Origin of the sequence: Hyunsoonleella jejuensis, assembly GCF_900111025.1 — a bacterium.
GTDB lineage: Bacteria > Bacteroidota > Bacteroidia > Flavobacteriales > Flavobacteriaceae > Jejuia > Jejuia jejuensis.
The window spans coordinates 230,686-346,028 of record NZ_FOFN01000003.1; the positions used below are offsets into that span (position 1 = coordinate 230,686).

Below are 115,343 nucleotides of genomic sequence, written 5' to 3' on the forward strand. Positions count from 1 at the left end.
CGTAAAAGGAACTATCAATATTGATATGAAAAAAGACAGGAAATCATATCAACTAAAATTAGAATCCCCGAAAAATACAACGGCTATTATCGGTATACCTAAATCTGATAAGGAAATTACTATAGTAACAGTAAATGGTACTATGGTTTGGAAAAAGGATAAAAATAAAAACCAGTTGAACGGTCTAGAATTTAAAGCCGAAGATGATAAGTTTTTAATGTTTACGGTTCAATCTGGAGATTGGGCATTTGAGGCTTCATATCGATAACAATAAAATATGGTTTGGATTTTAAAATATCAATCTATCTAATAGCTAAAGTAAACATTAAATAATGAAGAAATCACCTGTTTTTATACTTTGTCTTTGGCTTGCTTTTCACTTTTCGGTATTTGCACAGCGAGACTTTTTGACCAAGTCTTGCACACTAGAAGAACTCACAGAAATGCTAGTATTAGATCAAAAATGGGTTACATATCCAGATTATTCAAATCGTAATGCTTGGGACAAGTTGTTTGGAATACATAAAGAAAGCTTGATTCAAAGTGGAGAAGGGTATTTAGATTATGATTGGCAGGTGGTTAGAGCAACTCATTATCTTGATTATACCAGAACAGGTAATCGTAATACTATGCAAGATCCTTATTTCGATAATCAGGATGCACTAAGTACGTTAATTTTAGCAGAGTTGGCTGAGGGTAGTGGGCGGTTTCTAGATCAGATTATTGATGGTATATTTATGAATTGTGAGATGACAAGTTGGGTGTTATCAGCACATTTTAAAATTTCGGCTAAAGAAGTTAAAAACCATTTCCCCGATATAAACGAAAACTTAATTGGATTGTATTCCTCGCAAACTGGAGCTATGTTATCTTGGGCACATTATTTTTTTAAAAATGAGTTTGACAAGGTCAATCCACTTATTTCTGAACGTATTCAATTTGAAGTAAAAAAGCGCATACTCGATCCATATATGAATATGAATTATTGGTGGACAGCACTTCCGCCTTATGCCAATAAAAAGCCGAAAGTTAACAACTGGAATCCGTGGTGTAATGCCAATGTATTGCAGTGTTTTATGTTGATGGAAAATTATAAAGATAAATTGGCTGAAGCTGTGTATCGTTCCATGCAATCTGTAGATATGTTTATTAACGAAGATAAAGACGGTGCTTGCGATGAAGGTCCTGGCTATTGGGGCGTTGCGGCAGGAAAAATGTACGATTATTTGTCATTATTAGAAAAACTAACAGCCGGAAAAATTTCCATATTCGATAAACCTGAAATCAAAGCCATGGCAGAATACGTTTATCGCGCCAATGTTGGCAATGGTTGGGTTGTTAATTTTGCAGATGCTTCTGCAAAGGGACGTGGAAATCCTTATTTTATTTACAGTTTTGGTGAGGCAGTAGGTAGTCAAGATATGATGCAATTTGCCGCCTATTTGAAAAAAGAAAATCCTGAGACAACTATTGCTTACAATAGAGATATTGATAGAGCTTTAAGAAATGCAACCATATCTGAAGAACTAGACAATACAGATCCCGTTTTTAAAGTCCAAGAGTATTCATGGTATCCTAAAACAGAATACTGTTTTATGAGTAATGAGGAAGGTCTTTTTCTGGCTACAAAAGGAGGGTATAATCAAGAAAACCATAACCATAATGATGTTGGGTCATTTATGTTTTATATAAATGCCACACCCATATTTATTGATACAGGAGTAGGTTCTTATACCGCCAAAACATTTGGGCCAGATCGTTATACTATTTGGACCATGCAAAGTAATTATCACAATGTACCTTTAATTAATGGTGTTGCCCAAAGCCCAGGAACAAAATTTAAAGCAACTAATTCAAGTTTTAATAAAAATAAAAAAACCTTTACTACAGATATTGCCAAAGCCTATCCAGAGCATGCGGGTGTAAAATCATGGATGCGTACTTATCAATTAAAGGAAAACGGATTAAGTATAAAAGAGAAATTTTCGCTAAAAAAAACAATAGAACCTAATCAACTTAATTTTATGATTTGGGGTGAAGTTAATATTGAAACACCAGGTAAAGTTATTATTAAAGTTGAAGAAGAAACTGTAGAGCTTATTTATAATGCAAATCTGTTAAGGCCCTCTATTGAAACCATTCAACTTAACGAAAAAAAGTTAAGCGGTGTTTGGAGCGATACCATATACAGATTATCATTTAACGCCCTAACACTTCAAAAGGAAGGTGAATACACGTTTCAAATTATTAAGGCAAAATGAAAAAAGTAATCTCCGTTTTAATATTTAGTTTAGGTTTTTTAGCTGTAAAAGCACAAGATACTGACAATAATAAAATAAATATTGTGTTTATTTTGGCCGACGATTTGGGTTGGGCAGATGTAACACTATACGGTAAAACAAAATTTTACGAAACGCCCAATTTAGAGCGACTAGCAGCACGAGGAATGACTTTTAATAGAGCATACGCCGCCAGTCCCTTATGTTCGCCAACACGAGCCAGTATTTTAACAGGGCAAACACCTGCACGTACAGGGATTACATCTCCTGCTGCACATCAACCTAATGTACAATTAAAAGCATCGCGACCTCCAAAAGCTGCTCCAGATTCTAAATCCATTGCCTGTACGCCAGTAACAAGGTTAGATACTATTATTCCAACTTTAGGAAAATTGTTAAAAGCAGATGGTTACAATACAGCTCATTTTGGAAAGTGGCATTTGGGTAGAGCACCCTATACACCTATTCAACATGGTTTTGATATGGACGTACCCCATTGGCCAGGTCCCGGTCCAGCAGGTAGTTTTGTCGCACCATGGAAATATCCAAATTTTAAGGCAAATTATGAGTACGAACATATAGAAGATCGTATGGCTGATGAAGCCATTAATTGGTTGCGTTCTAGAGATTTGAATACCCCTTTTTTTATGAACTATTGGCAATTTTCAGTGCATGCGCCTTTTGATGCCAAAGAAAGTTTGATAAAGTATTACCAGACTAAAATAGATTTTACAGATTTACAACATTCGCCAACGTATGCGGCTATGGTGCATTCTTTAGATCAAGCAGTTGGGCGTTTGTTAGATGAAATAGATAGGTTAGGAATTAGTGATAACACAGCCATTATCTTTTTTAGTGATAATGGAGGAAACATGTATAATGGAATCCGTGAAACTTCACAATCAGGCGAAGAATTTATAACTGAACCCACAAGCAATCGACCTTTACGTGGCGGTAAAGCTACTATTTATGAAGGAGGTACGAGAGTCCCTTGTATTGTGGTATGGCCAAAACTAACAGTACCAGAGTCTAGATCGGATGTGATGATTCAATCTACCGATTTTTATCCAACTATTTTGAATCAACTAGGTATTCAATTTCCCAAAAAACATAAAATTGACGGAGTCGATATTACCGAAGCCTTAAAAGGAAAAGATCAAGATAGAGGGCCAATCATTACCTATTTTCCACACAATCCTAAAATACCCAATTGTTTACCACCTTCTGTTGCTGTTCATGATGGCGATTGGAAACTGATTCGTGTTTTCAATTACGGAAAAGATTTTACACATCAGTATTTTTTATATAACCTAAAACAAGATATTGGAGAAGTGCATAACCTTACAGCAAAATATCCAGATAAAGTAAAAGAACTTGATGCCATAATTGAAGCACATTTAAAAGATACAAAAGCTGTTGTGCCAATTGCAAATCCTGCATTCGACCCACAAAAATACCATCCTGAAGACATAGGGATACAAAAAGGAGGTTTACGAGTAGCAAAGAGAATTGAACATAATAAAAAATAGATATGCGTGTACTGTTTTGTGTTGTATTGGTTATAGTTTTCAGCTCTGGGTTGTTTATATGCAATGCGCAAACTAATCGCGATACGATTTACCCAATTTTTCAATTTCCACAAAACAAAATGCCTCGAATAGATGGTGACTTTTCCGATTGGAATCTGGTTCCAGATACCTATGCCATTGGCTTAGACCAAATGAAAGAAAGTATAAATGGTATCGGGTTTAATCTGGATGCAACCGATTTAGATATTAGCGTTAAAGTGGGATGGGTAAAAGACTTGAACCGATTATATTTTTATGTTGAAGTTTTTGATGATTTCTGGGAATTTGAACAACTTGATATTAAACAGGATATTTTTGAATTGGTCGTTGACGCCGATGTTTCTGGTGGTAATTTTATAAAAAAATGGAACGCCAACAAAAAATATATTCCTATCGAAGAATTGCACTTTAGAGGTCATGGAGCGCATGCTCAAAACTATCATGTTTTTATGCCTGCCGTAAATAAGGACTGGGCCATGGTTTGGGGTAATACGCCTTGGATTAAAGACTTTCCTTATGCTAATGCTGCTTATCAGCATAATTTAAAACAGGGTAAATCTGGAGCACTTAAAATGGAATTTTGGATTACACCATTCGATTATGCCGCTATTGAGGGTATCAATCGTTCCGCTATTTCAACGCTTAAAGAAAATGAAATTATTGCTATGTCTTGGAGTGTTATCGATTATGATAATGATAATAAAGAAAGAAAGGATTTTACAAGTCTTTCGCATAACATTAATATGATTCATGATGCCGATTTTATGAATGCATTTAGATTAATGCCACTGATAAAGGAATTAGCACCTGAACTTCAAGCCAATTGGTCTTTTGTTGAGGTAAATAGAGAAAGACGTGTTTTTGCTTTTAAAGATGAATCTGTGGGTGACGTTGAAAAGTGGACTTGGGATTTTGGAGATGGAACAACTTCTAATGAACAAAATCCTGTTCATCAATATAATTCTGCAGACCACTGGACTGTGGTACTCACAGTAGAAAATAAAAACGGTAAATCCATACGTTCTAAAGTTTGGGATGTGGTTACAAAATAGATATAATGTTTTATGACATTTAATTTAAAAGTATATGTAATTTTTCTTTCGCTTTTGGCGTTTGTCTTATCCGCTTTGGGTCAAAACAATACTGCTCGAATAGATGCACATATTCACCTTTACGATATTAATCGAGACAGTAGTTTTACTTTTTTAAACAAACAAAATAAAGATACCAACCCAGAGCTATTTCGTCCGCATTTAGAAAAAGACTTTTTAGAGGTAGCCAATTCATCAGGTATTAACTATGCATATCTTGTTGAAGCAAGTACCAGAAGGGAAGATAACTTTTGGCTATCTCAAATAGCTAGCGAATCAAAGCATATACTCGGTTTTACAGTAAATTTAAATCCTTTAGATGCTAATTTTAAAAGTGATTTAGATACTTTAAAAAAGAATACCAAGTTTAGAGGTGTTCGTCCAAGATATAAAGGATTGGATTTTTCAAATGCTGAAGTATTTAAACAATTAAAAGAATTAGACAAACGCAATTTAGTACTTGAAATTAATGGGTTAAAACATGTAGCAACCATCGCTAAACAATACCCAAACATGCCTATTGTAGTCAATCATTTTGGAGGGGTAAAATTAAAAAATGGCGTATTGCAAAATGAAGAAAATTACAAAAAAGCACTTCAAGAAGTGGCATCCTTTCCAAATGTATTTATGAAGATTTCTGCGCTTCATACCCTTTCTGGAAAAAATCCAGCTCCAAAAAAGTTAAAATATTACAAACCTTTATTAGATGCAAATCTTGAGGCTTTTGGTCCAAATCGAGTGTTATTTGGTAGCAATTGGCCTTTATCTGGTTTACGAGGAAAGTACAACAATGCAATCCAAATTCTTGAGGCATATTGTTCAACTCGAAATGATTTAAGTGAAGAACAACTCTTTTTCAATAACATTATAAAAGCTTATGGATTAACAAATCCTACCATTCCTACATTTATGGAATTGAGTAATGATGAACTTCGTTTAAAATTAGATTTAAGAAGAGGTGGCGCCATAGCTTACATTTCTAAATCAGATATTGATAGAAATATTGTAAATATTCATGATGAGGGGAGATACATTCAGCAATCCTATTATGGAGGTAACATTATTAACAGACAACAAGAAGGGCAAAAAAAGGCATGGTCTCCATGGTCTTGGAATCCCATTCAGGTAGGCGATTGCTATCGTAACCGAGCAGAAATTCTGGAATATAAACAAGAAGGCCATACATTGTATGTGAAATGTATCCCAATGCTATGGGACATGAAAAACAAACCTGCAGAAGCCATCATGGAACAATGGACAACTCTAGAAGGTAATGTGATTAAAGTTCAGAATAAGTTAACTTGCCACAGAACAGATACTATTTATGGCGAAGGAAAAACGCACAACCAAGAGTTGCCAGCAGTGTATCCAATATCAGCTTTAAATAATTTGTATTCTTATTTTGGAGACAAGCCTTTTACAGGTGCGCCTCTAAGTAAACCAAAAGTGGTGAATCTGCGAAGTGGTTTTTGGGGCAAATACAAAAACAATATGGTTACCGAAAATTGGATGGCTTTTGTAAATGACGATTTATGGGGCATGGGAGTATACACACCTACATGTTCTAACTTTTTGGCTGGAATGGCAAAAGATCCAGGGTATGAAGCCTATGATAGTGCAACATCATATATAGCGCCAATAAACAAGGCTACACTCAATAAAGACACGGTTTATGAATTTGATTATTATTTAATAATTGGTAATTTGAGGGTTATAAGAGAAGATGTGTATGATTTAAATAAATTAATAAAAAGTAAATAACAATTCGTAAGAATTAGTAAAATCAATTTTATATATGTTCTTAAAAAAAAATATAACAATATTAATATTTTCATCAATATTGTTTTTTACCCTATGGTCTTGTAATAATACTAAAAAAAACGAAATAGTAAAATCTGAATTTATATTACCTACAGAAGATAATTCCGTGTGGTGCTATTGGTATTGGATTAATGATGATATTTCTAAAGTAGGCATCACCAAAGATTTAGAAGCGATGAAAAAAGCAGGCATTGGTGGTGCATTAATAGGGAATATTAATCCTGCTCACAAAGATGGTAAAGTACCCATGTTAAGTGAAGAATGGTGGAGTCATATGGTACATGCTGTCGAGGAAGGAAAAAGAATTGGTGTAGATATTGGTGTATTTAATTGCCCAGGATGGAGCCAAAGCGGCGGGCCTTGGGTAGATTATACAAAAGCTATGCGATATCTTACGTATAGTGAAACGAAAGTTTCAGGAGGAAAACAACTTTATTTAAAATTACTACAACCTAAAAAGGAATTTCAGGACACCCATACTTTCGCTTTCAAATCTTCGGTAATTGAAGAAAACAGTACACAATTTATTCCTACGAAAATAAGTGCTAATTGGAAGGATGTAAACACAACTATTTTGAATGATGGAAATAAAGAAGATGATACCAGTTTTGAGCTCAAAAAAGGAGAAGCTTTAGAAATTAGTTTCCAACTTTCTCAGCCAATAACAGCGCGCTCTATTACTATAATCCCAAGCAGATCCTTCAAATGTAATATAATATTATCAGCTATTATAGATGGTGAAGAAAAAACAATTAAAGAGTTTCATTTTGATCGTTTTCGCATTACGCCAAATGTAGCATCCATTGAAACAGGAGATTTTGCCACCGTTTTACCTGAGACTAAAGCGCAACAATTCAAATTGAGGTGTACCAATTTTGTAAGTAAGGAAAAGGAATATGGCTTTGCTGAAATTAATATATCTGAAGCACCAGTGTTGGATAAATATATCGAGAAACAACTCGGAAAGATGCATTCTACTCCCAAACCTGATTGGGATACTTATATTTTTAAAACACAGGAAGCACTTGAAAATCAAAGTTTATCTATAAATCCAGATGAGGTGATTAATTTAAGTCATAAGCTTGATGAAAATGGAACACTAAATTGGGATGCACCAGCAGGAAACTGGACAATTATACGCATGGGTATGACACCAACAGGTACAAAAAATGCTCCGGCGGCGCCACAAGGTGTTGGTTATGAAATTGATAAGATGAATAGTGATTTGGTACAGTACCATTTTGATAATTTTGTGGGCGAGTTGTTAAAACGAATTCCAGAAGAAAGTAAATCGGCTTTTAAATATGTGGTGGCTGACAGTTACGAACAAGGATCTCAAAACTGGACGGATGGGTATGAAGTAAAATTCAAAGAAAAATTCGGATACGACCCTGTACCATTTTTACCAGTACTTTCAGGAAGAATTGTAGGTAGTGTTGATCAATCCGAACGCTTTTTATGGGATTTACGTCGTTCTATTGCAGATGATGTGGCTTATGAGTATGTAGGTGGGTTAAGAAAAGCGAGTAATAAACATAATTTAAAAACCTGGTTAGAAAACTATGGGCACTGGGGGTTTCCAGGAGAATTTATGATGTATGGTGGGCAATCCGATTTGATTTCTGGAGAATTTTGGAACGAAGGTACATTGGGTAATATAGAATGTAAAGCGTCTTCTTCAACATCACATACCTATGGCAAACCCATTACTTCTGCTGAGGCGTTTACATCGTCTCGTAAAGCTTATCTAAGGCATCCAGCTATGCTTAAAAAACGAGGCGATTGGGCTTTAACAGAAGGCATCAATCATTTTGTATTGCATTTGTACATTCAACAGCCAGATAATAATAGAAAACCAGGAATGAATGCTTGGTTTGGTACAGAATTCAATCGTCACAACACTTGGTTTAGTCAAGCAGATACCTATTTTGACTATCTGCGTCGCTGTCAACACCTTTTACAACAAGGAAAATATGTTGCAGATGTGTGTTACTTTATTGGAGAAGATGCACCAATAATGACTGGTGTTCGTCAACCAGAACTCCCTAAAGGATACTCTTATGATTATATCAATGCAGAAGTAATTCTAAATAGACTTACAGTTAAAGATGGTCGTTTTGTTTTACCAGATGGGATGTCTTATAAGGTAATGGTATTGCCACCATTTAAAACAATGCGTCCTCAATTGTTAAAAAAAATAGAGCAATTGGTACAACAAGGAGGAGTAGTTTTAGGTCCAAAGCCGGAAAAATCACCAAGTCTGCAAAACTATCCTGCTAGTGATGATGAAGTTAAAAATATTGCAAGCAAGTTATGGGCTGGAACTTATAAAGATGGTAAAATGTCAGTTCAATATGGCAAAGGAAAAGTAATGGATGGCTTCGAATTGTCTGAAGTATTTGCAGATTTAAATTTAGGTAAAGATGTTGATGTTTCAGAGGATACACCAATACTTTGGATACATAGAAATATGCCAGGTATGGATATTTATTTTATTACTAATCAAAGTGATAAAACTATAGAATTATCTCCTGTTTTTCGTGTGAATAAAAAAATGAAACCACAGTTGTGGGACGCTGTAAATGGTGAAATGCGAGCTTTACCTGATTATGAAATTACAGATACAGGTATAAAAGTACCCTTAAAAATGAAAGCTGTGCAAAGTTGGTTTGTAGTGTTTGTAAAAGAGGATAATAATGTTGGAGTAAAACCTGCATATACTGCAAATTTTCCTGAATATCAAAAGTTAAAAACCATTAAAACACCATTCGAAGTCGATTTTAAAAATAAAGACATTGCACCTAAAGAACCTATAATATTTAATGAATTAATAGACTGGAGAAACTCTGAAGATGAGCAAATACAATATTATTCAGGAACTGCCTTTTACAAAACTAATTTCAACATAGATGAACTGCCTAAAAATCAGGATATCTATTTGAATCTAGGGGAAGTTTCAGTAATGGCAAAAGTAAAATTAAATGGCAAAGATTTAGGCGGTGTTTGGATGGCTCCTTATCGACTAAATATATCTGAGACACTAAAAAAAGGAGAAAATCAATTAGAAATTGAAGTGGTGAATCTTTGGAGAAACCAATTGATAAAAGACAAACAACGTTCAGAAGATGAAAAATATACTTGGTTGGTTATTGATGATATCAAACCAAATTCAAAATTACAGCCTTCAGGATTGTTAGGGCCAGTAACTCTTGAAACAATAAATAATAATTGATATGAATATAAAATTAAGATACATTTTTACGATATTAATGGTTGTATTATCATGCAAGCAACAAAAGTCAAATGTCGAATTAGAAAATAATTTTAAGAATCCCCCTCCCGAAGCGCGTCCAAGAACTTGGATGCATTCAATGTCGAGTAATATGTCGAAAGAAGGTTTTACAAAAGATTTGGAAGCCATGGCAGATGCTGGTATTGGTGGAATCATTTTATTTAATGTAACTACAGGAAAACCTAAAAAAGGAAAGGTGATATTTAACTCACATGAACACATTGAAATGACTGCGCATGCAGCAAAAGAGTGCGAGAGGTTAGGGCTCACTTTTGGAATTCACAATTGTGATGGTTGGACATCGAGCGGAGGTCCATGGGTTACTCCAGAGCATTCTATGAAACAGCTTACTTTTAGTCAACAAATAGTAAAAGGAGGAAAGGTAAAAGTGAATTTGGAAACACCTTCTAGCGTTGCCGATTTTTATCAAGATGTTGCCGTAATTGCTTATCCTTCCTTGGTTTCTGAATTAGCAGATGAGAACAATCAACCTATTGTTAAATCATCAGATAAGAAATTAAATCTAAGTATTATTAATGATGGTAAAATTGAAGAAAAAACTACATTGAAAGTTGAAAAAGAAGGAGTAGAATGGGTTGAATTTCAGTATAATAAACCATTCAGAGCAAACTCAATATACCTTAATTTTCATACAAGAGTCTCTAGAGAAATGAGATTGGTACTAAAAGTGTCTGATGATGGAATTAATTATACAAAAGCTGCCGAGTTGAAACCTCTACGTATGGGGAAAATAGAGCATGGTGTAGACATGATTTTAAACAATATACAAGCAAAATACTTTAGAATAGAGGTGCCTGTAAGTTTAGATATTTCAGAAATAAGCTTAAGTGCAGTAAAGAAGTTCGATAATATTTTGGCTCGTACTTCTTTATTTAAATTAGAAAACCATCGAATTCCATCAATAAAAGGAGCTAAAAAAGATGCTACTATTCGTAAAGAGGATATTATTAATTTAAGCGCTTTCATGGATGAAAACGGTTCGTTGCAAACAGAATTACCAAAAGGAGATTGGACAATTATGCGTTTTGGATACACTATTACGGGTGCCGTAAACGGGCCAGCTTCTGAAGAAGGACGTGGTTGGGAAGTAGATAAAATGAGTCGAGAATCTTTTAAAATATTCTATGAAGGTTATGTGCGTAACGTTATTGATGCATCTAAAAAAGTAGCACCCAATGCCCTTCAGTATATTGAGATTGATAGCTATGAAGTAGGTGGGCAAAACTGGACAAAGGATTATCAGTCTTTTTTCAAAGAGGAATTGGGTTATGATATTATCGAGTATTTGCCGCTTTATGCCGGTAGGTATATTGACAATGCCGACACCACAGAGCGTATTTTATGGGATGTTCGTAATTTCAATAGCAAATTAATGACTGATAATTATTTTGATTATTTCACCGAACTTTGTCATGAGGATGGTCTTATAAGTTATGTAGAGCCTTACAGTTTCAATTCAGGGTTTAACGAACTTGATGCTACCAAAAAAGTTGATATTCCTATGGGAGAGTTTTGGATGCATCAACGTTATCAAGCTGAAACAGCTGTATCTGGTGCTCGTATTTATGGTAAAAATATTGTCTCTGCAGAATCTTTTTCTGCACAACCTAACATTAATTGGAAAGGGCATCCTGGAACATTAAAGTTAACTGGAGATAAAGCTTGGACATTGGGAATAAACGAATTTTTCTTTCATCGTTTTACGCATCAACCCAATACACACGTAATGCCCGGTCTTACTATGTATCAATGGGGATCACATATCGACCGCACACAAACCTGGTGGTACAATGCAGGTAAAGCATGGTTTGAGTATTTAGCACGCGGGCAATACATATTGCGTCAAGGTATTCCAGTTTCGAATTTATTGGTTTTTGTAGGCGATGGCTCCCCTAACTCAATTGTTCATCGTCGTAATTTAAAAATAAAAAACCAGACCAACTTCGATTGTATCAATGCTGATGCTTTGATCAATCGCATTTCAGTAAAGGATAAAACATTGAATCTACCAAATGGTATACAGTATCATGGATTGCACTTGACCAATACAAAGGAAATGCGCTTGTCAACTTTGAAAAAAATTGCTGAATTAGCTCAAGAGAGTATTTTAATTGTAGGGGCAAAACCCGAAACTATTGGAGGTTATAATAATTCAGATATAGATAAAAACGAGTTTGATCGCTTAGTAGATTTGGTATGGGGCAAGCCAACAACTTATGAAAAAGCTGACTGGGATGAATTGTTTGCTAATAACAACGTTCCAGTAGACTTAAAGATTAGTAACGGAGAGGAGATTGAATACATTCATCGAAAAACGAAGACTGAAGATATCTACTTCTTTTACAACCCAACAGATAAAGAAAAAACTTTTGACTGCACATTTAATGTAGACGGAAAAATTCCTGAATTATGGAATCAAATGACTGGTGAAACGACTAAATTAGGTGCTTTTGAGCATAAAAATGGTCAAACACAAGTAGCGATAAGCTTTCCTGCAGAGGGTTCAGGTTTTATTGTGTTTCGTGAATCGTCAAAGGGTGTTAAATCTGTTGATCCTAAAAACGCTTTAAACAACAAAAACCTGCGCTTTACTTTGAATACTGATAATGTTATTCAGGTAGAAAGCAATCAAACCGAAACGCTTAAATTAGAATTGTCTGATGGTACAAAAAAATCTTTGGCTATTAAAAATCTTCCTGGTAACGTCCTATTAAAAAATGCTTGGAATGTTGAGTTTCCAGATACAAAATCTGGTGGGAGAAAAGTAGTTTTTGATTCCTTAATGGATTGGACGCATCATGCAGGGGAAGAGATCAAGCATTACTCGGGAACAGCTAATTATGAAACTACATTTACGATTCATAAAAAAATGCTTGTAGAAGGTATAAAATGTAGGCTAGATTTAGGTGAAGTGAATATAGCAGCACGTGTTTTTGTAAATGGCAAAGACATAGGTATGGTGTGGATGAAACCATATGTTATTGATATTAGTTCAGCAATTCAATTAGGTGAAAATACCTTAAAAATTGAGGTAACCAATCAGTGGACAAACCGCTTGATTGGAGATGAGCATTTTCCTGATGCAACAGGATATCATGCCGATAAATCAAAGAAGATGCCCGATTGGTTTATAAACAATGAACCGGCTCCACTTAAACAACGTAGTACGTTTACGACATTCAACTTTTATACAAAAGATAGTGAATTGATACCTGCAGGTCTTGTTGGGCCAGTAAAGTTAATTTTTTCAAAAAAATCGTTACTAAAATAGTGATAAAGTGTTTTTTGATTCATTGAAGAATCTAGATAATTTATAAGAGTAGAATTATAAACAGTTTTGTATGAAGTCATTAGTTATTAAATTTAATTTATTTGTTTTTTCATTTCTTTATTTTAGCAACCTTTCTGCTCAAGAAGCACCTTCTTGGGTCGATTTCTGTACTAACAGAGAAAGTGGAAAGATGAGAAATAGTGTATTGTTAGATTATTCGTATGCTGGGTATCACTTTTCTGAAAAACCAATTCCAGATTTATCAACGTGGAATACCATTTCAGTAATTGATTATGGAGCTACACCTAACGATGATACTTATGATGAAGTTGGAATTCAATCAGCCATTGATGCTGCAGAAGCTAGTGGAGTACCTACCGTAGTGTATTTTCCATCGGGAAGATACAAAGTAGGTAGCGAGAAGAATAAAGGCAAACCTATTGAGGTGAACAAAAGTTTTATTGTGTTGAAAGGTGCAGGATCAGGGACAGATGGAACAGAAATTTTTGCAGATAAACACGGAGATGTAGCTCTAAGGTGGAACACCCCATGGCAATTTTTGTTTGAACCTTGGAAACGTTCTTCAACTAAAATAGCATCCATTACAAGTAGTATTCAACGAGGTGACAAGACTGTGGAAGTTGACAACAGTACCGCTATTGTTGCAGGTCAGTTAGTGGAATTAGCACATCAAGGTGTTGAGAATTTGGAGTTAAACTTACCTGGACTAGAATACAGCTCTAAGTGGCCATCCATTAATAAAAACGGTATTATGGTAATGGAAAAACATTTGGTCACAAAAGTGAAAGGGAATACCATTTACTTTAAAAACCCAGTGAACTATAACGTGCCATTAAATGGAGACTATGCTAGTATTAAAACTTTTGAGCCAATAGAAGAAGTTGGCGTACAGGATATTCTATTTACTAGTGCATGGAAAGATTATCCTGAAGATTTTGTTCATCACGCAAATAACATTGTTGATTATGCTTGGCGTGCAGTCCGTTATAAAAATGTATATAATAGTTGGATTAAAAATGTAAAATTTCGAGATTGGAATGACTGCATACAAATTTCTGAAAGTTTTTCGGTTACGGTAAAAGACATACAAGTTTCTGGTAAGCAAGGGCATGCATCTTATATGGCAGCGGCTTCTACAGGTGTGCTTTTTGGAAATTGCAAGGATAATGTACCAGTAGGTTTCAATGATGCAGGAGGGCAGGCACATGGACCCGCATTTCAAAGGTCATCTACAGGTTGTGTTTACACTAACGTGAAAATGCAAAAACATCAATCTGTAGATTGTCATAGCGAAACTCCTTATGGTAATTTGTTTGATAATATTCAGGGAGGTTGTTTTAGAGGAAATGGTGGCTCAGAAAAAGTATATCCAAATAGTGGACCAGATCTTGTTTTTTGGAATTTTGTTCATTCCTCTAATTATGCAATACATGAATTTGATTTTTGGAGTATCAATAAGCGCCGATTACACACCTATGCAAAACCAAAGTTTGTAGGCTTTACTTCTCCTGGAGAGGATATTTCTTTTAAAAACGTAGGGTTGGATGAGTTGCATGGTACACAAGTATATCCACAATCCCTATTTGATGCTCAATTGCAATTACGATTGTATGACGTTTATGCTAGTGCCTCTTCACAAAAAAAAGGATGTCCTGCTTTAAATGTATTAAATAACAAAGTAAATGATTTTTGGAGTCCAAAGAACAGCTTGGAAGATAGTTATTTGATGTTGGATTTTGGTACAAATAGAAGTGTCAATTCTATTTTTTTAAAGGAAAATCAAAAATCAATAAAGAAATTTAAACTTGAATGTTGGATTGATGGTGGATGGGTGAGTTATATGCCAAAACAATCTGCTAATACAGACAACGCTTGGGAACTAGATAGCATGGTCGTCACACGGAAAGTAAAACTCGTAATTGAAGAAACTTACCCTAATAGGCCTATTCAAATTATTGAATTTAAAGCTCTTTAAAGTGACTTTTGACTTGAAGAGATTATGTAGAAAATAAACTAGAAATTGAAGTGGTGAATTTATGGCTAAATCAATTGATAAGAGATAAATCACGTGCAGAAGACGAAAAGTACACTTGGATAGTTATCGATAAAATCACACCTGAATCTCCATTGCAAAAATCAGGATTGTTAGGGCCAGTGGTTATTGAGTCTGTGGAGTATAAATATAATTAAAAGAAAAACAATGAAAAGGTCCTTTTATTTGATATTAGTGGTTGCCTTAGGTCTATCAAAACAAATAAATGCCCAAAATGCAGAGAAGTATATCGAGCTTTTGGTGGGGAAACCAGATGTAGAATGGTTGGATTATTTAGATAATGAACTACCAACGCATCAACTAGATTTTACGAAACGGCACGCTTCAGGATTTAATCAAACAGATAAAAATGCTAGAAAACAAGCATTTCTAAATGCGCCATGGCATTTTTTTAAAAATCAAAACAATCAAGGAAAAACTGCTCCTGAACTAGTTTCAATTCCTCATACTTTTGAAAAAGAAAGACAATACCATTCTGCATGGTATTGTTCAAAATATAACTTAAAAAAATCAAACGAAGAGCGTTATTTTTTAATGCTTAGTCGGGTAGATTTAATAAGTAGCGTGTATGTAAACGGGAAAAAGATAGGTTCACATATTGGCGCGTACACACCATTTGAATTTGATGTAACAAATGAGTTAAAAGACGGCGATAATCTAATTGCCATTTTTGTTTATGATAAAAGTGGAGCCGTTGATGGTGATCGTTTAATTACCCAAGTAGGGCCTAATTACATGCAGGCGAATGAAAATAGGTTTAAACACCCAGGCGGAATAGATGATGTGCCTATTTTAGAAGTGCGAAATCCACAGCATATCGATAATGTTTTTGTAAAAACGTCTACACGCTTAAACGAAATTGAAGTTGAATTTGAACTAAATCGAAATCTTGATGCATCAAAACTAAAACTCACTTTTGACATATTAAAGTGGCCAAATGGTGAAAAAGTAGATTTAAAAATCCCTGACGCAAATTACAACAGTATTAAAAATGGGGTAAACTCAATAAAAACAAAATGGGATAATCCTGAGCTTTGGAGTCCAGACCATCCCAATTTGTATGTTTTACGAACCACTTTAAAAAGCGAATCGGGTACAGATGTTGTTGAAACCCGGTTTGGTTTTCGTGAGTTTTGGATTGATGGTAAAACCTTTATGTTAAATGGTGTACCAACTAAATTAAGAGGCGAGTCGCACTACCATTTGTTTCGTCAGGGTGTCGATTTTCATCGAGAGGTATTTAATATGCATAAGAAATTATTTCAATCCAACGCTTGCAGAGTCCATGCTTTTATGCCGCATCCAGATATTTTTTTAGGAGCTGATGAAGCTGGTATTTTAATTGTAAATCAATCAGCTGTTTGGTCGGTTAACGGACAATTATATGCCAGAGGAGGCGATGTTCTATTAAACAATCTTGAACGTGAGTATGAAGCCTGGGTAAACCGTGACAGAAATTGTCCTTCGGTTGTTATTTGGGATATAGAAAATGAAATGTTACGTTTTGATTTTGATTTACACTTGTCTTGGATTTCTAAATTACCTGAATTTGTTACCAAATATGATGATACAAGACCAATAAATTTGTCAGGAGCAGGATGGTTTAGCCCCAATCAAGATATGGTGTCTTTGCATATGCAAGACCATTATGCCCGCATCATGCACGACTGGAAAACGAAGGACACCAGGCCCTTAATTACAGGCGAGTTTTGGGTGGGTGCACGTGCAGACCAACGTTTGCCAAGTGCGCCAGAAATCTCCTCAGAACACGAAAGGTACGTAGAAGAAGCTGCAACTTATGAGCGTAATATTTTAGAAATGCGCTATTTTGATATTTCAGGGTTTATGCCATTTAGAATTTCAATTCTTGGTTTAAAACAACGGCCACATTCAACCGAAGGTTATGCGTTTACAGCACCAGACAAATTGAATAAAGAAAAGCGTTCAGACGATGTAATAATAAAACTGAGACATGCTTTACAGCCCGTAACGACATTCTTTTGGCCTCGTGAAAAATATTATGATGCCCACCAGCCATTTCAGCGCGAATTGGTTATTTGCAATGATAGTGAAACAAAAGATCAATTTGAGATTCAATGGAAATGGGAGGGGCAAGAAGCTTCAAAACAGCTTATAGTCATGGCTCCAGGAGAGCAAAGAAAATTAAATATTAAAACTACAGCTCCAAAAACGACTACAAGTATTATAGCATTAATAAAAAAGAACGAAAAAATTATATCTGCCGATACCATTTCAATGCATCCCATACAACAAAAAATGACTAAGTCAACGCAATCTATTCGCGTTTTTGATGATGCCGAATTGGTAAATAAACTTTTAGCGGCAGGATATAATGCTTCAGGAGATAATTTAATACCCAAACCTAACGAAAATGTACTTTGGGTAATCCCTGAGCATGCCAATAATAGAGCACTTGAAGCATTAAAAGACGATATTCTAATCTATTTACAAGAAGGCGGTAATATATTATGTTTAAAACAAGAGCAAGTGCCCACATGGTTTCCTGTAAAATTTCAGTTTTGGTCGGCAAATCTAGTACATCTGCATTCTTACGCTGCCATGGGTTGGGAAGGGTTAAATAAAGACTTGCGCTATGCTAAATTTGCCACTATTCTAGCTCCAACTCACCCAATTTTTGATGGTATTAATAATACTTCCCTACATATGTGGAATACTTTTGATGGGCGTGTGGCGGACGATGCTTATGTTCGCCCAAGTAGCATAGATAAATATGAGTCTGGTAATTGGAGGCCACTAGCAGCATCAGCAAAAAATACACAAATGAGTTTAGCTGAAATTTTTTATGGTAAAGGAACATTAATAGCATGCCAACTTCATGTGATTGAAAATTTAAAAAACCCTCAAGCTAAACGCTTATTTGATAATACACTCAGCTACTTAGCAAACAAAGAGGCAAAACAACTTGATGGAGAAGTCGTTATCGAAGGTTCCATTTCTCCTGAAATGATATCTAGAATAACAGGTGCTAACAATCAAAACTTGATGGGTCATCAAGACACCAAATACATGTTTGCTTTTGAGGGGGCTAATCAGGAAAATATTAAGAAATGGGCTGAAAAAGGTGGTACCGTACTAGCATTTTCAACTAAAGTGATAAAGGATTTTAGTGGCATAGAAGTTATTCCTGCTAAGGAAGATGTGAGTTATACAGCCACGAAAATCAATAATCATCCTTTACTGGAAGGCATTTCTTCAGGGAATTTTAAGTCGACCATAACAGATGGTTATTTTAAAGGCATGCCAAAAAATGCCAAAGTATTATTGCAAGGTTTTGAAAGTGACATGGGATTATGGCGAATTAAAGAAGCGGGACCTGTAATGATTTCAATACCATATGGAAAAGGTGAAATTATTATGTCAACAATAATTATTAATGAAAAATCTAGTAATGCTTCAAAAGAATTTTTAAGACAGCTACTTTCTAATATTAACGTCCCCATAGCTTATAAGGAATTAAGTCCTGAGGTAACCACTATTAAAAAGACCATACCTATTAAAGTGGATGGAAAGTTAGATGAATGGCTAGATGATATGGAGGACCGTTTTGTTTCCCAGTATATACATGCACAACCGGTGTATTTAACTTCTGAACAGCGGTTAGAAGGTCCTACAGCTTATGATTTAAGACTTTCAGGAATTAATTATTTTTTATGGAATAAGGAAGCGTTGCATATAGCGGGTGTTATTTTTAGTGAAGAAAAAACGGCTATGTCTGGGATCAGATATGGTGCTGAAAAGACATATACACAACAAATACTTTTTAATGATGATGTTATTGATGTTACGTTTGAAAATGAAAAACTATCTGTAAAAGTCAATGGAAAAACCAATGATGCTATTGCATTTGAAAACAGTCAGCTAGATTCAAAATATATGACCGACGCAACGGCATTACAGTTCAGTTATATAAATGGTGGAGGAGATATTACGACAGTTACAAGATTGGTTGGAGAAACTTTTGAGCTAAAAATCCCGTGGGAACAACTCAATAGTAAACCTAATAAAAAGAAGTTAAAAGTTATGTTAAACCTTAGCTCAAAGGGTACAATATTACAACTACCTATTACTGGGAATAAAGTAAATAAGGCATCGTGGTTAGATTTTAGGTTAGATTATAATGATAAATAACATACTTTTTTAAAGTAGATATTAACCATATGAAACAAACTATAAGAGTAAGTTTCTCAGAATAGAGTATGATTATTTACAGGTGATTTAAAAGTTATGATTAGAACAAAATATTTTAGTCTTTATACAACAAGTATTTATTGTGCATTAATGTTATTTATATCATCATGCCAAATAGCATCAAAGTCTAGTAATTCAGCAAAACAATCTCTTAAAGAAAACTTCAAAAACCCACCACATGAGGTAAGACCACAAGCATGGTGGTGGTGGCTTCAAACGCCAACCAGTAAAGAAGCCATTACGCGCGATTTGGAAGAAATGAAAGCCAAAGGCTTATCTGGTTGTATGGTATTAGATGGCGGCGTTGGCCCTTTCGGTCCGCATAAATGGAAAAAGAAAACCATTATTGACACCACGGAAATTAGATATGAAATTACAGATGAATATAAAGGCGGAAGCTTGAGACAGCCCAATGATAAAATGGAAATGTGGTCAAAACCATGGCGAGATATGGTGCGTTTTGCATCTCTTGAAGCAGGAAGATTAGAACTAGACTTTGGCGTTTTTATAGGTCCAGCAGGGTGTGCTGCGCCTTGGGTAACTCCAAATTATGGACAACAAGAGCTGGTTTGGGGTGAACTATCGGTTGAAGGAGGAAATTTGATTAACCAAGAATTTCCAAAACCTAAACTTCCCGTTCAAACAAAAAGACAACGAGAAAATCAAACGGTAAAAGACGCACAAAATGCTTTTTACAACGAGATTGCAATTTTGGCTTTACCTGATAAAAAAACACCCTCGATAAATGAAATCATAAACATAACCGACAAGCTTGATGAAAAAGGCCATTTAAACTGGAATGTACCCAAAGGACATTGGCGTATAATTCGTTTCGGTTACCGCCCAACTGGACGTAATTTAGGTGGTGTTTTTTATATCGACCATTTAAGTAAAGAAGCTTTCGATTTGCATTGGCAAAAAACCGTGGGTACTTTACTAAAAGAAATGAGTCCCGAAGAAAGAAAAGCTTTTAAATATGTGGAATGCGATAGCTGGGAAGCAGGTGATCCTAATTGGACGAAACATTTTTCAAAAGAATTTAAAAATCGTAGAGGATATGATATTATAAAATACTTGCCTGCTTTAGTCGGAGTTAATATTGAATCTGACGAAACAACTGAACATTTTTTAAATGATTTTAGACTAACCATTAGCGATTTAATTTCTGAAAATCATTATGGAAGACAGCAAGAAGTTGCGCACGAACACAAATTAGAATCTTATGCTGAAGCTGCAGGGCCACACCAATACCAAGCCGATTTAAAAAAATGTGTAAGCAAATGCGATGTTGCGATGGGAGAGTTTTGGATGCCATCGCCTCACAGAGAAAAACCGAGCGGTCGATTTTTGGTGCGAGAAGCAGCAACGGCTGCACATACTTATGGCATCAAAAAGGTTTTTGCAGAATCGTTTACGTCTGTTGGCCCGAATTGGGAGGTTGCTCCTTTTCAAATGAAAGCAGCTGCAGATCAGGCATTTTGTGATGGTCTTAACTGGATTTGCTTTCATACATTTTCGCATCGTCCTTCGGTTAACGTTATGCCTGGTTTAACACATAGTGCAGGTACTCATTTTGACAGAACCAATACGTGGTGGAACCAATCAATGCCTTTTGTTGATTATCTTTCTCGTTGCTCTTATATGCTACAACAGGGTTTGTTTGTTGCCGATGTGCTGTTTTATAACGGACACGGTTTACGATCAGGTGCTGATGCATTTGAATGGAAAGATGGTATGAAAAATCCACCCGAAAGTTTAGGAGAAGGTTACGATTATGATAAGTGCAACGAAGATGTTTTGTTGCATAGACTAGAATTCAAAAAAGACAAACTTGTGTTGCCTGATGGCATGAACTATAGGGTTTTGGTTATTGACGAAAAAACACCTGTATCGCTAAAAGCATTGAAAAAAATAGTGAACCTTGTAGAGCAAGGTGCAACCGTTGTGGGTAAAATTGAAACCTCAATGTTGGGTAATACAGACGATTTTAATGAGTACCAAAATTTGATTAAGCGCATTTGGGGTAATATCGAAAAAGGTGAACACCACATTGGTAAAGGCAAATTTGTTTGGAATAAATCCATCCGAGACGTCTTACAAAGCAAAAACATCCTTCCAGATTTTGAATGTACAGGTTTAAGTGATGCTGGGGTTATCGATTTTATCCACCGCAAAACTGAAGATACCGACATCTATTATGTTGCTAGTAAATGGCAACCGGTTGAAAAAGTATCTTGTAGTTTTAGAGTGAGTAACAAACAACCAGAACTTTGGAACCCCGTTACAGGCGAGACAAGACATTTAACCAATTTTAAAGTAGAAAACGGACAAACGATTATTCCTATGGAATTTGGCCCCTCTAGTTCTTATTTTGTTGTTTTTAAAGAGCCGATATCAATACAGAATTCAGTTTCAAACTGGCCAATATTTAAAATAATTCAGAGAATAGAAGGTTCATGGAATTTGAGTTTTGATAAAAATTGGGGAGGACCAGAATCCGTAGTTTTTCCAAATTTAATAGATTGGACCAAACACGAAAACTCAGGTATTAAATATTACTCTGGTAGTGCTACATATCGCAAAACATTCGACATGGTCACTTTAAATGAAAATCAACAACTTTACCTAGATTTAGGAAAAGTACATGAATTAGCTCGGGTTAAATTAAATGGTGTTGATTTAGGAATAACTTGGTCAAAACCATACAGAATAAACATAACATCCCATGTAAAGGCAAAAGGCAACACTTTAGAAATTGAAGTAGTAAATCTCTGGCCAAATCGATTAATCGGAGATGCTTTTTTACAAGAAGAAGAGCAATTTACTAAAACCAATATCAGAAAGTTTACCAAAGCAACACGGCTTTTGCCTTCTGGATTAATTGGTCCCGTACAAATCTTAACAACAGAAACTAATTAATTTATCTTGATTATGAAACGATATATTCCAATTCTAATGTTATTTGTATTGACAATTTCTTCTTGTAAAAAAGGAGAAGTGGCATCTATAACTCCTGAAGAATATGCCAATTTAAAAGAAGGGTTTGTCAACCCACCTGATTCAACAAAACCAGGAATATATTGGTATTTTTTAAGTGGTCATATATCCAAAGAAGGGATAACAAAAGATTTAGAAGCCATGAATGCTGTTGGTATTGGCGAGGTTTTTATTGGGGATATATTTTACATGCCTCCCTCAACAAATCCTCATGGATTAAGTTATGATACACCAATGGGGAACACGCCTTCGCTAAGCGATAAATGGTGGGATTGTATGCGTCATGCGATAAGTGAGGGTACGAGATTAGGGATGAATATTAGTTTTTTCAACTCACCGGGGTGGAGTCAGTCTGGTGGCCCATGGGTAAAAGAAGAACAGGCTATGCGCTACTTGACGTATTCTGAAACCGTTGTTTCTGGCGATAAAAGTATTGAGATAGCACTAGAAAAGCCAAAAGAATTCTTTCAGGACGTATCGGTTTTAGGGTACCCAATTCATCAAAAGCAATCGGCCACACCTAAAATCAAGGCTCTAAACTGTAAAGCTTCAGCATTGAAAAACTTGCTAGATCAAAATAAATCCACAGTAACCACTTTCAGTAATAATGGACAAGAACCTTTAATCTTAGAGGTTTCATTTGATAGGCCTATCACAGCAAGAAGTCTAACGGTTAGCCCAACAAAAATGCACTTTACATCGCATATTGAAGTGCAAGTCTTTGAAGATGGAAAATTCAAATCCGTAAAGAAAAGGCTTTTTGACCGTGCTTTTAGTTTGCCTGGACGTGGTCCTATACCCGATGCAGATATGATTATGGCATTGGATCATATTGAAGCCCAAAAATTTAGAATTGTAATGGACAAAGTGCCTGCTAATTTTGAATTAACAGGAATACATATTTCTGAAGATTATAAAATTGAACATGGGAATGAAAAATGGCTCAATAAAATGGCCAATAAAGGGGTTCCTGGATGGGATGTGTTTCAATGGAAAATACCGGAATACAGTGAGCAACAAGACGTATTAAACACGGATAAAATTATAAACTTAGCCGAACATTTTGAGGGTAATGTGCTAAAATGGGATAATGCACCTGCAGGGCAATGGAAAATACTGCGCATAGGAATGACACCTACAGGGCAAACTAACCGACCTGCAACCCCTGATGCTCGTGGCCTTGAAGTGGATAAATTAAGTAAAAAAGCATTGCGTTCTCACTTTGATGCTTACATGGGGAAAATGATAAAATCCATGACTCCTGAAGAGCGTAAATCTTTAAAACGTGTTATTGCAGATAGTTACGAAACAGGACCACAAAACTGGACAGATGATATGAAAGAGTCATTTGAAGAAGCCTATGGCTATGACCCTATACCTTGGCTGGCAACACTAACAGGAAACATAGTGAATTCAGCAGAAGAATCGGATCGTTTTTTGTGGGATATACGCCGATTAATAGCAGATAAGGTTGCCGATGAGTATGTGGGTGGATTGAGAGAAATTTGTGAAGAAAATGGTGTGTCTATGTGGCTTGAAAACTATGGGCATTTTGGCTTTCCTTCAGAATTTTTAAAATATGGTGGTCGTGCAGACGAAATTGGAGGAGAATTCTGGATTCATCGTCAAGGACCCGAATCTAAACTTGCCGCATCTGCGAGTCATATTTATGGTAAAAACCGAGTCTATGCAGAGTCTTATACTTCGCGTGAAGTCCCTTTTTCGGTAAGCCCTGTTAGGTTAAAGAAATCAGGAGATTGGAGTTATACACAAGGCGTGAATCAAGGTATTCTACATGTATATATTCATCAGCCTTATGAAGATAAATTTCCAGGTATGAATGCATGGTTTGGAACGGAATTTAATAGAAACAACACTTGGTTTGCGCAGAGTAAAGAGTGGATTACTTACCAGCGTAGAAACTATTTTCTATTGCAACAAGGTAAGCATGTGGCCGATGTTTGCTTTTTCATTGGTGAAGAATCTCCTAAAATGAGAGGATGGGTAGATCAAAATCTATCTGCTGGCTATGAATATGATTTTATTAATGCAGAAATCATTACAGAACAAACTAAAGTAGAAAACGGAAGGCTTGTTTTACAAAGTGGTGCCAACTATGGCGCATTGGTATTACCGCCTTGGAATACTATGCGCCCTGAGGTGTTGGGAAAACTTAAAGATTTGGTTGAACAAGGTGCAACTTTAATAGGAATGCCCCCCGAAAAGTCTCCAAGCCTACAAAATTATCCTAATTGTGATATTGAGGTAGCACAATTGGTCAAGGAATTATGGGGTGACACGCTACCAAATGCTAAAGACTTTTTTCATCATAAATTGGGCAAAGGACATGTGTATGCCAACGGAAATATCAATGAGATTTTAAATAAACATGAAGTCTATGAAGATTTGATATTCCCTGATACGCTAAATGTAAAATGGGTACATCGCAAACTAAACGGTGCCGATATTTATTTTATAACCAATCAAGGAGATACCCAAGTGACTTTTGATGCTTCGTTTAGAATTGCTGGAAAAAGTCCAGAACTTTGGTCTGCGCTTGATGCTACATCTCGAAAACTACCTACTTATAGTAATGAAGGAGAGCGTACCATTGTTCCGTTGCAGTTGAATGTAAATGAAAGCTACTTTATTGTTTTTAGAGAGCAAGGTCATGGAGTAAAGAAAAATCTTTCTGTAGCACAAAACTTCAAAGTAGAAAAACCTTTGAAACAAATAAGTGGATTATGGGACATTCAATTTAAAAACAAATGGTTAGAAACCGATTTCATTCTAAAAGAACAACCTTTATTTGATTGGACCACTTCTTCTGATGAAAAGATTAAATATTTCTCTGGAACCGCCACTTATAAAACGTCTTTTGAATTAAATGAGGAGGAAGCAAAAGAATCAATCGGTTTAAATTTTGAAAACATCGGTACCATAGCAACCGTCAAACTCAACGGCAAAGAACTTGGAACACTTTGGACAACTCCTTATCGCATTTCAATTAAAAATACTGCTATCTCAGGTACAAACACACTTGAAATTGAAGTTACAAATAATTGGATGAACCAAATGTTATGGCAAAATAAAAAACCTCAAGACGAAAGAGATACATGGGTACTAGCAAACACCCTTGAGAAAATGCCAAATAACGGAATTATGTCCTCTGGGATTTTCGGTAAAGTATGGCTATCAACTAAAAACAATAAATAAAATAATTTTACAATATGAATCGTAGTCAAATGCTCAATAACAAAATCATAAGCTTATCAGGCAAAACCATTTTTGTGGTGTTAATGCTTAGTTTGTTTGTGTCAACCTTACAGGCTCAAAACTCGTCATTAGAACAAAATTTCCATAATCCACCTGCATCAGCAAAACCACAAACTATTTGGTTTTGGATCAACGGAAATGTTACAAAAAAGGGTATAACTGCCGATTTAGAAGCCATGAAAAATGTAGGCATTCAAGGGGCTATTCTTTTTAATGTGAGTTTGGCAAATCCTGAAGGTGTGGCGCCTTATTTAAGTCCAGAGTGGTTAGAACTTTTTAACTATGCTGGATTGGAAGCACAACGCTTGGAGCTCGACCTGGGTTTTCATAATGGGGCTGGTTGGTCGTCATCTGGAGGGCCTTCAATTACGCCAGAATACGCTATGCAAGAACTGGTTTATAAAGAAACGATACACCAGGGTGCTACAAAATTTAATGATAAGTTAGAACAACCTGAAACCAAATTGGGATTCTATAAGGACATTGCTATACTAGCTTTTCCAAAACCCAAGAGTAATGTGCGTATTGATGAATTAGAAATAAAAACCCTTTCTCATAAAGTTCGTAGTCATTTAAACCCTGATGATAAACCTATTTCTGATTTGGCAGTAGTTAAAAAACGCGATATTATTGATTTAACATCGAAGTTGAACAATGATGGTTTTTTAGAATGGGATGCACCTGCAGGAGATTGGGTTATTTTAAGAATTGGACATACACCAACAGGTGAAATGAATCGTTTTCCAAGTGATGGTGGTCGTGGTTTAGAATGTGATAAAATGAATAAACAAGCGGTTGATGTGTTTTGGGATGGTAGCATAAAGCCCATACTAAAAAAGTTAGACACGCTAATTGGTACTACTGTAAAAAGATGTCATATTGATAGTTATGAAGTGGGTACTACAAATTGGACTTCCAATTTCGCTGAAGCATTCAAAACACTTCGTTCTTATGATTGTCGTTCATATTTGCCAACATTGGCGGGATATTATGTAGAAAGTGGCGAAGAAACCGAGCGGTTTCTTTGGGATTTCCGTCGTACCATAGGGGATTTAATTGCTGAAAATTATTACGGGCGTTTTGCTGAACTCAGTCATAAAAACAACATGCTACTTTCTATAGAACCATATTGGGGACCTTTTGATAATATGCAAATTGGAGAAACCGCAGATATGGTAATGTCTGAGTTTTGGAGCGGAAGTCTTGCTTTTTTTGACTCCCCTAAATTTGTGGCTTCTATTGCCAAATTAAATGGAAACCCGATTGCTGAGGCGGAGTCTTTTACAGGAATGGGTGGTTGGGATCAGCATCCTGGTTTACTCAAAGCTATGGGCGATTTGGCATGGGCGCAAGGGATCAATCGTTTTGTTTTTCATAGTTATGTACATCAACCTTGGGACGTAGGTCCTGGGTTGACGTTACAGGTTTTTGGCACCGACTTTAACCGTTTAAATACCTGGTGGAATCAAGGTAAGCCATTTTTAGATTATATCAGTAGAGGTCAGTTTTTATTACAACAAGGGACCTCAGTAGCTGATGTATTGGTGTTTACAGGAGAAGCATCTCCCAATGACGCCCTTTTAATGCCAGAAATAAAAGCCTTAGGATATGATTATGACGTAATAGGGTCAAACAAAATAAATTCATTAACGGTAAAGGATGGTTTAGTGTGTACATCAGTTGGTGAAAAGTATCAAGCATTGGTGTTACCTTCAAACGAATGGATGACACCAGAAACGCTTGCTAAAATTCAAGAACTGGCTGAAAATGGAGCTTTAGTTATTGGCTCAAAACCTAACAAATCTCCAAGTCTTAAAAAGTATTCTGAATTTGATGAAAGCGTCGAGCAAATGGCAGATAGATTATGGGATAAAGGACTCATAAAAATGCATTCAATTGTTGATGTATTGAAGAATGGAACTTTGCCTCCTGACTTTTCAATTGAAGGAGGACGTCATGAATCGGTAGATTTTATTCACAGAAAAACAGAAGATACAGACATTTATTTTGTAGTAAACTCCAAGAAAGAACGTCGAGAGTTAGCCTGTCGTTTTCGAGTAGCAGGAAAACAACCAGAGCTTTGGAATGCAGAAACCGGAGAAATAACTAAGGCCACCATATGGCAGGAAAATGATGATGGTACTACAACAGTGTCAATTTCGTTTGATCCAGAAGGTTCTGTATTTGTCGTTTTTAGAAATCCGATTATTTCAAATCAACATATTGTAAATGCTGAAATGAAAATGAAAAAACCATTTATAACGCCTCTTTCAAACTTGAAAATTATTAAAGCAGAATATGGCACATTTTTACCGGATGGTTTGGTTGATGTAACAGAAGTAGTTGCAAACAGGATTCAAAATAATGGATTAAATATACACGCGACAAGAGAACTTTCTAAAGGTGATCCAGCGCCTGGGTACAAAAAGGAATTACGCATTCAATATAAAATAGGAGCAGCGGTTTTCGAAAAAAACGCCATGGAAAAAGAATGGTTAGAAATTGACGCTCCTGGAAGCGGTAAACTAGAAATCTTGAATGCTGTCTTTGGTAAATTTGCAAGAGGTGTTGATGGCATCCCACCAAACAAACCAGTTTTTGATGTAACGGAAAAAGTAAAATCAATGGTGGCTTCAGGAGTCTATGAAATACCAGTAAATGATAGTTTCCTTGAAGGAAAAGAGATCAAGACAAAGAAAGCCTTACGCACAGTTTATGTTACCAATAATGAGGAGAAAATTGTTACGGTTTCCAATGGTGGTATATTAAAATTGACCCAAACTACATCAGAACCAAAATTAGTATTTGAAGATGATAAAGTGAATTTGGTTACGCCCTTTGCTGGTGAAATGATCTATGAATCTTCAAACGGAAAAACCAAAACGTTAAAAGTAAAATCAGTGCCAGATCTTATTGAATTGACAGGAAATTGGAACGTGAGTTTTCCTTTAAAAGATAGAGCCGTTTTAGAAAAAACCTTCAATAATTTAACGTCTTGGTCAGATGTTTCAGAAGAAGATATTCGTTATTTTTCAGGGACAGCCAGCTATAAAAAAGAGTTTCAGATCCCTGCAAAACTCATTAAATCATGTTATTCTTTAGAATTAGATTTAAGTAATGTTAAGGTAATTGCTGAAGTCATTCTTAATGGAAAAAATTTAGGAATTTTATGGAAGTCTCCCTTTAGAATTAATATTGATGAAGCTGTTGTAAAAGGCACCAATACACTTGAGGTAAAAATAACCAATCTTTGGCCAAATAGACTAATTGGCGATGAACAATTACCTCTAGATTATAAACGGAAAGGTCCGCAAATATCACAATGGCCAGAGTGGCTTTTAAACAATACTGAGCGTCCAACCGAGCGTGAAACACTTCCTGCTTTTAAACATTGGCATAAGGATTCAAAATTGTTACCATCCGGTTTATTGGGGCCGGTGAAAATTGTGGTTTCCAAAGTAAAAACGTTGAAGTAGTAAAGCATAAACAACAGGTTGAAATTTTAAAATAAGTAGAACAAACTGGTAATAGAATGGCAATAAAGAGTAAAAGATAAAGGCGCTATGAAATCAAAGAACACTAAAAAAGAGAAAGTAGGTCTTTTAGGAATCTGGTTAGATACCTATTGGGCTCAATTCGCTTATGGGTTTAATAAAAGTTGTCAAATGATTTTTAATTGTAAACGTTTAAGGAAAATGGAACCGTTATTAAGACTAGGTTCAATTGTATTATTAATAATTGGCGGTCACTTTGTGTATGGTCAATCACTTCAAGTGCATAATTTAAAATGCGAAGGGCAAATAAATCCTTCAAATATTTTAATTAACAATCCACAATTTAGTTGGACTTATATAGGGAACGAGCAGAGTCCACAACAAGGGGGTTACCGTATAATGATGGCTACCTCTATTGAAAGATTAAAATATCCAGACCTTTGGGATTCAGGGCCTACAAGTTCTTCCCAATCCAAAAAGATTGAGTATTTAGGGGAACCTCTTCAGCCAAAACAAAAGGTTTATTGGAAAGTTACTGTTTGGGGGAATAATAGAGGGGTGGCCCATAGCGAACCTTCTTGGTTTGAAATGGGAGAACTTACCAACCCAATAGAACCTTTTCAGCCTCATGTATTCAAGAGGTCCGATGATGGCGTCACAAGGATTGAAATTGATGGTAAAGATACTGGTAGGATATTTGAGGGAATAGGTGCGGTTAGTGCAGGTGCTTCAACCGATTTATTATATGATTATGAAAATCCATTTCAAAGCCAAATTCTGGATTATTTGTTCAAACCCAAGTTCGGAGCAGGTTTTCAACATCTTAAAGTAGAAATGGGAGGCGGTGAAAATTCAACATGTGGCTCAGAACCTTCACATGCCATTACCAAGAGTGAGTTAAAAAATCCAGTATCTCGAGGCTATGAGTTTTGGTTTATGAAAGAAGCCAGAAAAAGAAATCCAAATATCATTTTAGAATATTTGCCTTGGAGTTTTCCAGGGTGGCTTAAACCAAATATTTACACCCAAGAGTCTGCCGATTATTTTGTTGCTTTCCTAGATGTGGCAAAAAAACAATGGGGTTTGGATATTGATTGGGTGGCCGCCGCAGAAAATGAAAACGGTACCAATCGTGATTGGCTAGTAAATAATATGAGACCTACCCTTGATGCCAAAGGGTATAAAAATGTTAAGATTCAGGGGCCTGATGATAATAGTGGCGATTGGCAAATATTTGAAGAACTGGAAAAAGATCTCGGGTTTGAGGAGGTAATCGAGGCAGTTGGTTACCATTATGTAACCGGACGTGAGTTTAATGAAAACATGGTAGACGGTCGGGGACGCCCAACTACTAAAAAAGCAAAAGCATCAGGTACCCCACTTTGGGCGAGTGAAGACTGGAGCTGGACAGGAAAAGATTGGGGTGGTGCAGGCGCATTAAATTTGGCTCGTTTGTACAACAAATTTTATATACGTGATAAAATTACTAAAACCTTAATCTGGGCCCCTATTGGCTCCATTTACGAATCAGTTACCTGGGATAAAGCAGGCGCCATGAAAGCGAATAGCCCATGGAGTGGTTACTACGAAGTGTGGCCAACCATTTGGGCTACGGCGCATACTACTCAATTTGCCAACCCCCATAACTGGCAGTATTTAGATGGTGGATGCGGACTTTTTGATGCTACTACTTACAAAGGTAGCTGTGTTACGCTAAAAGAAAAAAATAGTTCAAATTGGAGTATGATTATCTGTACTGAGGAACCTGAGAAAATGGAGGTAAATATTCGCAAAGGTCTTGCCAATAAAATAGTGCATGTCTGGAAGTCCGATGAAAATAATCAGTTTGTGCAGCAGGAAAGTATTCATCCAAAAAAAAGAATGTTTACCATTGAACTTGATCCTAAATGTATTTACTCATTAACAACTACTACCGGTCAGCAAAAAGGGCAATATGAAATACCTGAGGAAACTACTTTTCCATTTCCATATAAAGAAGACTATGAGGATAGAGAAGTAGGGGATTTACCAAAATATCATTCGGACCAAACAGGTAGTTTCGAAATTTCCAAAAGAGAGGACGGAACAAACTGTTTAAAGCAAATAAACCCCGAACAAGGTTACGACTGGATGCGCGTTTACCGACGTTCAAACATTAAGCCTAATACTTTGATTGGAGATATAAACTGGAAGGATTTTACCTGTAGTGTTGATGCTTTTATCGAAGGAGGCAATGTTGAGCTAGGAGGTAGGGTTAAGGGAAGTTATTTGAAAGGCTATCGTTTTATTCTTGAAAAAAGTGGGCGTTGGAAAATTGTTTTTGATAAAAAAACGCTTGCAGAAGGGCGCATCGATGATTTTGATGGAGAGATTTGGCACAACATAAAACTTCAGTTTATAGGTAAAGATATTCGGGCCTACTTGGATGGAGAATTCATTACAAAGTTGAGCGATGAAAGTCGGTCAGGATATGTTTTATTAGGAAGCTCATACAATACTAATAGGTTTGATAATTTGGTGATATCAGATTGAAATTTAAAAATCAATCATACATCGAGTTTATTGGGGTCATTGAAAATTATGGTTTCTAAAGCAATGGTTTTAAAGTAGTTAATTATTAAAAAATGAAACGGTTAGGGTTTTTTTAACCTTAGAATTTTTAAAAGATAAATTAGTGGCATGATGGTACAGGACGTGGTAATTAATTTTAAAGTTTAAGTTTGAAATTTAGTTTAAATTACAAGGATGAATAAAGTAGTATTTAGGTTTGCTCTGTTGCTCTTAAGCGTTATAGTTCAAAGTGCATGCAGTCAGCAACCTCCCAATATAATCATTATAAATGTAGATGATTTGGGTTGGAAAGATGTAGGTTTTATGGGTACTGAATATTATGAAACTCCCAATATCGATCATCTTTCTAGTTTAGGAATGGTATTTACAAATGGGTATGCATCCGCATCTAATTGTGCTCCTAGTAGGGCTTGTTTAATGACAGGGCAGTGGACACCCCGGCATGGGGTTTATACAGTAAGTCCTTCAACAAGAGGGAAGTCAGAAGACAGAAAGCTTATTCCCATAAAAAATACACATACGCTGTCGCCAGCACATGATGTTCTACCTGAAGTTTTACAAAGTAATGGGTATGTAACTTGTCATGCAGGGAAATGGCATTTAAGTGATAATCCTTTAGAATATGGTTTTGATGTGAATATTGGAGGTGGACACAATGGGTTACCTAGAAGCTATTATCCACCGTATAAAAATGTGAAGATTGAAAAAGGTAATAGTCAATATTTGACGGATTTGGTTATGGAAAATGCTTTAAGGTTTGTAGATACCGTTCAAAAGCCTTTTTATCTTAATTATTCTCCCTATGCTGTGCATGTGCCGATAATGGCAGTAGATAGTATAGTGCCTAAATATGAAAAAAAATTACCTTGGCGAGGTCAAGGTAATCCTGAGTATGCCTCAATGGTAGATAATTTGGATAGAAATATTGGTTTGCTAATCAATAAATTAAAAGAAAGAAATCTTTTTAATAATACACTTATTGTTTTTACTTCAGATAATGGTGGTTTATATGGCATAACTAAACAAAAACCATTAAGGGCAGGAAAAGGAAGCTATTATGAAGGTGGCATTAGAGAGCCTTTTTTCTTCGTGCTAAATGGTAAGATTCAACCAAATATGAAGAGTGAAATTCCGATTACGAATTTAGATATTTTTCCAACGGTTTTACAATATGCGGGAGTTGATGCGAGTACACTTCAGTTAGATGGAAATAGTTTAGCACCCGTTTTAGAAGAAGAAGTACAGGTGTTTGAACGTGCTTTATTTTGGCATTTCCCTATTTATTTACAAGCCTATAATATAAATGATAACGAAACTCGCGATCCTTTGTTTAGAACGCGTCCAGGGTCTGTGGTAAGAAAAGGAGATTGGAAACTCCACTATTATTTTGAAGACGACGGGTTAGAGTTATATAATTTATCCGAAGATATTGGAGAAAGAAACAATCTTGTAGAAACAAACCCTGAAAAAGCAGAGGAGCTATTAATGCTTTTAAAAAAATGGTGGAAAGATACCAATGCACCAATTCCTAATAAAATAAACCCTGAATTTAGAGATTAAATAAAAAAATAAACGCAACACTTTTAAGTTGTTATAGTGTAAATTATATTTATTGGATTCATTATATCTAAAGGAGGTTATGTTATCTATAAAATTGAAAATAAAAAAAATGAAAAAAATAATTGCTTTATTAGTTGTCCTTTTTATTGCCTCATGTGAAAGAAACGAGACATCACTTGATGTCCCTGACGCTAACGATGATGCTGCTGTTTTATATTATACAGGAATACTCAATGAGTATGTATTAGCTAATACAATTTTTCAAGATGTGGTGAACAACACTGGGGATGCCCTTTTAAAGGCTGAAACTGAAATAAAAGGTGAGCAGAACGGATCTGATTCTGGCCCTGAAATAACTATACAACCTTTTGATTTGGAAACCTTTCCTAAAACAATAACAGTTAATTTTGGTTCAGGAACATTATGTGAAGATGGTATTACGCGCAAAGGTGTTATTACTCTAGTATCAACAGGATGGTATGGGCAACAGGATAGCTTCTACACCACCACATTCGATAATTACTATCATGGTTTATTTAAGGTTGAAGGAACCCAAGTGGTTGAAAATTGGGGTAAAAATGAAGACGGCAATTTAATATTTGGGGTGACGGTTGAAGGGGGCACTGTAACATCTAGCGATGGTGTAAATATAACTTTTGATGAAGGTTCTAATAGAACGTGGATTTCAGGTTCTGAAAGCCCGTCGAATATATGGGATGATGAGTATCTGTTAGATGCCATTCAATGGGGAGCTTCCTCTGATGGCACCCCTTATCTTGTAGCTTTTGAGCCGCTATTACATTATGTGTTGCAACCAAGGACTGTTAAATCTGGAGTTGTGGATTTGGAAATAGGTGGAATTACTGGATTTAAAATTAATTACACCAACCAAACAATTACGGTATTAGGTGAAACCACCTCATGGAATTAATGCTAAGGTTTTTTAAACTATACATACATTACGCGATGTGTTTTAAGAACAGCATCAAAATAAACAGTATTAAAACATAGAACTGCATTACAATCTAAATATTGAATTTCTATACATGTATTAGGTAACCAAATAAAAATAAAACTATGCAAGCATTATTAGGAGTAATATTTCATTCGTTAGGGGGAATAGCCTCGGGTAGTTTTTATATGCCGTTTAACAAAGTTAAAGGTTGGGCATGGGAAAGTTATTGGATAGTTGGTGGTTTAATGTCTTGGTTAATAGTACCTCCTATAGCTGCCTATTTGACCGTTCCGGGATTTTTGGACATTATTGCTGCTGGTTCTAGCACTATTGTAGGTTTTACCTTTTTAATGGGTTTACTTTGGGGTGTAGGTGGTTTAACTTATGGACTAGGAGTGCGCTATTTAGGAATGTCTTTGGGTAATTCAGTTGTGCTTGGTTTTTGTGCTGCATTTGGTGCTATTGTGCCTTCAATATATTATAATTTTAATCCAATGGAAGGCAAAGTGTCTTTGACAGATATGTTAAGCTCTTCTGGAGGTCAATTGGTTTTATTAGGTGTTTTGGTATGTCTTTTGGGTATTGGGCTCTCTGGTAGAGCAGGTATGTTGAAAGAAAAAAACTTTCTGACGAAGAAAAAAAGGCAAGTGTTTTAGAATTTAATATTGTAAAAGGTTTAATCGTTGCCGTGCTTTCAGGAATTTTAAGTTCTTTTTTTAGTTTTGGTATTGAATCAGGAAAGCCTTTAGCAGATGCTGCAGTGGTGGCAGGTTATGATCATTTATTTGCTAATAATGTAACCTTTGTGGTTATTCTATGGGGAGGTTTGGTAACCAATTTGGTTTGGACAACCATACTAAGTATTAAAAATAAAGCGTATAAAGATTTTACAAATAAAAGTACACCAATCCTTAACAACATACTATTTTCATCATTGGCAGGAACCATTTGGTTTCTTCAGTTCTTCTTTTATGGTATGGGCGAAAGTAAATTAGGTAGTGGTGCAAGTTCATGGATTTTACACATGTCCACCATTATTTTAACGGCCAATTTTTGGGGCATTTATCGTAAAGAATGGTATGGGGTGGCTAGTAAAACTAAATGGACAATTACGGCTGGTATCACCATAATTATGTTATCTGTAGTTCTTGTTGGTATCGGAAATTCATTGTAACTTTTAGCCTCCGTATTTTTACCCCTGTACAGCAGGACATTTAAGTTTTCTCTTTTTTATAATTTTCAATAATTAAGAAAATCCAAAATTTGATATTTCAAAAATGAATTTTTCAAACTCAAAATTATACCTATTACTTTTTACAGTTCTAATTGTCTTTTCTTGTAAGAGCAACACGTCAGAAGAAAAGATTTTAGCGCAAAAACCTAATCTCCTGTTCATATTTGCAGACCAATATAGGCAAGCCTCTTTAGGATTTTTAAAAGAAGACCCTGTATACACACCAAATTTAGACCAATTGGCAAAAGAAGGTGTGTTTTTTTCAGAGGCAGTATCCAATAATCCACTATGTAGTCCGTATCGTGCGATGCTCATGACAGGGCGTTATTCACTTTCCACAGGAGTTGTAGAAAATTGCAACTCCCAAAGAACAGAGTTTGGCAACTATCTGAAGAAGGATGAGGTTTGTATTTCAGATGTTTTAGTGGCCAACGGATATAGTGCGGGGTATATAGGCAAATGGCACCTAGATGGTCCAGAACCCACACCACCCGATGTAAAACGCGTTTGGGATACGTGGTGTCCTCCAGATAGAAGACATGGGTTTTCTTTTTGGTATGCCTACGGTACACATAACAGGCATAACGACCCGTATTATTGGACCACCGATGGCGGGGAAGACGATAAAGTATATCCAAAACAATGGTCTGCAGAACATGAAGCCAATGTGGTTATTAATTATTTAGAAAATTCTGAAAATCAACGTAAAACAAACGAGCCTTTTGCCTTGTTTTGGTCTATTAATCCGCCACATACACCATTTAAACAAGTGCCAGAGCGTTATAAAAAACGCTATGAAGGCTTAGATTATAAAGAAGTGTTGAATCGTCCCAATGTTCAGTTTACTGATAATTATGAATTAAAAAGAGGAGACCATGGCGTAGAAAAACGTTTAAGCGAAGCCAAAGATTATTTTGCATCTGTTAATGGTGTAGATGACCAAATAGGTCGTGTTATCAAAAAATTAAAAGAGAAAGGGCTTTATGAAAATACCATTATTGTGTTTTCTGCAGATCATGGAGAAATGTTAGGAAGCCAAGGATTGATGCATAAAAATGTATGGTTTAAAGAGGCTTATAGAATTCCTCTTATAGTTCATTATCCAAAGAAAATAAAACCAAAAACTGAGGATTTGTTGATTTCTGTGCCAGATTATATGCCAACACTTCTGGGGTTAATGGATTTAAAGACTGAAATTCCTAATGCAGTTGAAGGTATTGATTATTCCAATCTGTTTTTCGATAAGGATGTCATTCGTCCACAAAAACAGTTGTATTTTAGTGGTAAAAGTTTTGTGTCAAAAGGAGATGCTAGAGGATTTAGAACCAAAGAGTATACCTATGCTGTTGTAAAACATGAAAATGGCGATAAGTTTCATTATCTCTATCATGATGCTGAAGACCCATATCAAATGACCAATATTTGGGGTAGAAATCCAGAGCTAGACCATAAGATGGAAACAGAATTAGAGGAATTGTTAACCTCTATGAATGATCCTTGGTAAACTAAATTGGTACAAATGAAAACAAACCGTCGAAATTTTATAAAAGGTATCTCTAGTGCTGGGTTATTCGGTTTATCCTATCCTTTGCTATCATCATGTATCAGTGATAAAGACGTATTGACAGCAAAAATCACGAATATTGAATTTTATCAATACAATATCAATATTCCGCGCTATTTTTCTTTTGGTACGTGGTTAAATCGTCAGCACATATTCATGAAAATTAGTGCAGGTGATTATTATGGTTGGTCTGAAATTCCAGCTTCAAGAAATACTCCAGATGTCGATTTAAGTACATGGGTAAATTATGTGAAACAATTTAAAGGCTTAAGTGTTTTAGAAGCGCAAAAGTTATTACAATCGCAACAAGTAAAAGGTTCAAAAATTTCTTTTAAATATTTAGAGTTGATGGACATGGGCTTGCTCGATTTGGCTGGTCGCTTGCAACACATACCTTCGATAGAATTATTGGGTTTACATCAAAAGGAAGCAGTTCCAGGCTTGTATTGTATTCTAAATAAAGATGAAGACAAAGTGCGTGAAGAAGCTCAAAAAAGTTTGAAGCAAAACCTTGGGCACCACATGAAATTCAAAATGTATGGCGATTTGGAGGTTGATTTAAAGTTACTACGAATTATTCGCGAGGTTTTAGGTGATGATGCTGTTGTGATTTCAGATGTCAATAAAGGTTATAAAAAATGGAAATCATTAGAAGAATTGGCTGAGATTTTGAATACTTTCAAAGAAAACGGACTTAACGCCATTGAAGATCCCGCACCTTTAAGCACAGACCAATGGATTGCACTTCAAAAAATGACGGGAGATTTAGATTTAATTCCAGATGCACCCATGCGTCCTGCTTGGTTAGGTGTTGATAAATTACAAAAAGGTATGGGGAGAATTATCAACCTACATCCTTCTACCATGGGAAGTTTTATTCACACAGCCTTATTGTCAAAAAAAGTAAAAGATATCGATGCGAAAGTAATGATTGGTGACGATAGTTTAGTAGGGCCTGCATGTACTGCGTGGCAACAAATAGCCATTGGCGCAGGAGCTACTTGGGTTGAAGCTATAGAAAAGGAAGAAGATTCTAAAGAATATTTAGGGTGTGTTTTAAAATCTGTAACCACCAAACGAAATGATGGCTATTATATAATGGATTCAAAGCCTGGTTTTGGTTTAGAGTTAGATGAAAAAAGATTAAGAACTATATGTTCGCGTTTTATCGAAGTTTAGCATACTAAACTCAAATTATTCCTCCCTACACAATTCAACATCCTTAAACTCTACATGCGCCGTTACATCACCACTATCACTTGTGCCGTAAGCACCGTATCTTGTGTAAACCCGTTCGGTGGTGTGGTTATGTTCAATATAGGTTTCAGTATCGCCAACTGTTATTTTTGAAAATGCTGTACCATCGGCATCGTATCCCGTTTCATAAACAAAAGTATATTCTTGATTGTAATTTAGGATTTTAAAGTTTTTTACGTCTCTTCCGCCACCTGTATCTGTGGTATACGGATTAATGGTTACATGAGTTTCTAATTGTATTTTATCACTAGATTTCTTTGCGTAAAGTAAAAATTGCGCACTTCGATTAGTGCTGCCGGCTTCTTCACCTTTAATAATATCACCTCCTGCATGGGACTGGATAATACAGGTATTTCCATCACTTAAATCTACAATTTTAAGTGTTCCAGTTAGAATAGTTTTTTTACTGGTTCCTTGTGAGATAGTTTTAAAAAAACGTTCTACTCTGGTTCTTGTGCCATCATATCGTATGACACCACCGGTAATTTTATAGCTTCCCCAGTTATCTGCTATATTTTCATAGCCTCCAACAGTTTTATCGGTTCTGCAATCTAATGCGCCTTTATTGTTTGGGTTTAAAACATCATCGCAAGATTGCGTCTGCGAGGCTCCAGGTCCCAAGTTTGGGAAATCAGAAGCACCATCACATGTTTGATTGGTTGATGGTGTTTCTGGTTGAGTAGGATTGTTGTCCCCTGGTTCTTCGGTTACGGGGTCTTCTTGTTCAGTTGCTATTTCCGAATCGCCATTACACGATACTAAAAGCCCTAATATTATAATGAATCCACTTATGCTCATTATTCGAAATTTGTTTGTCATTTTAATATTTAGTGATAGATTGATATAATAAAATTAATCAAGTAAATATAAAAACCTAGCCTTTTGAATGTATCCTGTTCTGTCTTGTTTTATGTGTGTTAAGCATGAGAGTACAGGATAAAGAAACTTACTGATTATCTTAATTTTCAATCATAAATTATATGTAAAGAATCCTAAAATGAGAAAACACCAATTTTATATTTTACTATTGCTTACACTTTGTTTATCGTGCCAAAAAAAACACGGGGAAAGTAGTTCGCTGGCTTTTAACAAACTAACGGTCAATTCAAAAGAAAATCCATTAACTATTGAAAGTGAAGTGCCAGTTTTTTCATGGATTGTAAATGCGGAGGGTTTTAATAAATCACAATCTGCCTATCATATTTTGGTGGCATCTTCTGAAGAAAATTTAAATGAAGCTGATGCCGATATTTGGAATTCTTCAAAAGTAGAGAGTGATAAATCTACTTTCGTAAAATATCAAGGTGAAGCCTTAGAAGCTATGAAAACCTATTTCTGGAAGGTTAAAATTTGGGATGAAAGTGCAAATTCTTCAAAATGGTCTGATACCCAAAAATTTCAAATGGGATTGATGGAAAAGGAGAATTGGGATGCCTCAAAATGGATTACTTTAAATAAGGATACGCGAACTTCAGAGCATCGTTATAGAGATTATCAAACTGGTAATATGAAAAAAGCGAAGCCAGTTGAAGGATTCGCAGCAAGTTATTTTAGGAATGAATTAGAAGTTGATAAAGCCCTACAAAATGCCCAAGTTTATATTTGTGGGTTAGGTTATTATGAGCTGTATTTAAATGGAAGTAAAGTTGGAGACCACGTATTAGATCCTGCACCTTCAAATTACGATAAGCAAGCCTATTATGTGAATTATGACATTACAGAACAATTACAATCTGGTAAGAACGCCTTCGGAATTATATTAGGAAATGGATTTTACGGGCAAAATATTTCTTGGAGCCGAGATCCAGAATCGAACAAAAAAGGGGTTTCTTACGGTCCGCCAACTGTGCGTTGTTTGGTAAAATTAAATTATATAGATGGCACATCAGCAGATTTTTATACTGATGGAAACTGGAAAGAAGCTACAGGACCCATAGTATTCAATAATATTTATGGAGGTGATACCTATGATGCGCGTTACGAGTTAGGTAACTGGAATACAGTTGGTTATGATGATGCTCAATGGGGTAAAGCAAAAGTAGCATCTCCAGAGGTTAAAAAAATAAGTGCGAGTCAAATTCCACCAATTAAAAAGTTAAAAGAGTTTGAGCCACAAAAGGTTTTTAAAGCCCCAGATGGCAATTGGATTGTGGATTTTGGACAAAACATTGCTGGTTGGGTAAAATTAAATGTGCAAGAAAAAGAAGGACAATTAATTGAAATTACAACTACAGAGGCATTATTAACTAACGGAAAAGATATTTTCCCTGGCTCAACAGGAGGTGGTGCGAATGGAATGGCACAAATATATAAGTACATCTGTAAAGGAGATGGTTTAGAATCTTGGGAACCTAAATTTAGTTATCACGGGTTTCGTTATGCAAAAATAAATGGCATTTCTAGGAAACCAGACGCTGATATGATTAAAGCCGTTTTGGTAGCAACAGATATTCAAGAAACCGGAAGTTTTACATCTTCAGATGAGTTGCTAAACAAAATGCACAGTATTAGTAAATGGACTATTGTTGATAATGTACATGGTATTCCAGAAGATTGTCCACACCGCGAAAAATGTGGCTGGTTAGGAGACGCACATGCATTTTGTGAATATGCACTTTACAATTACGATATGTACGATTTCTACAAAAAATATATGGAAGACATCCGTACACAAATGCGACCAACAAAAGGGCATAATAATCCAGATATAAAGTTTCAAGTACCAACTATGATAGCCCCAGGAAAACGTACATCTACATATGCAAAAATAGATTGGGGTGTAGCTACCATGTATTTACCTTGGTATAATTACAAGTTTTATGGAGATGATGCTATAGTAAAAGAGTACTACGAAGAAATGAGAAATTTAACCAATTTCTATCTCAATTTTAAAGGTGAAAATGGTATTATGCAAGATGGTATGGGTGATTGGTGTCCACCACGATGGGACAGACGTAAAAATCCTTCAGCTATGGAATGCGACCCTATTATTTCAGCAAATGCTTATTTTTATGACGTTTTAGGCATTATGGAAACCTTTGCTGAAATGAATAATGATGTAGCTTTCGCCGTAAAAATGAAAAATGAACAACGTGAATTGAAAGATGCATTCAACAAAGAGTTTTTAGTTGAAATACCTAATACAGAACATAAATGGTATCAAAGTCAAACGGCTACAGTACAGGCTTTACAATTTGGTTTAGCGCCTGAAAACGATATTGAAAGTATTGTGAATGGTTTAGCACATGATATTGTCGAAGTTAAAGGCGGGCATCATTCAACTGGAATTCATGGTAATAGATACATTTACACCGTATTATCTAAATATGGAAAAGCGGATTTAGCGTATCAAATTTTAACAACGCCAGATTTTCCGAGTCAAACGTACGTAATGAATTCAGGCTTTACCACATGGCCAGAGCGCCAATTTGTTTGGGAAGACATGGAAGGGCCAACCAACTCTTTAAATCACCCAATGCATTCTGGTTTTGCAGCTTATTTTTATGAATCATTAGGTGGTATTAAATCTTCAGAAGATCAACCAGGTTTTAAGGTGTTTACTGTAAACCCTGAGTTTCCTACTGCAATCACAAACACGGAAGTAAAAGTGCCAACACCTTATGGCGATATTACCAATAATTGGTCGATAAAAGATGAAGTTTTAAGTATGAATCTTGAAGTACCCTTTAATACAAAAGCTAGGGTTTTAGTGACGCCTTCAGAACTTGAAAGTCTAGAAATAAACGGAGTACCTATTTCAGAATTTGAACAGAATAATACTGTTGAAATAGCTGAGGGGGTTATTATTTTAGGCTCAGGAGAATACATAATAGCATATTCTAAAAGCTAAATTTATAAGACACTAAAATACTTAACAAACAAAGCATGAAACTAGTATATCATATTGTTGTAAAATCACTAATTATTATACTATTAGTGTCATTTACCAGTTGTAATTCGAAACCAGAAAACAAAACAGCAACATCATCAAAAGATGTGGCTCAAGCCCAAACGGGAAGCTTTGGAGATCAAGGCGATGGCACATACATCAATCCTATTTTAAATGCAGATTATCCAGATTCAGATATCGAGCAAGTAGGCGATACCTATTATATGATTACATCAAAGCAACACATGTCACCAGGGATGCCAATTCTAGAATCTAAAGACATGGTGAACTGGACCAATGTGGGGCACGTGTTTGAAAGTTTATCTTGGGCGCCAGAATACAATTGGGATCGCATGAATGGCTATTCTTTTGGGACTTGGGCAGGCGATTTAGCATACCACGAAGGTACTTGGTATTGCTACCAAATAGATTATCAACATGGTTTAATGGTAGCAACTGCAAAGGATATTAAAGGCCCGTGGAGTAAACCTATTATGATGTTACCAAAGGGCGAAGTGCTAGACGATCCGGGAGTATTTTGGGATGAAGAAACACACAAAGCTTACGTAATAATTAATACAGCTGGCAAGCAAAAAGCAGCAAGTAATACAATTGAAGGCAACGAAAATAGAATTTACGAAATGAGTTGGGATGGTACAAAAATCCTAGGAAAAGGTAAATTAGTGTACACGGGTATGGGTGCCGAAGCTGCCAAAATCTATAAAATAAATGGTACTTGGTATATCTTTTTAGCACAATGGACTATGGGTGATAGGTCAACCAAACCGGGTGTAAAAAATCCAAAAAACGATAGAAAACAAATTGTACTACGTTCTAATGAAAGTATTTACGGGCCTTACGAAGTAAAAACTGTATTAGAAAAAGGTACAGCGTTTAATGATCGTAGTGCAAGTCAAGGCGCATTAATGCAAGCACCTGATAAATCGTGGTGGTATATGCATCAACTCATTCAAAATGACACCATTCCATTTCAAGGTCGCCCACAATGTTTAGAACCTGTGAATTGGGTTGACGGATGGCCAATTATTGGGGTTGATGAAGATAATGATGGTATTGGCGAACCCGTAAAACAACACAAAAAACCTATAGACGGTTACCCAATTACGGCTCCAAGTTCAGACGACGATTTTTCATCATCTAAATTAGGATTCCAATGGGAGTGGAACCACAATCCAAGAAACACACATTGGTCGTTAACAGAACGTCCTGGTTGGTTGCGTCTAAAAGCAAGTAAAGTATTACCTAACGAAAAAGGCTACGGGCCAAATATTAATGAGTGGACTAATAACGATGGTTCTGATTCAGATTTTTGGAGAGCTTCTAATACCTTAAGTCAGCGCATCATGGGTGTCACAACAGGAACAGCTGTGGCTAAATTCGATATTTCAAGGATGCAGCCTCATCAATTAGCAGGATTTGTAAGATACGGCGGTGTGTTCAATTTATTGGGTGTGGAAGTAGACGAAAACGGAAAAAAACACCTGTTTTACATGGATCCCATGGCGCAAAAAACGCAAGGTCCGGAAATTGTAGGAAACGAATTATACGTCAGAACATCAAACAGCAGTAACCAAGCTATTTACGAATATAGTCTCGATGGTGAAACCTATAAACGGTTTGGGCCAACGTTTACTATCGCTTTTGGAAAATGGACTGGCGATCGTTTAGGCTTCTTTTCATGGAACGAAAAAGAGGATGCAGGACACATCGACGTCGATTGGTTTACTTATGATTATGACGGACCTAAAGCCGTAAAAAGTTAAAAGGTAGTACATTTATTGAATAATTTGGGCGTTACCCACAAGGGGTCGGGCTTTCACTACTCGCTCTCTACGAGGAGCTCAAATATGCCGTTCAATCCCTAACGCGGGCTTAAAGAAAAGTTTAGGTAAAGACACATAAATATATAATCGATTAGATTTTAACCAAATCAAAATATGTATCATTTAAAAATAATCTGTATTTGTTTAACTGTGATGTCTTTTTTAGGATGTCAAAAAAAAGAAGAAACCCAAAATCAAATTGTAAAACCTAACATTCTATTCATTCTTGTAGACGATTTAGGATATTATGATTTGAGTGTTACAGGCAGCACATATTATGAAACCCCAAATGTAGATAAATTAGCAACCGAAGGTGTTATGTTTACCAATGGCTATGCAGCAAGTAGAGTTTGCAGTCCGTCAAGAGCGAGTATCATGACAGGCAAGTTTACTGCGCGGCATGGAATTACAGATTGGATTGGTGCAAAAGCAGGGGAGGACTGGCGTACAAGAAACAGACACGATAAAATGTTACCAGCCAATTACGTCATGGCATTGCCAAAGGAAGATATTACGATAGCCGAAGCGTTTAAAGAGCAAGGGTATATAACCTTTTTTGCAGGTAAATGGCATTTAGGAGGCAAAGGGTCTTATCCTGAAGATCATGGTTTTGATATTAATATTGCAGGAATTGATGCAGGGTCACCAAGGGGTGGTTTCTTTTCGCCATGGAGCAATCCTAAGCTTCAAAATAAGCAGAAGGGCGAAAATCTAACCATGCGGTTGGCAAACGAAACGGCAGATTTTATAACTAAACATAAAGACTCTACTTTTTTTGTATTTTTATCGTTTTATGCAGTGCATGCACCAGTGCAAACTACTCAACAAAAATGGGCTAAGTACAGAAATAAGGCTGATAGCATGGGAATTGTCGAAACTGGTTACGAGATGGAACGTGTGTTACCTATAAGAAGAGTTCAAGATAATCCTGTTTATGGTGGTTTGGTAGAATCTATGGATGATGCGGTTGGTGTTGTTTTAAAAGCATTGAAAGATAATGGACTGGATGAAAATACCATTGTGGTATTTACCTCAGATAATGGTGGTGTTGCTTCGGGAGATAACTATGCCACCAGTAATTTTCCATTACGAGGCGGTAAGGGCTACCAATGGGAAGGTGGCATAAAAGAACCTTTTTTTGTTAAGGTACCTTGGTTAAACTACATAAAATCTACGGAAGTACCTGTGGTAAGTACCGATCTATATCCTACACTTTTGGATTTGGCAAATCTTCCCTTAAAAAATGAGCAACATATAGATGGTGTTAGTTTAAAGTCTTTACTTGAGGGATCTCAAAAAGAAATCAATAGGCCTTTATTTTGGCATTATCCGCATTATGGTAATCAAGGAGGAGAGCCTTCTTCCATCATACAAAAAAATGGTTGGAAGCTTATTCATTACTGGGAAGACGGACGGGAAGAATTGTTTAAGTTACCTTCCGAAGAAAAAGATAATGAGAATGTAATATCTCAGTATTCGGATATCGCTAATAATTTAAAAAATGAACTTCTCGCATGGTTAAAAGAAGTTAATGCGGCCTATCCAATCACAGATACCGAGTTTGATGTTACTAAGCGCAAACAATATTTGCAAAATATGGTAAACAAAAAACTACCAAATTTGGAAACGCAAAGATTGGAAATGTTATCTCCAGAATTTAAACCTAATAAAGATTGGTGGGGCAGTCAGGTAACAATTGATTAATTAATAATAATGAAAAGTATTCTTGTTTTTTCTTTTAGTATTTTATTTTTCTGTGTGTTACTTTCTTGTGATAAAAGACCCTCTAAACACGCCAAGAGTGATTTTATTTCAATATTTAACGGAAATAATTTAGACGGTTGGGAAGGTGATTCTACTTATTGGCGTGTTGAGAATGGTAATTTAGTTGGTGAAGTGACTCCAGAGACTATATTGAAGAGAAATTCATTCATCATTTATAAAAAGCAACAACCTGAAAACTTTGAATTAAAATTAGAATATCGCATTAGCGCATTGGGAAATAGCGGTATTAATTACCGAAGTGAGATGATTGAAGGTATGCCTTTTGCGTTAAGAGGTTACCAATGTGATATAGATGGTAGAAATAGGTTTACGGGGCAGAATTATGAAGAAAGAAAGCGTACCACATTGGCTTATATGGGCGAAACTGTAACTATTCCGCAGATGCCAGATAGCATACCAAAACATAACATACGTAAAAATGTAAAACGAAACTGTTGGCAAACGCGAGACGTTAGTGCTACCAAATTAAAATCAGAGTTAGTCCCTAATATAAAACCTAATGATTGGAATACGATACATCTCAAAGTAAAAGATAACAAAATGCAACATTATGTAAATGGTGAGCTGTTTAGTGAGGTTACTGATTTAGACGAAGCCAATAGATCTACAAAAGGCTATATTGGAGTGCAAGTGCATGTTGGACCACCAATGAAGGTTGAGTATAAGGCTATTCAATTAAAAACTTCAAAATAGTTTACATATTTTAAAATTTGCAGGACAGTTCAGCATAGTTTTTTTAGAAGAAAAATCTAATTTTGACTTCTTATTTATAGACTATGCTTAAATTAAATTACAGAATCTTTTTTTTATTATACAGTATCATTCAATTAGGATGTACCTCCTGTGAAACTAGCACGCATTCTGGGAGTAATACGTTCGAAAATACGAGAACAAAATACAACTTTAATCCAGATTGGAAATTTCTAAAAGACAATCCGCAAGATGCGCAAAACACCAGTCTTGATGATGCCTCTTGGAGTACCATTAGTTGTCCGCATACCTTTAACGATGTAGACACATTTGACGATTATAGTTTAGGGCATCACGACGGTGAAGAAAACCAATGGAGAGGTACCGTTTGGTATCGTAAACATTTTAAATTACCAGAATCTGATGCTGGAAAAAAAGTATTTATAGAGTTTGAATCGGTGCGTCAAATTGCAGATGTTTATATCAACGGTGTGCATTTAGGACAAAATCAAACAGGATTCATTCCGTTTGGATTTGATTTAACACCGCATATTAAGTTTAATGAAGATAATGTTATTGCTGTAAAAGTCAATAACGATCGAGGTGATCATTTTAGAGATAATTTTCCGTTAGTATGGAACCATGAGCATTGGCACCCAACCCACGGTGGGATTTACAGAAATGTATTTCTTCATGTTATGGAGCCACTTCACATCACATTACCACTATATGATAATTTAGAAACTTTGGGAACGTATGTATTTGCTGAAAACATATCAGAAACCAACGCTGACATTTTTGTGAATGCTGAAGTTCAGAATGAATATAATGAGCCCAAAACAGTAGACTTTGAAGCAAAAATATTTGATAACGACGGGAAACTTGTAGGCGTTTCAGAGGCGCAACAAGCGCTAGAAGCTGGTGAGAAATTTACCTTTTCAACACAAACCAATTTAGAAAACCCAAACCGTTGGTATACCCGTCATCCATATATGTATACTGTTGAAACTGTATTAAAAGTAGACGGAAAAGCTATTGACTCTTACAACACACCTCTAGGTATTAGAAGCTTTGAGTTTAATAAAGATACAGGGTTTTCAAATAATGGTGAATATGCGAAATTACACGGTTGGGGGCAAAAACCAACCAATGCTTGGGCTGGTTTAGGTGCAGCATTACCCGATTGGTTACGCGAGCATACATTTCAACTTATGGATGAAGCGGGTGGTAATTTTATCAGATGGGGCCATTGTGCGGGTTCTCCCTCCGAGGTTGCTATGGGCGATAAATATGGATTTGTAACCCTAATGCCTGGTGTAAGTGGCGAATCTGAAGATGAAGGTGAAACTTGGGATATCCGTATTAAAGCCTTTAAAGACATGATTGTGTATTATAGAAACCATCCATCTATAATGATTTGGGAAGGTGGAAATTGGGCTGAAAGCGAAGCGCATTATCAAGAAATATTAAATGTTATAAAAACATTCGACCCTAACGGAAAACGTTTAATGGGGAACAGACGAGCTGATGTTAAAAATGATTCTGAAGGCTATGTTTCTATTGAAATTGGTACAGAAGGTTGGGAGCGTGAATACCCAGATTTACCATTGGTAGAAAGTGAATATATGCGTGAAGAGGCGCCAAGACGAATTTGGGATAAACATTCTCCAGATGATAACTTTTTCAGTCATCCTAACATTGAAAAAAACACCTATAAAATAACTTCAGAACAGTTTGCGGTAAGACAGGTAGAGCATTGGTGGGATAAAATGGGCAGAAAAGCATATCACGTTGGTGGTGCAAATTGGATTTTTTCAGATGGTACTCATGGTGGTCGCGGACAAACCGAGGTTACCAGAGCAAGTGGTGAGGTAGATGCTGTACGTTTACCAAAAGAGGCATTCTTTACAACTAAAGCTATGTGGAGACCAGAACCACAAGTGCATATTGTTGGCCATTGGAATTATGAGGAAGGCACAAAAAAGGACATATTTGTGGTATCTAATACCGCTGGTGTTAAACTATATGTTAATGGGAAACTTATTGGTGAAAATAAAACACCTAAAAGTGGATACCTATATACATTCAAGAATGTTAAATGGGAAGCAGGCGAAATTAAAGCTGAGGGTATCATCAATGATGAGGTGCGTGTTACACAAACAAAAACCACGGCTGGAGAACCAGCGGCTTTAAAACTAACACCAATTACGGGCCCTAAAGGTTGGAGAGCCGATGGCTCAGATATTGTGCTAATTGATGTTGAAGTAGTTGATGCAGAAGGTATAAGATGTCCGCTAGCAAAAGGGCGTGTAGATTTTACTGTAGAAGGACCAGCAATTTGGCGCGGTGGTTATAATAGTGGAAAAGAAAATTCAACCAATAATTTATATTTAGATATTGAAGCGGGTATAAACCGTGTTGCCGTGCGTTCGCTTTTAGAAGCTGGAACTGTTACAATTACAGCAACAAAAGAAGGGTTGCCAATTGCTAGTGTAGCGCTAACCTCTAACCCTGTAGATATTAAAAACGGATTAACTAAAGAGTTACCTCAGGTGTTCGAGGATGTACTTACGGAAGAGCCTATGCCAGTGCATACGCCTGAAATTCCAGAATACATTCCAGGTAAAACCAATAAAAGCAAACTTTTTACAAAGTTTAGTTATACAGGAGATGGTAAAGCGATGTTGCGTACCAATATGCATTGGGGTAAAAAGGCTTATACTGATATGGAAGTAAACTATACTGTAATACCTAAATATTTTAATGGATCAGAGTACATAAGAACACCAAATTCTGATAATAGATATTGGGCCAGAGACCAACTGCAATTTATTGCTGGCATGAAGATGCACATCTATGTTTTACACGATGATACGGTAAAACGACCAGAATTCTTATTGAGTGATTATAAGGATACAGGTGATGATATTAAAGTGGGGACTGTCGTGATGTCAATTTTTCATCGTATAGCCGAAGCTGGAGACAGTATTATTATGGCTGGAAATAGTGATGGTGATGCGCCTAAAGATTGCAGAATGTACACGGTTATTGGGAAGAAGTTTTAAAGTTTTATAAGTGTTAAGAAAAAAAAGGAGCCTAGTCTTATTATAAGACTAGGCTCCTTTTTTTTGGTTATAGAAATAAATTTATCGCTTGGCGATAACTCAGTAAGGTTAATATTTAATTTTTTACTTGTGAATTAAATAATAACTCTAATCTTTATTCAGTTTCTAAAGTATTTCTATAAATTAATTCTTAAAAAACGTAGTAAAGTAAAGCAAGAATATTATTTTTTCTTTTTTTCTTTTTTAGGTTCAGGATTGTTAGAAATATAATCGATTAGAATGGACTTTACTACATCTAGAGATCCGGCTCTTAAACCATCATTTACATTAGCCCCAGTAATCCAATATAATACCATACCGGCATCAGAACAGTCCCACTTACCTTTTTGAAAGTTTACAATGTTATCTATTTCTGCAATATTTCCAATAGTCCAAATTAGTCTTATGCGAGGGTCTTCATGGTTTTTGGCCCAATCCCACTCTTTGTGGTCTAATTTTAAGTTTATATTTTGGTCTGGAATACGGACTTCTTCAATACCGAAATCTAATATTTGTTGCCATGAATAAAAATCGCCTGCATTATCATTGGCAGGATGGTGTGTTACAACCTTAACATATTGATGCTTTTCTTTAGGTGTTTTTTTTAAGGCCATTCCTATAATATCAGGTTCACCAGCTTCTATAATCCATAATGGGTCTTCAGCAGTTGAGGCGTTTATTGCCCATGCTAAGTCATTGATGGTTTCCTCTTTTTGCCAAATGGCATCGTAAAAAGTAAGATGGGTAAATCCACCCCAGCGTCTTGCAGTCATATCACATGCTACTTGCATTAAGTGATGACGCTCTTTTTCGGCTTTTTCAGAAATGCGGTCGTCGCGCACCAAATCGCAGCTGTGGGAGTAATGTACCAATCGGTGCTCTAATCCCGAAGCGCGCAGTAAAGCGATACTAATGGCAGTACCACCCAGATCGTCAGGGTCAGGGGAATTGCCATCAGCCACAATAGCAATGCGCCCTTGGGGCGGAGCTATTTTTTGTGCGGATATACTATAATTGGTAAAAAGCGTTAAGACGGCTGTAAATAAAAGCAGTTTATTCATTTTTTTATCTTGAAGTAGTTTAATTCTGTAAATCATAAGTTATTTGGGATGTATTTAATTGGCTGTATAAGATGAGGGCGCATCCTGTATTTCTTTTCCTTTGCCTAAAGGAGCAAAAACAACGCCTGCCCAACGTCCGCGAGTCCATTCGTTGCCATCAGTTCCAACTTTGGCTACAACTGTAATTTTATCTCCTTTATTAAGCTGGACGTTTTCCCAAAGTGCATTGAACTTTTTGCCTTCCTCAAACATGTTTTTTGACAAGGGAGGTGCATATGCACCAATCTTTTTATCATTTACAAAAAAATCAAAGTGAGAACTACCATCATTTTCTCCTACACCTACAAATACAATATCATATGAGCCGCTTTCAAAATTAAAAATAGTACTTGTTTTAGCTTCCTTGTGTTCTTTTGGGTTAATAGCCAGCCAGTTTTTACCATTTTTATAGAAGTTTGTTCCATCTAAAGGAAATTCTTGTGACGCGATATATCTGTTTTTCGTTAGAAAATTAGAGATATGCCTAAAGTATGATTTTTGAGATTTTGGTGCTTTAATATTAGACAATGATTTAGGTATGGTGCCATGTGCCAATTTAAGTTTTGGTCCCTGTTCAACAGGGACATAGTTGATATCTGTAGTTAAAACAAATTTATCAAACTCAAAACCATCTTCTCGCATGCTAAATTGTACATTATAAACACCAGCATTCTTTATATCTAGATATATCGCATGAGGGATACCACAATGTTCCTCTTTAGTACGTTGCTTACTTGCCCAAGTCCATTGCCTTTTGCCCTCGCACCATTGCATGCGCTGTCCGTGGTCTGGCCATTCCCCATTTAATCCTACATGAATACCATTATCTTCACTTCCCGTACTCATAGCACGAACCCAAACATAATATCTTCCGGAATTATTAAACTTTATTTTATATGATAGTATCGCTATTTTACCTGGCTGGTTTGAAAAATTTTCGCCATGTATTAATTTGTCCGAGTGAGTTACGCGAGTATCTGGTAAAACTTCGATATAAGCATTGTTACTTGCATTATTGCAATGTTCACTATCATCGTCTCGTCCAACTTTGGCAGATTGTCCTATGGAAGTTATATACCATTGTCTTATTTCTGTTTTACTTTGATTGTTAAAATATTCCGCCTCAACGGCCACCAGTCCGTTTTTTTCTTCGAAAGTCACATCATTTTTAACAATAGGTTTATTTAAGTCTAAAGTTTGACTATAGAAGGAATAACTAATACTGCAAAATACAACAGCCATTAAATAAAGGAACTTTGTTTTCATAAAATGCTTTTGAGGTGGTTCATGATATAAAATTATAATTTATCACTTAGGCTATTAACCTGTAGTATCCTGCTATGTCTGTATAAATTCATATTTACAGCACAGAGCAGAACGGTAAGTACAGGATACTCGATAGAATTTTAGCAAATATTTTAGGAACCTATTAATAAATTAACTAAAATTTTATGAAACTAAAAACTAAACAAAATGTGACACCTAATTTTAAGAGAATGGGACTATTGGCTATTTTCTTGTTCTTAGGTGTAGCAATGACCTTTGCTCAGACGGTGCAAGGTACAGTAACTGCAGATGGTCAGCCACTTCCTGGTGCCACTGTTGTTGTAAAAGGAAGTTCCACAGGAACAAGTACAGATTTTGATGGTAATTATTCCATTAATGCAAGCGCAGACAACACACTTGTATTTTCTTATGTAGGGTATTCTACAAAAGAAGTTGTAGTGGGAAATCAAACTACAATTAACGTAACTCTGGAACAAGACAATGCTCTGGACGAAGTTGTTGTAATTGGTTATGGTACACAAAGAAAATCGGATTTAACAGGTTCCGTATCTTCCATAAGTTCAGAAGATATTACAGCATTACCAGTTCCTAGGGTAGACCAAGCACTACAGGGTAGAGCATCTGGTGTACAGGTAACACAAGTTAATGGTGCACCTGGAGCAGGAACGGTTATTAGAGTAAGGGGTGGTAACTCGATTACAGGTAGTAACGAGCCACTTTGGGTAATTGATGGTATAATTGTAGGTACTAACTTTAACTTAAATAACATTAATAGTAATGACATCCAATCCATTGAGATTTTAAAGGATGCTTCTTCTATTGCTATTTATGGTGCTAGAGGTGCAAATGGGGTAGTGCTGGTTACTACAAAAAATGGTGCTGGTGCTGGTACGGGTAAGCCACAAATAAGTGTAAACCTATATACCAGTTCTCAAATGTTGCCAGAATTACCAGATAGATTAAACCAAAGAGAGCAAATAGAATACAACAATGAGAGCGCTCGTTTTAGGTCAGCTGCCGAACCATTTCCAGATGACCCATCTACATATCCTGACAATGATTGGGTAGATTTAGTATTGGGTACAGCACCAATTTATAATGCAGATGTTTCCATTTCTGGAGCTACTGATAATGTAAACTACTATACCTCAATGAATTATTTTAATCAAGAAGGTATCGTAAAAAGTTCTGGACTTGAAAAATACATTTTTAGAACAAATTTGGATCTTAAAATAAGTGATAAAGTAAAAGCAGGGTTTAGATTAAATTATTCTAGATTAGAGCAAGATAATGCACTAGCGAGTTTTAGTCAGGCTGCTTTTGGTATTGTTCGCACGCAGCCCGCTTTTAATGACGATGGTTCTTTTAATGGTTTTGATGATATTGTTGGGTCGCCATTCAACAATCCTTTAGCTGCTATAGCCTTAAATACAAATGAAACGTTTACTAATAATTTACTAGCAACGGTATATTTGGAGTATAGTCCAGCACCGAATTGGATTATTCGCTCAACATTTAGTCCAGAATTTAATAATACTAAGCAAAATAGATTTAATTCAAGTCAATTACCTGGTTTACTGGCAATAGGAGATACTGGACAAGGAAGCGCCAGCGTTCGCACGGTAAATTCTAATGGGTGGAACAATGAAAATACCATACAATACCAATCAGATATTGACGAAGATCATAGTATTACAGCTCTTATAGGTACTTCTTTTCAGAAAGTATCTACAGAAATAGCGGAGGCCGAAGCTTTTGGTATTACCAGTGATGCTACAGGTTTTAATAATTTAAATAATTCAGACCCTACCAGATCAGTTGTAAGTAGTGATTTTTCTGGGTTTCAATTCGCATCTTTTTTCGGAAGATTAAACTATTCATATAAAGATAAATATTTATTAACTTTAGTAGGCAGAACAGATGGTAGTTCTCGTTTTGCAGAAGGTAACAAATATGCGTTTTTCCCTTCAATAGCTGGTGCTTGGAAAATATCGGAGGAAGATTTCATGCAAGATCAAGAGATATTTCAAGACTTAAAATTAAGAGCGAGTTGGGGTAAATCTGGTAATCAAGCCATTGACCCATATAGTACTCTTGGACTTTTAACAGGGGCAAATACAACACTTAACGGCGTTGAAGTACCTGGTTTAACTTTAGGTAGGCCTTCCAACCCTAATTTACAGTGGGAGACTACCAGTTCCTTTGATATTGCGTTAGAAGCTTCCTTATTTGGAGGTAGAGTATTTACAGAATTTAACTACTATTATAAAGAAACCGAAGATTTATTATTAGATGTTACAATTCCAAGGCAGACCGGTTTTAATAGCCAATTACAAAACATAGGCGCTTTAAAAAATTCAGGATGGGAGCTTTTAGTGAATTCAACAAATGTGAGTACAGCTAACTTTAATTGGAATTCTACTGTAACATTATCGGCCAACAAGAATGAAATATTAGATCTTGGTGGGGTAGATTTTATTGATATAGTAGCAGATCCTATTTTGGGCTCAGGTAACACGCGTTTAATTGTGGGAGAATCTGTTCCTGCTTTTACGGGAGTTAGATACCTAGGGACGTGGAAAAGTCAAGCAGAGATTGATGCATCAGGTAGAACTGACCCACAGGTTGTAGGTGGATCGCATTTTGAGGATTTAAATGGAGATGGTATAGCTTCAACCCAAGATGCTGTGGTATTAGGTAGCCCATTTCCAGATTTAATTTTTGGGGTTGAAAACAATTTTTCATACAAGAATTGGGATTTTTCTTTCTACTTCCAAGGAACTCAAGGTAATGAAGTGTATAATTTATCAATGAGAAATAATTATTTCAACCGAGGTGAGACTGTTAAATTTGGAGATTTACGTAACCGTTGGACGGTTGATAACCCAACATCTAATATTCCTAGAGCAGGAGCGGATTCTGTAACGAATACAATACCTAACTCTGAATATGTTGAAGATGGATCGCACATTCGACTAAAAAATATAAGATTGGCATATAATTTCCAACCAGATAAAATGGGATTAAATGGCATTAAAAATGCAACCGTTTATGTTTCAGGAACTAATTTATTATTATTTTCTAAAACGAGATTGATAGATCCGGAAGCAAGTAATTTTGGTCGTGATAATATTTTACAAGGATATATTAGTGCTCAATATCCTAACCCAAGAGTTTTAACACTTGGTTTAAATGTAACTTTTTAAAAAAAATAATATGAAAACAAAACACATAATTTTATACGTCTTTATGGTTTTCGCATGTTTTAGTTGCGAGAGCTTTTTAGAAGAAGACCCAAAAGCGCTTATTTCTCCAGAAACCTTTTTCGCTTCAGAGAATGACGCAAGACAAGCCGTTCAAGGCATGTACGCTATATTAAAAAATAACTCTTTATATGGGCAGGTAGGTCTAGATCATTTTTATGATAATGGGTGTGATATTATTGAGCCTAACCGTGCTGCAAATTTTGTAGAGCCTATAGGTAATTACTCGTTGAATGAAGCAATTGCTGATATATCTGTTCAAAAAATGAGTGTTTCAGATACCTGGAAAGACCTTTATAGAACGATACTAAATGCTAATGTAATTATAGATAGAGTAACAGATAATGAAGCTGTAGGGGATGCAGATGTTCGCACTGATATCATAGCAGATGCAAGATTTATTAGAGGGTTATGCTATTGGCATATTACTAATCTTTGGGGTGATGCGCCTTACTACACAGAAGTGCTTACTCTAGAAGAAATTAGTGCACTAGGAAGAACAGATGAGGCTACTATTATAACTGGAGTGTTGGAAGACCTGCAGTTTGCCCAAGATAATTTACAAACAGCCTATACCGGCGATCAAAGTGGTAGAGCTTCAAAATGGGCCGCAGCTATTGTTATTGCTAAAATTTACATGAAGCAACAACAATGGCAGCAAGGTTTAGATAAATGTTTGGAAATCATTAATCAATCGCCTCACAGATTATTAGATACATATAATGAAGTGTTTGATCAATTCAATGAATACAATGATGAAATTATTTGGTCTTTAGATTTCGCTAGAGATATTAATAGTCAATTTGACCCAGCATTCCCTGGCAGATCATTTGCTGGTAATAACAACTGGCGTCCAAGTATGTTTAATCCACGTTTAAGAGATGAACCAGCCAATACAAATGAGAGAAGCGCCTTAGCTGATGCTTTGGCGGCTAGAGGCGAAGCTTTTAATGGAACGGGGCTACAAGTGGCTTCTAAAGACTTTGCTGAAAAGTTTCCAATGAATGATTTAAGAAGAGAGCTTAATATAGTAGATAACTACTTAGGGTTTGACTTAAATTTTCCATACATGGCAAAATTCTGGAATTTAGAATTGGATAGATCTCCAAGATTTAACCACTCAGATAACAGAATGGTGTTTCGTTTGGCAGATGTGCATTTAATGGCTGCAGAATGTGAAAACGAGCGCCCAGGTGGTAATCCTAACACAGCTTTTGAATATATTAGAAAAATTAGAGAGCGCGCTTTCGCAACAGTAGCAGAGGCTGAGGCAATATTAGGATTAAGTCAACAAGAGTTTAGAGAGGCTATTTATGACGAGCGCAAATGGGAATTAGCGGCAGAAATGCACAGAAGATATGATTTAATTAGATGGGGTATTTTACTAGATGTTGTTCAAAACCTTGAATTTAGATTCTGGAAACCAAACGAAAATATTAGACCATGGCACGTTAAACTCCCTATTCCTTTGCAGGAGTTAGAGAATAATCCAGCCTTACTAGAGTCTGACCCAACAAATAACGGATATAGATAGTAGTTAGTTTTTTTCAAGTAGTTTAGTTTATTTAAGCCGGAAGAAGTATTTCTTCCGGCTTTTTTTATACAGTACAGAACAGGACAGAAAAACGAAAAGTGAAAACTATTTTTGATATTAATCAAATAATTAACCACGAGTCTTACTTTTATGAAACAAAACATTATTCTTTTCTTATGCGTTTTAGGAGCACTAAATATGCACGCTCAAATAAAACATGGACTTAGAGACGAATTGGGTAGACATATCATTCCTAGAGGATTTGTTGTAAATACCAATGACCACGCAGGAGAGGTTTTTTTTGATAGTGACGATTATGCGCGTATGGTTAGAATGGGTGCCAACGCACAAGTTATCCGATTAGAATTAGGCAAGCTTAGTAAATTTCCAGGTGGAAAATTAGAACCTGATTATCTTAGAAAATTAGATACTTTGGTGAACTTAGGACGAAATGCAGGTATTAAAACGGTTTTTAAAATGACCGTTTATGGGGTGGATAAATTTGTTTGGGAAGAATTCTGGCAAAATAAAAAAAACGAGTACAATACTTATATTGATGCATGGAAAGTGATCTGGAATAGATATGCCAACGACCCTTATGTGTTTGGTTACGATGTTGTTAATGAACCTAGGAAATTATCAATGGATATTTCTTATGAAAACCTGACGAATAAATACCTCATTCCACTTTATCAAAAGATAATTGATGAAAGCCAAAAGATTAATGCCGATAAGATGATATTGTTTCAATCTATTTTCATGAATAAAGGTGAAAAAATAGATAACAACCAATATGCAGAAATAACAAAGCCAATTAATAGAAAAAACATCATTTTTGCACCTCATATTTATCAAAACAAAATTGATCTTATTAAGCGAAATATGGATCGTTTTGATAAAGAATCCGATATGTTAAATGCCCCTATTTTAGTTGGAGAGTGGGGATTCCCAACCTTTGCAACTACTGATACTTTAATTGACGGTAATTTAGGGCAATTAAAATACCGAGAACTTTACATACGAACTGCTGAGGTGTTCGACCAAATGGGGATAGGCTCCATTAAAGCATGGTTTTTAGGCAATAGAACCATGCAGAATTTTCTTCCTGGAGGGCCTTCTACGTGGTCAATTTTTAGTGATAAAACCGATGCAGGAACTGTAGAGCGCAAATATATTACAGATGTAATATCTCGTCCTTTTCCGCAGGCTATCGCTGGAGATATTCAGTCGTTTATGTTTAATCACGCTACACGAACTCTAGATTTAACTATTAAACCAGATAATAGTAAAGGAGCCTCAAAACTATTTATAGGTGCAAACCGGCATTATCCCGATGGGTTTTCAATCCTTATCAATAATGATTTTGTAATGTATTACAGCCCTTTAAAAAATGTAGGATTAGAAACTTTTAAAGGGCCTAAAGGTTCAAATCCTTCAGATTTTATTTGGGATGCGAACACACAAAAACTAATAGTGTTACAATGGCCAGTTAATAACAAGGAGATGAATATTAAAATTGTACCTGGTATTCGAAATTTTTAAACACACACTCAGATTAATATCAAACTTATGAGAAACATAATATTTGCTGCACTTTTATCAATAGTAATTTTTAGCTGTAATTCTAACTCAGAAAAAGCTAATGTATCTAATAAAGATCGAGAAATAGCAGAAAAAGTTGAACGGCTAATCAATGAAATGACACTCGATGAAAAAATAGCAGAACTAACGCAAGATGCTCCTGCGAATGATAGACTAGGCATTCCCTTTATGAAATACGGGGAGGCGTTACATGGATTATGGCTTGTGCTTGATTATTATGGTAATACTACTGTTTATCCGCAAGCGGTGGCTTGTGCCTCAACTTGGGAACCCGAACTCATTAAAAAAATGGCGTCGCAAACCGCAATAGAAGCTCGGGCTTTGGGTGTTACACATTGCTACTCACCTAATTTAGATGTTTATGCAGGCGATGCGCGTTATGGTCGTGTTGAAGAATCGTATGGAGAAGACCCTTATTTAGTGTCGCGCATGGGCGTTGCATTTATTGAAGGTTTACAGGGTACGGGTGATGCCCAATTTGATGAAAATCATGTGATTGCAACGGCTAAACATTTTATTGGATATCCAGAAAACCGCCGTGGTATAAATGGGGGATTTAGCGACATGTCTGAACGTCGATTACGCGAAGTTTACCTGCCACCGTTCGAGGCGGCAGTAAAAGAAGCTAAGGTAGGTTCTGTTATGCCAGGGCATCAGGATTTTAATGGCGTGCCATGTCATATGAATACCTGGTTATTAAAAGATATCTTACGCGATGAGTTGGGTTTTAATGGTTTTATTGTTTCTGATAATAACGATGTAGGGCGATTAGAAACGATGCATTTTATTCCTGAAACCAGAACTAAAGCGGCTATTTTAGGATTAAAAGCGGGGGTTGATATGGACTTGGTAATTGGGAAGAATGTTAAACTGGCAACCTATCACAGCAATATATTGAAGGATACCGTAACTCAGGACCCTTCATTGATGCCATACATAGACAAGGCCGTTTCGCGTAATTTGACTGCAAAATATAAGTTAGGTTTGTTTGATGCGGAACCAAAAGAGATTGACACGGAAACTGTAGAAGCTGGTACTGATGAACATCGTGAGTTTGCATTAGAAATTGCCGAAAAATCTATTATCATGCTAAAAAATGATAATAACCTCTTACCTCTAGATCTATCAAAAATAAAATCCTTAGCTGTTATTGGGCCTAACGCCCACGAAAAAAGACCTAAAAAGGGAACATATAATCTATTGGGTGGCTATTCCGGATTACCACCATATTATGTTTCAGTACTTGATGGTTTAAAGAAAAAAGTAGGTGATAATGTAAAAATAAATTACGCTAAAGGTTGTGATATTGATAGTTTTTCAAAAGAAGGATTTCCCGAGGCGATTTCTGCTGCGAAAAACTCAGACGCTGTTGTTTTAGTAGTGGGTAGTTCTCATAGAACATGTGGCGAAGGCGGAGACCGTTCTGATCTTGATTTGTATGGTGTTCAAAATGAATTGGTGGAGGCCATCCATAAAACAGGAAAACCAGTAATTGTGGTGCTCATTAATGGACGTCCATTAAGTATAAACTACATCGCCGAAAATATACCATCTGTATTAGAAACTTGGTATGGCGGCATGAGAGCCGGTGATGCAGTTGCCAACGTTATTTTTGGGGATGTAAACCCAGGAGGTAAACTAACCATGTCTTTTCCACGCTCCGTTGGTCAAGTTCCTGTGACCTACCTTGAGCGTCCTGATTTTATTGGCTCTGGAAAAGGAAAGTATCGTTTTAGTGATAAATCACCATTATTCCCCTTTGGCTATGGATTAAGTTACACCACTTTTGAATATAGTACCCCAAAATTAGAACACAATGCTATTGCGGCAGATGGGGCTACAACCGTTTCAGTTGAAGTTACCAATACTGGCGATAGAGCCGGCGATGAAGTGGTGCAAATGTATGTGCGTGACGATTATGCTTCAGTAGGGCGTTATCTTAAATTACTAAAAGGTTTTAAACGCATTAGCCTAAAGCCTGGAGAAACCAAAACCGTTTCATTTAAATTAGGTTTTGATGAACTTAATGTGCTAAACCAAGACATGAAAAAAGTGGTAGAGCCGGGAACTTTTACAATTTCGGTTGGTAGTTCTTCTTTAGAAAAGGATTTACAAAAGGCGACACTTGAAGTAATGTAATATTTTAAAATTTATTCAATTGTATATTTAAAAAGAGGAATCCTATTCCTCTTTTTTTCTTTAGATTTAAATTTCATAAACTTTAGGCTATAGTTTATAAACCCGCATTATTGCGGTTTAAAAACTATTAAAAATAGCTAATAGGAATCTATTAATTCTATTTAATCAAACATTTTTCCAATACAGAACAGGTAAGTACAGGATACAAAAAACAAGTATGAAAGTTACATTTAGGCATTATTAATCCAGTTAGTATTTCAGTAACTAACTAACTAAAACATAATTCATATGAAAAAAATTACTCTCAAAATTTCTTTATTTTTATTATTAAGCATGTTTGTGCTTCAGGTGCAAGGTCAAGCTTTTGACGGTACACCAGGTATTTACAAAATCAGAGTTAATGGATCTAGTCCAGAACTTTTTGTTACACAAGATAGTGGAGTTAACAACGCAAAGTATCAGGTAGCGGCAACAGCTGGTAATGAGAATACACAGTTGTTTACAATTGTAGCCCATCCAAGTGGAACCAATTGGTCTATCACGTCTCAAATGACTGGTGAAGGAGCGCTTCAACCAAATGATACTTCTGGTACTAGTTCTACTATGGGTTTTGGGACTGAAGCAATTGCATCAGGCCAACAAGACCGGTGGGAGATTAGAAATGGAACTAGATTGTTTCTTGATAGTGATGATACTGGTACAGGATGGGAAGGTTCTACTGCTAAAAGAAGAATTCAAGTAAATTCTGGAGGTATTGCCGCAGACAAATCAATGTTTATGGCTGGTGGCACTCAAGCTGTATTTGATTTTATTCTTGAGCAATCGCTAAGCACAGAGGCCTTTGATGCTAGTTCTATATTTATTGCTAACCCAATTAAAAATCAGTTAACTGTTAAAGGTTTAACCTCAAACATTAGTCAAGTAGCGGTATATTCGTTATTAGGGCAAGAGGTTATGTCTAGACAATTAAATGGAGAATCTTCTCTTAGTTTAGATGTTAGCGCTTTAACAAGCGGTATGTATATCGTTAATTTTAAAGGAGAAAATGGAAGCCTTACTAAAAAAATAGTAAAGCAGTAGTATTCTATTACGTTACAACACTTATTTAAAAAACATTCTATCCTTAGTTTAGGGTAGGATGTTTTTTTTATTTAATTTAAGAATCATGGTGTATCACTGTTTTAAAGTAGTTGCTGTCTTTATACATGTGTCTTTATCTGTTAGTTTAGGCTTTTTAGATAAAAGCAAACCACTGCTAGATACTTGTAGCTCAGATAAAATAGAGTTAAGTGTTTTAGATTATACTACACTTTTAAAAACCAAATCTCAAATACAAACGCCAAGGTTTCACACCCTGTATAAAGGATTAATTAAAAAGGCAGATAGAGCTTTAAAAGAGGGTGTTTTTTCTGTAACCCAAAAAACGCAAATACCACCAAGCGGCGATAAGCACGATTATATTAGTTATGGTCCTTATTGGTGGCCAAACCCAAATAAACCGGATGGGCTACCATGGATTAGACGTGATGGGGAAATAAACCCGCTAACAAGAAAAGGCAATACAGATTTTGAAACAAAAAGTAAATTTTTTAACAATACAGAGGTGTTGGCAATGGCTTACTTCTTTTCGGATAAAAAAAAGTATGCAGTAAAAGCTTTAGAATTAATTAAAGTTTGGTTTATTAACGAAGCGACTAAAATGAACCCAAACCTAAATTATGCACAGGGAATACCGGGCATAAATACAGGAAGAGGTATTGGTATTATTGAGTTTTCAGGAATTTCCAAAATCATAACGGCCATAGAGATTTTGCAAATAAAGGATGAAATGGACACTGAAACAAGTGAACGTTTAAGAGTTTGGTTTGCTGAATATCTTTTGTGGCTGCAAACAAGCGACAATGGTGTTTTTGAAAAAAACACAAAAAACAACCACGCCGTGTACTACGATATGCAAGTGGTAAGTATATTGTTGTTTTTAAATAGAAAGCAAGAGGCTAAAACAGTTTTAGAAACAGTTAAAACAAAGCGTATTGCACAACAAATAGAACCAGATGGAAAACAACCGCATGAATTAGAAAGAACTAAAGCTTTATCTTACAGTACTATGAATTTAAGGGGCTTTACCCAACTCGCGTTTTTAGGTACAAAAGTAGATGTGGATTTATGGAATTATAAAGCTGAAAATGGCGCGAGTATTATTAAGGCTTATGAATTTTTAAAGCCTTATGCCACTGGAGAAAAAGAATGGGAATACAAACAAATAACCAGTTTAGATAAAGCCAAAAAAAATTTAAAAGAATTATTTGCAAAGGCTGGTGCCCAGTTTAATGAGAAAGAATATTGTAAAATAGGCACAAGTGAAAACACGAAAGCCACATCACTATTGTTTAATTGTAATTGAAAAAAAAATCAAAAAAATGAAAAGACTCGCCTTTAAAATGAAATTGAATAAAGGGCAAAAAGAAGCCTATGTAAAACGCCATAATGACATATGGCCAGAATTAAAGAAGTTATTAAAAGATAACGGCGTAAGTGAATATTCAATTTTTTTAGATGAAGACACTAGTACGCTTTTTGCATTTCAAAAGGTTTCAGGTTCGGGTGGCTCTCAAGACTTATCCAACAACGAAATCGTAAAAAAATGGTGGGATTTTATGGCAGATATCATGGAAGTTAATCCAGATAATTCCCCAGTTTCAGTACCTTTAGAAGAAGTATTTTATATGCCATAATTTATCGATAAAAAGCCATGTCTAAAACAACAAAAAATCAGTTTAAAACAAGTTCAAACGTATCACGAAGAGCGTTTATAAAGAACACTTCTCTTGTAGTGGGAGGTATTACTATCATTCCTCGCCATGTTTTAGGACAAGGTTTTACAGCGCCTAGCGATAAAATAAATTTAGGGTTTATTGGCTTAGGAAAACAAGGAGGTATTTTGGCCAATTTTTTTGTTTCAAATACCGATGTGCAAATAGTAGCTGGGGCCGAGGTGTGGCAATCCAAACAAGAGTGGTTTAAAAATGTTGTAAACGATTTTTACGCCAAAAAAAGAAATATTAGTAACTATAATGGTGTAAATACATATACCAATTATCAAGATCTTATCTTAAGAAAAGACATTGATGCAGTGGTAATAGCTACTCCAGACCACTGGCATGCCATACAAGCTATTGATGCTATGAAAGCAGGTAAAGATGTGTATTGCGAAAAACCCATGACCAATACCATTAAAGAAGGAAGGGATATGGTAAATGCGGTTAAAGAGAATAAAACCGTATTACAAGTGGGGAGTATGCAGCGCTCTTGGGGGCGTTTTATAAAAGCCAAAGATATTGTAAGAAGTGGGCAGCTAGGTAAAATAAAAAAGGTTATTGTTAGTGTAGGAGACCCTGCAAAATCTTATGATTTGCCAGAAGAAAATCTTCCCAATGGCGTAGATTGGAATTTGTGGTGTGGGCCAGCACCTTTATTACCTTACAATAAACTTATTGCGCCAGAGTTTGTTAAGTCTTACCCGAAATGGAGAGATTATAAAGAAACCGCTGGGGGTATTCTTTCAGACTGGGGAGCACATATGTTTGATATTGTCCAATGGTGCCTTGGTATGGATAAATCAGGTCCTGTTACATACATACCACCCCAAGACCCTAAAGCAGTTAGAGGCTTAAAGATGTATTACGAAAATGGAATAGAAATGGTTCATGAAGATTTTGGTCGTGGATGGGGCGTACGCTTTATAGGGGAATTTGGTTCTATGGATGTAAGTAGAAAATATTTAGAGACAACACCATCAAATATTCTGTCCTCAAATCAAGCCAATTTAGAAATACTTCTTAAAGACAGAGGAAATCATTATCAAGATTGGATTTCTGGTATAAAATCAAGAAATCAACCTATTTGCGATGTTGAAACTGGACATCGATCCGCGAGTATTTGTAACATAGCCAATATTGCATATGAACTAAACGAAACTTTACATTGGAATCCTGTAAAGGAAAAATTTAAAAATAATCGATTGGCAAACAAAGCGAGAAAAAGAAAACCAAGAGAATATAACTCACGTTAACTTCAAAATCTATGTAGTAGAAATAATTTGCTATAATTTTTTCAATAACCTGCATATTTTATTAAAACGCAACAGCGGTACAGTACAGGATACTTTAATAAAGTAAATTAGATAATTTTAGAGATTAAATTATTTAAAAGAATAATACTTAGCTATGAATAAAAAATTTACTCTTTTCAATGTATACCGTATCGTTACATTTGGGCTACTATTTTTTGCATTCTCAAATAGAATGAGTGCCCAAGTTATTCTAGAGAATGAAATTAAAATTACAGACTTTGGGTTGCATTTTAATGGTTCTAAAGTGGCAAGTGGAGCGTCAAATACAGGAGATAATGCTGCATATGATTATTTTTTTGGTCGTAATATTTCCGCCCATGGTGATTGTATAAAAACCTATGGAGACTATGTTTTTATGACCTGGTATCGTGGTCCAAAAGCAGATCGCCATGTGATGCTAACCCGATATAATACCAAAACGGGAACTATGGCTACTATAGAATTTCCGCACAGACATACGGGATACCAAAATAGATACTGGATTGGTGAATCGCACAACACGATTGCAGTAGGTGTAAGTCCTCTAGATGGTACGATTCATTTGTTATACGATATGCACGCTTACAGTGCCTCAAGGCCCTCTGATGGAAGTTTGGCAAACGATTATTTTAGATACTCCTATTCTCTAAAAAATGCAGCTTCATTACCTGATGCTGATTTTACTTTGGACAAATTCGTTCAAAATGGCACTGGAGGTTATAAGCATTTAAGAATGCCGGGAACGGCGGCTAATTCAGAGTTCTTGTCATTAACTTATCCAAGATTCTTCCAAAATGACGGTGGAGACCTTTTTATGCTCATGCGAGAAGGTGGAAATAATAATGGTATGTATAAGTTTATAAAATACGATGCTAGTACTGGAGATTGGGGTAACTTCATAGATTTTAATAGGTTAAATGCAAAAAGCCAACCTGGAATCGACTATAATTGGGGGCTTTATGGAGATATGAAATATGTAAACGGCAAGTTACGAATTGGTTTTCAGCGTAGGTCTGCTAATAATGAGGATAAATATCAGTACCAAAACGGTGTTTATTATGCCTATTCTGACGACCAAAGTGGTGCAACTGGCTGGAAAAACCATAAAGGAGAAGAATTTTCAGTTCCATTATGGGATGCAGATGTTATAAAGGTTATGGAGCCAGGGGATTATGTGCAAACTACCCAGAAAGATAAAGTCTATATCGTTAGTGGATTTGATTGGACGGTAACCGCAAATGAAGATGTGCATATTATAAGTCAAGTAAGAGATCTTGAAAATAATGTTACCAAAAGATTGCATACCTATAAACCTTCTGGCGCTGCAGATTTCATTACATCAGAAGATTTTCCCGGGGGTGCTGCTCTTTATACTTCAGGAAACGATGTGTTTATTATTGGATTAACAAGTAGTAAACGTATTTTTATAGAAAAGGCAGAAGGAGGAACCAATAACTTTACAAGGGTTTATGAAGCCACTTCTGGCAGAACTTTTGATCATGGTGTGGTGCATATTGATAACGGTAAGGTTTACTATTATTTAATGGAAAACAAATCAGGCAGTGCACAGCCATTATATTTGCAAATCATAGATTTAGGAATTGTACCTCAAGACCCATTAGCAGCAAATAATTTTACCATACAGGCAGTTGGAGAAACCTGTGCTTCCAAGAACAACGGCAAGCTTATTATTACGGGCAATGCTACCCATGATTATGCAACGACAATCAATGGAGTAGCTTATGATTTTACAAAGGAATTGACTATCGAGGATTTAACTCCAGGCACATATGATTTTTGCATTGACGTGGTAGGGAAAAACTATAGCCATTGCTATGAGGTTACTATCGAGGGTGGTGTAAGTATGACTGGTAAAATAGAGATTGTTAAGAAATCAGCTAGTGTATCCGTCACCTCAGGCACAGGGCCCTATAAGGTTTACAAAAACGGTGTGGAGCTTTTTGAGACCCATCAAACCAATTTTACAATAGCGGTAGACCATGGTGATGAGATTCGGGTAGAGAGCAAAGAAGCATGCCAAGGCCTAATGGCAAAGACCATCAATTTACTAGAAGATATAAAAGCTTACCCTAACCCTACAAGCGGTTTATTTGAATTGTATATTCCGAATACGATAGAAGCAATAGAATTAGAAGTGTATAATATTCATTCACAATTAATAACTTCTAAAGTTTATACGGTACAAGGAGGAAAGGTGCAATTGAATTTAGAGAATAAACCAAAAGGCATCTATTTTGTAAAAGTAAAATCAGAAAAACCAGTATTTATAAAATTAATAAAAAAATAAAATGAAAAAGGCATATTTATATTTAAGCGTACTTGTAAGTGTTTTAATGTCATGCAGTAGTGGCGGTGATGGTGATGGTGGGCCAGAACCAGAACCAGAAAATACGGCTCCTACGGTTCCAACACAGGTGTATCCATTAAGCAATACCTTGTGTATAGATAATAATGTAGTTTTTGAATGGAATGCTTCTACAGACAATGAAGGAAACCCGATAACATACAGGGTTGAGGTGTCTGAAAACAGTAATTTTTCTTCATTAGCGCATGATGTTTCAAGTTCATCAACTTCAAGGGTTATTACTTTAGAAAAAGGCAAATCGTATTACTGGCGGTTAAAGGCTAGAGATACGAAAGGTGAAGAAAGCGCCTATTCATCCGTTAGTCAATTTTTAACTGAAGGTGATGGTGTATCCAACCATTTGCCATTTGCACCAGAGTTGGTAGTACCAGCATTGAATTCAGAGATAGATGGTACGAGTACCACACTAAGTTGGACAGCCAGTGATGTAGATGGCGATACTTTGAGTTATGATGTGTATTTAGATACCAACAGTAGCCCAACAACAAAAGTATCAGAAAACCAATCTGGGACTACTTATGAAGCTACAGGATTAACAGCGGCATCTACTTACTATTTCAAAATAGTTGTTAAAGATGGGAACGGAGGTTCTACTATTGGACAAGTGTGGCGTTTTACGACTAAGTAGAAATTATAATTATCAATAAATTATGGTTTTAAATAGTAATAAATCCGACTATTGTTAAAACAACTTACCCTATCTTTTTCAGGGTTTGTATCTATATTAACTACTTAAAAAGTAGATAACAGTAAAGAGCAGGATGAATATCTTTTTTTTTATGTGATAGATTTAAGAAATTAAAAGCTATACCGTTATTATCAAATGAGAAAAGAACGCTTCCATACCTATATTGTTATCTGCTTATTCCAATGTCTTTTATTTTTTGCCTGTAATAAGAAGGAGAACCTTGTAAATATCGTCGTACTATCTGAGGCACCACAGGTTTCATTTGCTTTACAAGATTTAGAATTAGCCTTGGGTTCGTTGTATAAACTTGTTGATGCAGACCTTGTAGGTAAAGCAGATATAATTTTGTCGATTAAAGAAATTGACACATTGTTATCAGAAGGTTTTAAAATTGATAATGTTAATAACAGAATAGAGGTTATTGGGCACGATGAAGCTGGTTTAATGTATGGCACACTAGAACTCGCAGAACAAATTAAATTGTATGGTATTAAGGGAGTGAAAAGCATCATTCGGAATCCCTATATGGAAATGCGTGGGCCTAAATTTAATATACCTTTAGATGTACGAACTCCAAGTTATTCTGATGTTAGTGATGCCGCTCAACATAATATTCCACACATGTGGGACTTTAGTTTCTGGAAAGATTACATAGATACTATGGCGCGTTACCGCTATAATTATATTTCACTTTGGAATTTGCATCCGTTCCCTTCTCTAGTAAAGGTTCCGGGATATGAAGGTATTGCATTAAATGATGTGCAGCGTTCCACTGTAAAATGGAAAGAAAATTATAATTTGATGGCTATTGGTTTTGATGCACCAGAAATTCTTGAAAACCCCGAAATTGTAAAAACTATTTCCATTGAAGAAAAAATCGAATTTTGGAAGAAGGTAATGGCCTATGGGAAGACCCGAAATATTGATTTTCATTTCATTACATGGAATATTTTTGATTATGGCACCCAAGGAAAATATGGTATAACCGATGATAGGGATAATGAAATAACGACCGATTATTTTAGAAAAAGTGTAAAAGAACTATTTGTAACCTACCCTGATTTGGCAGGAATAGGATTAACCACGGGAGAAAACATGAAAGGTGCCAACCATAAAGAACGCGAAGCATGGGCTTATAATACCTATGCCTTAGGTATATTAGATGCAGCCAAAGAAATGCCAAAGCGACAATTTAAGTTTATACACAGGCAACACCAATCTGGAGCCAGAGAAATTGCTGAAAAATTTAAGGATGTTGTTGAGGCAGAAAATGTAGAATTCTTATTTTGTTTTAAATACGCCAAAGCACATGTGTATAGTGCAACCCAACAGCCATTTCATGAAAATGCTAATTATGTAGCGCAAATTAAGGGCATGAAAACCTTGTGGGGTTTAAGAAATGACGATACTTTTTATTTTAGGTGGGGCGCTCCTGATTTTACAAGAGAATTTATAAACAATCTGCCTTATGATGTGGCAAAAGGTATTTATTTTGGTTCAGACCAATGGATATGGGGACGTGATTTTTTAACCAAGACACCTGAAACTCCAAATCAAATTGAGGTTTCAAAACATTGGTATCAATGGTTGTTGTGGGGTAGATTAAGTTATGATCCAACAATATCTAATGATCGTTTTCGAGATTTATTATCAAGTAGATTTCCTGGAATTGATGCTAATAAACTATTTTCTGCATGGCAAAATGCGTCTATGGTGTATCCTCTTACAACAGGTTTTCATTGGGGATCTCTAGATTTTCAATGGTATATTGAAGGGTGTAAAAGTAGACCGAAACAGGCAGAAAACGAAACTGGTTTTCACGATGTTAATCGGTTTATTACGTTAGGTGTACACCCAAAATCTGGAAATCAATCTATTCCAGACTATGTTGATATGATTTTAGAGAATAAAACTACAACTCTAACAACACCATTAAATGTGTCTAAAAGCCTTAAAGATATTACAGACAAGGCATTATTTGATGTTGAAGGTTTTATTGTTGATTCAGATAAAGAACTACAGTTTACAGTAAACGATATTAAAACAGTTTCATTTTTAGGAAAGTACTATGCTCGTAAAATTGAAGGTGCAACCTATTTGGCATTATATAGAAAATTAAACGAAAAAGAATACCAACAATTAGCAATTAAATCTTTAGAAGCAGCATTGGTATTTTGGAAGAAATATATAAACCAAGCCATGTTACAAAACCACAACCCGCTATGGACGAATAGAGTAGGTATTGTGGATTGGAAACAAATAACTGAGTGGGTAAAACAAGATATTGAAATAGCGAAACAATAAATCTATATTATGAAACACCTAAACGTAGCCTTATGTATCATTTTTTTGATAATAGCAACTTCATGTAAGCAAGAACAAAAAGATATTGTAAGCCTCCAAGAAGAAAATAATACTATTGTTCAGAATAAACCCGATGTATTTTACCAATATTCGATTTGGTTTGCCTTTGTAAATAAAGTTTTTGATGGTGATTTAAAAGTTTTGGAACTCAAAAGCAAAGGCGATATTGGTTTAGGCTCTTTTGATTATCTCGATGGCGAATTGGTCATGTTAGATGGTGTACCATATCGCATAAGAGAAAATGGAGAAATAAGTGTTGGACAAGATAAGGACGAAATTGTCTATGCTGATGCCACTTTTTTTCACGAGGAAGGTGTTTTTAAAATAAAGGGACCAGTAGATTATCCTACCTTTCAAAACAGGCTAAATACCAAAATGGAATCCGAGCATTATTTTTATGCGTACAGAGTTCCTGTGAAGCTCGATTACATAAAACTTGGTGGTGTACCCAAGGTTGAAAAACCATTTACAGATGGGCTTGACGTGCTGTTACCCATACGCCCTGTTTTTGAAGCTGAAAACATCAGTGGTACCTTAGTTGGTTTTTATTGTCCAGAATATATTGGTAATATTAACGCCTATGGTCATCATTTTCATTTTATCTCTGATGACCGCAAGTGGGGAGGACATGTTATGGAATTCAAAACCAAGCATGATATAGAGGTGCCTTGGGATCAAAAAACAAGCTATGCGTTTGACCTTCCTAAAAATAAAACGTTTGAAAACGTAAAATTGGATAGTGAGTTTCAGTATAACTAAGAGTCATTGTACAGACTCAGTTATTCTTATGCATGAATGATGGGGTAGGTTGTTCTGAGTGTAAATTCGATTTCTATGGCTCTTTATCTGATTTAATGTTGAGACATTAAGAGAAGTTCTCAAAAAGGAGATAAGCTAAAGAAGTTCTCGCTGATTAATGGCTTTTTATATAGGTATAAACGAAGGTACTGTGTGGATTATAATTAGTCGAATAATTATCCGTAAATCGAGATACAGCAGGATAGTTTTTCTTCTAAAAAAAGCAATCTTGCTTTTTCCATTTAAAACATTTCTTATGAAAAAATACATGGTTTATCTTTTTAGTTGTTTTGTTCTGTTTAACTGTTCTGGAGGTGATAGTAATAATGACGTTATGGAAGATGAACAGCAACAAGAAGAAGAGCAGGTAGATGTAATTCCTTTAATTCCCAATGAAGGTATCCCCAGTCCGTTTAATTTATTTACTGTTATTGATGCTGATGTCGAGCGAAAAGATTTTAACAAAGTATCAAAATGGTATGAAGAAGCAGCAAATAAACAGGTCTTTAAACTTTTTATTGGTGACGAGTTTAATGGAGAAAGAAAACATGCAAGAACAGAAGCAGGTCAAGGTTTAAAATGGAAACAAGGTTCTGAGTGGCATACTTTTGAAGCGGCTATGAAACCAAGTGGAAAACTTGATGAAACCTATACTATTGCACAACTTTTTGCGGGATGTTGTGGTCCTCAACTTAGAGTTGAAGTGAAGTCAAGTGGAAGAATACATGTTGGTTCAAGAGCTAATGGAAATTTTCGTATTTCTACAGATGAAGATTGGGCAAATGGAGTAAAAAGTTTCAAAATTAAAATCAGAAGTAATGGTAAAGACATGGAAGTCTATTTTAATGATGAATTGAAGTTTACTGGGATTTCCGAAGAAAGCACTTTAGAAAATACAGCTGCACTTTATCATTTTAGGTGGGGCGTGTATTCAAATAATAAGATGACAAAGAATTTAAGCAACACCGTCACAAATATTACAAGAGAGTAATTAAATTTATAATTCAAATCAGTACTTATTTTAGTTTTCAAAAATCAATGAATTTTCGATATTTATTTTTAGGAATTAGTTTTTTAACACTAACGTTTTTAAGTTCATGTAATAAGACGCAAATATTAAAGCCTGAAGAACTTACACTTTCTGAAGGTTTTAAAAACCCAACAGGATTTTACAATAATAAACCAACGTTTTCCTGGATACTCCCCGTGTCAGAACAAATTAAATCCCAATCTGCTTACCAAATAGTTGTAGCGTCGTCAAAAGAATTATTGCCAGGTAATGCCGATTTATGGGATTCTAAAAAGCAAAAAAGTGCACAATCTACTTTTGTAAAATATCAAGGAAAAGCCCTTGAATCAAGACAAAAAGTATATTGGCAAGTAAGGTATTGGAATCAAGATGATAATATTTCTGAGTGGAGTGATATAAACACTTTTGAATTAGGCCTACTAAATAATTCCGATTGGCAAGCTAAATGGGCTGGATTAGACACCGCCAAAGATAGTATTAAAGGCGTTAGAAAGTTTTTAATGCATAAGCCGCAATATTTAAGAAAAGGTTTTGAGTTGCTTACGGATGTTGCTTCAGCACGACTATACATTACCGCAAAAGGCGTTTTTGATGTGCATTTAAATGGAAAAGATGTTAGTGATGATGTCATGACGCCGGGTTGGACACCATACAATCATCGTATAGAAACATTGACCTATGATGTTACTGAACTTTTACAAACTGGTAAAAACGCTATTGCGGTAGAATTGGCTTCTGGATGGCATTCAGGAAGAATTAGTAGAGGTAGAGCGTTATATGAAAATTTTGCATCACCAAAAATTCTATGTCAGTTAGAAGTTGTGCTTAAAGATGGTTCAAAACAAACCATTGTTTCTGATGAATCTTGGAGAGGAACAACCAACGGACCAATACGTTTAGCAAGTGTTTACGATGGCGAAGTATATGATGCAAATTTTGAAATACCAAATTGGAACACTGTTGCTTTTGACGACTCTAACTGGAAATCGGTTGAAGTTGAGGCGATTGCTAAGGATGTTAAATTAGCTCCAAAAAGACATCACACCGTAAAAAATCAAGTTGTTTTTAACGATGCAGAAATCGTTTCGGTTAAAGAAAATACATCGGTTTTTAATATGAAGCAAAATATGGTAGGTGTGCCAAAAGTAAAAGTACCTATGAAAAAAGGAGATACTTTAAAAATTCGTTTTTCTGAAATGTTGTTGAAAGACAATACCTTTTATACTAAAAATTATCGTTCTGCAAAGTCAACTGATTATTATATAGCAGCTAAAGATGGTGTTATAGAATACGTTCCAAAATTTACGTTTCACGGATTTCAATTTTTAGAATTAAGTGGTTACGATAAAAATGCGAAACCAGATACTTCTTGGGTGCAAGGTATAGCGCAACATTCTAATTTCGAGAAAAAAGGAACATTTACATCGTCTCACGATAAATTAAATCAATTACAAAGCAATATTACATGGGGGTTACGCGATAACTTTTTTGATATTCCTACAGACTGCCCGCAACGTGATGAACGTTTGGGTTGGACAGGAGATGCTCAGGTTATTGCACCAACATCGTTGTTTAACTATGATGTGCATGCCTTTTGGACAGCTTGGTTGCAAAGTTTAAGAGAAAATCAGTCTGAACATAAAGACGGTATGGTACCCTTTATTGTACCCGATGTGTTACAAACCAAAAACGGAAGTTCTGGTTGGGGTGATGCTGCTGTAATTATTCCTTGGGATATTTATAATGCAACTGGAGATATTACAGTGCTTGAAGAAAGTTATGAGTCGGCAAAAAAATGGGTTGGATATTATCAATCCAAAGTGAAAAAGCAACCTTATTTGCCATACATGCATTCGTTTTCAGATTGGTTGCAACCTTATCCTTCTAAATCTGGAAAAATGGGTAATAGAGGCGATACACCAAAAGATTTAATACATGCCGCTTTTTTTGCGCATTCAGCCCATTTAGTCGCTAAAATTGCTGGTGTTTTAGGAAAAACGGATGATGCAAAAAAATATGCAGCCTTATATAAAGCTATTGCTAATTCTTTTGAAAACGCCTTTTTTGAAGAAGGAAAGTTTACAGGTGAGATACAAACGCAAACAAGTTATTTGCTAGGTATTTATTTTGATTTATTTAAACCAGAAACCAAACTAAAAGCACAAAAATATTTACTTGAAGAAATTAAAAATGCTGATTATCATTTAGGAACGGGGTTTTTAGGAACACCAATTTTACCAAAGGTTTTAGATGATATGGGAGAAATAGATTTGATGTATAAAATACTTTTCAAAGAAACCTATCCATCATGGTTTTACTCTATAAATCAAGGGGCAACCACTATGTGGGAACGTTGGAACAGTTATAGTAAAGCAGAGGGCTATAATCCACAGCCTATGAATAGCTTGAATCATTATGCTTATGGTGCTATTGGGCAATGGATGTACGAACGAATAGCTGGTTTAGCATCTTTAGAGCCAGGATACAAGAAAATAAGAATTGCACCCATACCAAATACCGAGTTTTTAACATCGGCTTCTGCAAGTGTGAACTCACCCTATGGCAAAGTAGCATCATCATGGAAAATAGAAAATAACACCTTTACTTTAGATGTTATTATTCCGCCGAATACAACTGCAGAAATTCATATTCCAAATGCAACTCAAAATATTTTACTTGTAAACGGAAACGATTTCACGGAAACTTCAAATTTAAAATTAATAAGTTCTGATAAAAATGTAGTTAAAATTTTAGCAGAACCAGGAACCTATAACTTTCAAACTAAACTTTAAATCATGTTTAAAAAATCAAACTTCAAATATTTTGTATACGCATTAAGCGCTTTTATTTTTTTAAATATAGCATCATGCAAAGAACAAGTTGTTTTGCAAGATCCTCAAAAATTAACCATTTCAGAAGGGTTTGAAAATCCGTTAGGGTTTTATGATAAAACACCTAGTTTTTCATGGCAATTGCCAGTTTCAGAAGGTGTTTCAAGTCAGTCAGCATACCAAATCGTAGTAGCTAGCAGTCCAGATTTATTACCTGATAATGCAGATTTATGGAACTCTAAAAAACAGGAAACAGCACAATCTACATGGGTAAAATATGCTGGAGCAGATTTACAATCACGTCAAAAAGTATATTGGCAAGTAAAATATTGGAATCAAGATAATGAAGCTTCAAAATGGAGTGAAATTAGTCATTTTGAGTTGGGTTTGTTAAGTAATAGCGATTGGAAAGCGAAATGGATTGGTTTAGATACAAAAAAAGAAAAGGTTTTAGGAAGTCAAGAAAATATCATTCACAGACCGCAATACCTAAGAAAAGGTTTCGAATTGTCTAGCGATGTAGCTTCAGCAAAATTATATATTACCGCTAAAGGTGTGTTTGATGTGGCTATAAATGGAGAAGATGTTAGTGATGATGTAATGCCTCCCGGATATACGCCTTATAAAGAACGTATTGAAACAATTACGTATGATGTTACCGATTTAATAGAATCTGGACAAAATACCATAGGTGTTGAGCTTGCTGCAGGATGGCATTCAGGACGTTTAGGTTGGAAAAAAGAGTTGTGGGTTGATACAGAAACGCCTAAAATGATATTTCAATTAGAATTAACGATGAAAGATGGTTCTAAAGAAATGATTTTATCTGATGATACATGGAAAGGAACAACAAACGGACCAACTAGAATATCAGAGATTTATGATGGAGAAACCTATGATGCCAATTTAGAAATGCCAAATTGGACCACTAATAATTTTGATGATAAAACATGGGAGTCTATAAATACGTTTCCTGTAACGAATGACATCCGTTTAGAGCCAAAAAGACATACCACTGTTAAAACTAAAATTGAATTAGCAACAGAAGAAGTTATAGAAAAAGGTGGCGTAGCTGTTTTTGATTTTCAACAAAATATGGTGGGTGTGCCGTTACTTAAAGTACCTATGAAAAAAGGGCAAACGCTAAAAATTCGATTTGCAGAAAAGTTATCTCCAGATGGTACGTTTTATACTGAAAATTATAGAAGTGCGCAGTCAACGAATTACTATACAGCTTCAAAAGATGGTGTTATAGAATGGATGCCAAAATTTACATTTCACGGATTTCAGTATGTAGAATTAAGTGGATATGACACTTCAAAAACGCCATCAAAAGAATGGGTAACAGGATTAGTGCAATATTCAGATTTTGAAGAAAACGGAACATTTACATCGTCTCACGAAAAGTTAAATCAGTTACAAAGTAATATTGTTTGGGGTTTAAGAGGAAATTTTTTCGATATTCCAACAGATTGCCCACAACGTGATGAACGTATGGGGTGGACAGCTGATGCTCAGGTGTTTGCGCCAGCATCTATGTTTAATGCCGATGTATATAAATTTTGGGCAAGCTGGATGCAAAGCGTTGGCGAGTCGCAATATGATAATGGAGGGATTCCTTGGGTTGTACCAGATGTATTATATAATAATAAAGTAAGCGCAGGTTGGGGAGATGCATGTACCATTATTCCTTGGAAAATTTATGTAAGAACAGGAGATAAAAGAATTCTAGAAGAGAATTTTGAAACCATGAAAGGTTGGGTGAAATACCATGAAAGTGTTACTAAAAATTACATTTCTAGTATGGGTGGTTTTGCAGATTGGTTACAGCCACTTCCTGAAAATGGTGATAATAAAGGCGATACGTCGCACTCATTAATAGGCACTGCATTTTTTGCCCATTCCGCAAATATAACAGCAAAAACAGCTAAGGCATTAGGTAAAACTGAAGAATTTGAAAAATACGATGCCTTATATAAAATGGTTGCAAATGCTTTTGAAAACAAGTTTTTTGATAATGGAAAGATAAAAGATGTTGTAGAGACACAAACCTCTTATTTATTAGCTTTAGCCTTTGGATTACTATCTGATGAACATAAAGCAAATGCAAAAAGGCATCTATTAGAAAAAATAGCAGAAGCTGATGATCATTTACGAACTGGTTTTTTAGGAACACCATTATTATATGAAGTTTTAGATACAACAGGAGAAATAGATTTGATGTACAAGATATTGTTTAATGAAACATATCCATCGTGGTTCTATTCTATAAATCAAGGCGCAACAACGATTTGGGAACGTTGGAATAGCTATAGTAAAGCTGAAGGGTTTAACCCGATGAAAATGAATAGTTTAAATCATTATGCCTATGGTGCCATTGGCGAATGGATGTACGAGCGTATTGCAGGAATAGCGCCCTTAGAACCAGGTTACAAAACTATTAGAATAGCGCCTGTTCCAAAAGAACCATTAACATCAGCAGCAGCTAGTTTAAATACACCTTATGGTAAAGTAGCTTCTTCTTGGGAAATAAAAGGAAATAAATTTGAATTACATGTAGTAGTTCCTCCAAATACAACGGCAAAAGTTACTATTCCTGCTAATACAGAAAAAGATTTGGTGTTAAATGGTGAAGCATTTATAGGCGATAATATCGCAGAGCTACTGGATAGTAATGCATCTGGTTTTCAACTGTTAGTGCAACCTGGAGATTATAAATTCACGTCTCAACTTTAATTTGATGAAATTTAAAATTTCACTTCTTTTTTTTGTGATTGCTTTGGTAAGTTGTAAAAATCAGAAAAACCAAACAAAAGAGAAACAGGTTGAAAAAATTGAAGTATCAATAGAAAAACAGGAGAACAATCCTGTAATTCGTCATATGCGTACTGCAGATCCGTCTGCCCATGTTTGGGAAGACGGAAAAGTATGGATGTACACTTCTCAGGATATGGAAGATGCTACATTCTATGATTCCATGGATGGATATCATGCCTTTTCATCAACAGATATGGTAAATTGGACAGACCATGGCGAAGTATTACATTCTAGAGATATTCCTTGGGGTGCAAAAGGATGGATGTGGGCACCAACAGCTATTTATAAAAATAACAAGTACTATTTGCTTTATCCGCATTCGGTAAAAGGTTCTAAAGAGGATATGCGTTGTGGTGTAGCAGTTAGTGATGTACCTCAAGGACCATTTAAAGACATCGGTTGGATAGAAGGTGTTGAAGGGCAATGGTTAGACCCTTGTGTGTTTGAAGATGAAGATGGGAAAGTCTATTTATATTGGGGTGTTAGAGAACCAAAAATGGCTTTATTAAAAGATAACCTTTTGGAATTAGCTGAAACCCCCAGAATTATAGAGTATGGAGCTAAAAATTTCTTTGAAGCCAGTTACATGCATAAACGGAATGGAAAATATTATTTCTCTTACAATGCTGGTTTAGGTGGTTTTTATGCTATGGGAGATAGTCCTTATGGGCCATTTGCATATAAAGGAGCGATCAACCCAAAACAAAGACAAGATCATCACTCTATAGTAGAGTATAAGGGACAAAACTATTTCTTCTACCATTGGCAAGGTTGGAATGGAGGTTCAAAATTCAGAAGAAATACCTCTATCGAATATTTATATTATAACGGAGACGGAACAATACAAGAAATTTACGCAACAAAAGAAGGGGTTCAAAAAATTAAATAAACCAAACAAACAATTTATCCAAAAAATGAAAATCAAATTATTTTCAATAGCTCTTATTTTAACAGTAGTTACTTTATCAAGTTGTAAAAAAGAAACAAAATTAGAGTCAGTATCAGAAAATTCTAAAGAGGTATCTAGAAAACCAAATATTGTATACATTCTAACCGATCAATGGAGAGGATCTGCTCTAGGATATGCAGGAAATCCAGATGTAAAAACTCCCAATTTAGATGCGTTTGCAAAAGAGTCGGTTAATTTTACAAATGCCGTATCTGTAACGCCAGTGTGTACACCGCACAGAGCCGCGTTGCTAACTGGTAAGTTTCCAATTACAACTGGTATGTTTGTAAATGATCTATATCTGCCATCTGAGGAATTAACAATGGCAGAAATTTACAAAGAAGCAGGTTATAACACTGCTTATTGGGGCAAATGGCACCTAGATGGTCATGGACGGTTAAATTACACTCCAAAAGAAAGACGCCAAGGTTTTGACTATTGGAAGGCTCTAGAGTGCTCACATAATTACACCAAAATGCCGTATTATGATAATGAGGATCCTGAGATAAAATACTGGAACGAGTATTCGCCATTCGTAATTGTTAAAGATGCCAATAATTATATAACTGAAAATGCCAAGGGTAACAAACCGTTTTTAGCATTCATTTCAATTGCAACACCGCATTTTCCGCACCATAATGCGCCTAAGAAGTATAAGGATATGTACCCACCAGAATCTTTAACCTTAAACCCAAATGTTGCTGAGAAGTTTAAAGATAGAAGTCGTGAAGAATTGCAAGGATACTATGCACATGCAACCGCAACCGATCAAGCCATAGGAAGCGTTTTAGATAAATTAAAAGAACTTGATTTACTGAATAATACTATCGTTGTATTCTCAGCCGACCATGGCGAAATGATGGGGGCACATGATGTTAGACCTTTCCAGAAACAGCTAGCATGGGATGAATCAATTAGGGTCCCGTTTTTAATCAGTTATCCGGGAATAGATCAACAAAAAGGTACAGTTGTAAATGCACCGATAAACACGCCAGATATTTTGCCTTCGTTGTTAGGGTTGTCCAATATAAAAATTCCTGAAGATATAGAAGGAGAAAATTTGACAGCACTAATACAGAATCCTGATTCTAATGCAGATAGAGCAGCATTAGTAATGAATGTTGCACCCTTTGCAGGAAGTTATAATAATCCACCATATCGTGCCTTAAGAACCAAACAATATACATACTCAAGAACACCTGACGGCCCAAGTATGTTTTTTGATAATGTAGCAGATCCATTTCAAATGAACAACTTGTTAGGTAAACCAGAGTTCAAAACAATTCAAACAGAATTAGATAATATATTGAATGAGAAATTAGCTCAAATTGGAGATGAGTTTAAATCAAGAGATTATTATCTTAAAAAATACAACTACACATTTGATAAGAAAAAGCCAGCTGTTCCACATTGGGAATTTGAGGAAGGTAAGGGTATTGTGCAATCACCAAAACCAGTTCAATAAAAATAATAAAATGAAAAAAAATATAATAGTAGTACTTCTAGCTTTAAGCGTAGCATCTTGTAATGCTCAAAAAACTTCAGTAAACAATGATAATGAGCCACCCAATGTATTGGTGTTCTATGTGGATGATTTAAGGGCAGAATTAGGATGCTATGGAAGTGAAACAGCCATAACTCCAAATATAGACAAGTTGGCTACAGACGGAGTCTTATTTAATAAAGCATATACACAACAAGCTATTTGTGCGCCTTCAAGAATGAGTACACTTACAGGGTTACGTCCAGAAACATTGGGGATTTATAGTATTTTTACTCCACTTCGAAAAGTGCATAAAGATGTAGTATCTATGCCACAATTGTTTAATAAAAATGGTTACAAAACAGTAAGTATTGGTAAGGTGTATCATCATAGTTCAGACGATAAAAAAGAGTGGTCTGTGTATTACGGGAAAGAAGCAAATACTTACAACGATCCAAAAAATATAGCAATAATTGAGCAATTAAAAAAAGAAGGGAAAAACCCAAAAGGGCCTGCTTTTGATGCTGCAGATGTTAGTGATGAAGCTTATAAGGATGGACGAGCAGCTAAATATGCTATTGAAACTTTAGAAAAATTAAAAGACGATAAATTTTTAATGTTTGTTGGCTTAAGCAAACCACATTTGCCTTTTAATGCACCAAAAAAATATTGGGATTTATACGATAAAAGTAAATTTAAAATTCCGTCTAGAGAAAAACCTGAAGGCGTTTATAGATTAGCATTAACCAATTGGGGAGAATTAAAAGGGTATCATGGTATTCCAAAAGAAGGCGATTTAGATGATGATTTAACGCGCGACTTAATTCACGGGTATCATGCTTCAGTTAGTTATATCGATGCACAAATTGGAAAGGTAATGCAAACGCTTGACGATTTAGATTTGCGTAAAAACACCATGATAGTTTTCATGAGCGACCATGGTTATAAAATTGGCGAATATGGTGCATGGTGTAAGCATTCTAACATGGAAATAGACACAAGAGTGCCATTAATTATTAGTAGAGAAACAAATTATAAACAAAGAAAAGCTGGTAAAATATCTGATGCTTTAGTAGAAAATGTAGATTTATTTTCAACCTTAATAGATATTTGTGGTTTTGAAAGCATACCTTCTGATGGTAATAGTTTAGTTCCAGTAATTGATAATCCTAACCAAAAATGGGACCCAGTGGCAACAAGCGTTTACGCAAGAGGTAACAAATATATGGGTGTTACAGCTACAGATGGACAATGGCGTTACACAGAATGGCGAGATTCAACAACACACGAAATACTTGGAGCAGAATTATATGAGCACAAAGATAATCTGTTGTCTTTTGTAAATCTTTCAGGAAATGAATCATATAGTGAGGTGGAATCTAAAATGAAAAAACTTTTAGAAATCCAATTTCCTAGAAACGGGAAGCCTTTTTTACAAAATGATATACCACGAAATTAATTAGAGCGACTATATTTATTTTATAAAGAAAAGAATACCTCTAAACTAAAGCCCTATTTTAAAATTTGTAAAATAGGGCTTTATGTTTATGGCTTGTTAAATTCTATTGAGGAATTAACTCAATAAGCTTAACACTATGCGGTTCTAGGTTAACTTCTAAGGTAAGTTTACCATCTATCTTTTTTACAATCTTGTCTTCAATAGTTTTAGGTAATTTAGCTATGTTTTCATATTTAGCCAAATTGGAATTTAGTACATCTTTCCAACCATCTTCAAAACGGTCTGAGGGTCTATTTCCATAAATACGGCCGTTAGTTTTTTCTCCTACACCAGCAGCCCTTACATCTTTGTAAAGCTCATGCATCATAATACCATGGTTTTTGTCTACAGTCCATTCATTCAATTTCCACTCTGTATTCCCTGTTATTTCTCCACCTTCTAGTATTGGGAAGAAAGTACGGGTATTGGTACTGCTTCTTGAGGTGTTGTGGTTGTAAACCAATAGATATATATTTCCATTTTTAGTAACTGGAATAATTCCAGCATGTACATTAGCCGCCAGATTGTCTATGGTTTGCAATCTAGTACCTCCTTCCATCATTTGAAACATTTTGGTTACATTTCTTCTACCTTGAGGTAAATCGCTAGCCTCAATTTCTTGTCCCCAATCATAAATTTCTGTTATTCTATATTCAAAAGCCAAATCAGCTACTCTGGCATACCAACTGGCTCCCAGCTCTGTAGCATCAGTTAAACTAACACCTCTTACACCGTTTTCATCACGTAGCATTCCAAATTCTTGTATATCAAGAGGTATGTTACTAAACTGCGAATAACTGTTCAACTTATTTCTGTAAGGTTCAATTTTTTCGGGTAGTGCAACCGTATTTTGATCAATCTTCTCATAATACGAAATACTGAAAAAATCCATTTGAGTACCAACAGCACCAGTGGCATAATTGGTTCCAGTAGCACAATGGTCAATAAGTTCTGTTGTATAAGTTGCCGCACCTTCAGTAAGCATATTACCAGGGCCAATAATGGCATCAGGTATTACTTTTAAAACTTCGTCAACGGTAATATCATAATGCTTAAAATACTCTTCCATAGTGCCATTCCAGTGGTTTGGTGTATAATTTGGCTCCGTACTTACTCTAAAACGCCAAGTTTTCACTTCGGCCATACCAAATTCGTTAACAAGCGCGGTTAAAAAGGCATTTACATATTGTCTCCAATGGTCATAATCGTCAGGCGGACTGGTATTTCCGTAGGTATTAACTATTTTTACCGCAACCATTTCCCAAGGGACTTTACTCAACACAAGTCTAGGTTTAAACCCTGTACTCATAAAATTTCTCATAGTAGAAATGAGTTCGCCAAAATCTGTAATAATATTACCCGAGGCATCTACACCCTTATAAAAGTCATTTAAATTATCGGTTCTACCTCCCATGGTTCTTACCAAATTGTAGCTTTTTACATAGTCTTTAATTGGGTTTAACGATGTTCTAAAACCAGCACCGTTAAAGCGGGATTGGTTCACCATAGGTCGTGTAGACCAAAAATTGTAGAACTCTCCAGCAACACTTCCAGTATTAATGGTTACAACTTTATTTGGGTCAACAATAATTTCTTCGGGTGTTTCTGGATCTGGATTTGGTTCTTCAATAATCTCTTCTTCCAATTCTTTTTCTACCTCATTCTCTTTTGAGCAAGTATATAAAACGGCACTGACTGATAAGAGTAAAACAATGAAAAATAATGTGTTCTTTTTTAAGTGATTCATAACATTGTAGATTTTATTACAAATGTAACGTTAGAAATTGTAAAAACTTACCTGCTCTGTCTTGTTTACACTGCATAGAAAAACATATAAAACATGACACCACAGGATTAGGGATACAAGATTTAAAGTTATGTTTGTTTAAAGGTTATATTAAAAATGAAAAATATCTTTTTTGCATTGCTTTTAAGCTTTTGTGCATGTTATAGTTACGCTCAGCGCACAGAAACGAACTTCAATAATAATTGGCGCTTTATTCTAGAAGATAATGCTGAATATTCAAAAGAAAACATTGATGACTCTTCATGGAAAACCTTAAACATACCGCACGATTGGTCTTTCGAAAAAGGGGTGCGCAAAGGCGGAGACCAAGGACAAGGTGGTGGCTATCACGATGGGGGTATTGGCTGGTATCGCAAACAATTCAACATAAAAAAAGAGAGTCTATCTAAAATCACCTACATTAATTTTGATGGGGTGTATATGAATAGCGAAGTTTGGATAAATGGCAACTATTTGGGAAAAAGACCCTATGGATACATCAGTTTTAGATACAATATTTCAAAATTTTTAAAAGAAGGTAAAAATACAATAGCAGTAAGGGTTGATAACAGTTTAGAGCCATCCGCAAGATGGTATCACCCCTGTGGAATTTATGCAGCTGTAAAATTGATAGAAGTAAACCCTATTCATTTTAAACCCAATACTGTTTTTGTAACTACGCCTTTAATTGAAAACCCAAAAGCGATTGTAAATATTGATGCTGAGGTTACAAGTACTCAAAAGGGATTAGAATATGAGGTTATTTTGTTTTCTCCTGACGGAAAAGAACTAGATAAAAATTGTGAGAAGCTAAAGACAGTGCATTCTAAAATTCAACTAGAAGTTAATAAACCACAATTATGGAGTCCGGAAAAACCAATTTTATATAAAGCTGTTACCCGAATTTTAAATGGCAATAAAGTAATTGATGAGATAGAAACGACCTTCGGGTTTAAAACTGTGGAGTGGAAAACCGAAACAGGTTTTTGGTTAAATGGTGAAAACGTAAAATTAAAAGGCGTTTGCGAACATTGGGAAGGTGGACCGGTAGGAGGCGCTTGGACGAAACCCATGTTACGTTGGAAGTTGGAGTTACTTAAAGGGATGGGCACTAACGCCATTCGTCCATCTCATAATCCAGCACCACCCATGTTTTATGACATCTGTGATGAAATTGGTTTGTTAGTCATGGATGAAATTTTTGATGGTTGGCATAAAAAGGCGCCTGAAGATTATGGAAAACAAGCCTTTGACGAATGGTGGCAAGCCGATGTAAAAGAATGGATTACCAGAGACCGTAACCACCCTAGTATTTTTGTTTGGAGTTTAGGAAACGAAACCCATAGCGATGTGGCACCAGAATTGGTAAGTTTTGGAAAAAGTTTAGATCCAACCAGATTATTTACTTCCGGAGCAGGAAATCCAGAAGATATGGATATTCAAGGTGTTAATGGTGGTTCTGAAACAAAAGTGTTTATAGAAAATAATAAACTAACCAAACCTTTTATTTCTACCGAAGCGCCACACACATGGCAAACCAGAGGCTATTATAGAACACAAACTTGGTGGCGTGATAATGAACTACCAGGAACCTATGAATTACCGAACTTAACAGAAAAGGAAATTTTCTTTTATGAAGGCTTAAATCCAAAGGATTGGAGAAACAGAAAACAGCGTTTCAATTCGTCTTACGATAATGCTACGGTTCGTGTCTCAGCAAGAAAATATTGGGAAGTAATGCGTGATACACCATGGCATAGTGGACATTTTCGTTGGACAGGTTTTGATTATTACGGAGAGGCAGGTTTAGTACATGGTGGTTTACCGTTTAACTTATTCATGGGTGGAGCTATTGATGTAGCCGGTTTTGAAAAAGATTTATATTATTTCTACCAAAGTCAATGGACCCAAGAACCCATGATTCACATGCTACCGCATTGGTCGCACCCAAGAATGGAAAAAGGCACTAAAATTCCGGTATGGGTCTATTCTAATACTGATGAGGTAGAACTCTTTTTAAACGGGAAACCTTTAGGAAAAGACAAACCAGGAGCCGTTTGGAATGAGATGCAATGCGAGTGGCTAGTGCCTTACGAAGAAGGCACAATTGAAGCCGTTGGATATATTGATGGAAAAGAAGTGAATAGAACGTCTTTTTCAACAGCACAGCAACCGTCCACTTTACAAAATACAGTGACTAAATTAGAGGCAGAAGGCGATTTTAGAGCGAGCTATATTCTAACTTCAGAAGGAATGGATGCTGACTATAATTTGAATCCTTATGCAGAAAATAGGGTGTATTATAACATCGTTGGTGATGTGGCTAAAGTGTCTATGGAAAACGGAAATCCTATAGACCCAACCAGCAGAACAAAAGCGGATTATAGAAGTATGTTCTTTGGGAAAACCAGATTATTTTTAGAAGAAGGTCAAAATGCAAAAGAGGCTTCTGTAATTGTAGGTTCTATTTTAGGGGATAAAGCCTTATATGTCTCTGATGACATTACTATTGATGTACAATCTGTGTCGTTATTTGGAAATGATGCTTCCAATGATTTTGAAGTGCTTTACACGATAGATGGCAAAAACCCAGAAACGGATGGTATAGCTTACGCGGAACCTTTTAAAGTTGAAGACGGTACTACTGTAAAAGCTATCGTAAAACAAAACGGAGTTCTTGTTTTAACTATGGAAGAAACATTCGGTAAAAACGAAGGTCTTTTCTGGGGAGATGAACATTCCGCAGATATGTGGATTGGTAGAGGCGTTAATATTTCTGCTGAAGATGGTATTTTAACAGGTTCAGCAAAACCGAGTAGAAATGCACATCGTTTTAAAGGTTCTGGTTTTGTAGATTTTAAAGGTGGTGAAGGTTCCATTACATGGTATCAAGAAAATGATGGTGAACGCGGAGATTACAGTATTCGTTTTAGATACATGCACAACAATGAAGGCAAATTATATCCTATGAAGTTGTATGTAAATGACGAGTATGTTCGAGATATGGAGTTTCCTGCAACAGGCGGTTGGGAAAAGGAATGGAAGTTTGTACCGGCTATTATTGTACTAAAATCTGGAGCGAACAATATAAAGTTAGTTACCAAAGGGGAAAGTGGCCCTTATATTGATGAGTTGTTCATTGACTAGAGAGTATTTATATAATGAAACAAAGCCTTTCTGTATTGCTTTTTTGCTTTTTAAGCATTTATTTTTCTGTAGCTCAAATTAATCAGAAAAATAATGAAAACCTGTTGCATAAAGGCTTTCAAAACCCACCTAATCAGGCCAAAGCCAGAACCTGGTGGCATTGGATAAGTGGAAATGTATCTAAATCTGGAATTACCAAAGATTTAGAAGCGATGAAAGCTGTAGGTATTCAAGAAGCACAGTTGTTTAATGTACATTTAGGTTTTCCTCAAGGACCAGTTAAATATTTAAGTGAGGAATGGCTTGATTTGTTTGAGTTTTCTGCAAAGGAAGCTAAACGTTTAGGGCTCGAATTAGCATTTCATAATAGCGCAGGTTGGTCGTCCAGCGGCGGGCCTTGGGTTACCAAAGAAAATGCAATGCAAACAGTGGTGTTTAGTAAGCTAGAGTTGCAAGGCAATCAAATTTTTAAAGGTGAATTGCCTAAACCCAAAACTAAGTTCAATTATTATCAAGATATTGCAGTTTTGGCCTTTCCTAAACCCAAAACGCATATCAAGATTGACGGTTTAGATTATAAAAACCTTTCGGAGCGCATTCGAAATCATTTATTGCCTGATGATAAAGAAATATCAAAAGATGCCATTGTTCAAAAAGAAGATATCCTTGATTTAACATCAAAATTCAACGAAGATGATGGTTTAGAGTGGAACGTTCCCAAAGGCGAATGGGTAATTTTAAGATTAGGACATACGCCCATTGGAACTACAAACAGACCAGCACCACCAGAAGCCAAAGGCTTAGAGGTAGATAAAATGAGTAAAAAAGCCTTAGATGCTTATTGGGAAGGAGGCATACAACCCATTATTGATAGGTTGGGTGATTTAGTAGGAACTACAGTAAACAATTGCTTGATTGATAGTTATGAAGTTGAAACGACCAATTGGACCTCGGGTTTTGATGCTCAATTTCAAGCCTTAAGGGGTTATGATTTAACAACATATTTACCAATATTAGCGGGGTATTATGTGGATAGTGGTGAAGTGTCAGAACGTTTTTTATGGGATTTTAGAAGAACTATAGGCGATTTAATAGCAGAAAACTATTATGCTCACTTTGCAGAATTGTGTCATAAAAACGGCATGAAATTTTCTGTAGAACCTTACTGGGGCCCTTTTGATAATATGCAGGTTGGTGCTACAGGTGATATAGTGATGTGTGAATTTTGGAGTGGAGGTTATCCATTTTTCGATTCGCCTAAATTTGTGTCATCTATAGCGCATTTAAATGGCAGTGCTATTGTTGGCGCAGAGTCTTTTACCGGCATTGGTGGTTGGGACAAACACCCAGCAAACATAAAGTCAATTGGAGATAGAGCTTGGGCAGAAGGCATAACCCGTTTCATTTTTCATACTTATGTACATCAACCTTGGGATGTAGCACCAGGTTTGGCATTAAGTTATCATGGTTTTGATTTTAATCGTTTAAACACTTGGTGGAAACAAAGTAAGGGGTATATGGATTACATAGCGCGCTCACAATATTTATTACAACAAGGTAAAAATGTGGCCGATGTTTTGGTGTTTACAGGAGAATCATCTCCAAATACAGGTTTTATAAAACCTGAAATCAGAGAAATGGGTTTTGATTATGATTTGATTGGAGCGAATAAGTTAAAAGACTTAACTGCTAAAGACGGAACGATTTACTCATCAGTTGGAAATAGGTATAACCTTTTGGTATTACCAGAATCAGACTTTATAAAACCAGAAACTTTACAAAAAGTAAAAGAACTGGTTGATGGTGGCGCAAAAGTAATTGGTAAAAAACCAATGCAATCGCCAAGTTTGACTAACTATCCAAATTGTGATGAAGACGTTACAACTTATGTTGATGCATTATGGGGAAGTGGTTTGGTAAAAGACATGACTATTGAACAAGCTCTAAGCGATACAACACCAGATTTTAAAATTGAAACTAGTGATAGTTCGGATTTGAGTTTCATCCATAGAAAAACCGACAATGCAGATATCTATTTTATAGCAAATGCTAGAAAAGAGGCTAGAGAAATTACATCACGTTTTCGAGTTGTAGGAAAACAACCTGAGCTCTGGAACTCAGAAAAAGGCACTATAAAAGATGTGGTAGTTTTTAAAGAAAATGAAGATGGAACAACCACAGTGCCGTTATCCTTAGGTATGGAAGAATCAGTTTTTGTTGTCTTTAAAAAACCTGTGAATTCTAATCATTTATTAGAAGTTTCAACAGAATTAGAACTTTCACAAGTAGAACCACTTTCAAATTTAGAAATTATAAAAGCAGAATACGGTACGTTTTTACAAGAGGGCTTGATTGACATTACGGATAGAGTTAATAATGCTATAGATAAAGGTGTATTGGATTTCAAAATGACTAGAATGTTTTGCGATTGTGACCCTGCAATGGGATATAAAAAAGAGTTCAGAATGGAATACCAAATAGGTGATGTCAAAAAGCAGATTTATGCGGAAGAACGCGAGCATATTCATATTGACGCTGGAGATAAATCTCTAAAAGTTTTAAAAGCGGTATTTGGAAAATTTAAAGGAGAAACGACGGGTATTCCTCAGCATTATAAAACTTTTGATGTTACCAAAACGATTAAAAATATAGTAAATTCTGGAACCTATAACATTTTAGTATCTAACGAATTAATTGATAACAAAATTCCCGAAGGCGATAAAACTGTTTTAAAAATCAGCTATAAAACTGATGGAGAAGAACGCACTATGTTTATTTCAAAAGGTCAATTTTTAAAATTATCTAAAGATGTAGCAAAACCAAAATTAGAATTTAAAAATGATGCCATAAGCTGGACAACGCCTTATGCAGGAAAGATAAATTACAAGACAGCATCAGGAGCAACAAAAACCGCAGAAGTTACATCCGTTTCAAAACCAATGGTGTTATCAGGTGCTTGGGAAGTTTCTTTCCCAATAAACTCGGAAGCTTCAAAAAAAGAAACGTTTCCTAGTTTGATTTCGTGGACCGATGTGCAAGACGAAACGATTCAACATTTTTCAGGAACAGCATCTTATAAAAAAGGTTTTGTGTTATCCGAAGAGATGATACAGCGGACTAAAAGTGTAACCTTAGATTTAGGCAGTGTATCCGTTATTGCAGAAGTCATAGTTAACGGCAATAATATTGTATCTTTATGGAAGGCCCCTTTTAGAGTAAATATTGATGGATTTGTGAAAGAAGGTAAAAATTCCCTAGAAGTTAAAGTGACCAATTTATGGCCCAATCGGTTGATTGGTGACGAAAAACTAAAATTAGATTATCCAAGACAAGGTAAACGTGCAAAACCACTTCCAGATTGGTTATTAAATCATACAGAACGACCATCAAAAAGAACAACATTTGCCAGTTGGAATCATTATAGCAAGAATGATGATTTGCTAAAGTCTGGTCTACTAGGACCTGTAAAAATTATATTTTTTGATACTGTAAAACTAGAAAGTAATAATGAATAAATGTTTAGTTATAAATTTTATGATTTGTTTTTGTTTGTTGGGTTGTGCCAATAAAGCCAAAGAACAAAAGACAATCGACGCCGGTAGCGAAATGGTAGATTATTTTGCTGATAATGGTTTCGGAAATGCAGTGGCTATTGTGCAACATCCATCAGGGGTGTATCACAAAGGCATTACTTACGTTGCCTACCAGGGCACTTTGGAAGATCCTTATGTGGCTTCATACAATCATACTACCAAAGAGTGGAAAGGCCCATTTAAAGTGGGCGTTAGTGAAATGGGAAAAGACCCAAACCGTAAAAAGAAAATAGACAATCATGGGAAACCAGCTATTCTTATTGATGATGCCGACTATATTCATATAGCTTTTGGAGGCCATGGAGGAACACCCGATGATGGTAAAAACCCATTAGGGAATCACCACTATGGAAAAAATTTACATGCGGTTTCTAAAAAGCCTTTAGATATTTCTGAATGGGAAACACTTGATAATATTTCATTATTTGGAACCTACAGTCAGTTTATAAAAATGGATAATGGTGATATCTATTTGTTTTATCGCCATGGCGCACATAGGAGTAATTGGGTGTATCAAAAATCAACTGATAATGGCAAAACATTTGATGAGCCAATTTCGTTTTTAAAGCATAAGCGCAGAACAGATATTGAAGCAGAAGATTCATGGTATCCATGGGTTAGCAAAGGTAATGGGGACTATATTATTGTAGCATTTGATTACCATATTTGTAGAGACAATAAAAATGCGCAAGATGCACGTGGGCATATTCCAGAACGGCACAACCTATATTATATGCTTTTTGATACAAAAACAGGTGTCTGGAAAAATACTAAAAACGAACCTTTAGCAATGCCTTTAACCAAAGAAATGGCAGACGAAAAAACTTTGGTTAAGCAAATACCCAATGATTGGACATTTCAAGCTATAGCGGATATAGATTCCAATGGGAATCCGCAGGTTGGTGTAATGGTTGGTCCAGATATAGGAGCTAAAAGAAGTGGTCCTAAGCGCATACAGCATTTTAGATGGGATGGACAAGAATGGTTACAAGGTAATACCAATAATTTACCTAAAGGTGATGCAGATATTGAAGTAAAATCTGCTTCAGAAGTAAGTTTATATTTAGAAAGCAAAACGCAAGAAGATGTAGGGGAAATTAGCAGATGGGATAGTTCTGATGGTGGCACATCTTTTAAGAAAGCAAATGTTTTTTTAAGTCGAAAAAAATCAGGTTTTATCATTTCTTCGCTTATTGATAATCCACATCCTGACGCGAGACTTATTGTAGCAGAAAAAGAAGAAGGTTCAGATTTTAGAAAAATGTATTTGTTAGGGGATAATGGACCAATACGACGTTTACAAACAGAAACTAAAGTTTTAAAAAATAACAAATAACTGAACAAATAAGCAACAAGTATGAACAAATTGAACAAACTAGGTTATATCTTATTATTAGTGATATGTTTCTCCTGCGGAAATAAAACCAAAACATCAGAAGCCAAAACCCAAGAATCTGATAAGACAAATGAAACCCCGAACATTGTATTTATTTTGTCTGATGACCAATCTTGGACAGATTATAGTTTTATGGGAGATGAAAATATTGAAACACCGCGTATAGATCAATTTGCAAAAGAAAGTTTAACCTTCACACAATCCTATGTGCCAACGCCATTATGTTCGCCTTCTTTGGCAACAATCATCACAGGCTTATATCCTAAAGACCATGGCATTTTAGGAAATGATAAGGTCTATGACCGTGGAAATATCCGTGGAAAAGAAAGGGCAGAAGCCTATAAACCTGTTATTTCTGCTTTTGAAAAGAAAACGACACTTCCAGATATGTTAAAAGAGAAAGGCTATTTGTCTTTTCAAACAGGTAAATGGTGGCATGGTAACCATAAAATTGGTGGTTTCGATTATGGTATGACCCATGGAGATCCAACACGTGGTGGAAGGCATGGTGATTATGGCTTGGAAATAGGTAGAAAGGGCTTAGATACGATTAACAGCTATGTGGATTTGGCATTAAAAGAAAAGAAACCGTTCTTTTTATGGTATGCGCCATTTTTGCCACACAGGCCCCATAATCCTCCGCAACGCTTATTTGAAAAGTATCAAAAGAAAACAGACTCAGAGTATTTAGCAAAGTATTGGGCGATGTGTGAGTGGTTTGATGAAACTTGTGGACAATTATTTGACATGTTTGAAGAAAAAGGCTTAACAGAAAACACACTTTTTGTATATGTATGCGATAACGGTTGGGCGCAAAATCCTGAAAAAAGTGGGTATTTAAAGCATTCTAAACGTGCGCCTTATGATATGGGTATTCGTACACCAATCATGTACAAGTGGAAAGGAAAAATTACAGCTAAAATGGATGAAAATACAATAACAAGTAGTATAGATATGGTGCCAACAGTTCTAGATATTTTGGGGATTGAAAAACCTGAAAATTTACCTGGACTTAGTGTTTTAGATGAAAAGGCATTAAATGAACGAAAAGGAATCTTTGGAGAAGTATATGCGCACGATTTTGATACCATAGAAAATAGTATGTATTACAATATGGCGATTTTCCCGCCGTATAAAATTATCGTTCCAGACCCTGTCAGAAAGAAAGGCGAAGTCGTGCAATTGTTTAATATTGATGAAGATCCATTCGAGAAAAATAATATTGCAGAAGCAAACCCAGATATTGTAAAAGATTTACAGGATAAAATTACCGCGTTTAGGGCTGAATAAAAAGCTTTTATTATGAATAAAACACACTTGATATTATTGGTAGTATTGACATTCTTTTTTTCGTGTAATAATGAAAAAAAGAATGTAGTAGTAGATGAAACGTCGAAGCCAAATGTTTTATTTATAGCAGTTGATGATCTAAACAATATGATTGGCCCCATCGATAACTTTTCAAATGTAAAAACACCAAATTTTGATAGGTTGGCCAACATGGGAGTTACGTTTACCAATGCTCATGTTCAAGCGCCACTTTGTGGACCATCGAGAGCATCAATTATGACTGGTTTGCGCCCATCAACTACTGGTATTTATGGAATGGCGCCAGACAATGAAGTCCGTCGAGATGGCAATCCTGCAACAAAAGATATAACGTTTCTTCCTGAATATTTTGGAAATAACGGTTATCACACTATGGGTATAGGGAAGTTGTTTCATATCCATGCGCCTGATAGTGTGTTTAATGAATCCGGAGGACGCATCAAAGGTTTTGGACCTTACCCAGAAAAGCGTTTTGTTTGGGATGGTTTTGGAAAGGGTATTAGAGGAACTCATGGGAGAACGAGTACAGATTGGGGCGCATTTCCTGATAACGATACCTTAATGCCAGACCACCAATCTGTCAATTGGGTTGTGGAGCGTTTAAATAGAGAATATGACAAGCCATTCTTTATGGGACTAGGATTTTTGCGTGTTCACGTACCATTGTATGTGCCACAAAAATGGTTCGATATGCACCCTTTAGAAAGTATTGAGACACCACCATATTTGGCTGATGATCTAAATGATATTCCGCCAGTAGGGTTGCAAATAAATGATTTGCCTATGATGCCATCAACGGAATGGGCTATAGAAAGGGGTGAATGGAAAAAGATAGTACAGGCTTACTTAGCCTGCATGAGTTATGTAGATTATGAGCTAGGACGTGTGTTAGATGCTTTAGAACAAAGTAAATATGCCGATAATACTGTGGTGGTATTATGGTCGGATCATGGCTACCGCTTAGGTGAAAAAGGCACCTTTGCTAAGCATGCCCTTTGGGAAACGGCTACCAAAGCACCGTTACTATTTGCAGGACCTACTTTGCCAAAAGGGAAGAAAATTGATGCGCCGGTAGAAATGTTATCTATTTATCCAACACTTCTAGAATTAAGTGGGCTTGCTGCTTATAATAGAAATGAAGGTAAAAGTTTAGTTGCTATGATGAACAACAATGAAGGTGTTGATGAATCTTATGCCTTAACAACATACGGAATGAACAATCACGCAGTAAGAACGAAACAGTATAGGTATATTAAGTATGAAGATGGTACTCAAGAATTATACGACCGTAACAAAGACCCAAATGAATGGACAAACATTTCTGGTAACCCTGAATATAAAGACAAAATAGAAGAACTGAAGAAGTTATTACCTACCAAAAATGTTAAGTGGGATGAAAAGTCTAAATATACATTTCAACCCTATTTTGTGGAGCAGAAGGCAAGAACAAGTAAGGAGAAATAAATTTATAAAAGCTTCCTTTGTTTTGTACTAATAGCTATCGTATTGTTGTAAACAATTAAAATTAGACAGAGAAATTCATGCAAATTTCACCAGATAATATGCTAAAGGTTCTATATGAGCTTTTTATTAAATATAAATTCACCAACAAGAATGCTAAATTACTTGCTAGTGTATTTACAGAAAGCACTTTAGATGGTATAAGTTCACATGGCATCAATCGAGTGCCTCTTTTTATAGAATATGTAAAAAAAGGAATAATTAAAATTGATGCTGAAGCAGAGAAAGTAGATTCTTTTGGCAATATTGAGCGTTGGGATGGCAACCTAGGCCCTGGAATCGTAAATGCAACTAAGTGTACTGACAGAGCCATTGAATTGGCAAAAAAACATGGCATGGGTATGGTAGCTTTACGCAACACCAATCACTGGATGAGGGGTGGAACATATGGAAAACAAATCGCTAATGCGAATTGCATTTCGATACTTTTTACGAATACTAAACCAAACATGCCACCTTGGGGAGGGAAGGACAGCAGAATCGGTAATAATCCCTTTGTGGTATCTATACCAAGAAAAAAAGGACATGTTATATTGGATATGGCACTTTCACAGTTTTCATTCGGTAAGATAAATGATTATAGACTGAAAGGAGAAAAATTACCGTATCATGGGGGTTGGGATGACAAGGACGAATTGTCAAATGATCCTAATAAAATTTTATCAAAAGAGCGTGGTTTGCCTATCGGTTTTTGGAAAGGATCTGCGCTATCAATGGTATTTGATATGTTAGCCACCATACTTTCTGCAGGAAACTCTACCTACAAAATAAGCGCAAAAGAAACTGAGACAGCCATTTCACAGATATTTATTTGTATATATCCTAAAGTTTTTAAAGACAATGGACTACAGGAAAAGCTTTTAGAAGAAATTATTGATTTTACCCATGACGTAGAACCAATAAATCCTGAAGATACAATTTACTATCCAGGTGAACGAAGCGCACAAACCAGAGCAAAAAATTTGAAAGAAGGCATGTCTGTTAACGATAGTATTTGGGAAAAGATTATGGCACTATAATAAAATAAAAATTATACATGTCTTAAATTTAAATTCGATGAACATAACGCGAAGAAAACTTTTGAAAAATTTAGCACTAGCACCCTTAGTATTGGGAGCTAACAAACTGATGGCTCACACCAACCCAATAAAAAAAAGCACGACATCAAGGCTACAATACAGCATCAATGCGTATTCGTTTAATACGGAGCTCAGAAGTGGTGAAATGACTTTTTATGATATGATGGAATTTGCTACTGATATTGGTTTGGATGCAGTAGATATAACGGGTTATTATTTCAATTCTTATCCAGAAGCACCTTCAAACAAAGAGCTTTTTGATTTAAAAAGAAAAGCACTTGAGTTGGGTCTGGATATTTCATGGACTGGTGTTAGAAATGACTTTGCCATCCCAAATCTTGAAAAAAGAAATAATGACATTGAACTTATCAAAAACTGGTTACAGGTTTCTTCTAAAATAGGGTCACCTATAATGAGAATTTTTACTGGAAGACATAAAAGTGAAACCTATTCAAAAGACGATGTAAAGGAATGGATGGTGGAGGACTTTAAAACCTGTGCCAAATATGGCGAACTTCACGGTGTCATTGTTGGTCTGCAGAATCATGATGAATTTTTGTTTACAAGTGAAGAGGTTATTGACATGTTAAAAAGAGTAAATTCAGACTGGTTTGGATTAATTTTAGATTGTGGAAGTTTACCTTCTAGCGACCCTTACAAAGAAATTGAAAACCTTGCTCCTTATGCCAACTACTTTTTTGTAAAAGAACATGTAAAACAAAAAGATAGCACCAAAGTTCCTGCGGATTTACAACGTATCGCTAAAATAATACAATCTAGTAATTACCGTGGCTATGTATCGTTTGAAAGCCTTAAAGAAGGAGATACAAAAGCAATTATAAAAAACATGGTTAGCGAATTTAAATCTGGGCTTAATTAAAATGGCATATGGAATCATTGCTTGCAATGGTATAAAGATGAAATAGGGGAATTTAAAAAATTATTACCTGCCACAAATGTAAAATGAGATGAAAAGTTTATGTACATATTTCAACCTTATTTTGTAGAGCAGAAAGCGCGTACTAGCGGCGAAAATTAAAACTAGTTGAGGTTTAGGGTTAATTAGTTTTCGGGTGATATCTATCTTAATTAGAAAGTCTTATAAAATCCAGAAGTTTATCTCTGGGTTTTTTTGTTTTTATCATATTTTTTACAGCATACTACAGGATAGATAAAACCTAAAAATTAAGTAAACTTACAAATTAATTTTTTCTTGTCAAGAATGAATATTACTTGTATAATACTAAGATTAAAAAATTAACCTTTTACATATTGAAAATAAAAAGTAACAGGTAAAGTTAAGAACAAAAAAATGCCATGAAAATAAAAGTACTACTATTGTTTTTAATTGTGATTCTAAAAAGTAATGCACAAGATTATCCTTTCAATCTGCCCGATAATATTGAAGCAACCATAAATTTGAATACTGAGTCTCAAGAAAGCTTCAATAACTTATTATTAGGAACAAATATTCACCATTTTAGCACTGATGAAGAAAAAGATTTCGTGAGGTTGTTCAATCCACTTTCAGTACGTTTTCCTCATGGGTTATGGGCTAATTGGTATGACTGGAGAAGAGATGTGTCTAGACTTTTTGGTGAAGAGCAGTTTGAGTACAAACAGGGCGCTAATGGCACCCCTAGAATGAAAGAGGTAGATTTTTTGGCCAATTTATATATTTTTGATAACAATAATATAAAAGTGGGAATTGATGGTTTAACCACATTAAATACGGAACGTAAATCCAATACAGGTAAAGGGTTCAGTATGATGTGGACCTTCAATATGAGTGCAGATGGCACTGATTTTAGCAATGGTTCTCCCGAAAGTGTTGCCCGCTATCAAGATTTAATTAATAGAGGATTTGAAGTTAAAGACGTTGAAATGGGTAACGAGAATTTTTATCCAGGACAGAGAAGTTCAATAATACCTAATGCAGAAGATTATATTGCCAGAGCAAAATCTATGTCGGCAGCTTTAAAGGAGCTAAATCCAAATATTAGAGTATCTATACCCTTACTTAGACGTGATAGTTGGGCAAACCCAAATTGGAATATAGACTTAACCGTAGATCAGTCCTATTTTGATGCTGTTACCATACATACCTATGTAGGTTCAGATCCAGATGATGCCAGTAACAGCGATGAAGCGTATAGCACAGCCTTAACAGCGAGAAAACACTTATTAGCATCAGTCATAGATTACCCGCGTAAAGTAACGAATAAGCCTATTTGGTTAACAGAGTGGGGTGTGAAATCTGGAGGACCTAATGCGGTATCGGCATTAGGTGCTGTGGATTGTTTTTTAATGATGAGCGAAAATCAAGATATTTTTGAGCGTGCTAATTGGTTTAGTACCAATGGTAAATTAAATTCAATGCTGGTTTGGGAAGAATATATAGATGGGCAAGGTAATACTAAAGAAAGAATAAAATATCCTTTAGAAAAAACCTTATTTGGGTCGGCTTATGAAATTACCCGAAGTATTCTTGAAAATAGTACATTAATAGGTAGTGACATAGAGGCTCCAAACCTTGTTGAAGGTGTAAAAGCAGTAAGTGCTAGAGTAGTTTGGAAAGATGGTAAAGCTACTATTTTGGCTTTGAATTTAACCGATAAGGATGTGGTTTTTAATGTGTCAGTTGACGGTGGAATTTTTACAGATACGTATATACATAAAGCTATGGCGTTTTTGGCTGTAGATGAAGAGCGTGCTCTACCCTACAACGATAGTCCGTTATCATTAATCAAAGAGGGAACAGGCCAAATTATTCTACCCAAATTATCGATTAATACCATAGCATTGAGCGGTGTTAACTTTACAGAGGCATTACCTTCTAATAATTTTAATATTGAAACCATTAGCGAAACATGTACAGGTAAAAATAACGGAAAAATCATTATAAATACACTGCGTACCAAAAACTATAGGATACAAATTGCTGGAGTAGATTATAGTTTTACAAAAGATATAACTATTGAAAATTTAAGTTCTGGAAATTACGATTTCTGTATCACAGTTGATGGCGAAGATTTTGAACAATGCTTTAGTTTAGAAATTGAATCTGGAAATTCTATTTCAGGTAAAATAGCTCAAAATAAAGACAAAGCGACTATTGCTATTGAAAGTGGTGAAGGTCCTTATACCATCATTAAAAATGGTGATTTATTAATGACGACATACCAAAAATATTTGGAAATTAATGTAGCTCATGGCGATGTTATTGACGTTAAGGCAAAGACCGACTGTCAAGGTAAATTATCTAAAAGAATAAATATGCTAGAAAATATTTTAGCGTATCCAAATCCATCGAAAGGTGTGTTTGATATGTATATTCCAAATGACTTTAAAGAGGTAACGTTACAAATGTTTAATGTTTATGGTCAATTAATATCAAATCAGGTTCATGCTGTAAATGGAGGTAAAGTGCATATTGATATCTCTAATAAACCTTCAGGTATTTATTTTGTAAAAGTAGGTATAGAGAACCAGGCTACTGTTAAAATTATGAAGCAATAAAACATAAATTAAACAGAGTTTTTATATGCGTTGATGATTTGTCTAAAACTCAATTTTTATGAGCAACCTATGTTGAACATCAATAGCCAAATAGTTTGACTATAGAGGGTTTATTGTTTTATGGTTCTTGTTGTAAAATTTGCGTTTATATTTCTTCAAACACGAATTACTCTAACGGGTATTGAAGGATGCTAAAGTTGTTATCTTTTAAATTAAAAAGTTAAACTAAAAATCATGAATTATAAACCTATTGTAATTTTGGTTATCATTTTTTTAATAATAACCTACATGGGGCCATTGCATGCACAAAATAGCGATACTTATAATTCTTTAAATCAGTATGCCTTCGATTTATACGGCGAATTAAAAGAAGAAAATGAAAACCTTTTGCTCTCACCTTTAAGTACGTATTATGCACTTTTAATGGCTTATGAAGGTGCTAATAATACAACTAGGCAAGAGTTTGAGAACGTATTGTACATTGAAAATTCTCAATACATTCCAAGCAAATTATTAAATACCCAAAAACAGCTATCAGACAGTTTATATGGTTTAAAAGTGGCAAATGCCCTTTGGTCAGACATAGGGTTTCAAGTAGATACAACTTACAGAAATTCAGTATTACATAAGTACGGTTCAGATGTTCATCAAATCGAGTTTAAAAACACAGGTTTGGCAGTTTCAAAAATCAATGAATGGGTTGCTAAAAATACCAACAACAGAATACAAAACATTCTAAACCTGTCAGATTTAAATGTCGACTCGAAATTAGTTATTTCCAATGCAGTTTATTTTAAAGGCGAATGGCTTAAAGCGTTTAAAAAAAGTGCAACTCATAAAAATGTATTTTTTACCGATAGCATTAACCAATATCGTACAGATTTTATGAATAAAACAGAAAAGCTGATGTATTTTGAAAATGAAGCTTTTCAGTTTGTAGCAAAGCCTTATAAGCAATCAAACTTATCGTTTGGAATTATTTTGCCAAAAGACTTTTTTGGTCTAGAAGCTGTTGAAAGCCAGTTAAATGATAAATTATTTATTGAGCTATTGGAAGATGCTGATACCTTAAATGTTAGGCTTTCAATGCCAAAAATAAAATTGGAGTCTCAGCTTAAATTAAAACCAGTTTTAAAAAAATTAGGTCTAGAAACCATGTTTAATCAGGAAGCCGATTTTTCTGGAATTAATCGAAACGATAGCCTGCACTTTAGTCAATTTATACATAAAACCCAAATAGACCTTAACGAAGAATATACTGAAGCTGCAGCAGCTACTGTAGCCGTAGCATATATTCGTGGAATACCCAAACGCAAAGATGTTGTAGCCGATCATCCGTTCATGTTTTTCATTTTTGATAATTATACTCGAAGCATATTATTCATTGGACGTTTTACAAAACCACAAAACGGCGAATTGGTTGAAGAAGATGAATTTTCAACTGATTTGGTACAAAGAATTATAAATGAGATAAAACCTAATAAGCGGACAAGTTGGAGTTATACACAACCTTTAACTGTGATTGTTGACGGGAAGGATTTAATTGCAGTAGATTTGAATGATATTGATTTTGACGATGTTGAGGATATAAAAAATTATAAAGTAGATGCCATACAGTTAGCATCTAAAGGTTACGAAGGCCTAATTGCAATTACCCTTAAAAAGGGCAAAACAAAGAAACTAAAAAGAAAAATCACGAAATGAAAGCATTACTCTTAAAATTATTCCTGTGCGGTCTAGTTTTTTCTGGGCATAATAGTTTCAGTCAAACTAAAACGCAATCTAACAAAAACAAAAAGCCCAATATTTTATTTATTGCTGTTGACGATTTGCGTCCTGAACTTAATTTTTACGGCGCAAATCATATTAAATCTCCAAATTTAGATAAACTTGCTGGGGAGAGTTTGGTGTTTAGTCGTGCTTATTGTAATATTCCAGTGTGTGGAGCTTCTAGAGCCAGTTTAATGACAGGGGCGAGACCTACAAGAAAACGATTTATCAATGCGCATATTAAAAAAGATGAAGATTACCCAGAGGCTATCTCGTTGCCTATGTTATTAAAACAAAACGGATATATAACAATTTCTAATGGTAAAATATACCATCATAAAACAGATGATAAAAATGCATGGGACGAAATATGGCAAGCAGATGGCTTGTGGAGCTATGCCTTACCAGAAAGTCAAGAAATAAGAAAGAATACCCGTAGGGGCTTACCTATCGAAATGGCGGAGGTTCACGACTCTGTGTATAGAGATGGAAAATTGGCATTAAAAGTCATAAGGGATTTACAAAAATTAAAGCAAGAAAAGCAATCCTTTTTCTTAACCATGGGGTTAATGAAACCCCATTTGCCTTTTACAGCACCAAAAAAGTATTGGGATTTGTACGATAGGGCAAGTATAGAATTACCCGAAAGTTATATTCAACCAGAGAATACTCCTAAACAAGCCTTTCACAATTTTGGTGAGTTGCGCCAATATGAAAACATACCAAAAAAAGGAGATTTACCAGATGCATTAGCCAGAGAATTAATTCATGGCTACTACGCCTGTGTAAGTTATATCGATGCGCAAATAGGTTTGGTTTTGGATGAACTAAAACGTTTAGAATTGGAGGATGACACAATTGTTATTTTGTGGGGAGACCACGGTTGGAATTTAGGCGACCACAAGCTATGGTGCAAGCACGTTACATTTGAAACTTCTCTAAGAACACCATTGATAATAAAAGTGCCAGGAAAAACTAAAGGAGAAAAAACAAATGCCATAACCGAATACATAGATATTTACCCAAGTTTAGCAGAACTGGCGGGATTAGATATTCCCAATACAGTTGACGGTAAAAGCTTTGTGCCTATTTTAAATGGCGAAAAGCCACAGAAAAATTGGGCAGTTTCTAAATTCAAAGATGCAGTTACTCTTATAAAAGGCGATTTGTTTTACACGGAATGGACGGATGATAATGGGGTTGCCTATGCGCGTATGCTATTCGATCATAAAAATGATCCTTTAGAATTAGAAAACTTGGCTGAAAAACTAGAATATGGGAATCTCGTTAAAACATTATCACTGGAACTTAGAGAAAAATGGGGTGAAGATTTTTTGAAATAAAAATTTAAAAATTACTCAAAAAATTTCAGTTGTGACTTTTAAAATAAACTTAAACTGATGAAAAAAACAATTCTAACATTTTTAACTATCTTTTGTGTAGTTCTGCTAAGTGCACAAAACACAGCTGATGTCAATTCTAAATTATTACAAGAATTGTGGTCTGCAAAATGGATTACGCATCCCGAAATAGCAGGTGATGAATCAGGAGTGTATTTGTTTAAGAAAGTCTTGTCTTTTAAAACAGTACCTCAAGATTATGTGATAAATATTTCAGCAGATAATCGTTATGTATTTTACATAAATGGAGAGATAATAACTCGGGGTCCAGCGCGTGGCGATTTAAATCGTTGGCTATTTGATACGGTAGATATTGCACCATACCTTAAAACAGGTGAGAACCATATCGCCGCAAAAGTATGGAATATGGCAGCGTTTAAACCTGTCGCTCAAATGTCGCTTGAAACAGGTTTGATCATTCAGGGGAATACAGAAAAGGAAAAAGAAATAAATACCAATAAAACTTGGAATGTAGTTATTGATGAGGCCTATTCTTTTTATAAAATAAACCATCTTAGACGCTTTTATGCAAGCGGACCAGGAGAAAAATTTAGAGGAGATTTACATCCATGGCACTGGAAAACATCAGATAATGAAATCGCGTGGAAAAAGGTAAAAGAAGGTAATAATGGGACGCCCACGAATTATTATAATATTACAGGAAAAACAGATAAGCGACTGTTATGTCCGCGTTCCATTCCAATGATGGAAACTAAAATACAGCACTTCGCTTCAGTACGAAGAATGGAAGGTGTAAAAAATGCAAAGGATTTGATAACAGGCAGTAAACCTGTTAAAATACCTGCGAATAGTACCGCCGTTATTTTATTGGATCAAGGCCATTTAACCAATGCATATCCCCAACTAAAATATAGTAAGGGGTCTAATAGTCATATTAAAATTACTTATGCTGAGAGTCTTTTTATACCTAAAGATGGGAAGCCTACTTTTAATAAAGGGAATCGAAACGAGGTTGAAGGTAAGGTCATGTGGGGAAATTATGATATCATTGAAGTAGATGGCGGTGATGATAGACTTTTTGAACCACTTTGGTGGCGGAGTTTTCGTTATGTAGAATTAGAAATTACAACAGGTGAAGAGCCTTTAATACTTGAAGGGTTTAATAGTGAGTTTACGGGGTATCCATTCGAGCTAAAGTCTAGTTTTGAAAGTGAAGACTCCCGTATGAGTGCTATTTTTGATGTGGCTTGGAGAACCCAACGTTTATGTGCTGGAGAACTGTTTTTTGATTGCCCGTACTACGAGCAACTACAATATACAGGTGATACGCGCATACAAGGACTCAACACAGCCTATGCTTCTGGTGACACGCGATTGTGGAAAGATGCCATTCAAGATTATTATGATTCTCGATTACCGTTCGGATTAACACAGTCACGTTATCCAAGTAGTACCCAGCAAATAATAGCGCCTTTTTCATTGGTTTGGATTACTATGGTAAACGATTATATGATGCATTGTGAAGATGATAAATTTATCGAGAAGATGGTTCCAGCCATCCTTGATATTCTTAATTGGTACGATGCACGTGTAGCCGAAAATGGCATGCTCGGTAAATTGGAAAGTTGGCTTTTTGTAGATTGGGTTGATGAGTGGAAAACGGGATACCCACCGTTGACGCAAGAGAAAGAATACTCTGCGGTTATTGGAATGCAATATGTTTATACCATTCAAAAAGCAATGGAAATATTTGAAGCATACGGCATGTCTGGACTTAAAGATAAATGGGCCCAAAAAGCAGAAGTTACTCAAAAATCGATACTAGAACATTGTTGGGATGAGGATAAGCAATTGCTTGCCGATACCCCAGAGAAAACCTCTTTTAGTCAACATGCTAATGTCTTAGCGATATTAAGTAACGCTTTTGATGGAACTCAAGAAAAAGAATTAATACTACGTGTTTTTAGTAATAAGGAGATAGCACAAACCTCATTTTACTTTGATTTTTATAAGATAGCAGCGCTTAAGAAGGTAGGATTAGGAAATATGTATATATCAACTTTAGATATTTTAAGTGACTTACTTGATAAAGGACTTACTACATTTCCTGAGAAAGCGGACCCAACGCGTTCCGATTGTCATGCTTGGAGTGCTTCACCTTTGTACTATTATTTAGCGCTGGTATGCGGCATAGAACCTGCTGCTCCAGGGTTCAATTCAGTACGAATCGAACCTCATTTGGGAGATTTAAATTGGGTCAAGGGTTCAATGCCGCATAAACTAGGTGAGATTAAAGTCAACTTAAAGAAAACAAAGAGTAAAAAGATTATAGGAACTATTTTTCTTCCTGAGGGGCTTACGGGAACCTATATTCAAAATGGAAAACAGATAATTTTGAAAAGTGGAGAAAATCAAATTAATTAAATATTGAGCTAACCAAGATGAGGCGTATATTCAAGTATTACTTATTACTAAATACAATCTTAGTTTTTTCTATTGGATGTATTAATAAAAAGAAAAGTGACAATATTTATTCAGAAAATGAAGATAGAATTGAAAGTCAACCCAATATAATTTTCTATTTAGCCGACGACCAAGATATTTACGATTATGGTTGCTATGGTAATGAAAAAGTGAATACGGCTGCAGTAGACCGTCTAGCAAAAGAAGGCATGCTTTTTAACAATGCTTTTACAGCTCAAGCCATATGTGCCCCAAGTAGATCTCAGCTTTTTACAGGGAAGTATCCTTTAAAGAACGGCTGTTTTGCGAATCATACCGCTACAAGACCTAATATTGAGAGTGTTACATTTAGAATGAAAAAACTCGGATATGAAGTGGTTTTAGCAGGAAAAAGTCATGTGAAGCCAGCAAGTGTATATCAATGGGATAAGGAATGGGAGCCCGTTCCAAAAAGAGATGTGCCTAGAGATTATATTCCTTTAGATAGTATAGAGGCTTACTTCAAAGCTTCAAAAAAGCCATTTTGTATGTTTATTACGTCAAAATATCCTCATGGGAAATATTTTGATGTTGAAAACCCAAATGCTGATGATATAAAGTTTTATCCATTTAATGAACATAAAAAAAAGGATAAAGCATATGTAAAATCTAAAGCAGGGTATTACCGAAGTATCGAGGAAGATAACACGCAAATAGAAAAGGTCTTAGACTTGGTTGATACGTATTTAGATAATAACACCCTCTTTATTTATAGCGCAGATCATGGGGTTTCAGGTAAATTTACAGTAAAAGATGTGGGTTTAAAAGTGCCATTTGTAGTACGCTGGCCCAAAGTAATTAAACCTGGAACTACTTCAAATCAACTCATTCATTATACCGATGTGTTGCCAACTTTTATGGCAATTGCTGGAGGAAAAACTCCTAACGATATGGATGGGACTAGTTTTTTACCGCTATTACAAGGCGAAGATGTTAAGATAAACGATTATGTTTATGGGGTAAGAACCAATCAAAATATTTTAAATTCAGAGGTTTTCCCTTCGAGGATGATTCGTGATAAGCGTTATAAATACATTAGGAATTTCAATTCGGTAGAGGTTGTAGATAAAAATTTAACAGGAAAACCCAATGTAGATTACTTCATTAAACGAGGAGCAAATGCATTTAAAAATGAGCCTCTTGAGGAATTGTACGATTTGCAGAATGACCCATTTGAGCAAAATAATTTAGCTAACGACCCAGAATTACAAGAAGTTAAAGACAAATTAAGAAAAGATCTATTTAGTTGGATGAAGTCTCAAAACGATTTCTTGGATGAGTCTGTTGGTAATATGCCCATAATAACACCCAAAGGGAATAAAGGATTTAAATTGGACCAAGATACACCTAGGAGAAAGATTGCAGATTCCTTAAAGAATACCTTAAGTAATGGTGATTACATAGTTATAGAACATTGGTAAAAAATAATTATGAATACAAATATGAAATGCTTTCTAAAGTTTATTGTAATTAGTTTTCTTTTTATATCATGTAAAAATGAGCAAAAAGAAGAGACAATAATTGAAGAAAAAAAGCCAATGAACATTTTGTTTATTGCAGTTGATGATCTGCGCCCTGAGCTAAATTTTTATGGCGCCAATTATATTCAATCACCCAATTTAGATAAATTGGCCAGCGAAAGTCTGGTGTTTAACAGAGCCTATTGTAATATTCCTGTATGCGGTGCTTCAAGGGCAAGTTTGCTTACCGGCATGCGGCCAACAAGACATCGATTTATTAATTACAAAACAAGGGCAGACGTTGATGCTCCCGAGGTAGTTACATTACCCAAGCTTCTAAAACAGAATGGATATACAACCATTTCAAACGGAAAAATTTATCATAATAATAATGACGATAGTTTAGCTTGGGATAACAGATGGTTTCCAAAAGGTAATATTCGCAATTATCAATTAGAAGAAAATATAAATACAAATGGTAGTGCTAATTTAGCTGTTGCAGGGGCTGCGGCCTTTGAAATAGCTGAGGTTCATGATACTGCATATTTTGATGGTAAAATAGCCCAGAAAGGCATTGCAAATTTAAAAATGTTAAAAAATAAAAAGCACCCCTTTTTTCTGGCACTGGGCTTTATGAAACCGCATTTACCGTTTAATGCACCAAAAAAGTATTGGGATTTATATGATAGATCTAAAATTGAATTACCAGAGAGTTATACGCAACCAGAATCAACACCTAAACAAGCATTTCACAATTTTGGTGAGTTGCGCAATTATGGAAACATTCCCAAGAAAGATGATCTTCCAGATGAATTAGCTAAAGAATTGATTCACGGTTATTACGCATGTGTAAGCTATGTGGATGCACAAATTGGTTTGGTTTTAGACGAGTTGAAGCGTTTAGCATTAGAAGACGATACCATCGTAATTTTATGGGGTGACCATGGTTGGAATTTAGGTGACCATAAATTATGGTGCAAGCATGTTACTTTTGAAACCGCTTTAAGAACCCCATTAATCATAAAAGTTCCAGGTAAAACAAGTGGACAACAAACTGACGCTATAACAGAATACATAGATATTTATCCTAGTTTAGCGGAGTTAGTTGGTTTGAATGTTCCTGCAACCCTGGAAGGAAAAAGTTTTGTGCCAATTATCAATGGACAAATACCAAAAAAGGATTGGGCGGTAAGTAAATTTAAAGATGCGGTTACACTAATAAAAGGAGATTTATTTTATACTGAGTGGACTAAAGACGATGGGGTAGCCTATGCACGTATGTTATTCGACCATAAAACAGACCCTTTAGAATTAGATAATTTAGCTGAAAAGCCAGAATACCAAGACACTGTAAATCAACTTGCTGTGGAGCTTAGAGAAAAATGGGGGAAAGATTTCTTAAGTAAATAGTGTTTATGAAGTGGAATGTATTCTTATTGGTATTTTTAGTCCTTGTAGTTTCCTGCAAAACAAACATGCCTCTTAACGAAAAGAACAGTGATACTCAAGATGATTGGAATTTAGCTTTTCAGGATGATTGTACCGAAGACTGGACAAAACAATGGACTTTAGATGGTTTAGTTGCAACGGTTGAAAATACTCAAGAAGGCATGCATTATAAAGCAGGTCCCGAAGCTGGAAATGATGCACATCATGCGGTTTTATGGACTAAAGAATCATTTTCAGGGGATGTGAAAATTGAGTTTGATTACATGAAAACCGATGATGCCAATAAGTATGTAAATATACTTTATATCCAAGCAACTGGTGATGAAGAAGGTGTTTACGAAAAAGATATTTCTGAATGGAAGCACTTACGAGAGGTGCCTAAAATGCGAATGTATTTCGAGAACATGAACACGTTTCATATTAGTTTTTCGGCTTTTGGAAATAAAGGAGATGGATTGCATTATGTGCGTGCCCGTCGCTACCCCAAACCTGATGATAAGCATTTTAATAGTACCATGGTCGAGCCTTCTTACGATATGCAGGGGCTTTTTGAAACAGGAAAAACCTATCATATTACTGCTATTAAAACTTCAGAAAAACTAAGTTTTAAAATGGAATATGAAGATAAAGTAGAATATTTTGAGTGGGATATTAAAAAAGTAGAACCAATTACAGAGGGTAGAATAGGAATTCGTAATATGTATACCCGTTCTGCGATTTATAAAAATTTCAAAATTTATACAAATTAGGAAATATTTTCTTTCTGAAACTGACTAAATGTTGAATAAAAACTAACTAAAAATGAGAAGTTTATTAGGTTTAATACTTATTTGTTTTTTGGTTTTAGGTTGTAAACAATCGAAGCAAACAAAGCAGATTTCGAATGTGCAATCTGAAGCATTAGAGAAAAATCAACCTATAGTGGTACAATTTATCATTGATGGATTAATGAAAGATGCTGCCGAAACAGCTATACAAGCAGGAGCTATAAACTTAAAGTATTTTGCAGAAAACGGGGTAATTGTAGAAGATGCCTATTCTAACAGTCCAATGGGGCGTGTAAAATTGCCTGATGGTACTGAACCCTGGGGAGGCGCATCACCACCAAATATAGGGATGCATACAGGAACACATGTTTTTGAAACTCAAGACTTAGATGATATTTTCTTATCAGCAAGACGAAAAGGCATAAAATCCGTTTATGTAGGTGGGCATACGCTATACGATGTTTTTAAAACACCTGATATTTACTATGCTGAGATTATGCCAGACCAAAAGGTTGTAGAATTAGGTATTAAACATATTAAAGAAGATGGCGTAAGATTGGTGCGTTTACATTTACAGGAAATTAGAAGTTTCTGGAAAGGACCGCAAGATAAAACAAATACAGATTCAGCATATATTAAAGCCATTTTAAATGCCGATGTAGAATTAGGAAAACTCGTAGCTTTTTTAAAGAATGAAAATTTATGGGAAAGGGCATTTTTTATTATTTCTGCAGATCATGGTATGGGCACTTTAACTAAAAGTAATCATCTTCCAGAGCAGTTGTCCTCATGGCAGATATACATGAATTTTTACGGTCCAAATGTAAAAAAGGGCGCAACTATTCCTTATGCAGAATCCCCAGATGTGGCATTAATGACTAATCATTTTATGGGCTTACCAAAACTAAAAGGGTACACCTCAAAAGTCAATGGCCTAAAACAATTAGGTACAACAGGAATTTTTCTTAAAAATATATTTGAAGGAAAGTCTAAAAGTTTAAATCACCCACAATGGATTAAAAGGTATCTAGATGAAAATGCGGGGGCTCCAGCTAATGATTATTTACATTACAGAGAGGCGATGTTGAAGTTTATAAATAATTAATTGCAACAAATAAGAAAACTCTTGATTGAGTTGTTAAAGACGTGTAAAATGAATAAATCCATTTTTTTTAAAATAGTTTTAGTTTTATGTATTGGTTTTTTACTTAATTGTGAGTCTGATAGTGAAAATAAAATAAATCCATCTCATAAATTAACTCAAGATTTATTCTCAGGTTTTCAAAATCCACCTGCCGAAGCAAGACCTTTTGTACGTTGGTGGTGGAATGGCAACAAAATAAAAAAGGAAGAGTTAGACAGACAATTAGAATCTTTAAAAAGTATTGGTTTTGGCGGGGTGGAAATAAACCCAATTGCAATGCCAGATGCCACGCCAACCGAAGAAGAATCATTGGTTTGGATGAGCGATGAATGGGTTGACCTTGTGGTTCATGCTTGCAAAAAAACGAAAGATTTAGGCATGATTGCCGATATGATTGCTGGAACGGGGTGGCCTTTTGGCGGAGAGTTTTTAAAGAAAGATGAAACCTGCCAGCGAATGGTTACTGATAATATACCTTATAAAGCAGGAGACGTCATTGAAGTTAATGAAGATTTTTTAATAGATTATTATAAAAATAAATATAAAAATTACGGTAACGAAAAACGTAACAGCGAACGCACCATATTCAGTCTTTCAGGTGTTTCACTCGTTCCATACCACTGTAGTTCAACCTCTCAAATTATAGATCTTAAAAAATACCAAGATAATTCTGGAAATATTTCATACATCGTAAATGAAGAAGGCGATTATTTTCTGTCCTATCAATTATTACAGCAAGATTTTAGAGATGTTACTTTAGGGGCTCCTGGTGGTGCTGGTCCTGTTATAGACCATTATAAAAAAGAAATGACTTTGGCCTATTTAAATAGGATGAAAAAAATTTCAGAACGCTCAGGGATCCCTTTAAGCGATTTAATCAGAGCTTTGTTTTGTGATAGTATAGAGGTCTCTGGTGCCAATTGGAGTGATGGGTTTTCAGAATTGTTTTTCAAAACATATGGTTATAAACTTGACCCTTGGATGGCTTTTGTGTTTTACCAAGGTCATCAAGATTATTCGAAAAGTAACTATACTAATAATTTTTCTGAAGAATTCAAAGATCAAATTAAGCGTGTGCGTTTTGATTATAATAACATGTTAGTTGAAACCTTTTTGGATAATTTCACCAGAACTTATAAAGCATTCTGTGAAGAAAATGGTATTCTTTGTCGTTATCAAGCTTATGGAACTCCCTTTTTAATGGGCATGTTAGATGGATACATGATTCCTGATATTCCAGAAAGCAACAACTGGATATATTCTGCGGAAATGAAGGATGATACATGGCAATGGCGACAATCTCATGGCTATATGATTTGGAATTTGTACGCTTCATCAGGAGCGCATCTAACGGGTAAAAAAATAACCAGTTGCGAAACTATGACCAATACCAATGGTGTTTTTAGAACCACGTTGGAGGAGATTAAACAGCATGACGACATGAATTTCATAACCGGTATCAATCACTCGGTTTTACATGGGTATAATTATTCTCCAAAGGATGCGCCTTTTCCTGGTTGGATTCGCTACGGTGCTTATTTTAGTGAGCAAAATACATGGTGGAAACATTTGAGTAGTTGGGTAGATTACAACGCCCGTTTGTCTTATGTGTTTCAAAACTCAAAAGCTGAAAAATCTATTGCCATCTTAGGGCCAACTTCCGATTTGTGGGGCGATAAAGGTTTGGCAAGAGAGCCGTTTCATTTAGAACCAGAGTATTTGTATAAGTTATGGGAACCTATAAGTCAGTTAGGGTATTCTTGCGATTATATTAATCAAAATGTATTGGTTAATTCGGAGTTAAACGATGGCGTTTTAACCTATGGAGATATGAATTTTAAACTGCTGGTGTTAGCCAACTTGGAATCAGTAGATATTAAAGTAGCTAAAAAATTAAAAGATTTTGTGGCTTCTGGTGGAAAGATTGTCGTTATTGATGGGTTACCTGATAAATCTCTGGGGTACAGTAATTATCAAGCCAATGACGCCCTTGTTTTAGGAATTATGACTGATATTAAAAATAATTACGCATCATCAATAATAAGTGTAAAACAACCAAATTCAATTGAGGAATTATTCTCATGGACGGAAGAAGTTTTAAAGAAATCTCAACTCTCACCAGATGTTGAAATTAGTAATCCAAGTAAAAATATATTTCAAATACATCAATCAACTGATGATGAGGTTATTTATTTCTTTACGAATGTAAATAGGTATGAAACTTCAAACTTTAAAGCTACATTTCCGGTTCAAAATAAATATCCATACCTCTGGAATCCGGAAACTGGTGAGCGAAAACCTTATTTTTTTGAGGAATTATCTAATAAATTAGACATTACTTTAGAACCGCTTCAATCTTTATTAATAGTTTTTGAAAATGAAAAACCTGCAGTGAAAACTGAAAACGCAAAAGTTCAATTAAGGGATTCCAAAATAATAAAAACGAATTGGACTGTAGTTGGAAAAAGGGTTGATAATGAGAATTTCACTTGGAATATGAATGAATTACTAGATTTTGGGGCATCAAAAAATCCAATTCAAAACACCTTTGCCGGAGATATTATCTATAAAACTAAAATTATTATTGAAGAAGGTTTTACTCACTTGGATTTAGGCGACGTAAACGAAGGTATTACAGAATTGTATATAAACGGTAAAAAAGTAGGCAAGCGCTGGTATGGTAAAGCAATTTATCCATTAATTGATGTTTTAGAAGAAGGCGAAAACGAAATTGAAATTCGCTACACTACGGTATTAGCAAACTACTGCATGAATCTAAATGTTCCTGCGGTAAATAGGTGGACCAAAGGTTATAGAAAAAATGGAAAGGTTGCAATTGGATTAGAAGGACCAATAAAACTATTAAATTATCAAAAAACAGAATAAAACATTAATTAATAAATAGAGGTATGCTAGTGCAACAAGTAAGAATAACAAGGGTAATATTGATGCTATTGTTTTTAACGCAGTTTAATTTATGGTCTCAAAAGCAAGAACGCCCCTTTATTTTAGTGACATCACAGGAGCGTCAACAAATTCTTAATAAAATAGAAACCCTAGACTGGGCAAATGAAATTTATACCAATTTGTTGCACAAAACCGATGAGCAGGTTAATAAGTTTTATAAAAATCCTGAAGCTTATATTAAACAATTACCATTTAATTGGACAGAACAGGAGAATACCATGTTTCCTCCATTTTATAAAACGGTTCATGTTGTAAATGGCGTAAATGAAAATCTAGATAATGCCACAGCTGAAGAATGGAAACCCGCAGAACTTTTAATTGAGAACTTGCAGTTAGCTTTAGATTGTGGTATGATGTATTACTTTACTCAAGATGAAAAATACGCCCAAGTTGCAAGTAGTATTTTGTATACTTTTATAAAATCCGTGCAACAATTAGAAGTTTCAGAATGGACTGGAAGAGGAGGTTGGTTATTTCCCCGTGATGGGTTTCGAGAAGTACGAGTAATAGGCTATAGATTGCCATTGATTTATGATTTTATTTATCCATACATCAAAAAAGGAGGAGTGTCTTTTGATATTATTAAAAATAAAGGAGTGAACTTTCCTTTTAAAGAAGCGCAGAATGTATTTAAAGCCTATGCAAATATTACTGTAAATTACGGCCAAACAGGTTCTAACCATTGTGTACTGGAGGCGCCAAATTTGGTGTATAATGCGTTAGCTTTAGACAATCTTAAAGAACGTGAACAATGGTTGTCTTATTTTCTAACAGAAAACACAAGTAATCAAGACGCATTACCCAAAATGTACAAAAATTACAAAAATAAAGGTGATATTTGGCCAGAAACTTCTCAATATTTAAATCATTCTACATCTATTTTGGCGGAGTTAATGTTGGTGGTAAACAGATATAATCCAGCATTAAAATTAGGGGCAAGGTATCCAAATGTTTTACATGCTTTACCTAAATTGGATTACTTTGTTTATCCCAATAACGAGATTGTGCGTTGGGGAGATGGACACAGGCGTGCTCACGCCCCTTATCAGGCTTATGAAAATGCCTTTGTATTGTCAAAAATGGATAGTTTAACTGAATTACAAGATAAATTCGCACCACTTATCAGTAGGGCTATTCGTAAAGGAAAATATCAGCGAAAAAGTATGGAAGCTTTATTATGGTATGAAGCTGATTTTAAAGATGTACCAGCTACTATTAATTTACCTAGAACGGACAAGGTATATCATGCCGGTATCATAATGCAACGTAATTTAAGTAGTACCAATAATCCTAAAGATGGCCTAATGTGTTTTGTAGGAGGGGCACATATGGTACATGGGCATGCTGAGGGCATGAATATTGAATTATATGGAGAAGGACAAGTGTTGGGTGTAGACCACGGAAGAAAAAATTATGGACAAGATTTACACGAAAATTATTCCAGGATTTTTGCAGCTCACAATACGGTAATTGTTAATGGTAGTTCACAAGGTAAAGGTGGATGGGTTAATTTGGGAATTAATAAAGTAATGCCCATTGCCATGGAACCAGAAGTTGGAAAAGTAGCGGTATCTCCATACCATTCTTTTAGTTTAACCAGTTTTGTGGATGATAAAGGTGATAAAGCTGAAGCTATACAAGAGCGTACTTTAGCCTTAATTAGAACTTCTCCAACCACAGGCTATTATTTAGATGTATTTCGATCAAAATCTAAACTTCCAAATGAATATCATGATTATTTATATCATAATATAGGTGACGAACTCACTTTTGAAAATAAAGATTTAGACTTGCAAAAAACACCAAATAGATATTCAGCGAATGCGAACGCGCCATGGAAACGAAACAAACTTTACAGGCATCCAGGGTGGCATTTTTTTGAAGATGTAAATACATCAAAACCTTATGCGAATGATGTAAAAGCCACATTTCACACCAAAAAATTAAAGCAAGGTCATATTTTTATGCAACTCCATATTCCAGGATTTGAAAATAGAACGTTTACAAAGGTAAATGCGCCCATTACTTTTGAAGCGCCAAAGCCCTATGATAATTTACCAACCCCAACATTAGTAATTCGAAATAAGGGTGAAGCGTGGAAAAACCCCTTTGTTGTGGTTTTTGAACCTTTTAATGAAAAGGAAGAGCCATCCATTAAATCAGTTTCTAAAATTGAGCAAGACGGAATTTATAAAGGATTGAAAATTGAAAGTAATTTAGCTTCTAAATATTTAGTGCAATATGTCATTACGCAATCAAAAGGAGAGGAGTTTAAAAGTGATGTGTTAGATATCTATTTTAAAGGCACTTTTGCAGTGATAACTTTAGATGGAAATAAGGAATTATTGAGTGTTTATGTAGGAGATGGAGAAAAATTACAACTTAGAGAAGAAGAGATAAATTTAGATACTTCAACGTCATATTATAAAGAATTCAAATAAATAACTTATGAATAACATGGTAAAGTATGTAAAGGTATTGTTTTCAGTATCATTTTTTTTTCATGTGCTTTCGTGTAAAAGTACGCCATCTGGTTCTAAAACTATATCTGTAATAAATACTCCACAAAAACCTTCTAAAGAGGGAAATCCTTTAGTGTATGATGTTGGAATGGCAGACCCTCACATTAAAATATTTAACAATAAAGCCTATTTGTATGCAACAAGAGATGAAGATAAAACGGCTAAAAAATTTGTTATGCCAGATTGGAAAATATGGTCTTCAGAGGATTTAATTCATTGGAAATTAGAAACTACAATACTTCCTACGGATACCTATATGGGAGAATCAAAGAGTTGTTGGGCTA

Annotated in this window: 65 protein-coding genes (2 of these 65 only partly in view); 61 read left to right on the forward strand and 4 right to left on the reverse strand. The window is 35.5% G+C overall.

Going from position 1 to position 115,343, the window contains the following annotated elements; genetic code table 11:
• The 20 genes from BMY39_RS11035 to BMY39_RS11120 all read left to right on the forward strand — a co-directional run.
• Positions 1-268 carry the 3' end of an alpha-L-rhamnosidase-related protein gene (locus BMY39_RS11035; RefSeq protein ID WP_092579596.1) on the forward strand. Its footprint begins 2,114 nt before the window's first position, so the window shows 268 of its 2,382 coding nt (coding positions 2,115-2,382); its start codon lies off the left edge, out of view; the stop codon is at positions 266-268.
• A 64-nt stretch (positions 269-332) separates the two neighbouring features.
• Positions 333-2,261 carry a heparinase II/III domain-containing protein gene (locus BMY39_RS11040; protein WP_092579598.1) on the forward strand — a complete coding sequence of 643 codons (1,929 nt, stop codon included), beginning with the start codon at positions 333-335 and terminating at the stop codon, positions 2,259-2,261.
• A complete protein-coding gene (locus tag BMY39_RS11045; RefSeq protein WP_092579600.1) occupies positions 2,258-3,808 on the forward strand; it encodes a sulfatase in 1,551 nt (516 codons plus the stop codon). The genes BMY39_RS11040 and BMY39_RS11045 overlap by 4 nt, the downstream gene beginning before the upstream one ends.
• Positions 3,809-3,927: 119 nt before the next feature.
• On the forward strand, positions 3,928-4,899 hold the full coding sequence (locus tag BMY39_RS11050; protein WP_218141001.1) for a PKD domain-containing protein: 972 nt from the start codon (positions 3,928-3,930) through the stop codon (positions 4,897-4,899).
• Positions 4,900-4,911: 12 nt separating this feature from the next.
• Positions 4,912-6,699, forward strand: a complete 1,788-nt coding sequence (locus BMY39_RS11055) for an amidohydrolase family protein (RefSeq protein WP_092579604.1) — start codon at positions 4,912-4,914, stop codon at positions 6,697-6,699.
• A 79-nt stretch (positions 6,700-6,778) separates the two neighbouring features.
• A complete protein-coding gene (locus BMY39_RS11060) occupies positions 6,779-9,991 on the forward strand; it encodes a glycosyl hydrolase (RefSeq protein WP_245738267.1) in 3,213 nt (1,070 codons plus the stop codon).
• Position 9,992: 1 nt separating this feature from the next.
• Complete coding sequence (locus BMY39_RS11065) at positions 9,993-13,343, forward strand: glycosyl hydrolase (RefSeq protein WP_092579608.1); 3,351 nt, start codon at positions 9,993-9,995, stop codon at positions 13,341-13,343.
• Positions 13,344-13,413: 70 nt separating this feature from the next.
• Positions 13,414-15,339, forward strand: coding sequence for a DUF4955 domain-containing protein (locus tag BMY39_RS11070; protein WP_092579610.1), 1,926 nt, complete (start codon positions 13,414-13,416; stop codon positions 15,337-15,339).
• A 53-nt stretch (positions 15,340-15,392) separates the two neighbouring features.
• On the forward strand, positions 15,393-15,554 hold the full coding sequence (locus BMY39_RS15100) for a hypothetical protein (protein WP_177176591.1): 162 nt from the start codon (positions 15,393-15,395) through the stop codon (positions 15,552-15,554).
• A 10-nt stretch (positions 15,555-15,564) separates the two neighbouring features.
• Complete coding sequence (locus BMY39_RS11075; protein ID WP_092579612.1) at positions 15,565-19,587, forward strand: glycoside hydrolase family 2 protein; 4,023 nt, start codon at positions 15,565-15,567, stop codon at positions 19,585-19,587.
• A gap of 96 nt (positions 19,588-19,683) precedes the next feature.
• A complete protein-coding gene (locus tag BMY39_RS11080; RefSeq protein WP_092579614.1) occupies positions 19,684-22,566 on the forward strand; it encodes a glycosyl hydrolase in 2,883 nt (960 codons plus the stop codon).
• Between the two features lie 12 nt (positions 22,567-22,578).
• On the forward strand, positions 22,579-25,860 hold the full coding sequence (locus tag BMY39_RS11085) for a glycosyl hydrolase (RefSeq protein WP_092579616.1): 3,282 nt from the start codon (positions 22,579-22,581) through the stop codon (positions 25,858-25,860).
• A 14-nt stretch (positions 25,861-25,874) separates the two neighbouring features.
• Positions 25,875-29,396: a glycosyl hydrolase gene (locus tag BMY39_RS11090; protein WP_092579618.1), complete on the forward strand. Its 3,522-nt coding sequence runs from the start codon at positions 25,875-25,877 to the stop codon at positions 29,394-29,396.
• Positions 29,397-29,483: 87 nt separating this feature from the next.
• On the forward strand, positions 29,484-31,946 hold the full coding sequence (locus BMY39_RS11095; protein ID WP_092579620.1) for a glycoside hydrolase family 78 protein: 2,463 nt from the start codon (positions 29,484-29,486) through the stop codon (positions 31,944-31,946).
• A gap of 213 nt (positions 31,947-32,159) precedes the next feature.
• A complete protein-coding gene (locus tag BMY39_RS11100) occupies positions 32,160-33,545 on the forward strand; it encodes a sulfatase (RefSeq protein WP_092579622.1) in 1,386 nt (461 codons plus the stop codon).
• 109 nt (positions 33,546-33,654) lie between these two features.
• Positions 33,655-34,476 carry a hypothetical protein gene (locus tag BMY39_RS11105; RefSeq protein ID WP_143064769.1) on the forward strand — a complete coding sequence of 274 codons (822 nt, stop codon included), beginning with the start codon at positions 33,655-33,657 and terminating at the stop codon, positions 34,474-34,476.
• A gap of 146 nt (positions 34,477-34,622) precedes the next feature.
• On the forward strand, positions 34,623-35,156 hold the full coding sequence (locus BMY39_RS15310; RefSeq protein ID WP_262490330.1) for an L-rhamnose/proton symporter RhaT: 534 nt from the start codon (positions 34,623-34,625) through the stop codon (positions 35,154-35,156).
• Positions 35,157-35,188: 32 nt separating this feature from the next.
• On the forward strand, positions 35,189-35,674 hold the full coding sequence (locus BMY39_RS15315; RefSeq protein WP_262490331.1) for an L-rhamnose/proton symporter RhaT: 486 nt from the start codon (positions 35,189-35,191) through the stop codon (positions 35,672-35,674).
• Positions 35,675-35,777: 103 nt separating this feature from the next.
• On the forward strand, positions 35,778-37,238 hold the full coding sequence (locus BMY39_RS11115) for a sulfatase family protein (RefSeq protein ID WP_092579626.1): 1,461 nt from the start codon (positions 35,778-35,780) through the stop codon (positions 37,236-37,238).
• 15 nt (positions 37,239-37,253) lie between these two features.
• The gene (locus BMY39_RS11120; RefSeq protein ID WP_092579628.1) at positions 37,254-38,477 is read left to right on the forward strand and encodes a mandelate racemase/muconate lactonizing enzyme family protein; all 1,224 of its coding nucleotides are present in this window, start codon (positions 37,254-37,256) and stop codon (positions 38,475-38,477) included.
• A 15-nt stretch (positions 38,478-38,492) separates the two neighbouring features.
• On the opposite strand, the gene BMY39_RS11125 is transcribed toward BMY39_RS11120, so the two are convergent.
• Positions 38,493-39,353, reverse strand: coding sequence for a hypothetical protein (locus BMY39_RS11125; protein WP_143064770.1), 861 nt, complete (start codon positions 39,351-39,353; stop codon positions 38,493-38,495).
• Positions 39,354-39,552: 199 nt separating this feature from the next.
• Here BMY39_RS11125 and BMY39_RS11130 point away from each other — a divergent pair, with 199 nt between their 5' ends.
• The 5 genes from BMY39_RS11130 to BMY39_RS11150 all read left to right on the forward strand — a co-directional run bounded on the left by BMY39_RS11130 (position 39,553) and on the right by BMY39_RS11150 (position 49,828).
• Positions 39,553-42,405: an alpha-L-rhamnosidase gene (locus BMY39_RS11130; protein WP_092579631.1), complete on the forward strand. Its 2,853-nt coding sequence runs from the start codon at positions 39,553-39,555 to the stop codon at positions 42,403-42,405.
• Positions 42,406-42,440: 35 nt separating this feature from the next.
• Positions 42,441-44,228 carry a glycoside hydrolase family 43 protein gene (locus BMY39_RS11135; RefSeq protein WP_092579633.1) on the forward strand — a complete coding sequence of 596 codons (1,788 nt, stop codon included), beginning with the start codon at positions 42,441-42,443 and terminating at the stop codon, positions 44,226-44,228.
• Between the two features lie 174 nt (positions 44,229-44,402).
• Positions 44,403-45,992 (forward strand): sulfatase, encoded by a 1,590-nt coding sequence (locus tag BMY39_RS11140; protein WP_092579635.1) that lies wholly within the window; start codon positions 44,403-44,405, stop codon positions 45,990-45,992.
• Between the two features lie 9 nt (positions 45,993-46,001).
• Entirely contained in the window at positions 46,002-46,766 is a 765-nt protein-coding gene (locus BMY39_RS11145) for a 3-keto-disaccharide hydrolase (RefSeq protein WP_092579637.1), read from the forward strand.
• An 83-nt stretch (positions 46,767-46,849) separates the two neighbouring features.
• Entirely contained in the window at positions 46,850-49,828 is a 2,979-nt protein-coding gene (locus tag BMY39_RS11150) for a glycoside hydrolase family 2 protein (RefSeq protein WP_092579639.1), read from the forward strand.
• A 221-nt stretch (positions 49,829-50,049) separates the two neighbouring features.
• Here the strand turns inward: BMY39_RS11150 and BMY39_RS11155 are convergent, their stop codons facing one another.
• Positions 50,050-50,964 (reverse strand): hypothetical protein, encoded by a 915-nt coding sequence (locus tag BMY39_RS11155; protein ID WP_245738268.1) that lies wholly within the window; start codon positions 50,962-50,964, stop codon positions 50,050-50,052.
• An 18-nt stretch (positions 50,965-50,982) separates the two neighbouring features.
• On the reverse strand, positions 50,983-52,233 hold the full coding sequence (locus BMY39_RS15105) for a hypothetical protein (RefSeq protein WP_218141007.1): 1,251 nt from the start codon (positions 52,231-52,233) through the stop codon (positions 50,983-50,985).
• Between the two features lie 185 nt (positions 52,234-52,418).
• On the opposite strand from BMY39_RS15105, the gene BMY39_RS11165 reads away from it, so the two are divergent.
• From BMY39_RS11165 to BMY39_RS11250, 18 genes are all read left to right on the forward strand, one after another.
• Positions 52,419-55,460, forward strand: coding sequence for a SusC/RagA family TonB-linked outer membrane protein (locus BMY39_RS11165; RefSeq protein WP_245738269.1), 3,042 nt, complete (start codon positions 52,419-52,421; stop codon positions 55,458-55,460).
• Between the two features lie 10 nt (positions 55,461-55,470).
• Entirely contained in the window at positions 55,471-57,051 is a 1,581-nt protein-coding gene (locus BMY39_RS11170) for a RagB/SusD family nutrient uptake outer membrane protein (protein ID WP_092579643.1), read from the forward strand.
• A gap of 150 nt (positions 57,052-57,201) precedes the next feature.
• Entirely contained in the window at positions 57,202-58,593 is a 1,392-nt protein-coding gene (locus tag BMY39_RS11175) for a cellulase family glycosylhydrolase (RefSeq protein WP_092579645.1), read from the forward strand.
• A 27-nt stretch (positions 58,594-58,620) separates the two neighbouring features.
• On the forward strand, positions 58,621-60,792 hold the full coding sequence (locus tag BMY39_RS11180) for a beta-xylosidase (protein ID WP_092579647.1): 2,172 nt from the start codon (positions 58,621-58,623) through the stop codon (positions 60,790-60,792).
• A 288-nt stretch (positions 60,793-61,080) separates the two neighbouring features.
• Positions 61,081-61,872: a T9SS type A sorting domain-containing protein gene (locus tag BMY39_RS11185; protein WP_092579649.1), complete on the forward strand. Its 792-nt coding sequence runs from the start codon at positions 61,081-61,083 to the stop codon at positions 61,870-61,872.
• An 85-nt stretch (positions 61,873-61,957) separates the two neighbouring features.
• Positions 61,958-63,196 carry an alginate lyase family protein gene (locus tag BMY39_RS11190; protein WP_177176592.1) on the forward strand — a complete coding sequence of 413 codons (1,239 nt, stop codon included), beginning with the start codon at positions 61,958-61,960 and terminating at the stop codon, positions 63,194-63,196.
• A 16-nt stretch (positions 63,197-63,212) separates the two neighbouring features.
• Positions 63,213-63,527 carry an L-rhamnose mutarotase gene (gene rhaM, locus BMY39_RS11195; protein ID WP_092579653.1) on the forward strand — a complete coding sequence of 105 codons (315 nt, stop codon included), beginning with the start codon at positions 63,213-63,215 and terminating at the stop codon, positions 63,525-63,527.
• A 17-nt stretch (positions 63,528-63,544) separates the two neighbouring features.
• The gene (locus tag BMY39_RS11200; RefSeq protein ID WP_092579655.1) at positions 63,545-64,864 is read left to right on the forward strand and encodes a Gfo/Idh/MocA family protein; all 1,320 of its coding nucleotides are present in this window, start codon (positions 63,545-63,547) and stop codon (positions 64,862-64,864) included.
• 154 nt (positions 64,865-65,018) lie between these two features.
• Positions 65,019-67,211 (forward strand): T9SS type A sorting domain-containing protein, encoded by a 2,193-nt coding sequence (locus BMY39_RS11205; protein ID WP_092579657.1) that lies wholly within the window; start codon positions 65,019-65,021, stop codon positions 67,209-67,211.
• Between the two features lies 1 nt (position 67,212).
• Positions 67,213-67,917, forward strand: a complete 705-nt coding sequence (locus BMY39_RS11210) for a fibronectin type III domain-containing protein (protein ID WP_092579659.1) — start codon at positions 67,213-67,215, stop codon at positions 67,915-67,917.
• A 195-nt stretch (positions 67,918-68,112) separates the two neighbouring features.
• A complete protein-coding gene (locus BMY39_RS11215) occupies positions 68,113-70,281 on the forward strand; it encodes a beta-N-acetylhexosaminidase family protein (protein ID WP_092579661.1) in 2,169 nt (722 codons plus the stop codon).
• A gap of 9 nt (positions 70,282-70,290) precedes the next feature.
• The gene (locus BMY39_RS11220) at positions 70,291-71,100 is read left to right on the forward strand and encodes an acetolactate decarboxylase (protein ID WP_092579663.1); all 810 of its coding nucleotides are present in this window, start codon (positions 70,291-70,293) and stop codon (positions 71,098-71,100) included.
• 295 nt (positions 71,101-71,395) lie between these two features.
• A complete protein-coding gene (locus BMY39_RS11225; protein ID WP_092579665.1) occupies positions 71,396-72,130 on the forward strand; it encodes a polysaccharide lyase family 7 protein in 735 nt (244 codons plus the stop codon).
• Positions 72,131-72,177: 47 nt separating this feature from the next.
• Positions 72,178-74,961, forward strand: a complete 2,784-nt coding sequence (locus BMY39_RS11230; RefSeq protein WP_092579667.1) for a glycoside hydrolase family 78 protein — start codon at positions 72,178-72,180, stop codon at positions 74,959-74,961.
• Between the two features lie 3 nt (positions 74,962-74,964).
• Positions 74,965-77,736, forward strand: coding sequence for a family 78 glycoside hydrolase catalytic domain (locus tag BMY39_RS11235; protein ID WP_092579669.1), 2,772 nt, complete (start codon positions 74,965-74,967; stop codon positions 77,734-77,736).
• 4 nt (positions 77,737-77,740) lie between these two features.
• Positions 77,741-78,706, forward strand: coding sequence for a family 43 glycosylhydrolase (locus BMY39_RS11240; RefSeq protein WP_092579671.1), 966 nt, complete (start codon positions 77,741-77,743; stop codon positions 78,704-78,706).
• Between the two features lie 25 nt (positions 78,707-78,731).
• Positions 78,732-80,231, forward strand: a complete 1,500-nt coding sequence (locus BMY39_RS11245) for a sulfatase family protein (RefSeq protein ID WP_177176593.1) — start codon at positions 78,732-78,734, stop codon at positions 80,229-80,231.
• A gap of 10 nt (positions 80,232-80,241) precedes the next feature.
• Entirely contained in the window at positions 80,242-81,708 is a 1,467-nt protein-coding gene (locus BMY39_RS11250; RefSeq protein WP_092579675.1) for a sulfatase, read from the forward strand.
• A 103-nt stretch (positions 81,709-81,811) separates the two neighbouring features.
• On the opposite strand, the gene BMY39_RS11255 is transcribed toward BMY39_RS11250, so the two are convergent.
• The gene (locus tag BMY39_RS11255) at positions 81,812-83,494 is read right to left on the reverse strand and encodes a GH39 family glycosyl hydrolase (protein WP_092579677.1); all 1,683 of its coding nucleotides are present in this window, start codon (positions 83,492-83,494) and stop codon (positions 81,812-81,814) included.
• A 156-nt stretch (positions 83,495-83,650) separates the two neighbouring features.
• On the opposite strand from BMY39_RS11255, the gene BMY39_RS11260 reads away from it, so the two are divergent.
• The 18 genes from BMY39_RS11260 to BMY39_RS11345 form a co-directional block, all read left to right on the forward strand.
• Positions 83,651-86,680, forward strand: a complete 3,030-nt coding sequence (locus BMY39_RS11260; protein ID WP_092579679.1) for a glycoside hydrolase family 2 TIM barrel-domain containing protein — start codon at positions 83,651-83,653, stop codon at positions 86,678-86,680.
• Between the two features lie 14 nt (positions 86,681-86,694).
• Complete coding sequence (locus BMY39_RS11265) at positions 86,695-90,195, forward strand: glycosyl hydrolase (protein ID WP_092579681.1); 3,501 nt, start codon at positions 86,695-86,697, stop codon at positions 90,193-90,195.
• Positions 90,196-90,214: 19 nt separating this feature from the next.
• Positions 90,215-91,609, forward strand: a complete 1,395-nt coding sequence (locus BMY39_RS11270; protein ID WP_218141008.1) for a BNR-4 repeat-containing protein — start codon at positions 90,215-90,217, stop codon at positions 91,607-91,609.
• Between the two features lie 21 nt (positions 91,610-91,630).
• Positions 91,631-92,959: a sulfatase-like hydrolase/transferase gene (locus BMY39_RS11275; RefSeq protein WP_092579685.1), complete on the forward strand. Its 1,329-nt coding sequence runs from the start codon at positions 91,631-91,633 to the stop codon at positions 92,957-92,959.
• A gap of 12 nt (positions 92,960-92,971) precedes the next feature.
• Positions 92,972-94,462, forward strand: a complete 1,491-nt coding sequence (locus tag BMY39_RS11280) for a sulfatase (protein ID WP_092579687.1) — start codon at positions 92,972-92,974, stop codon at positions 94,460-94,462.
• A 77-nt stretch (positions 94,463-94,539) separates the two neighbouring features.
• Positions 94,540-95,538, forward strand: a complete 999-nt coding sequence (yiaK, locus tag BMY39_RS11285; protein WP_092579689.1) for a 3-dehydro-L-gulonate 2-dehydrogenase — start codon at positions 94,540-94,542, stop codon at positions 95,536-95,538.
• 37 nt (positions 95,539-95,575) lie between these two features.
• On the forward strand, positions 95,576-96,478 hold the full coding sequence (locus BMY39_RS11290) for a sugar phosphate isomerase/epimerase family protein (protein WP_092579691.1): 903 nt from the start codon (positions 95,576-95,578) through the stop codon (positions 96,476-96,478).
• A 437-nt stretch (positions 96,479-96,915) separates the two neighbouring features.
• Positions 96,916-99,117, forward strand: a complete 2,202-nt coding sequence (locus tag BMY39_RS11295; RefSeq protein ID WP_092579693.1) for a T9SS type A sorting domain-containing protein — start codon at positions 96,916-96,918, stop codon at positions 99,115-99,117.
• 234 nt (positions 99,118-99,351) lie between these two features.
• Entirely contained in the window at positions 99,352-100,821 is a 1,470-nt protein-coding gene (locus tag BMY39_RS11300) for a serpin family protein (RefSeq protein WP_092579695.1), read from the forward strand.
• Entirely contained in the window at positions 100,818-102,230 is a 1,413-nt protein-coding gene (locus tag BMY39_RS11305) for a sulfatase (protein ID WP_092579697.1), read from the forward strand. The genes BMY39_RS11300 and BMY39_RS11305 overlap by 4 nt, the downstream gene beginning before the upstream one ends.
• 57 nt (positions 102,231-102,287) lie before the next feature.
• Positions 102,288-104,672: an alpha-L-rhamnosidase-related protein gene (locus tag BMY39_RS11310; protein WP_092579699.1), complete on the forward strand. Its 2,385-nt coding sequence runs from the start codon at positions 102,288-102,290 to the stop codon at positions 104,670-104,672.
• A 17-nt stretch (positions 104,673-104,689) separates the two neighbouring features.
• Positions 104,690-106,171 carry a sulfatase family protein gene (locus BMY39_RS11315; RefSeq protein WP_092579701.1) on the forward strand — a complete coding sequence of 494 codons (1,482 nt, stop codon included), beginning with the start codon at positions 104,690-104,692 and terminating at the stop codon, positions 106,169-106,171.
• Between the two features lie 117 nt (positions 106,172-106,288).
• Complete coding sequence (locus BMY39_RS11320; RefSeq protein WP_245738270.1) at positions 106,289-107,620, forward strand: sulfatase; 1,332 nt, start codon at positions 106,289-106,291, stop codon at positions 107,618-107,620.
• Positions 107,621-107,625: 5 nt separating this feature from the next.
• Positions 107,626-108,408 carry a DUF1961 family protein gene (locus BMY39_RS11325; protein ID WP_143064772.1) on the forward strand — a complete coding sequence of 261 codons (783 nt, stop codon included), beginning with the start codon at positions 107,626-107,628 and terminating at the stop codon, positions 108,406-108,408.
• A 52-nt stretch (positions 108,409-108,460) separates the two neighbouring features.
• Positions 108,461-109,531 carry an alkaline phosphatase family protein gene (locus tag BMY39_RS11330; RefSeq protein ID WP_092579705.1) on the forward strand — a complete coding sequence of 357 codons (1,071 nt, stop codon included), beginning with the start codon at positions 108,461-108,463 and terminating at the stop codon, positions 109,529-109,531.
• Positions 109,532-109,579: 48 nt separating this feature from the next.
• Positions 109,580-112,456, forward strand: a complete 2,877-nt coding sequence (locus tag BMY39_RS11335) for a glycosyl hydrolase (protein ID WP_092579707.1) — start codon at positions 109,580-109,582, stop codon at positions 112,454-112,456.
• Between the two features lie 29 nt (positions 112,457-112,485).
• A complete protein-coding gene (locus BMY39_RS11340; RefSeq protein WP_177176594.1) occupies positions 112,486-114,978 on the forward strand; it encodes an endo-acting ulvan lysase-like protein in 2,493 nt (830 codons plus the stop codon).
• 7 nt (positions 114,979-114,985) lie between these two features.
• Positions 114,986-115,343, forward strand: the beginning of a protein-coding gene (locus tag BMY39_RS11345; protein WP_092579711.1) for a family 43 glycosylhydrolase. Its footprint extends 1,049 nt past the window's final position; 358 of the gene's 1,407 nt are visible here — the first part of the coding sequence; it begins with the start codon at positions 114,986-114,988; the stop codon falls past the right edge of the window.

Bases quoted from the DNA above. Each gene is read 5' to 3' on its own strand.
- BMY39_RS11040 (WP_092579598.1), top strand. From the start codon at position 333: ATGAAGAAATCACCTGTTTTTATACTTTGTCTTTGGCTTGCTTTTCAC.
- BMY39_RS11045 (WP_092579600.1), top strand. From the start codon at position 2,258: ATGAAAAAAGTAATCTCCGTTTTAATATTTAGTTTAGGTTTTTTAGCT.
- BMY39_RS11050 (WP_218141001.1), top strand. From the start codon at position 3,928: ATGCCTCGAATAGATGGTGACTTTTCCGATTGGAATCTGGTTCCAGAT.
- BMY39_RS11055 (WP_092579604.1), top strand. From the start codon at position 4,912: ATGACATTTAATTTAAAAGTATATGTAATTTTTCTTTCGCTTTTGGCG.
- BMY39_RS11065 (WP_092579608.1), top strand. From the start codon at position 9,993: ATGAATATAAAATTAAGATACATTTTTACGATATTAATGGTTGTATTA.
- BMY39_RS11070 (WP_092579610.1), top strand. From the start codon at position 13,414: ATGAAGTCATTAGTTATTAAATTTAATTTATTTGTTTTTTCATTTCTT.
- BMY39_RS11075 (WP_092579612.1), top strand. From the start codon at position 15,565: ATGAAAAGGTCCTTTTATTTGATATTAGTGGTTGCCTTAGGTCTATCA.
- BMY39_RS11080 (WP_092579614.1), top strand. From the start codon at position 19,684: ATGATTAGAACAAAATATTTTAGTCTTTATACAACAAGTATTTATTGT.
- BMY39_RS11085 (WP_092579616.1), top strand. From the start codon at position 22,579: ATGAAACGATATATTCCAATTCTAATGTTATTTGTATTGACAATTTCT.
- BMY39_RS11090 (WP_092579618.1), top strand. From the start codon at position 25,875: ATGAATCGTAGTCAAATGCTCAATAACAAAATCATAAGCTTATCAGGC.
- BMY39_RS11095 (WP_092579620.1), top strand. From the start codon at position 29,484: ATGAAATCAAAGAACACTAAAAAAGAGAAAGTAGGTCTTTTAGGAATC.
- BMY39_RS11100 (WP_092579622.1), top strand. From the start codon at position 32,160: ATGAATAAAGTAGTATTTAGGTTTGCTCTGTTGCTCTTAAGCGTTATA.
- BMY39_RS11105 (WP_143064769.1), top strand. From the start codon at position 33,655: ATGAAAAAAATAATTGCTTTATTAGTTGTCCTTTTTATTGCCTCATGT.
- BMY39_RS15310 (WP_262490330.1), top strand. From the start codon at position 34,623: ATGCAAGCATTATTAGGAGTAATATTTCATTCGTTAGGGGGAATAGCC.
- BMY39_RS11115 (WP_092579626.1), top strand. From the start codon at position 35,778: ATGAATTTTTCAAACTCAAAATTATACCTATTACTTTTTACAGTTCTA.
- BMY39_RS11120 (WP_092579628.1), top strand. From the start codon at position 37,254: ATGAAAACAAACCGTCGAAATTTTATAAAAGGTATCTCTAGTGCTGGG.
- BMY39_RS11125 (WP_143064770.1), bottom strand. From the start codon at position 39,353: ATGAGCATAAGTGGATTCATTATAATATTAGGGCTTTTAGTATCGTGT.
- BMY39_RS11130 (WP_092579631.1), top strand. From the start codon at position 39,553: ATGAGAAAACACCAATTTTATATTTTACTATTGCTTACACTTTGTTTA.
- BMY39_RS11135 (WP_092579633.1), top strand. From the start codon at position 42,441: ATGAAACTAGTATATCATATTGTTGTAAAATCACTAATTATTATACTA.
- BMY39_RS11140 (WP_092579635.1), top strand. From the start codon at position 44,403: ATGTATCATTTAAAAATAATCTGTATTTGTTTAACTGTGATGTCTTTT.
- BMY39_RS11145 (WP_092579637.1), top strand. From the start codon at position 46,002: ATGAAAAGTATTCTTGTTTTTTCTTTTAGTATTTTATTTTTCTGTGTG.
- BMY39_RS11150 (WP_092579639.1), top strand. From the start codon at position 46,850: ATGCTTAAATTAAATTACAGAATCTTTTTTTTATTATACAGTATCATT.
- BMY39_RS11155 (WP_245738268.1), bottom strand. From the start codon at position 50,964: ATGATTTACAGAATTAAACTACTTCAAGATAAAAAAATGAATAAACTG.
- BMY39_RS15105 (WP_218141007.1), bottom strand. From the start codon at position 52,233: ATGAAAACAAAGTTCCTTTATTTAATGGCTGTTGTATTTTGCAGTATT.
- BMY39_RS11165 (WP_245738269.1), top strand. From the start codon at position 52,419: ATGAAACTAAAAACTAAACAAAATGTGACACCTAATTTTAAGAGAATG.
- BMY39_RS11170 (WP_092579643.1), top strand. From the start codon at position 55,471: ATGAAAACAAAACACATAATTTTATACGTCTTTATGGTTTTCGCATGT.
- BMY39_RS11175 (WP_092579645.1), top strand. From the start codon at position 57,202: ATGAAACAAAACATTATTCTTTTCTTATGCGTTTTAGGAGCACTAAAT.
- BMY39_RS11180 (WP_092579647.1), top strand. From the start codon at position 58,621: ATGAGAAACATAATATTTGCTGCACTTTTATCAATAGTAATTTTTAGC.
- BMY39_RS11185 (WP_092579649.1), top strand. From the start codon at position 61,081: ATGAAAAAAATTACTCTCAAAATTTCTTTATTTTTATTATTAAGCATG.
- BMY39_RS11190 (WP_177176592.1), top strand. From the start codon at position 61,958: ATGGTGTATCACTGTTTTAAAGTAGTTGCTGTCTTTATACATGTGTCT.
- rhaM (WP_092579653.1), top strand. From the start codon at position 63,213: ATGAAAAGACTCGCCTTTAAAATGAAATTGAATAAAGGGCAAAAAGAA.
- BMY39_RS11200 (WP_092579655.1), top strand. From the start codon at position 63,545: ATGTCTAAAACAACAAAAAATCAGTTTAAAACAAGTTCAAACGTATCA.
- BMY39_RS11205 (WP_092579657.1), top strand. From the start codon at position 65,019: ATGAATAAAAAATTTACTCTTTTCAATGTATACCGTATCGTTACATTT.
- BMY39_RS11210 (WP_092579659.1), top strand. From the start codon at position 67,213: ATGAAAAAGGCATATTTATATTTAAGCGTACTTGTAAGTGTTTTAATG.
- BMY39_RS11215 (WP_092579661.1), top strand. From the start codon at position 68,113: ATGAGAAAAGAACGCTTCCATACCTATATTGTTATCTGCTTATTCCAA.
- BMY39_RS11220 (WP_092579663.1), top strand. From the start codon at position 70,291: ATGAAACACCTAAACGTAGCCTTATGTATCATTTTTTTGATAATAGCA.
- BMY39_RS11225 (WP_092579665.1), top strand. From the start codon at position 71,396: ATGAAAAAATACATGGTTTATCTTTTTAGTTGTTTTGTTCTGTTTAAC.
- BMY39_RS11230 (WP_092579667.1), top strand. From the start codon at position 72,178: ATGAATTTTCGATATTTATTTTTAGGAATTAGTTTTTTAACACTAACG.
- BMY39_RS11235 (WP_092579669.1), top strand. From the start codon at position 74,965: ATGTTTAAAAAATCAAACTTCAAATATTTTGTATACGCATTAAGCGCT.
- BMY39_RS11240 (WP_092579671.1), top strand. From the start codon at position 77,741: ATGAAATTTAAAATTTCACTTCTTTTTTTTGTGATTGCTTTGGTAAGT.
- BMY39_RS11245 (WP_177176593.1), top strand. From the start codon at position 78,732: ATGAAAATCAAATTATTTTCAATAGCTCTTATTTTAACAGTAGTTACT.
- BMY39_RS11250 (WP_092579675.1), top strand. From the start codon at position 80,242: ATGAAAAAAAATATAATAGTAGTACTTCTAGCTTTAAGCGTAGCATCT.
- BMY39_RS11255 (WP_092579677.1), bottom strand. From the start codon at position 83,494: ATGAATCACTTAAAAAAGAACACATTATTTTTCATTGTTTTACTCTTA.
- BMY39_RS11260 (WP_092579679.1), top strand. From the start codon at position 83,651: ATGAAAAATATCTTTTTTGCATTGCTTTTAAGCTTTTGTGCATGTTAT.
- BMY39_RS11265 (WP_092579681.1), top strand. From the start codon at position 86,695: ATGAAACAAAGCCTTTCTGTATTGCTTTTTTGCTTTTTAAGCATTTAT.
- BMY39_RS11270 (WP_218141008.1), top strand. From the start codon at position 90,215: ATGATTTGTTTTTGTTTGTTGGGTTGTGCCAATAAAGCCAAAGAACAA.
- BMY39_RS11275 (WP_092579685.1), top strand. From the start codon at position 91,631: ATGAACAAATTGAACAAACTAGGTTATATCTTATTATTAGTGATATGT.
- BMY39_RS11280 (WP_092579687.1), top strand. From the start codon at position 92,972: ATGAATAAAACACACTTGATATTATTGGTAGTATTGACATTCTTTTTT.
- yiaK (WP_092579689.1), top strand. From the start codon at position 94,540: ATGCAAATTTCACCAGATAATATGCTAAAGGTTCTATATGAGCTTTTT.
- BMY39_RS11290 (WP_092579691.1), top strand. From the start codon at position 95,576: ATGAACATAACGCGAAGAAAACTTTTGAAAAATTTAGCACTAGCACCC.
- BMY39_RS11295 (WP_092579693.1), top strand. From the start codon at position 96,916: ATGAAAATAAAAGTACTACTATTGTTTTTAATTGTGATTCTAAAAAGT.
- BMY39_RS11300 (WP_092579695.1), top strand. From the start codon at position 99,352: ATGAATTATAAACCTATTGTAATTTTGGTTATCATTTTTTTAATAATA.
- BMY39_RS11305 (WP_092579697.1), top strand. From the start codon at position 100,818: ATGAAAGCATTACTCTTAAAATTATTCCTGTGCGGTCTAGTTTTTTCT.
- BMY39_RS11310 (WP_092579699.1), top strand. From the start codon at position 102,288: ATGAAAAAAACAATTCTAACATTTTTAACTATCTTTTGTGTAGTTCTG.
- BMY39_RS11315 (WP_092579701.1), top strand. From the start codon at position 104,690: ATGAGGCGTATATTCAAGTATTACTTATTACTAAATACAATCTTAGTT.
- BMY39_RS11320 (WP_245738270.1), top strand. From the start codon at position 106,289: ATGAACATTTTGTTTATTGCAGTTGATGATCTGCGCCCTGAGCTAAAT.
- BMY39_RS11325 (WP_143064772.1), top strand. From the start codon at position 107,626: ATGAAGTGGAATGTATTCTTATTGGTATTTTTAGTCCTTGTAGTTTCC.
- BMY39_RS11330 (WP_092579705.1), top strand. From the start codon at position 108,461: ATGAGAAGTTTATTAGGTTTAATACTTATTTGTTTTTTGGTTTTAGGT.
- BMY39_RS11335 (WP_092579707.1), top strand. From the start codon at position 109,580: ATGAATAAATCCATTTTTTTTAAAATAGTTTTAGTTTTATGTATTGGT.